Source organism: Tistlia consotensis USBA 355, from assembly GCF_900177295.1.
In the GTDB taxonomy this organism is placed as follows: Bacteria; Pseudomonadota; Alphaproteobacteria; order Kiloniellales; family DSM-21159; genus Tistlia; species Tistlia consotensis.
Genome location: NZ_FWZX01000003.1, coordinates 165,307 through 280,649, shown reverse-complemented (window position 1 = coordinate 280,649; position 115,343 = coordinate 165,307). Strand labels below are relative to the sequence as shown.

Sequence of the window (115,343 nt, the reverse complement as noted above, 5' to 3'; positions counted from 1 at the left end):
TCGCCGGCTACGAGGCGATCGACCGGCTGCTCGATCCGCAGCCGATCGTCCTGCTCGGCTGGGTGGCCGCCGCCGGCGTCGTCGGATTCGTCGGCAACGAGGCGGTCGCCATCTTCCGCATCCGCGTCGGCCGGCAGATCGACAGCGCGGCGCTCGTCGCGGACGGCTATCACGCGCGGACCGACGGGCTGACCAGCCTTGCCGTGGTGCTCGGCGCGGCCGGCGTGTGGCTGGGCTTCCCGCTCGCCGACCCGCTCGTCGGGCTGCTCATCACCCTGGCGATCTTCCGCATCGTCTGGCAGTCCGCCCGTGCCGTCTTCACCCGGATGCTGGACGGGGTCGAGCCGGGGGTCCTCGACGAGCTGCGCCATGCCGCAGGGCATGTCGCCGGCGTCCGCGGCGTGCCCGGCGTCCGCGCCCGCTGGCTCGGGCATCGGCTGCGCGCCGAGCTCGACGTCGCGCTGGACGGCGGGCTCTCGCTCGCCGAGGCGGAATCGACGGTGAGAGAGATCGAGCGGGAGCTGCGCGGGCACCTTCCGGCGCTCGCCGGCGTGCAGATCAGGGTGCGGCCGGACAGCGGCGACACGCTCCGAAGCGTTCTGCCCGCCTAGCTCGTTGCTCGCAGCGCCGTGGTGGCCGGAAGGATGGCTCCGGGGGAGGGATTCGAACCCCCAACCAATCGGTTAACAGCCGATTGCTCTACCGTTGAGCTACCCCGGAACAGGCCTCTCGGACCTCGTCCGCGAGCGGCGGCGGAAGCCTGCCCTCGCGGGAGCGAGGCTTATAGCAAAGCGTCCTGCCGCTGCAAAGACTTTCGCACCGCCCCGGGCACCGTCCCGTGCGGCCCGCCGCTCAGTTGCCGGTGAGGGCGGTCAGCAGGCAGCGGCCGACCTCCAGGTAGTCGGAGTTCGGCATGTGGAACCAGCGCAGGAACTCCGGCGTGGTCAGCGTGCCGTCGATCCAGCGCTCCAGGAAGAAGCGGCTGACCGGATGCAGGTGCGCGGGCAGGCAGGCGAGGGCGTCGGGCGGCAGCTTGAGCGGCCCGAAGCCGGGCGTCAGGGCCGTCGGCGGCACGGCCGGCAGGGCGGAGAGCGGTCCAGCCATGGGGCTCCCTCCTCGGCGGCGGAACGCCGCCGGTCCCAGGCTAGACCCGCGGGCGCCGCGGCGCCAGGGTCGAGGGCGCCGCGAGCTGCCCCCGGAAGGTGCCCGGGGGGGCTAGCCGGCGAGGCCGGCGGCCAGGGCCGCCCGGTCGTCGAGGGCCGTCCGGTAGTCGCGGATCAGGCGCTCGCAGAGCTCGGCCGCGGAGGGCAGGTCGTCGATCGAGCCGACGCCCTGGCCGGCCGCCCAGACCTGCTTCCAGGCCTTGATCTCTCGGGTGCCGAAGTCGATCTCGGGCCTCGGCCTCAGGTCGTCGGGGTCGAGCCCGGCGGCGAGCATGCTGGGCCTGAGGAAGTTGCCGGCGACGCTGCTGACCGCCGGCGTGTAGACGATGTCGTCGGCGTGGGCCTCCAGGATCATCCGCTTCTGCGCCTCGGGCGCCAGGCTCTCGCGGGTCGCGATGATGCGGGTGCCGAGGTAGGCGAGGTCGGCGCCCATCAGGCGCGCGGCGGCGACCTGCCGGCCGTCCGACATCACGCCGCCGAGGATCAGGGGGCCGTCGAACAGGCGGCGCAGCTCGGCGAGCGCGGCGAAGGGGCTGAGCGCCCCGGCATGGCCGCCGGCGCCGGCGCAGATCGCGATGATGCCGTCGACCCCGGCGGCGGCCGCCTTGGCGCCGTGGCGCAGGTTGATGACGTCGTGGAAGATCACGCCGCCGTAGCCCTGGATCGCCTGGATCACCTCCGGCATCAGGCCGAGCGAGGTGACGACCAGCGGCACCTCCGCGGCGACCGTGGCGGCGAGGTCGGCCTCCAGGCGCTTGTTGCTGCGGTGGACGACCAGGTTGACGCCGAAGGGGGCGGGCGCCTCGCCGGCCGCCGCGCTCGCCGCCAGGCGCTCGCCGATCTCGGCCAGCCAGTCGGCGTAACCCTCGGTCGTGCGCTGGTTGAGCGCCGGAAAGGTGCCGAGCAGGCCGGCCCGGCAGGTCTCGACCACCAGGTCGGGCCCGGAGACCAGGAACATCGGCGCGGCGACGACCGGCGCCTTCAGGCGCCCGGTCAGCGTGGGCGGCAGCGGCATCGCGCCTCAGACCTTGAAGTAGTCGGGCTTGCCGGTGGTCCAGACCTCGCCCCAGAGCTGGCCGCCGCCGTCGACGGCCAGCAGCTCGCCGGTGACGAAGCCGGCGGCCGGGCCGCCCAGGTAGGCGCAGGCCTCGGCGATCTCCCAGGTCGTGCCGGCGCGCATCATCGGGTTGGTCCTGGGATAGGAGGCGCGGGCGGCCGGCGAGTAGACCTTCCAGCCCTCGGTCTCGATGGCGCCGGGCGCGACGCAGTTGAGGCGGATGCCGAGCGGCGCCCACTCGACGGCGAGGCTGCGCGACAGCGCGATCACCCCGGCACGCGCCGCCACCGAATGCGCGACGCCGTGCAGGCCGTGGGTCGTGATCACGACGATGTTGACGATGGCGCCGCCGTGCCCGGCGTCGCGCCAGTGTCGCGCCGCCGCCTGCATCATGAACCAGGTGCCGCTGAGGTTGGTGTCGACAACGGCGCGCCAGCCCTTGACCGAGTAGTCGATGGCCGGCTGCGGGAACTGGCCGCCTGCGCTGTTGACCAGCAGGTCGAGCCGGCCGTGACGGGCCCGGAAAGCCTCGAAGAACGCCTCGACGGCCTCCGGCTCGCGGATGTCGAGGACCTCGGCGGAGGCCTTCAGGCCGGCCGCCTGGAGCCTCTCGACCAGCTGCTCCAGCTTGTCGCGCTTGCGGCCGGTGACGACGATCGTGGCACCGAGGCGGGCGAGCAGCCAGGCGGTCGCCCGGCCGATGCCTCCGGCGCCGCCCGAGACCAGGGCGACCTGGCCGTCGAACAGGCCGTCGCGGAAGGCCGTCGGCTGGACGGCGAGGGCCTCGTCGTCCAGCCCGAAACGCTCGGTTTCGGCCCCGGCGCCGCCTTCGGCCTCAGGCACGGCCGCGCAGGTCCCGCAGCAGCTCGCCGGCGATGATCAGCTTGCGCACCTCGGTGGTGCCGGCGCCGATCTCCAGCAGCTTGATCGAGCGGTAGAGGCGGTTGATCTCGGCCTCCCAGATGTAGCCGGCGCCGCCGTGGATCTGCACGGCGCGGTCGAGCACCGCGTTGACGGCCTGGGCAGCGTACATGACCGAGGCGGCGGTCAGCTTGTGGATCTCGCCGCGGCCGCCGCCGCCGATCTCGAGCGGCGCCGCCGCGGCCAGGGTGCGGTAGGTGAAGCTGCGCATCGTCTCGACCGAGACGTACATCTCGGCGAGCATCGACTGGACCATCTGGAAGCTGCCGATCGGCTTGCCGAACTGCTTGCGGGTCATGGCGTAGTCGATCGACAGCTCGAGCGCCCGCTCGGCGACGCCGAGGCAGAGCGGCGAGATCATCGCGCGCTCCAGGTCGAGGCCGCTCATGACGATCGCGACGCCCTGGTTCTCGACGCCGACCAGGTTCTCGACCGGCACCCGGCAGTCGTCGAAGACAAGCTCGCCGGTTTGGCTGCCGCGGTAGCCCATCTTCTCGAGCTTCTGGGCGACCGTGAAGCCGGGCATGCCCTTCTCGACGATGAAGGCCGAGATGCCCTTGGCGCCCTTCTCGGGGTCGGTCTTGGCGTAGACCAGCAGGACGTCCGCGACCGGCCCGTTGGTGATGTAGAGCTTCGAGCCGTTGAGGACGTAGTGGCCGCCGTCGCGCCGCGCCGTGGTGCGCATCGAGCCGAGCGCGTCGGAGCCGGCGCCCGGCTCGGTCAGGCCCAGGGCGCCGACCTTCCGGCCGCTGCAGAGGTCCGGCAGGTACTTGCGGCGCTGCGCCTCGCTGCCGTTGCGGTAGAGGTTGTTGAGGCAGAGGTTCTCGTGGGCGACCCAGCTGAGCGCCAGGGCGTGGTTCCAGCGCCCGAAGGCCTGCAGCACGATGCCACTGGTCACCAGGTCGGCGCCGGCGCCGCCGTAGGCCTCCGGCACCGTGATGCCGAACAGCCCGGCCTCGCCGATCTTCGGGAAGGCCTCGTCGGGCCACCACTCCTCGGCGTCCATGCGCTCGGCGAGCGGATGGAGCTCGTTGCGCGCGAAGCGGTCGGCCTGGTCGAGGATCTCCTGCTGTTCGTCCGACAGCTCGAAGGGATTGGCCCTGGCGTTGCCCAGAACGCCGCCAGATCCGCTCTCCTGCCCGCTCTCCTGAACGTTCACGTCCCCGTTCCTCCCTCCGGGCAGGGCCCGGTCTCTTCAGGCGGCTCTCTGCCGGAGCCTCGCGCAGAGCGTAATGAATGAAGTTCATCAAATCCAGAGAAAGATCTCTCCTTTCGATCGAAGCCCGTGTTTCCCGGTCTCGGACCGTTCCGTGCCGGGCACCTATTGCATCGCACAATGCCTATGTTGCGTTGCGAGACAGCCCCGTTGACAGGCTGGTGAGGGCGGCTCACTCTTTTGGTGAAGCTAATTCAACAAGGCGGTCGAAACCGCCGCGCCCGCAGGTGCCGGGCAGGGGGAGGGCAAGGTGGGCGATCCGGTTCGCACCGAGCTGAACGGGCAGGTCCTGACGATCGCGATCGATCGGCCGGAGCGGCGCAACGCGATCAACGAGGCGGTGGTCGCCGGCATCCTGGCCGGGCTCGATGCCGCCGAGGCCGATCCGGGGGTCCGCGCCGTCGTGCTGACCGGCAGCGGCGACAAGGCCTTCTGTGCCGGCGGCGACCTGCAGCCCGACGCGACCGGCGCACCCTTCTCGCTCGACCCGGCCGACCCGCGCCACTACGTCGCCGCCCTGCTGCGCCGCATGGACGGCTACCGCCTGCCGCTGGTCGCGCGGGTCAACGGCCACGCTCTGGCCGGCGGCTTCGGCCTGGTCTGCGCCTGCGACCTGGTGGTCGCCCGCGAGGACGCGCTGCTCGGCGTCTCGGAGGTCAAGGTCGGGCTGTTCCCGATGATGATCCTGCCGTTCCTGCTGCGCGCGCTGCCCTACCGCCAGGTCATGGAGCTCTGCCTGACCGGCGAGCCGATCACGGCGCGCGAGGCCGCCGAGGCGAAGATCGTCAACTACGCCGTGCCGGCGGCCGAGCTGGACGCCAAGCTGGACTGGCTGCTCGGCCGCATCGTCGACAAGTCGCCGAGCGGCATCCGCCTCGGCAAGCAGGCGCTCGCCAAGGTCCGCGAGATGAGCCTCGACGGCGCCCTGGAGTACGCCCAGTTCATGCTCGCCAACATGGCGCGGACGGCCGATGCCCGGGAGGGCTTCGCGGCCTTCAAGGAGCGGCGCGCGCCGCTCTGGACCGGCGAGTAGCGGCGATGCGCGAGCTCCTGCGCATCGGCGGCGGCGCCGGCTTCTGGGGCGACTCGCCTGAGGGGCCGGCCCAGCTCGTGCGCAGCGGCGGCATCGACGTGCTGCTGCTCGACTATCTCGCCGAGATCACGCTCTCGATCATGGCGCGGATGAAGGCGCGCCGTCCCGAGGCCGGCTACGCGACCGACTTCGTCGATCTGGTCATGGCGCCGCTGGCGCGGGAGATCGCGGCGCGCGGCATCAAGGTCGTGACCAACGCCGGCGGGGTCAATCCGGAGGCCTGCCGCGACGCCCTGCAGCGCGTGCTGGACGAAGCCGGCGTCTCGCTGAAGATCGCCCTGGTGCGCGGCGACGACCTCTCGGGCGAGACCGAGCGGCTGCGCGCGCTCGGCGTGCGGGAGATGTTCACCGGCGCCGCGCTGCCGGAGCGCCTCGCCAGCGTCAACGCCTATCTCGGCGCCTTTCCGATCGCCCGGGCGCTGGCCGCCGGCGCCGACGTGGTGATCACCGGGCGCTGCGTCGACTCGGCGCTCGCCCTCGGTCCGCTGATCGAGGCCTTCGGCTGGGGCGAGCGGGACTACGACCGCCTGGCCGCCGGCAGCTTGGCCGGCCACCTGATCGAGTGCAGCACCCAGGCGACCGGCGGCATCTTCACCGACTGGCGGACGGTCGAGGGCTGGGACCGCATGGGCTACCCGATCGCCGAGTGCCGCGCCGACGGCGGCTTCGAGCTGACCAAGCCGGCGGGCACCGGCGGCCTGGTCGCGCCGGCGACGGTCGCCGAGCAGCTGGTCTACGAGATCGGCGATCCGGCCGCCTACCTGCTGCCCGACGTCGCCTGCGACTTCTCGGCCGTGCGCCTCGAGCAGGCCGGGCCCGACCGGGTGCGGGTGAGCGGCGCGCGCGGCCGGCCGCCGACCGGCCGCTACAAGGTCAGCGCGACCTGGCCCGACGGCTACCGCGCGGCCGTCACCATGATGATCGGCGGCCGCGAGGCGGCGGCCAAGGCGCGCCGCGTCGCCGAGGCGATCCTGGCGCGGGTGCGCCGGCAGTTCGCCGAGGCCGGCTTCGGGGACTTCGCCGAGACCCTGGTCGAGGTGCTGGGCGCCGAGTCGACCTACGGCCCCAACGCCCGGGTGCGGGCGCCGCGCGAGGTCGTGCTGAAGCTCGCCGTGCGCCATCCGCGCAAGGAGGCGCTGCAGCTCTTCGCCCGCGAGATCTATCCGGCGGCCAGCGCCATGGCCCAGGGCCTGACCGGCTTCGCCGGCGGCCGGCCCGAGCCGCAGCCGGTGATCCGGCTGTTTTCCTTCCTGATCGATCGGGCCGAGGTGCCGGCCGAAGTGCTGCTCGAGGGGCGGACGATCGCCGTCGAGGCCGGCCTCGACGCGGCCGGGGCGCCGCCCGCGGAGCCAGCCGCCTCGCCGGCGCCGGCGCCGTCCCTGCAGGGACCGTGGCGCAGCCTGCCGCTGATCGCGATCGCCCACGGCCGCAGTGGCGACAAGGGCGATCTCGCGAACATCGGCGTGATCGCGCGGCGGCCCGAGTTCCTGCCGGCGGTCCGGCGCTCGGTGACGCCGGAGGTGGTCGCGGCCTGGCTCGGGCACCTGCTGCAGGGCCCGGTCGAGCGCTTCGACTGGCCCGGCATCGATGGCGTCAACCTGGTGCTGCACCGGGCGCTCGGCGGCGGCGGCGTCGCCTCGCTGCGCCACGACCCCCAGGGCAAGGCGCTGGCGCAGATGCTGCTCGACCTGCCGGTCGAGGTCCCGGCCGCCTGGCTGGAGGCCGGCGGGCCGCTGGCCGGCTGGCGCGACGAGGAAGCAGGGGAGGGGCCGGCATGAGCGAGGCGGCGGGCAAGCGCTCCTTCAGCCGCCGGCCGCGGGCCGAGCGCATGGAGCAGATCGAGGCGGCGGCGCGCGACGTCTTTTCGCGCAACGGCTTCGCGGCGGCCTCGATCTCCGAGATCGCCGCCGGCGCCGGCGTCGTCGAGGGCACGATCTACAAGTACTACGAGAACAAGCGCGACCTGCTGCTGACCGTCCTGCAGCGCTGGTACGAGTCGATGATCGCCGACTACGTCGACCAGCTCGCCGGGGTCGCCGGCCTGCGCAACCGCCTGCGCTTCGTGATCTGGCGGCACCTCAAGTCGATCAAGGACAACCCCGACCTCTGCCGGCTGTTCTATGCCGAGGTGCGCGGCTCCGACGACTACTACGAGTCGACGCTCTACCGGCTGAACCGCGAGTACACCAACGTGCTGATGCGCATCCTGCGCGACGGCATGGCGGCCGGCGAGCTGCGGCCCGATCTCTCGATCGCCCTGGTGCGCGACATGATCTTCGGCGGCATCGAGCACCACGTCGCCACCTTCCTGGCGCGGCGCGGCGAGCTCGACGTCGAGCGCGCCGCCGAGCAGCTGACCGACATGGTGATGGCCGGCATCGTTCAGCCGCCGCCGGCGCCGGCCTCGCTGGGGCTGGAGGCGGCGGTGCGGCGCCTCGAGCGGGTCGCCGAGCGGCTCGACCCGCCGGCGCGCGGCGAGCAGCAGGACACCGGCCCGTGCTGACCCTGACCAACGTGCAGATCCTCTACGACCGGGCGATCGAGGCGGTCAGGGACGTCTCGCTGCAGGTCGGCGCCGGCCAGATCGTCGCGCTGCTCGGCTCCAACGGCGCCGGCAAGACGACGATCCTCAAGGCGATCTCCAACGTGCTCTACCCCGAGGACGGCGAGGTGCTGCACGGCGAGATCAGCCTCGAGGGCGCCGACCTGAAGCGCCTGCCGGCCGACGAGATCGTGCGCCGCGGCATCGTCCACGTGCCCGAGGGCCGGCGGCTCTTCCCGCTCATGACGGTCGAGGAGAACCTTGCCATGGGCGGCTTCCTGCGCGACCGCGGCGAGCTCTCGGCCGGCCTCGACCGGGTCTACGGCCTGTTCCCGCGCCTGAAGGAGCGGCGCCGCTACGTCGCCGGCTATCTGTCGGGCGGCGAGCAGCAGATGGTCGCGATCGGCCGAGCCCTGGTCGCCGGGCCGAAGCTGCTGATGCTCGACGAGCCCTCGCTCGGCCTCGCGCCGCAGATCATCGACCTGATCATGGAGACGGTGGTCGCGCTCAACCGCGAGCAGGGCATGGCGATCCTGCTGGTCGAGCAGAACGCCGCCCTGGCCCTCGAGGTCGCGCACTACGGCTACATCGTCGAGAACGGCCGGGTCGTGCTCGACGGCCCGGCCGAGCGCATCGCCCGCAACGAGGACGTCAAGGAGTTCTACCTCGGCTGCTCCGAGGGCGGCGAGCGCAAGAACTATCGCGAGGTCAAGCACTACAAGCGGCGCAAGAGGTGGCTGTCGTGAGCGCGCTCCTGTCGATCGAGCGGGTCAGCAAGCGCTTCGGCGGCCTGACCGCGGTCAGCGAGGTCAGCTTCGCCGTGCCCGAGGGCGCGATCTACAGCGTCATCGGGCCGAACGGCGCCGGCAAGACGACGCTGTTCAACATGATCTCGGCGCTGTTTCCGCCGAGCGAGGGGGCGATCGTCTTCGACGGCCAGGCGGTGCATCGCGCGCGGACCCACCAGCTGGCCCGCCTCGGCATCGGCCGGACCTTCCAGAACCTGGCGATCTTCTCCCACGCGACGGTCGTCCAGAACCTGCTGGTCGGCATGCACCACGCGCTCAAGGCCAACCTGCTGAGCGCGGCGCTGTTCTGGGGCCCGGCGCGCCGGGAGGAGCTGGCGGCGCGCCGGCGGGTCGAGGAGATCATCGACTTCCTGGAGATCGAGCACCTGCGCGACCTGCCGGTCGGCCTGCTGTCCTACGGCCTGCAGAAGCGGGTCGAGCTGGGCCGGGCCCTGGCGGTCGGGCCGAAGCTGCTGCTGCTCGACGAGATGGTCTCCGGCATGAACGCCGAGGAGACCGAGGACATCGCCCGCTTCATCCTCGACATCCGCGACGAGCTCGGCGTGACGGTCGTCATGGTCGAGCACGACATGGGCATCGTCATGGACATCTCCGACCGCATCGCGGTGCTCAACCACGGCTCGCTGATCGCCGAGGGCACGCCGGCCGAGATCGCCGCCGACCCGGCGGTGATCCAGGCCTACCTGGGGCGCAACTGATGCTGCGCGACACCGCCCTCTTCGAGCGCTCGACCCTGCCGGGCCTGCTGCGCTTCTGGGCCGAGCGGCACCCGGAGCGCCTGGCCTTCCGCGAGAAGGACCTGGGCGTCTGGCAGCGCTGGAGCTTCCGCGACTACTACGAGGGCGCCAGGGACTTCGCCCTCGGCCTGGCGGCGCTCGGCGTCGGGCCCGGCGACTTCCTGGCCGTCGCCAGCGAGGATACGCCGGAATGGATGCTGGCCGATCTGGCGATCCAGGGCCTGGGCGGCGCCTGCATCGGCATCTACCCGACCAACCCCTGGCCGGAGCTGCGCTACATCCTGGAGCACTCCGGCGCCAGGGTGGTGGTCTGCGGCGACCAGGAGCAGACGGACAAGGTGCTCGACGCGATCCGGCTCGGCGGCGAGCTGCCGAAGCTCGAGAAGATCGTCTGCGTCGACATGAAGGGCATGAGCCGCTATCCGCGCGATCGGCTGCTGTCCTTCGAGGAGGTCTCGGAGCTGGGCCGTTCGAAGCGCGCCGAGCTCGGCCGCCTGTTCGAGGACTCGATCGAGCGCCTGAGCCCCGACGACGTCGCGGTCATCGTCTACACCTCCGGCACCACCGGCATGCCGAAGGGCGCGATGCTGACCCACGGCGGCCTGATCTGGGGCGGCCTGCGCCTCTCGGAGCTGCACGGCGTCGACGAGGCGAACTGGGAGGTGCTCTGCTACCTGCCGCTCTGCCACGTCGCCGAGCGGCTCTGCTCGACCGTCATGCAGCTGGTCAACGGCACGCCGGTCAACTTCGCCGAATCGATCGACACCGTCGTGCCGAACCTGCGCGAGATCGCGCCGAGCGGCTTCCTCGGCGTGCCGCGGATCTGGGAGAAGCTGCAGTACGCGGTGATGGTCAAGCTGAAGGACGCGACGCCGCTGCAGCAGCGCGTCGTGGCGCGCTGCCTGGCGCTCGGCAGGCCGCTCGCGCGGCGCCGGCTGGCGGCCGGCGGCGAGCTGCAGGGCCTCCGCGACCGGCTGCTCTTCGTGCTGCTCTGGATCCTCTGCTTCCGGCCGCTGCAGAAGTGGATGGGCCTGGACCGCGGGCGCACCCTGCTGTGCGGCGGCGCCTCGATCTCGCCGGAGGTGCTGGAGTTCTTCTGGACCCTCGGCCTCCGGGTCTACCAAGTCTACGGCATGACCGAGCTGTCGGGGATCTCGCATTCCCAGTACCCCGGCCATACCGCGCTCGGCCAGTCCGGCCCGCCGCTGCCGAGCTACGAGCAGCGCATCGCCGGGGACGGCGAGATCCTGGTGCGCTCGCGCTCGGTCTTCGCCGGCTACCTGCACAATCCCGAGGCGACGGCCGCCGCGGTCTCCGACGGCTGGATGCACACCGGCGACGTCGGCGAGATCGCGCCCGACGGCTCGATCGTGATCACCGACCGCAAGAAGGACATCATCATCACCTCGGGCGGCAAGAACATCACGCCCTCGCTGATCGAGAACCGGCTGAAGGACTCGCTCTACATCCGCGAGGCCGTGCTGATCGGCGAGCGCCGCAACTTCCTGAGCGCGCTCATCCAGATCGACTACGAGACGGTCGGCAAGTGGGCGCAGGAGCAGGGCTTCGCCTACACGACCTTCAAGAGCCTGGTCCAGCTGCCCGACGTGCGCGAGCTGATCGCCCACGAGGTCGAGACGGTCAACCGCGAGTTCGCCCGCGTCGAGAACATCCGCAGGTTCACCCTGCTCGACAAGGAGCTGGACCACGACGACGGCGAGGTCACCGCGACCATGAAGGTCCGCCGGCGGGTGATCGAGGAGAAGTACAAGCCGCTGATCGACGCGATGTACGGGGGCTAGGACGATGGAGCTCTTCCTCAACTTCCTCGCCTCCGGCCTGGTCATCGGCTCGATCTACGGCCTGATCGCGATCGGCTTCGCCGTCATCTTCAAGACCACCGGCGTGCTGAACTTCGCCCAGGGCGAGGTCATGATGCTGGTCGCCTACGTCAGCTGGTCGCTGGCGACGGAGCTCGACCTGCCGCTGGTGCTGCTGATCCCGCTGGTCGTGGTCGCGGCCGCGGCGATCGGCGCGCTGCTCGAGCGGATCTTCATCCGGCCGATGCTCGGCGAGCCGGTCTTCGCGATCATCATGGTGACGATCGGCCTCGCGGTGACGCTGCGCAGCGTCATCGTGCTGATCTGGGGCGCCGACGCCGCGGCCTTCGACGTGCCGCTGAAGGGCGGCCTGATCGAGATCGGCCCGGTCGTGCTGTTCACCGAGCAGCTCTTCGCCATCGTCCTGTTCCTGGTCGTGGCGCTGGCGATCTTCCTGTTCTTCCGCTTCACGCGGATCGGCACGGCGATGCGCGCGACCGCCCAGGACGAGACGACGGCGCTGCTGATGGGCGTCGACGTCAAGCGCATCTCGATGCTCGCCTGGGCGATCGCCGCGGTCGTCTCGGGCCTCGCCGGCATCGCCTTCGCGATGATGATCTCGCGCGCCCCGGACATGTGGTTCCTCGGCCTGCGCGCCTTCCCGGCGACGATCCTCGGCGGCCTCGACGCGCCGCTCGGCTCCGGCCTCGGCGGCCTGCTGATCGGCGTCATCGGCGACCTCTCGGAAGGCTACATCGGCCAGGGCCTGAAGGAGATCAGCGGCTTCGTCGTGATCATCGTGATCCTGATGGTCCGGCCCTACGGCCTGTTCGGCCAGCGCGAACTGGAGCGGGTGTGATGCGGACCGGGCACTACGTCGAGAGCTACGAGAAGCAGCTCGCCCTGACCACCAACCCGGTGACCTGGGCCTGGACCGGCGCGCTGCTGCTCGGCCTCGCGCTGTTCCCGCTGCTCGTCGGCAACTACCTGCTGTCGGTCGCGATCACCGTCGGCATCGCGGCGATCGGCGCGATCGGCCTCAACCTGCTGACCGGCATCACCGGCCTGATCTCGCTCGGCCAGGCCGGCTTCCTGGCCGCCGGCTGCTACACCACGGCGCTGCTGGTCGCCGACTACGGCTGGCCGCCGGAGCTGGCGCTGCTCGCCGCCGGCTTCGTCTCGGCGCTGCTCAGCCTGGTCATCGGCGTGCCCTCGCTGCGGCTCAAGGGGCTCTATCTTGCGATCACCACGCTCGCCTTCTCCTTCATCATCACGCACTTCCTGCTCTACGCCGAGGCGCTGACCCACGGCCCCTACGGCGTGCGCGTCGAGAACCTGCGCTTCCTCGGCCTCGACCTGACGCAGCTCGACCAGCTGTTCTGGCTGGTCCTGGCGGTGCTGGTGCTGACCGTGCTGGCGGCGCTCAACCTGCTGCGCACCAGGGTCGGCCGGGCCTTCACGGCGATCCGCGACCACGACGTCGCGGCCCGGGTCATGGGCATCAGCCTGACCCGCTACAAGCTGGCCGCCTTCATGGTCTCGTCCTTCGTCGTCGGCATCGCCGGCGGGCTGATGGCCTTCCAGTTCCGCTTCATCAACGTCGACCTCTTCAACCTGCTGATCTCGATCGAGGCGCTGGCGATGATCATCGTCGGCGGGCTCGGCTCGGTCGCCGGCTCGATCCTGGGCGCGGTCTTCATCGTGCTGCTGCCCGAGGCCGTGCGCGCCCTGACCGACCTGCTGCCGGCGGCGCTGACCGAGATGCTCTCGACCTACGTCTACGAGGTCCGCGGCCTGCTCACCGGCCTCGCCATCATCGTCATGCTGCGCATCGAGCCGCACGGCCTGATCGGCCTGTGGCGCGACGCGAAACGCTACTGGACCCACTGGCCGCTCTCGGTGTGAGCCGCGGCCGACAACAAGGGTGAAAGGGGAGGATGTCATGAAGAGAGTGTTCGGGAGCACGGCGATCGCGGCCCTGGCCGTCGTCGCGAGCGTATCGGTCGCGGCTGCGGCCGAGCAGGGCGTCACCGACGGCGAGATCGTCATCGGCAACGTCCTGCCGATGTCCAGCTCGGCCGCCCTGGTCGGCCGGGCGGCGCACTTCGGCTCGGTCGTCGCGGCCGACGAGGCCAATGCCGAGGGCGGCGTCAACGGCCGCAAGATCGTCATCAAGACCGAGGACGACGGCTACGTGCCGGCGCGCACGGTCCAGGGCCTGCGCAAGCTGATGGACGAGGGCGTGTTCGGCCTGATCGGCACCGGCGCCGGCGCCGGCACCGCGGCGATCCTGCCGATCCTGGAGCAGGAGAAGATCCCGGCGATCGTCTCCTTCTCGCCGCTCAAGGCGGCGATCGACCCGGTCAAGCCGACGGTCTTCATGATCGGGGCGTCCTACCAGGACCTGGTCTTCGCCCAGCTCAAGTACATCCACGACAAGGTGGCGAAGAAGGGCGCGCGCTACGGCATCATCCGCCAGGACGACGACTTCGGCGTCCAGGTCGAGGGCGCCTTCCAGCGGGCGGTCAAGGAGCTCGGGATCACCGCGGTCGAGCCGGTCCGCTACAAGCGCGGCCAGAAGGACTTCGGCGCCGAGATCCTGAAGCTGCGCGCCGAGAAGATCGACGTGCTGGTCGCCGGCGGCGTCACCTCGGAGACGCCGGCGATGATGAAGGAGGCCAGCAAGTACAAGATGGACCTGGCCATGGCGACGGTGCCGACCTCGACGCTGCCGCCGATCATGGGCCTCGCCGCCCCCTACGGCTACGTCTACTACAGCGGCGACTACATCTCGCCGATGGGCTCGGAGGGCGCCGCCCACTTTACCGAGGTCGCCAAGGCGAGCCTGTCCGAGGACGAGCTCAAGGCGGTCAACCGCTACTCCCTGACCGGCTACGTCGCGGCCCGCATGATGATCGAGGCGATCCGCCGCTGCGGCAAGGAGCCGACGCGGGCCTGCGCCGTCGAGCAGCTGCAGTCCGGCAAGCCCTTCGACACCGCCGGCGTCACCCTGCCGCTGACCTTCACGCCCGAGCGGCACATCTCGGCGACCGCCGTGCGCGTGCTGAAGGTCGATCCCAAGGCCGGCAGCGTGACCCCGGTCACCGACTTCGCCGAGTACTGACCCTGTCGACCTGGGGCGGGCCGCAGGCAGCGGCCCGCCCGCCTTTCCCGCCTTCCCCGAACTGTCGAAGAGCCTGCATGTCCGTTCCGCCGCCCTTCCGCAAAGTGCTGATCGCCAACCGCGGCGAGATCGCCTGCCGGATCATCCGGACGCTCCACAAGCTCGGCATCGCGGCCGTCGCCGTCCACCATGCGAGCGAGCGCCGGGCGCGCCATGTCCGCGAGGCCGACGAGGCCTGGGAGCTCGCCGGGCCGACGCCGGTCGCGGCGCACCTCGACGGCGGCCAGATCGTCGAGATCGCCCGGCGCGCCGGGGCCGAGGCGGTCCACCCCGGCTACGGCTTCCTGTCCGAGAACGCCGGCTTCGCGCGCCAGGTGGCCGAGGCCGGCCTGGTCTTCGTCGGCCCCGACGCCGAGACGATCCACCTGATGGGCGACAAGATCCGCGCCCGCGACTTCGCCGCGGCCCACGGCGTGCCGGTCGCGCCCTCGGTGACGCCGACCGGCGACCTCGCGGCCTTCGTCGCCGAGGCCGAGGCGATCGGTTTTCCGCTGCTGATCAAGGCCGCGGCCGGCGGCGGCGGCAAGGGCATGTCGATCGTGCGCCACCGCGGGGAGCTGGCCGAGCGCGCCCGGGTCGCCGCCAGCGAGGCCGAGCGCTACTTCTCCGACGGCCGCGTCTATGCCGAGCTCTACGTCGAGCGGCCGCGCCACATCGAGGTCCAGGTGCTGGGCGACGGGCAGGGCGGCGTCCTGCACCTCTACGAGCGCGAATGCTCGGTGCAGCGCCGCTTCCAGAAGATCGTCGAGGAGGCGCCGGCGGCGAGCCTGCCGGCGGCCCTGCGCGAGGAGATCTGCGCGGCGGCCGTGCGCCTCGCCTCGGCGGCACGCTACCGCAACGCCGGCACGGTCGAGTTCATCCTGGCGCCCGACGGCCGCTTCTTCTTCCTGGAGATGAACACCCGCCTGCAGGTCGAGCATCCGGTGACCGAGATGGTGACGGGGCTCGACCTGGTGAAGGCGCAGCTGGAGATCGCCGCCGGCGGCGGCCTGCCGCTGGCGCAGGAGCAGGTCGCCCTCACCGGCCATGCCATCGAGTGCCGGCTCTGCGCCGAGGATCCCGAGCGCGACTTCCTGCCGGAGACCGGGCGCATCCTGGCGCTCGACGAGCCGGCCGGGCCGGCCCTGCGCTTCGAGAGCGGGCTCCTCGAAGGCCAGGCGGTGACCAGCGACTTCGATCCGATGCTGGCCAAGCTGGTGGTCCATGGCGGCGACCGCGCGGCGGCGATCGAGGCGGGCCTCGCCGCCCTCGACCGGCTGGTGCTGCTCGGCGTCGGCACCAACCAGGACTACCTTTCCCGGCTGCTCGGCCATCCGGCCTTCCGGGCCGGCCGTCTGCACACCGGCTTCGTCGCCGAGCACGCGGGCGATCTCGCGGCGGTGCCGCCGGAGGCGGCGCTGCGCGACGCCGCGCTGGTCGCCGCCGCGCTCGGCTTCCGCGAATTCCGGGCGCTCGCCTTCGAGACGCCCGAGCCCTACGCCTCGATGGGCGGCTGGAGGAACTGATGGCGCTGGCCCTGCTGCTCGGCGCCGAGGCGGCCGGAATCGAGATCGTGCGCCGCCGGCCGCACCTGGTCGTGCGGATCGACGGCCGCGAGCACGAGGTCGTCGAGCGTGACGAGGCCGACGGCCGGACCCGGATCGAGCTCGACGGCCGGCCGCTCGCGCTGGCCTGCGCCGCCGACGGAAACACCCGCTTCCTGCGCCTGGGCGGCCGCAACCTGCGGGTCTCCCTGGTCGATCCGCGCGACGCGGCGGCGGCCGGCGAGGGTGGCGGCGACGAGATCCGCGCGCCGATGCCGGGCTCGGTCGTGACGCTGCACAAAGCCGAAGGCGAGGCGGTACTGCGCGGCGAGACGATCCTGACCATCGAGAGCATGAAGCTGCAGACCGCCCTGGTCTCGCCGCGCGACGGCGTCGTCGAGCTGCTGCTCAGGGGCGAGGGGCAGACCTTCGACAAGGACGAGGTGGTCGTGCGCCTGGCCTCACCCTCGGCACCGGGCCCGTCGGAACCGGCCCCTCCGGAACCGGCCACCGCGGAAGCCTCCCCGGCGGCCGATGCGAAAGGAGCCGCCTGATGCGCAGGCTGCGATCGGCGATCAGCACCGCCTCGGCCGAGTTCCAGCGCCACTACGCGCACAACCGCCGGCTCGCCGAGGAGCTGCGCGAGCGCCAGGAGAGGGCGCGGCACGCGCGGCCGCAGCGCGACCTGGACCGCCTGGAGCGCCAGGGCAAGATGCTGCCGCGTCAGCGCGTCGAGCGGCTGCTCGATCCGGGCACGCCCTTCCTGGAGTTCTCCTCGCTGGCCGCCAACATGGCCTACGACGGCGAATCGCCGGGGGCGAGCTGCATCACCGGCATCGGCATCGTCTCGGGCCGCGAGGTCGTGATCCACGCCGACGATTCCAGCGTCAAGGGCGGCGCCTGGTACCCGCTGACCATCAAGAAGATCGTGCGCTGCCTGGACATCGCGATCGAGAACCGCCTGCCGGTCGTGCACCTCTGCGATTCCGCCGGCGGCTTCCTGCAGCTGCAGTCGGAGGTCTTCCCGGACCGCTACATGGGCGGCCGGATCTTCCGCAACCAGTGCATCCTCTCGAAGCTCGGCGTGAAGCAGCTGGCCCTGGTCTTCGGCCACTGCACGGCCGGCGGCGCCTACATCCCGGGCCTGTCCGACTACAACGTCATCGTCCAGGGCACGGGCGCCGTCTTCCTGGGCGGGCCGCCGCTGGTCAAGGCGGCGACCGGCGAGGAGGTGACGGTCGAGGAGCTCGGCGGCGCCGCGATGCACACCAGCGTCAGCGGCACCTGCGACTACCCGGCCGGCAGCGAGGAGGAGGCGATCGCCATCGGCCGCGAGATCGTCGCCCAGTGGGACCGGCCGCGGAAGTGGGACTGTCAGCGCGAGGAGCCCGAGGAGCCCTACTACGACCCCGACGAGCTCTACGGCGTGCTGCCCGACGACATCAAGAAGCAGTTCGAGATGCGCGAGATCATCGCGCGCCTGGTCGACGGCAGCCGCTTCCACGAGTACCAGCCGAACTACGGCACGACCCTGGTCTGTGGCTTCGCCAACCTCTGGGGCTGGAAGGTCGGGATCCTGGCCAACAACGGCGTGCTGTTCAACGACTCCTCCCTGAAGGGCGCGCACTTCATGGAGCTGTGCAACCAGAACAACACGCCGCTGGTGTTCCTGCAGAACATCACCGGCTTCATGGTCGGCCGCGCCTACGAGCGCGCCGGCATCACCAAGGACGGCGCCAAGATGATCATGGCGCAGACCTGCTCGCGGGTGCCGAAGTTCACGGTGATGTGCAACGGCTCCTTCGGCGCCGGCAACTACGGCATGTGCGGCCGGGCCTTCGACGGCCGCCTGCTGTTCACCTGGCCGAACCACCAGATCGGCGTGATGGGCGGCGACCAGGCCGCCAACACCCTGGCCGAGGTCAAGCTGAAGCAGATGCAGCGCAACGGCGAGGCCGTCGACCAGGCGGTCATCGAGCGGCTGCGCGACGAGACCCGGGCCGCCTACCTGGAGCAGCTCTCGGCCTGGTACTCGACCTCGGAGATCTGGGACGACGGCATCATCGATCCCGTCGACACGCGCAACGCCCTGGGCATGGCGATCACCGCCTCGCTGAACGCGCCGCTCGGCGAGTCCGGCTACGGCATCTTCCGGTTCTGAGGACCGCGACCGTGACCGACCATCAAGCCCCCGGGCCGATCCGCTTCTACCTCGACTTCGCCTCGCCCTACGCCTATGCGGTGCACCGGGACCTGGAGGCCCTGGCCGAGCGCCACGGCCGGGCGCTGGAGTGGCGCCCGATCCTGGTCTGGGCGGTGCTCAAGGCGCTCGGCGTGCCGCCGCCGCTGGAGAGCGAGGCCAAGCGCCGCTACCTGCTCGCCGACATGGCCCGTTCCGCCGCCTTCCACGGCCTGCCCTACCGCGAGCCGGTCCGGCTGCCGCTCTCGACCCATCTGGCGGCCCGGATCTTCCACGCCTGCCACGAGGTCGATCCGGTGGCCGCGAAGGCCTTCGGGCGAAGCGTCTTCCGGGCCTTCTTCGCCGAGGGGCTCGACATCGCCGACGAGGCGGTGCTGCTCTCCCTGGCCGGCGAGCAGGGCCTGGCGCCCGACTTCGTCCGCGACGCCATGACCGGTGCCGAGGGCAAGGCGCGCCTGGCGCGCGCGGTCGAGGCGGCACTCGCCGACGGCGTCGTCGGCTCGCCCTTCGTGCTGCTCGACGGCGAGGGCTTCTTCGGCGCCGACCGCCTGCCGCAGATCGCCTGGCGGCTCGACAGGCCCCACCAACAGGAAAGGTCCGCTCCATGACCGAGGTCGTCTTCGTCAGCGCCGTGCGCAGCGCCATCGGCACCTTCGGCGGCGCGCTCGCCGGCGAGAGTCCCTGTTCGCTCGGCGCCGCCGTGGTCCGCGAGGCGCTGGCCCGCGCCGGCGTCGAGGGCGAACAGGTCGGCCACGTCGTCTTCGGCAACGTCATCCAGACCGAGCCGCGCGACGCCTACCTGGCCCGGGTCGCGGCGCTCGACGGCGGCGTCGCGAAGGCGGCGCCGGCCATGACCCTCAACCGCCTGTGCGGCAGCGGCGCCCAGGCGATCGTCTCGGCGGCCCAGTCGATCCTGCTCGGCGACGCCGAGGTCGCGGTCGCCGGCGGCGCCGAGGCGATGAGCCGGGCGCCGCACCTGCTGACGACCGGCCGCTTCGGCCAGCGCATGGGCGACACGGCCGCGGTCGACGCCCTGGTCGGCATCCTGACCGACCCCTTCGGCAACGGCATCATGGGCCTGACCGCCGAGCGGGTGGCCGACAAGTGGGGCATCGGCCGCGAGCGCCAGGACGCCTTCGCCCTGGAGAGCCAGCGCCGCGCCGCCCGGGCGATCGGCGAGGGGCGCTTCGAGTCGCAGATCCTGCCGCTCGAGGTCGGCCGCGGCAGCAGGGCGCGCAGTTTCGCCGTCGACGAGCATCCCAAGCCACAGACCACGGCCGAGGACCTCGCGAACCTGAAGCCGGCCTTCCGGCGCGACGGCGGCAGCGTCACCGCCGGCAACGCCTCGGGCATCAACGACGGTGCGGCGGCCCTGGTGCTGATGAGCGCCGAGGCGGCCGAGCGCGGCGGCCACCGGCCGCTCGGGCGCCTGGTCGGCTACGCCCACGCCGGCGTCGAGCCCGGCGAGATGGGCATCGGACCGGTGCCGGCGGTGCGCGGCCTGCTGGCCCGGACCGGCCTCGCCGTCGAGGATTTCGACCTGGTCGAATCGAACGAGGCCTTCGCCGCCCAGGCGCTCGCCGTCTCGGACGAGCTCGGCCTCGACCCCGAGCGGGTCAATCCGAACGGCGGCGCCATCGCCCTCGGCCACCCGGTCGGCGCGACCGGCGCGATCCTGACCGTCAAGGCGCTCTACGAGCTGGCCCGCAGCGGCGGCCGCAGGGCCCTGGTGACGCTGTGCATCGGCGGCGGCCAGGGTATCGCGCTCGCCCTCGAACGCCTCTAGGATCGCCGCCCGGAGGAGGATCCGATGACCGACAGGGACGACGAGCTGGAGGCGGCGCTGGCGCCGACAGCTTTCATCGACAGCGACAGCGAGGCGGTGCGCGCGCTGGTCGCGCGGGTGGCGCCGGAGGGCGACCCGAAGGAGCGGGCGATCCGGCTCTACTACGCGATCCGCGACGAGATCCGCTACGACCCCTACAGCATCGACGTCGCGCCCGACAGCTACCGCGCCTCGGTCTGCCTCGCGCGCGGCATCGGCTTCTGCATCAACAAGGCCGTGGTCCTTGCCGCCGCCGCCCGCGCGGTCGGCGTGCCGGCTCGGCTCGGCTTCGCCGACGTGCGCAACCACCTGGCGACGCCGCGGCTGCTCGAGCTGATCGAGACCGATCTCTTCTACTGGCACGGCTACACCAGCCTCCATCTCGACGGCCGCTGGGTGAAGGCGACGCCGGCCTTCAACCTGGCGCTCTGCGACCGCTTCGGCGTGCTGCCTCTGGAGTTCGACGGCGAGAGCGACTCGGTCTTCCATCCCTTCGACCGCTCCGGCCGGCAGCACATGGAGTACGTCGCCGAACGCGGCGAGTTCGACGACCTGCCTTTCGAGGCGATCGCCGCTTGCCTGAGGAGCAACTACCCGCGCCTGCTGGGGGACGCCGCCGGCGACTTCCACGCCGAGGCCGGCGGGCCGGGTCGGGAGAGCAGCCTGTGACCGAGTACCGCGAGATCCTGGTCGGGCGCGACCGCCCGCTCGCCCGCATCACCCTGAACCGGCCGGACAAGCTCAACGCCTTCACCCTGACGATGGCCGACGAGCTGCTCGCGGCCTTCGGCGAGGCGGAGGCCGACCCGGCGGTCCGGGCGGTGCTGCTCGGCGGGGCGGGGCGTGCCTTCGGCGCCGGCTTCGACCTCTCGGCCGTCGCCGCCATGGACCCGCCCGAGCTGGGGCCGGTGCTGGAGGACCACTTCAACCCGCTGATCCGGGCGATGCGCCGCTCGCGCCTGCCGATCGTCGCCAGCGTGCAGGGCGCCTGCGCCGGCGCCGCCGTCGGCCTGGCGCTGGCCTGCGACCTGGTGATCGCCGGCCGCTCGGCCTTCTTCTACGAGCCCTTCGTCGGCATCGCCCTGGTGCCCGACGCCGGCAACAGCCTGTTCCTGCCGCGGCTGGTCGGCCGCATCAGGGCGGCCGGCATGGCCCTGCTCGGCGAGCGCATCCCGGCAGAGGAGGCGGGCGCCTGGGGCCTCGTCTGGAAGGTCGTCGAGGACGCGGCGCTGGCCGGTGAGAGCGAGGCCGTGGCGAGCCGCCTGGCCGCCCAGCCGGCCGCCGCCGTCGCGGCGACCAAGCGCCTGCTGGGGGCGGCCGCCGAGGCCGGCCTCGACGCCCAGCTCGACCTGGAGCGCGACCTGCAGGACCAGGCCGGCCGCTCCGCCGACTGCCGGGCCGCCATCGAGCGCTTCCTGAAGCGCTGAACGCCGCCAGCGGGCGCGGGGCCGCGATCGCTCAGGCGATCGTCACGCCGCCGTCGGCGACGACGATCTGCCCGGTGATGAAGCTCGCCGCCGGCGAGGCCAGGAAGGCGACGACGCCGCCGATCTCCTCGGGCCGGCCGATCCGGCGCAGCGGCGTCGTGCGGGTGCGCTCGGACAGCCGGGCCTCGTCCTCCCAGAGCGCCCGGGCGAAATCGGTCTTCACTAGGCCCGGCGCGACGCAGTTGACGCGAACGTTCGCGGGCCCGTGCTCGACCGCGAGGTTGCGGGCCAGCGCGAAGTCGGCGGCCTTGGAGATCCCGTAGCCGCCGATCACCGGCGTGCCGCGCAGGCCGGCGATCGAGGAGACGATGACGATCGCGCCGCCGCCCTTCGCCTTCATGCCCGGCACGACGCGGTTGCAGAGCCAGAGGTTGCTCTTGACGTTCGAGGCCATGATCTTGTCGAAGGCCGCGTCGCCGAGCTCGGCGAGCGGACCGAAGACCGGATTGACCGCGGCGTTGCAGACCAGGATGTCCGGGGCGCCGAAGAGCTGCTCGGTCTGCGCGACCAGCGCCTCGACCTGGTCCTTGTGGGAGATGTTGCAGGGGATCACCGCCGCCTCGCCGCCGGCGGCCCGGATCGTCTCCGCGACCGCCTCGCAGGCCTCGGCCTTGCGGCTGGAGACCACGACCCGCGCGCCGAGCCCGGCCATGGTCTCGGCGATCGCCCGGCCGATGCCGCGGCTCGATCCGGTGACGACGGCGACCTGGCCGTCGAGCGAGAAGGGCGAGGCGGTCATCGGCGGGTCTCCTGATGGCTTGTCCTAAGGCGGCGGCGCCGGCGTCAGGCCTGTTCGCGCACGAGGCCGTCGAGGGCGGCGAGCCGCGCCAGGTGATGGCCGACGTCGCCGAGCAGCAGGTCCAGCATCGTGACCCGCTTGAAGTAGTGGCCGATGCGATGCTCCATCGTCATGCCGACGCCGCCGTGCAGCTGGATCGCCTCGCGGCCGATCGCCCTGGCCGACTTGCCGATCTGCACCTTGGCCGCCGAGACGGCGCGGGCGCGCTCCTGCGGATCCTCGTCGTCGGCCATCATGCCGGCGTAGAGCGCCATCGAGCGCGACTGCTCGAGCTCGACGAACATGTCGACCGCGCGATGCTGCAGCACCTGGAACGAGCCGATGGTCGTGCCGAACTGCTGGCGGGTCTTCAGATAGTCGAGCGTGATCGCGTTCATCTCGTCGAAGCAGCCGACGGCCTCGGCGCAGAGCGCGGCGACGGCCTCGTCGGCGACCCGCTCGACGACCGGCAAGGCGCCGCCGGGATCGCCGATCAGGGCCTCCCCGCCGACCCGGACGCCGTCGAGCACCAGCTCCGCCGCGCGCAGCCCGTCCTGGGTCGGGTAGCCCTGGCGCGTCAGGCCCGGCGCGTCGGCCCGGACCAGGAACAGGCCGATGCCCGCGCGGTCCCGGCGATCGCCCGCGGTCCGCGCCGTGACGATGACGGCGTCGGCGCTGTCGCCGTGCAGCACCAGGCCCTTGCGGCCGGAGATCCTCCAGCCGCCCTCGACCCTCTCGGCCCGGGTCTCGACGTCGAAGAGGTCGTAGCGCGACTGCGGCTCGGCATAGCCGAAAGCGAGGCGCAGGCGGCCCGCGGCGATCTCCGGCACAAGCCCGGCCTTCTGCCCGGCGTCGGCGGCGTGGCGCAGCAGGCCGCCGGCCAGCACGACGGTCGCCAGGTAGGGCTCGAGCACCAGCCCCCTGCCGAAGGCCTCCATGACGATCGCGGTCTCGACCGGGCCGCCGCCGAAGCCGCCGTCGGCTTCTGCGAAGGGCAGGCCGAGCAGGCCGAGCTCGGCGTAGCGTGCCCACATCGCCTCGCTGAAGCCGCCGGGACCGGCCTGGTACCTCCGGCGGTCGTCGAAGCCGTAGTGGTCGGCGACCAGCCGGTCGACGCTCTCCTTCAGGAGGCGCTGCTCGTCGGAAGGGTCGAAATCCATGGATGCTTCCTTCAGAGGCCGAGGATGGCCTTGGCGATGATGCTGCGCTGGATCTCGTTGGAGCCGCCGTAGATCGACACCTTGCGCAGGTTGAAGTAGCTGGGGGCGATCGTCGAGGCCCAGTCGGGTCCGATCGGCGGCTCGTTGCGGCCGTCGAGCTCCTCGCGCGGCTGGTAGGGCAGGGCGTAGGGGCCCACCACCTCCAACAGCAGCTCCGAGGTCGCCTGCTGGATCTCGCTGCCCTTGATCTTGAGGATCGAGCTCGCCGGATCCTGCTTGCCCGTCTCCCGCTTCGCCTCGTTGGCCAGGACGCGCAGCTGGGTCATCTCCAGCGCCTTCAGCTCGACCTCGACCGCGGCCAGCTTCTCGCGGAAGTCCTGCCGGTCGAGCAGCCGGACGCCGCCGACCGACTGCTGGGCGGCCAGGGCCTTGATGCGGCGGATCCGTTCCTTGGAGACGCCGACGCGGGCGATGGTGACGCGCTCGTTGCCGAGCAGGAACTTGGCGTAGTCCCAGCCCCGGTTCTCCTCGCCGACCCGGTTCTCGACAGGCACGCGCACCTCGTCGAGGAAGACCTCGTTGACCTCGTGGCCGCCGTCGATCGTCTGGATCGGCCGCACGGTGATGCCGGGCGACCTCATGTCGATCAGCAGGAACGAGATGCCGGCCTGCTTCTTCGCCGCCGGGTCGGTGCGGACCAGGCAGAAGATCCAGTCGGCGTGCTGCGCCAGCGTCGTCCAGGTCTTCTGGCCGTTGACCACGTAGAACTCGCCGTCGCGCACGGCCCTGGTCCGCAGCGAGGCGAGGTCGGAGCCGGCGCCGGGCTCGGAGAAGCCCTGGCACCACCAGTCGTCGAGCCTGACGATGCGCGGCAGGAAGCGCCGCTTCTGGGCCTCGCTGCCGAAGGTGTAGATCACCGGGCCGACCATGTTGACGCCGAAGGCGAGCGGCGCCGGGGCCGGGGTCTGGGCCAGCTCCTCGGTGAAGATGTACTGCTTGATCGGGCTCCAGCCGGTGCCGCCGTGCTCGACGGGCCAGTGCGGCACGGCCCAGCCCCTGTCGGCCAGGATGCGCGTCCAGCGCACCATGTCGTCCTTGCTCGGCGAGCCGCCGGCCACCAGCTTGTCGCGGATGCCCGCGGGCAGGGCGGTCCGGCAGAAGGCGCGGACCTCGTCGCGGAAGGCCAGTTCGTCGTCGGTGAAGCGCAGGTCCATGGCGAAGGTCCCTTCAGAAGATCTCGAGCAGGCCGGCGGCACCCATGCCGCCGCCGACGCACATCGTGACGACCGCGTGCCGGACGCCGCGGCGCCGGCCCTCGATCAGCGCGTGGCCGGCGAGCCGGGCGCCCGACATGCCGTAGGGGTGGCCGAGCGCGATCGCGCCGCCGTCGACGTTGAGCCTGGCCGGGTCGATGCCGAGCCGGTCGCGACAGTAGACGACCTGCACGGCGAAGGCCTCGTTGAGTTCCCACAGGCCGATGTCGTCGACCTTCAGGCCGTGCCGTTCGAGCAGGCGCGGCACGGCGAAGACCGGGCCGATGCCCATCTCGTCGGGCTCGGTGCCGGCGACGGCGAAGCCGCGCAGCGCGCCGAGCGGCTCGAGGCCGCGCTGCTCGGCCAGCCGGGCGTTCATCACGACGCAGGCCGCGGCCCCGTCGGAGAGCTGGCTGGCATTGCCGGCGGTGATCGTGCCGCCCTCGCCGCGCACCGGCTTGAGGCCGGCAAGGCCCTCGGCCGTGGTGTCGGGCCGCGGCCCCTCGTCGGCGGCGAGCGTGACCTCCCTGAGGGAGACCGTGCCGCTTTCCTTGTCGGTCACCGCCATGGTCGTCGTGATCGGGGCGATCTCGGCGTCGAAGCGGCCGGCGGTCCGGGCGGCCGCCGTGCGCTGCTGGCTTTCCAGGGCGTAGGCGTCCTGGACCTCGCGGCCGATGGCGTAGCGCCGGGAGACGACCTCGGCGGTGTCGATCATCGGCAGGTAGATGTCGGGCTTCGTCTCCAGCAGCGCCTCGTCCTGGCGCCGGTAGAGGTTCATGTGGTCGTTCTGCACCAGGCTGATCGATTCCAGCCCGCCGGCGACCGCGACCGGCACGCCGTCGCAGCGGATCGCGCGCGAGGCGACGGCGATCGCCTGCAGGCCCGAGGAGCACTGCCGGTCGATCGTCGTGCCGGCGACCATGACCGGCAGGCCGGCGCGGACCAGGGCCTGGCGGGCGACGTTGTGGCCGGTCGTGCCCTGCTGCAGGGCGCAGCCCATGACCACATCCTCGACCTCGTCGGGCTCGATGCCGGCGCGCGCGACCGCGTGGCGGATCGCGTGGGCGGCGAGCGTCGCCCCGGCCGTGTTGTTCAGGCCGCCGCGATAGGCCTTGCCGATCGGCGTTCGTGCGGTCGAGACGATGACTGCGTCGTCCATGCCCGTTCCTTTCCCAGGGATCTCCGCCGGAGCCGCGCTCAGGCGGCCGGTCCGGCTGCTTCGGTCGGCCCGGCGTGCGTCAGCCGCTCCTCCTCGCGCAGGGCCCGGCGCGACAGCTTGCCGACGGCGGTCCGCGGCAGGGTCTCGCGGAACTCCAGCGCCCGCGGTATCTCGTGCCGGCCGAGCTTGTCGGCGAGGAAGGCCTGCAGCGCCTCCAGGGTGAAGGGCTCGCCCGCCGGCTTCAGCGTCACGAAGGCCTTGGCGGCCTCGCCGCGGTAGGGGTCGGGAATGCCGACGACGATGCACTCCTGGACGGCCGGATGCTCGTAGATCGCCTGCTCGACCATCTGCGGATAGACGTTGAAGCCGCCGGAGATGATCAGGTCCTTCTTGCGGTCGACCAGGTAGAAGAAGCCGTCCTCGGCCATGTAGCCGACATCGCCGGTCAGCAGGTAGCCGCCGGCGAAGGTCGCGGCCGTCTCCTCCGGGCGGTTCCAGTAGCCGGCCGTCACGTTCGGCCCGCGCACGGCCAGCTCGCCGACCTCGCCGGGCGGCAGGGCGCGCGCCGGCTCGTCGAGGGCGACGACCCGGACCTCGACGCCGGGCAGCGGGATGCCGATCGACCCCGGCCTGGGCTCGCCGAAGGGCAGCAGGTTGGTGCCGGCCGGGGCGGTCTCGGTCAGGCCCCAGCCGCCGGCGAGCCGGCGTCCCGTGGCTTCCTCGAAGCGCCGGCCGACCTCGACCGGCAGGGGGGCCCCGCCGGACGAGCAGCGGTCGAGCGACGAGAGGTCCCGCTTGCCGAGGTCGGGATGGTTGAGCAGGGCGATCCACATCGTCGGCACGCCGGGGAAGGCCGTCGCCCGCTTCTGCTCGACGTCCTGCAGCACCTGCCCGGCATCGAAGCGCAGGTGCAGGATGATCTCGGAGTGCCGGCGCACGCCGCGCAGCAGGATCGTCGTCAGGGCGTAGATGTGGAACAGCGGCAGGGCGCAGATGACGCGCTCCCAGCCGCGGTTCTCGGGATAGAGCGCCTTGAACCAGGCGTCGTAGATCGAGACCGCCGCGGTCAGGTTGGCATGGCTGAGGATCGCCGCCTTCGGCAGGCCGGTCGTTCCGCCGGTGTACTGCAGCAGGGCGGTGTCCGCCGGGTCGATCTGCGGCCAGTTCGCAGGCGGCTCGCAGGTCTCGGCCAGGCGGTCGAGGGGGATGACCTCCGGGCGCGCGGGGATCGCCTCGCGCTCCGGCGCCGGCTCGCCGAAGGCCGCGTCGTCGCCGACGATCACGCGGTCGACGAGCCCCGCCTCGAGCAGCTTGACGGCACCGGCGAGCAGGCCGCCGAGGTTCGTGGTGATCACCGTGCGCGCGCCGGAATCGCGGAGCTTGTAGGCCAGCTCGCGCGGCGCATCGAGCGGCGAGAGATGGGTCAGGCGGGCGCCGGTCCTGAGCCCGCCGAAGAAGGCGACGGGATGGCAGGGGCTGTTCGGCAGGTAGAGCGCGATGCACTGCTCCCGGTCCAGCCCCTCGGCCAGCAGTCCCGCCGCCAGGCGGTCGGCCCGCTGCTTCAGCTCCGCGTAGGAGCAGCGCCAGCTCCGGAAGTACAGCGCCGTGCGCGCGCCGGCCTCCCGCGCCGCCTCGTCCAGCAGCGCCGTGACCAGCCCGGTCGCAATCGGGTGGTCCCAGGAGAGGCCGGGCGGGTAGGCCTTCTCCCAGACGAAGGGGCGGGCGCTCATGCGCCGGCCCCTGCCTTCCGGCCGAGCGCGGCGAAGCTTCCGCCGTCGGCGGCGAGCCGCCGGAGCAGCGGGGCGGCTGCGAAGAGCTCCCTGCCGGTCTTGCCGTGCCAGTCGTCGAGCCGCTCGACGATCGTCGCCAGCCCGACGTGGTCGGCCCAGAACATCGGCCCGCCCTTGCCCACGGGGAAGCCGTAGCCGTCGACCCAGGCGACGTCGATGTCGGAGGGCCGTGCCGCGATGCCTTCCTCCAGGATGCGCGCGCCCTCGTTGATCATGGGATAGAGGGTGCGCTCGACGATCTCCTCGGCGGCGATCGGGCGGCGCTCGATGCCGCGCTCGCGCGCCTTGCCGGCGATCAGCGCCTCGACCCAGGGATCGGGCTCGGGCCGGCGCGAGCCGGCCTCGTAGCGGTAGAAGCCCTCGCCGGTCTTCTGGCCGAAGCGGCCGGCCTCGCAGAGCGCGTCGGCGATCACGGCCGTCCGGCCGAGCGACTTGCGGTTCCGCCAGCCGACGTCGAGGCCGGCGAGATCGCCCATCGCGAAGGGCCCCATCGGAAAGCCGAAGTCGGTGAAGGCCCTGTCGACCTCCTGCGGCAGGGCGCCTTCGAGCAGCAGGGCCTCGTTCTCGGCCGAGCGGGCCGCCAGCATGCGGTTGCCGACGAAGCCGTGGCAGACGCCAACCACCACCGGCACCTTGCCGATCCGCTTGGCGAGGCCGAGCAGCGTCGCCAGCACGTCGGGCGCCGTCCGCCTGCCGCGCACGATCTCGAGCAGCTTCATGACGTTGGCCGGCGAGAAGAAGTGCGTGCCGACCACGTCGGCCGGGCGGCCGGTCGCGTCGGCGATCGCGTCGATGTCGAGGTAGGAGGTGTTGGAGGCGAGGATCGCGCCCGGCCTGGCGATCCGGTCGAGCCTGCCGAAGACCTCCTTCTTGACCGCCATCTCCTCGAACACGGCCTCGATCACGAGATCGGCCACGGCCAGGTCCTCGTAGCGCGTCGAGCCCGTGATCAGGGCCAGGCGCCGGTCGCGCTCCTGCTCGCCGAGCGATCCGCGGGCGACCGACAGGTCGTAGTTCTTGCGGATCACCCCGAGGCCGCGCTCGAGCGCTTCCCTGTTCATCTCGACCAGCGTCACCGGGATGCCGGCGTTGGCGAAGGTCATGGCGATGCCGCCGCCCATGGTCCCGGCGCCGACGACGCCGACCCGGGCGACCGGCCGGGGCGTCACCTCCCGGCCGACGCCGGCGACCTTCGTCGCCTCGCGCTCGGCGAAGAAGAGGTGGCGCTGCGCCTTCGACTGGAAGCCATCCAGCAGCTCGGTGAAGAGCGCCCGCTCGCGGCTCAGCGCCTCGTCGAAGGGCGTGTCCAGGGCCATGCGCACGGCCCTGACGCAGGCGAGCGGCGCCTCCAGGCCGCGCGTCCGCTGGGTCAGCTGCTTCGCCTTCGCCTCGAAGGCGGAGGGATCCCTGCGCGTCGCGGCGAGCCGGTCCTCCCGGTCGCGCACCGGCACCGGGGTCTGCCGGCTTTCGACGAGGGCGCGCGCGTGGGCCGTCGCCCCGGCCACAAGGTCGTCCTCGACGATGCCGTCGACGAGACCCAGGGTGGCGGCCTTGGCGGCGGCGATCGGCGTTCCGGTCACGATCATCTCGACCGCCGCCTCCGGCCCGACGACGCGCGGCAGCCGCTGGGTGCCGCCGGCGCCGGGCAGCAGGCCGAGCTTGACCTCGGGCAGGCCGAGCCGCGCGTCGGGCGCGGCGACGCGGGCGTGGCAGGCCAGAGCGAGCTCGAGGCCGCCGCCGAGCGCGACGCCCCGGATCGCCGCGACGACCGGCTTCGCCAGGCTCTCGCAGTGGCGGATGACGGCACTCAGCCCGGGCTCGCGGGGCGGCTTGCCGAACTCGGTGATGTCGGCGCCGCCGCTGAAAGTCCGCCCGGCGCCGGTCAGCACGACGGCCTTTACCGCGGGGTCGGCGGCCGCCCGCTCGAGCGCCGCGACGATCCCGCTCCGGACCGCGTATCCGAGGGCGTTGACCGGCGGATTGGCGATGGTGACGACGGCCACGTCGCCATCGGTCGAGTAGCCCACGGCGTCGTTCCTATCGTCGACTTCCTGTTCCAAGAGAACCTCCCAGTTCCGCAATGCGAAATTCAGTTTTATTATTTGACCATACTTCTGGGATGTGATGCAGTTCTTGTCAACACAGGGAGGAACTGCCGAATGGCAGGGCGAGAACGCGGGCCAGGCCACGGCCGAACCGCGAAGGCCGCGCACAATCGCGTGGAGGGCGACCGGAAGTTCGTGACCGCGCTGGCGCGCGGCCTGGACGTCCTGCGCGCCTTCCAGCCGCACGAGGGCCTGCTCGGGAACCAGGAGATCGCCGAGCGGACCGGCCTGCCCAAGCCGACGGTCAGCCGCCTGACCTATACGCTCTGCACGCTGGGCTACCTGACCCACGTGACCCGGCTCGGCAAGTATCAGCTCGCGCCGGGGGCGATCACCCTCGGCTACGCCGCCCTCGCCAACCTCGGCGTGCGCCATGCCGCGCACGGTTTCATGGAGCAGGCCGCGGAGGCGCTGTCGGCGCAGGTCGGGCTCGGCGTGCTCTACCGCAACAGCGCGCTCTACGTCGACGTCTCGCGCGGCTCGGCGACCTACAGAATCCAGCTCGACATCGGTTCGCGCATCCCGCTGGCGGCGACCGCCATGGGCCGCGCCCTGCTGGTCGCCATGCCCGAGGCCCAGCGCGAGGCCCGCTACGCCGGCTTCGCCGAGCGGCATCCCGCGGAGTGGCCGGTGCTGCACGAGGCGCTCGAGGCGGCGGTGGAGGAGTACCGGGAGTACGGCTTCGTCACCTCGACCGGCGAGTGGCGCGGCGACGTCCATGCCGTCGGGGTGCCCCTGGTCGCGGCCGACGGCTCGGGTCTCTTCGCCTTCAACTGCGGCGGTCCGCCGCATCAGTTCCCGCCCGAGCGGCTGCGCGACGAGATCGGACCCGCCATCGCGGCCCTCGCCCGGCAGGTCGAGGACCTGCTGAGCGGCCGGCGGCTGCCCGGCACCAGCGGCGACTGGCTGGCGGTCGCGCAGGCCCGCGGCGGCGGCAAGACGGGGGGGCGGCCCCCGGCCCGGAAAGCCGGATGAGCGGGGCCGGGCGCAGCGCGCCGACGCCCCAGCTCGTCGTCGACGGCCTGGTCGTGCGCTTCGGCGGCATCGTCGCGCTCGACGGCATCCGCTTCGATCTTCGGCACCGCGAGATCCTGGGCCTGATCGGGCCGAACGGTGCCGGCAAGACGACCCTGTTCAACTGCCTGAGCCGACTCTATACGCCGGTCTCCGGCGACCTGCGCTACGAGGGCCGGTCGATCCTGCGGCGCGCGCCCCACCACATGCCGGCGATCGGCATCGGGCGGACCTTCCAGAATCTCGCGCTGTTCGACCGGCTGACCGTGCGCGACAACATCCGCGTCGGCGCCCACGCCAGGAGCCGCAGCGACCTCCTCTCCGACGCCCTGGCGCTGCCCTGGGTGCGCCGTCAGGAGAGACGGATCGACGGGATCGCCGAGGAGCTGCTCGACTACCTGGAGCTCGGCGCGGTCGCCGACCTGCCGATCGCCGGCCTGCCCTTCGGCACGCGCAAGCGCGTCGAGCTGGCCCGGGCGCTCGCCTCGCAGCCGGGCCTGCTGCTGCTCGACGAGCCGGCCGGCGGCCTCAACCACGACGAGGTCGCCGAGCTCGGCATGCTGATCCGGCGCCTGCGCGACGAGCGCGGCGTCACCGTGCTGTTGGTCGAGCATCACATGGGGCTGGTGATGTCCGTCTCCGACCGGGTCGTGGTGCTCAACTTCGGCCGCAAGATCGCCGAGGGCTCGCCTGCCGAGGTCCAGCAGGACCCGGCCGTGGTCGACGCCTATCTCGGGGGGACGAGGCATTGAGTCCGCTGCTCCAGGTCTCCGACCTGCACGCCTCCTACGGCGACTTCCGGGTGCTGCACGGTCTCGACTTCGCGGTCGGGCAGGGCGGGGTCACCACGCTGCTCGGCGCCAACGGGGCCGGCAAGACGACGACGCTCCGGGCGCTCTGCGGCATGATCCGGCATTCGGGCCGCATCGTCTTCGAGGGTGCCGACATCGCCGGGCGCCCGACCGAGGAGATCGTCCGCCTCGGCATCGCCCACGTGCCCGAGGGGCGCGGCACCTTCACCGGGCTGACGGCCGAGGAGAACCTGCTCTGCGGCGCGATGGCGCGCTCCGACCGCGGCGCGATCGCCGCCGACGTCGAGCGCGTCTACGGCTGGTTCCCGCGGCTCAAGGAACGCCGGCGCCAGCAGGCGGGCACGCTGTCCGGCGGCGAGCAGCAGATGCTGGCGATCGGCCGGGCGCTGATGCTGCGCCCCAAGCTGATGCTGCTCGACGAGCCCTCCTTCGGCCTCGCGCCGCTGATCGTCGCCGAGCTGTTCGAGATCCTGCGCAAGGTCGGCGAGGAGGAGGGGGTGGCCCTGCTGATCGTCGAGCAGAACGCCGCTCTCGCCCTCGAGCTGGCCGACCGGGCCTATCTCATCGAGACCGGCTGCATGGTCATGTCCGGCAGCGCCGCCGAGATCCGCGACGACGAGTCGGTGCGCGCCGCCTACCTGGGCTACTGAGGAGGGTCGAGCCGCCGTGGAGCTTCTGATCCAGCAGCTCGTGACCGGGATCGCGACGGGCGGCATCTACGCCTGCATGGCGCTCGCCGTGGTCATGATCTACCAGGCGATCCATCACCTGAACTTCTCCCAGGGCGAGATGGCGATGTTCTCGACCTTCGTCGCCTGGCAGCTGCTGCAGTGGGGGCTGCCCTACTGGGCCGTCCTGCCGCTGACCGTCGCGGTCTCCTTCGCCGGCGGCATGGCCATCGAGCGCCTGGTCATCCGGCCGCTCGGCCAGGCCCCGATCCTCAGTCACATCGCGGTCTTCATCGGCCTCTTCGCCGTCATCAACAGCCTGGCCGGCTTCATCTGGGACTTCACGATCAAGCCCTTCCCGAGCCCCTTCGGCGAAGGCTCCCAGCTCGGCGGCCTGATCAGCAACCACCAGATCGGCATGATCGGCGTGACCCTGGTCGTGCTGCTGTTCCTCTATCTCTTCTTCCGCTACACCCGGATCGGCCTCGCGATGCGCGCGGCGGCGGAGAATCCCGCCTCGGCGCGCCTCGTCGGCATCCGCGTCGGCCGGACCGTGGCGCTCGGCTGGGGCATGGCCGCCGCGATCGGCTCGATCGCCGGGATCCTGATCGCGCCGCTCGTCTTCCTCGAGCCCAACATGATGCTGTCGATCCTGCTCTACGGCTTCGCCGGGGCGGTGCTCGGCGGCCTCTCGAGCCCGGCCGGGGCGGTGTTCGGCGGCTTCGCGATCGGCGTCATCGAGAACCTCGCCGGCACCTACATCCCGGTCGTCGGCGACGAGCTGAAGCTGCCGATCGCGCTGCTGCTGATCGTCACGGTCCTGGTCTTCAAGCCGACCGGCCTGTTCGGCCGGCCGGTCGTGCAGAGGGTCTGATCCCGTGACGCTCGACACCGCCGCCTCGCGCGCCGGCGATGCCCGGACGGGACAGGATCCCGACGCCGCCGCGCTCCGCCCCGCGGCCGGCCGCTCCTGGGGGCTCGCTGTGGCCCTGGTCGTGCTGGCGGCGGCGCTGGCCGCGCCCTTCGCGGCCGGCAGCTTCCTGGTGTTCCAGCTGACCATGATGCTGGTCTACGCCATCGCCATCCTGGGCCTGAACATCCTGACCGGCATCAACGGCCAGTTCTCGCTCGGCCACGGCGCCTTCTACGCGGTCGGTGCCTACACGGCCGCGATCATGATGGACCACTTCGGCATCGGCTATCTCTGGACGCTGCCGGCGGCCGGCGTGGTCTGCTTCCTGGCCGGCTTCCTGTTCGGCTGGCCGGCGCTGCGCCTCGAGGGCGTCTACCTGGCGCTCGCCACCTTCGCGCTGGCCGTGGTCACGCCGCAGCTCTTCAAGCTCTCGCCCTTCGAGCCCTGGACGAACGGCGTCATGGGCATCGTCATCGACAAGCCGGGGCCGCCCTTCGGGCTGCCGCTCAGCGCCGACCAGTGGCTCTACCTGCTGACCCTGGGCGTCGCGCTCGGCGCCTGGCTCTGCGCGCGCAACCTGGTGGCCAGCCGCGGCGGCCGCGCGCTGATGGCGATCCGCGACAATCCGATCGCCGCGCGCTCGATGGGCGTCAACACGGCGCTCTACAAGTCGCTCGCCCTCGGCGTCAGCGCGCTCTACACCGGCGTCGCCGGGGCGCTCGGCGCCATCGTGGTGCAGTTCGTCGCGCCCGATTCCTTCACCTTCGCCCTGTCGATCGCCTTCTTCGTCGGTCTGGTCGTCGGCGGCGTCGGCTGGCTGCCGGGCGCACTGCTGGGCGGCGCCTTCGTGATGTTCGTGCCGAACATCGCGGAGAGCCTGTCGAAGGGCCTCTCGGGCGCCGCCTACGGGGCCATCCTGATCCTGCTCATCTACGTCATGCCGACGGGCCTCGGCGGGCTGCTGCACGCGGCCGGCCGGCGGCTCTCGGGAAGAAAGCACCGGGTCCACGAAGATCCGGCGCGCGTTTCAGAAACGGGAGGAGAAGCCATGACCAAGAGACGTTCGATCCTGAAGGGTGTTGCCGGCGCGGGGCTGCTGCTCGGCGTGGGCCTGGTCCTGCCGGGGGCGGCCTGCGCGGCCGGGATGTACGACCCGGGCGCCTCGGACAGCGAGATCAAGATCGGCAACATCAATCCCTACAGCGGCCCGGCCTCGGCCTACTCGTCGATCGCCAAGACGATTGCCGCCTACTTCGACAAGGTCAACGCCGAGGGCGGCATCAACGGCCGCAAGATCACCTTCGTCTCCTACGACGACGGCTACTCGCCGCCGAAGGCCGTCGAGCAGGCGCGCAAGCTGGTCGAAAGCGACCAGGTGCTGCTGATCTTCCAGTCGCTCGGCACGCCGTCCAACTCGGCGATCGAGAAGTACATGAACATCAAGAAGGTGCCGCAGCTGTTCGTTGCGACCGGCGCGACCAAGTTCGGCGACCCGGAGAAGTTCCCCTGGACCATGGGCTGGCAGCCCAACTACCAGAGCGAGGGCATCATCTACGGCCGCTGGATCCTGGCCAACGTCCCCGATGCCAAGATCGGCGTCCTGTACCAGAACGACGACTTCGGCAAGGACGGGCTGAGCGGTCTGAAGCAGGGGCTCGGCGACAAGGCGTCGATGATCGTCGCCGAGGCGCCCTACGAGGTCTCCGAGCCGACGGTCGACTCGCAGATCGTCAGGCTGAAGGCCTCCGGCGCCAACGTCTTCGTCAACATCGCGACGCCGAAGTTCGCCGCCCAGGCGATCAAGAAGGTCAAGGAGATCGGCTGGGACGCCACCGAGATCCTGACCAACGTCTCGAACTCGGTCGGCGCGGTCCTCAAGCCGGCGGGCCTGGACAATGCGAAGGGCATCGTCTCGACCGCCTATCTCAAGGACATGCAGGACCCGCAATGGGCCGACGACCAGGGCCGCAGGGACTGGCTCGCCTTCATGGACAAGTACTATCCGGCGGGCGACAAGACCTCGACCTTCACGGCCTACGGCTACACGGTCGCCCAGGCCATGGTCCACGTCCTGAAGCAGTGCGGTGACGACCTGACCCGCGCGAACGTCATGAAGCAGGCCGCCAGCATGAAGGACGTGCCGCTGCCGCTGCTGCTGCCCGGCATCACCATGACCACCAGCGCGACCGACTACTTCCCGCTCCAGAAGATGCAGATGATGAAGTTCAACGGCGAGCGCTGGGTGAACTTCGGCGATGTGATCTCCGGCGCCGTCGGCGAGTGACGCCGACCCCTCCTGCGCGTCCCGTCGGGCGGAATCGGCCGGCGGGCCGATCGGCGGAAGGGCCGCTCGACGGGACGACGCGGCGGCGGAAGGCTCAGCGGTGCCGGTCGGGCGCGGGCCAGGGGGAGTCGTCGAAGCCCTCGAAGGGGGTTATCGGACAGTCCGGCAGGATCATCTCGGCGGTCTCGTCCATCGCCAGCTCGATGTGGGCCGAGACGACGTGGCTGAGGCGTGGGCCGTCGGCGCAGGGCAGGTCCAGGCCCAGGACCTTGATGTGCGAGCGCCGGTGCTGGCTGAGATAGCCCGAGGCGACGCCGATGAAGGGCGTGCGGTCCATGGTCTCGAAGTACTTGAGCTCGCCATCCTGCCAGAGGGCGGGGGTCGATGGATTCCTCGCCCAGCGTCTTGTTCGTGTAGTCGACGCCCCACCACTGGACGAGCTGCGTGCCCCAGAGCGTGAAGCGGATGTTGAAGGGCTGCCGCTCGATGCGGGCGATGAAGATCCGCCCGAACCAGCCGGCGAAGTCCTCGAAGGTGAGGTCGGAGCGTCGAGGAAGCCGCGCGCCCGTCGCGATCCGCCCGCGCCAGTTGGCGACCAGGCCCGCGAAGGGCCCGAGCCGCCAGACCTCGGTGTCCAGGGGGCAGCCGCCGTAGCGCCAGTCGAGCGGAGTCGCCGCATCGCGCCGCGTGGTGCGGATATCCCTCGGGATGGCCCAGAGCATGCGCCGACTCTAGCCAAAGGCGCCGTCGAGCGAAATCGGGGAGTGGTTTTGCGCCGCTCGGCGGCGGCGGCCGGTCCCGCGACTGCCGCGACGAGACGACGGCGCGCGGCTTCGGCTCAGGCGACCTGGCGCTTGACCAGCTCTGCGAAGGTGCCCTGCCTGGCCATCAGCTCCTCGTAGGAGCCGGATTCCACGACCCGGCCGCCGTCGATCACGAAGATGCGGTCGGCGCGGCGGATCGTGCTCAGCCGGTGCGCGATGGCGATGCGCGTGCAGGGCAGCTCGTCGACGCCGCGGCTGACGATCGCCTGGGTCTCGTTGTCGAGCGCGCTGGTCGCCTCGTCGAAGATCAGGATGCGCGGGTTGCGCACCAGGGCGCGGGCGATCATCAGGCGCTGGCGCTGGCCGCCCGAGACCGTGGTCGCCGCGTCGGTCAGGTAGGTGTCCATGCCCATCGGCATCGACTTCACGTCCTCGTCGAAGCCGGCGCGCCGGGCCGCGTCCCAGGCCTCCTCGCGGGTCGCGTCGGAGCCGGCGGCGATGTTGTCGAAGATCGTCCCGCTCAGCAGCTTGGCGTCCTGCAGCACGACGCCCAGGTTCTGCCGGACCAGGCGGCTGTTCAGCGTGGCGAGGTCGACGCCGTCGATCAGCACCGAGCCGGCGTCGGGCCGCTCGAAGCCGAGCAGCAGGCGGATCACCGTCGACTTGCCGCTGCCGGACGGGCCGACGAAGGCGACGAACTCGCCGGGCTCGATCGAGAGCGACAGGTCGTTGAGCACCGGCGGCGAGCCGGCGCCGTAGCCGAAGCGGATGCTGCGCAGCTCGACGGCGCCCTTGATCTCGCCGGGATCCTTCTTGCCGCTGTCGTTCTCCTCCTCGGCCTGGAGGATCGGCGTGATGCGCTCCAGCAGCGGGCCGACCAGGGTCAGCTGCACGGCGACGCCGACCAGGCCGATGATCGCGGTGGTGAACTGCACGTAGGCGGTGATGAAGGCGCTGAAGTCGCCGGGCGACATGATGTTGGAGAAGGCGGCGGCCTCGATGGTCTGCCAGTCGCGCGGGAAGGTGAAGAAGGCGTCGAGCTGGCCGGACTGCCAGCCGATGACCAGCAGCACGATGACCACGGCAAGGAAGGGGAAGACGCCGGCCATCACCTTGGACAGGTTGGTCCAGCCGTTCTGCCGGTTGGTCAGGCGGGCATAGGTCAGGTAGTCGTGCTCCCAGAGCCCGAACGCCGTGGCCTCGCTGCCGGTGACCCGCAGCTTCTCGATGGCGCCGAGCAGCTGGAACAGCAGGCCCTGGACCTTGCCGTCGAGGAAGATGCGCTTGCGGTTGAGCCCGACGATGGTGCGGCCGATCAGGTAGCCGCTGAAGGCATAGAGCAGGCTGACCACGCCGACCAGCAGGCCGAGCAGCCAGTCGTAGGCGATCATCAGGCCGAGGCTGAACAGCCCCATGATGCCGGAGATCGAGGAGTTGATGACCGAGCCGGTGATCAGCTGGCGGATCTGGCTGATCGACTGCGCCCGGTTCGCCAGATCGCCGACCGAGTACTGGCGGAAGAAGGGCGCGCGCAGCTTGAGCAGGCGGTCCCAGACCGCCGCCTCGACGCGCTGGTCGAGGCGTCCCTCGATGCGCAGCATGGCGATCGACTGGACGAAGTTGAAGGCCGCCGCGCCGAGCAGCGAGGCGAGCACCACGAGGCCGAGCACCAGCAGCTGCCCGCGCTCGGCGCTCGGGATGATCGTGCTGACGATGTAGCCGGTCGCGATCGGCGTGACGATCGAGGCGATGCCGGCCAGCAGCACCATGGCGACGATCATGACGAAGTCGCGGGCGTTGCCGGGCACGCTGTAGGACAGCAGGCCGCGGCCGTCGATCCTGCCCTCGGGCAGCGGCTTGTAGAGCAGGTAGACGACCGGCGCGATCTGGCGGGCGATCGCCGGCGTCACCAGGGTGTCGATGCCCGCGGTCGGGTCGACCAGCCGGTAGCGGCCCATGTCGTTCGGCAGCAGCGCGCAGGGCCGGTTCGAGGGACCGTAGTGCGCGACCAGCGGGCCGTAGTCGTCGCGCTGCCAGTCGTCGGGCATGGCGACGCGCCGGCACTGCACCGCCGAGCGGGCGCAGAGGTAGAGCACCGGATCCTGGTCCTTCGGGACCGCCGACAGGCCGCCGCGCGGCGGCACCAGGGTGACGCCGAGGTCGCCCGCGGCGGCCTCCAGCACGGCGATCAGCGGATCCGTGGCGGTGACGCCGGTCGTCGGCCGGCGCTGCTCGATGATCGCCGCCAGGCTCTGCGCGCCGGCCGAGAGATGCCGGGCCTGCTCGCTGTCGCGCCGCGCCAGCCGCGCCACCGCGGCCTGCTCGTCGCGCCCGCTCTGCTCGGCGAAGAGCGCCAGCGTCAGCCCGGCATAGGCGGCGAGGTCGGCCGCCGCCGAGCCCTGCTTCAGCCAGTCGCCGGTGGTGCGGCTCTCGAGGCGGGCCGCCGTGCCCAGGGTCAGCCAGCCGCCGTTGGCCAGCGGCAGGTGCCGGCCGGTCCAGGCGCGCTTGCCGAGCGGCCCGCCGCCGGCGAAGTCGGCGTCGCCCGGCGGGGCCGCGACCCAGGCCGTCTCGTCGCCGGTGACGAAGGCGGCCGCGGCCTTGCCGTCGGTCGTCTCCCCGGCCTTCAGCACGGCCGCGTCGCGCGGCGGCGCCGGCAGCGCGAGCGCGACGGTCAGCGCGTCGACCCAGCCCTCGATCAGGCCGGGAACCTGCCCGGCCGCCGGGCCCTCGACGGTCAGCAGCGCGGCCAGCGTGCCCGCGGCGACCTTGCCGTCGCTGGTCGGCACGGCGTGGAGGCTGCCGCCGTCGCGCGGTGCCGGCAGCCCGACGATCAGCCCGCCGGCCTCGATCCGGGCCAGGTGGCGGCGTGCCCCGGGCCGGCCGCCGGCGAGCGGCGAGGCGAGGAACAGGTCGACCGCCCCGTCGGTCACCAGCCAGGCGCGGCTCTCGCCGACCGGCTCGAAGGGGGCGTCGCGGCCGAGCCGCTCGGTCGTCGCCGGGGTGAAGCCGACGGCCTGGGCGAGCCCGGCGGCCGGGCTGGCCTGCGCGCTCGTTCCGCCGGCCGCTCCGGCCCCGGCGGGCAGCTGGTCTTGGCTCGCCGCGTCGCTCATGCCATCGCCACCAGTTCGGCGTAACGGCCCTTGCGGGCGATCAGTTCGTCGTGCCGGCCGCGCTCGATCACCCGGCCGCGATCGAGCACGATGATCTCGTCCGCGTCGCGGATCGTGCTGAGCCGGTGGGCGATGATCACGCAGGTGCAGCCGCGCCGCCGCAGGTTGTCGTCGATCTGCCGCTCGGTCTCGGCGTCGAGGGCGGCGGTCGCCTCGTCGAGCACGACGAGGCGCGGCTCGCGCACCAGGGCACGGGCGATCTCGATGCGCTGGCGCTGGCCGCCGGAGAAGTTGACGCCGCCCTCGGCGACCTGGGAATCGTAGGCGCCGATCCGCGCCGAGACGATGTCGTCGATGCAGGCGTCGCCGGCCGCCCGCCGCACCGCCTCGATCGGGATCGAGCTGTCCCACATGGTGATGTTCTCGCGCACCGTGCCGTTGAACAGGAAGATGTCCTGGTCGACGTAGCCGATCGAGCCGAGGAACAGGGCGCGGGGGATGCGGTCGATCGGCAGGCCGTCGAACAGCACCTGGCCCTCGGTCGGCCGGTACAGCCCGACGATCAGCTTGCCCAGGGTCGACTTGCCGCTGCCCGAGCCGCCGACCAGGGCGACGCGCGCGCCCGGCTCGAGCTCGAGGTCGAAGTGCTGGATCAGCGGCTCGTTGACCGGGCTGTAGGAGAAGCCGACGTCCTTGAGGCTGAGCGCGCCCGACAGCCGGAGCGACGGCGAGCCGTCGCCGAGCCGCGGCTCCGGCGCAGCGGTCGCTGCCCCGGTGACCGCCCGCCCGGCCAGCAGCGGGTCGCCGGGATAGGCGAGCACGTCGTCGATCCGGCGCAGGTTGCTCTGCAGCAGCTGCAGGCTCTGGGTCACGGTGACCAGCTGCTGCATCGGCTGCGAGAAGCGCTTGAGCAGCCACTGGAAGGCGATCAGGTCGCCGACGGACATCGCGCCGCGGATCACCAGGATGGCGCCGAAGCCGAGCATGCTGGCGATGGTCAGGGCGTTCAGCACGGCCGGCACGGCATCGAGCGTCAGCGAGATCCGGCCGACCTCCTGCCGGGCGTCGACGACCTCGCTGTTGGTCTGCGCCCAGCTGCGGAAGAAGTAGGGCTCCGTGCCCATCGCCTTCAGCGTCTCGATCGCCTTGAGGCCGCCCATGCCGGCCGCGGTCAGCTTGCCCTCCTCGTTGAGCTGGCGGCGGTTGAGCTGGGCGCGCTTGCCGCGTGCCAGCTGCACGGCTCCGATGTTGAGCAGGGTCAGCGCGACCGCGACGGCGGCGAGCTGGACGTCGAACAGGAACAGCAGGGGACCGAAGAAGGCCACCATCACCAGGTTGAGCAGGTTCGTGCTGACGCTCTCGGCCAGCAGGTCGCTGACCTGGGTGCTGGAGCGGTAGCGGGCGACGACGTCGCCGACCGTGCGCAGCCCGAAGAATTGCACCGGCAGGCGCAGCAGGTGCCAGAGGAAGCCGCCGGCGATGCCGATCGCCACGGCGATCTGCAGGCGCTTCAGGTAGAACTGCTGGACGCTCAGCAGCAGGGCGTCGAGCAGCCCCGAGAGGGCGAGGCCGATGATCAGCGGCAGCAGCCAGCTGGCCAGCTGCTTGATCAGCACCTCGTCGATGAAGACCTTGAGCAGCCCGGGCAGCAGCAGGCCGGGCACGACCAGCAGCACGGTGACCAGCAGCACGATCTCGGTCGCGCCGCGGGCGCCGCCGAGGTGGCGGCCGAGCGAGGTGACGAGGTTCGGCCCGTGCCCCTCGCGCCGGAAGCCGGCGGCCGGGCGCAGGGTGATCGCGGCGCCGGCGTAGTGCTTCGCGAAGTCGCCGGGCGACAGGCTGCGCCGGCCGCTGGCCGGGTCGTTCAGCCAGACCCGGCCGCGCGCCGAGCCTTCCAGCACCGCGAAGCCGCTGTCGAGTTGGACCAGGGCGGGGGTCGGCAGGCGCAGGGCCGCCTCGGCGCCGTCGCCGCGCTGCTGGGCCTCGAGGCCGAGGTTGTGTGCCGCGGCGGTGATGTTCTCCGCCCGGCTGCCGTCGCGGGAGACGCCCGTCTCCTCGCACAGCCGCTCGAGCGGCAGCCATTTGCCATAGTGCGCAAGGACCATGCCGAGCGCGGCCGCGCCGCTCTCGTGCGTGGCCGTCTGCAGCAGCGTCGGGACGCTCACGCGCCCGCTGCGTCCGTGCGGGCCGCCGTCGGGCGCAGCGCCCGCGGCGGGGGCGCCATCCTGCGCGGGGGAGGCGGCGGTGCTCATCCGCCGCCTCCGCCCAGCCAGGTGCCGAAGATCGGGATGATGAAGGAGATCGGCGCCTGCTCCTGTACCGCCACCTTGGCCGAGGCGGTGGTGCCGGCGGTCACCCGATGCGGCGGCCCGACCGAGGAGGTCCAGGCGAGGCCGCTCTCGGTCTTCGGGTTGTCCTCGAGGGCGATCTGCACCTCGATCGGCGCGCCGCCCTTGAGCAGCTGCTGGACCAGGGAATCGTTGTCGATCTGGTCGCGCAGCTCGGCCTCGGTGGCGGGCTGCTCGCCGACCGAGACGACGGTCCCCAGGATCGTGCCGTAGATCTCCGGCTCGACCGTGTTGGGCGAGACCAGGGCCTTCATGCCCGGGCTGACCCGCTTGCCGTCGCCGGGCCGGAAGTAGCCGTAGGCCAGCAGCGAGCGGGTGGCGCCCTCGAGCTGGGCGACCGCGGACCCGGCGGACAGCTGGTCGCCTTCGCTCGCCTCGATGGCGATGATCAGGCCTTCGTGGGGCGCGATGATGCGCGAGTTCTCGGCGATCGCCGCCTGCAGGTTGTCGACCTTGTTCTCGGCCTGGACGATCTGGTCGTCCAGGTTGCCGAGGGTGCTCTGCTGGTTGGCGATGAACTCGCTGAGGTTGGCGCGGGCGTTCTGGATGTCGCTGTGCGCCGTGGCGAGGTCGACGCGCGCGTTGTTGAGGTCGCTGCGCACCTGCTCGACGCGGTCGCGCAGCACCAGCCCCTGCTTCATCTGCTTCTCGAGCTCCGCGAGGTAAGGGCGGTAGTCCTTGACCCTCTGCTCGAGCACCGCGGCCTTGTCCTCGAGGCTCTGGATCGTCGCCTTGGCGGTCTCCTTGCGCTGCTCGATCTCCTGGTGCACGGCCTTCTCGCGCCGGTCGCGCTCCTGGCGCAGGCTGGACAGCAGGCGCTGGGCGCCGCGCAGGTCCTCGCGGTCGGTGCCGACGCGCAGCACCGCGATCAGGTCGCCCTTGGACACCCGGGAGCCGGCGCGCACGGCGAGGCGCTCGAGCCGACCCCCGGAGGGCGCGGTCAGCTCCTGCAGGACGCCGTGCTTGTACTCGATGACTCCGAGGCCGCTGACCTCGATGCGGATCTGGCCGAGGAAGCCCCAGACGACGGCGCCGAACGTGGCCACCGCCAGCGTCAGCGCGACGATCCAGCCGCGCGCCGACGTCAAGTGGGCCAGCCGGCCGATGTCCCCCGGCGTGGTCGCGCCTGCGGCCGGTGTCTCTCGCGCCTTATCCGGCGCCGCTTGCTGCTTGCGACGAGAAAGCATTCCAGCCCCCCAGCGGACCCGACGACGGCAATCCCGCTGCCCTCAGGGCGCCGGCGGCCCACCTCATTGCACGTCCAGTCGCGGCGGATTGCAAGAGGGGGCCGGGGGCCGGCGGCAGGCGGATATCGGCGGATCGTTGCCTCATTCTTGCCGGATGACGTCTGCGCGCGGGCCAGTCAAGCCAAGAACTTCCCTTCGAAAATTTAATGTACCTTTGGTTGATTTGTCCCCCTCATCCCCTTGACCGAATTGGGTCTTGGAGGCACTCTCCCACCCGACGAGCGGGCTCATCTCTCGGATCGCTCGAAGTTCTTTTTGTGTTGTGCGCGTGTTTAGTCGAGGGGGCCGGGGCGAGCGTCGAATAGTTGTGCCGGCTACCTGATTTTGCACTGCACAATACTGTGGTTTCCCCAACCGAAACAGGAGACGCGGCGATGAAAGGGCAGGCTTCGCTGATGGTGGTGCACTACGACCGCACCGATCCGAATTTCAAGGACTTCGTGACCAAGGCCGTGGAGTCGAGCCGTGATCACAAGAAGGGGCAGCGCTTCTTCACCTACGTGCCCCTGCACGGCAAGCGCGATGTCGCCTACGTCTGGTTCCCGCACGAGTCCCACTCGGAACTCCACCCGGAGAACCAGGTCTCGGCGCTGACCGAGAAGCACGGCGAGGCCGCGGCCGTGACCCTGGCCCACAAGGCCAAGAAGGCGGTCAAGGGCCTCGGCTCCGAGCTGATGCACCTCGTCGCCGAGGCCGGCAAGGTCGATGGCCCGAAGCCGTACATCATGGCCTACGGCATCAAGGTGAAGAGCGGCCAGGGCGACACCTTCCGCTCGGCCGCGAAGCACTTCATGGCGGCCAACCGCGACGCCAAGGACCCGATCCGGATCACGGTCCACCGGCCGTCGAGCGGCGCGGTCAACACCTACCTCGTGCTGCTCGGGGCGGACGACCTGGCCGAGCTCGATCCGGACGGCAAGCACAACGACCCGCGCCTGGCCAAGGCGGTCGGGCCGGAGAAGGCGGCCGAGATCGCGGCCCAGCTGAAGGACAGCACCTCCTTCGTGTGGCGCCAGCCGATGCGCTACGTCGCCGCCTACAGCAATCCGTGACGAACCCGCGCGGGACCGGCCTCGACCGGTCCCGCGCGCAAGGCGGCAGCGGCCGGTCCGGACCTTCCGGTCGGGACCGGCCGCATGCCTTCGGACGAACGGCTCACGAGATGGCTCAAGCCGGTACCTCGGTGATCGGCAGCGGTGGCCGGCATGATGGCGCGGTTGCGATCGTCGGCCTGGCCGCGTTGATGCCCGAGGCTGCCGACCTGGCGGCCTTCTGGACGAACATCCTGCGCGGCGTCGACTGCATCCGCGAGCTGCCCGAGGGGCGCTGGCGGCGAGACCTCTATTTCGACGCCGACCCCGCCGTGCCCGACCGCAGCTATGCGGCGGTCGGCGGTTTCCTGCCGAAAGTGCCCTTCGATCCGCTCGCCTTCGGCCTGCCGCCCAAGGCGCTCGAGTCGCTCGACTCCAGCCAGCTGCTCGGGCTGCTGGCCGCCAAGGCCGCGCTCGAGGACGCCGGCTATCCGGCCGGTGCCTTCGACCATGCGCGCACCGGCGTGATCCTGGGCCTCGCGGGCACGACCATGAAGTCGCTGCACGACCTGCGGGCGGCCCTGGAAGGACCGCTCTGGCAGGCGGCGCTGCGCGAGCAGGGCTTCGAGGTCGAGCGCATTGCCGAGGTCGGCACGGCCCTGCGCCGCCTCTATCCGGCCTGGGAGGAGAACAGCTTCCCCGGCTTCCTGGCCAACGTCGTCGCCGGGCGGATCGCCAACCGCTTCGACCTGGGCGGGCCGTCCTTCGCCGTCGACGCGGCCTGCGCCAGCAGCCTCTGCGCCGTCGGCCTGGCGATGGACGCGCTCGCGGCCGGCCGGGCCGACCTGATGCTGAGCGGCGGGCTCGACACCGACAACAGCGCGACCGCCTTCCTCAGCTTCAGCAAGACGCCCGCGCTCTCGCCGGGCGGCAAGGTGCGGGCCTTCGACGCCGGCGCCGACGGCACGGTGATCTCCGAGGGCGTCGGCCTGCTGGTGCTCAAGCGCCTGGCCGACGCCGAGCGCGACGGCGACCGCATCTACGCCGTGCTGCGCGGCTACGGCGCGACCAGCGACGGCCGCTCGAAGAGCATCTATGCACCGCGCCCCGAGGGGCAGGTGCGCGCGGTGCGGGAAGCGCTCGGCAGTGCCGGCATCGCCGGCGACAGCGTCGGCCTGGTGGAGGCCCACGCGACCGGCACCGAGGTCGGCGACGCCGTCGAGTTCGAGGCGCTGACCGGCGCCTACGGCGGGGCAGGGGCGCCGCCGCGCTCGATCGCGCTCGGCAGCGTCAAGTCCCAGATCGGCCACACCAAGGCCGCGGCAGGGGCGGCCAGCCTGATCAAGACGGCGCTGGCGCTGCACCACAAGGCGCTGCCGCCGACCCTCAATGTCGAGACGCCGAACCCTCGCCTCGATCTCGCGGAGACGCCCTTCTACCTCAACACGCGCACCCGGCCCTGGACGGCGCCGGCCGGCCGGCCCCGGCGCGCCGGGGTCAGCGCCTTCGGCTTCGGCGGCGCCAACTTCCACGTCCTGCTGGAGGAGGCGCCGGCCGCCGCCGAGCCCCTGCCGCTCGCGGCGACGCCGCTCGGCCTGCTGGTCGAGGCGGAGAGCCCGACCGCCCTGGCGACGCGCTGTCGGGAGCTGGCCGCGCGCCTGGGCGGGGCGGAAGCGGGGGCGGCCTTCGCCGGGCTCGCGGCGGCGCAGGCCGTGCCGCCCGCGGCCGGACGGCCCCGGCTCGGCTTCGTCGCCGCCGATCCGGCCGAGGCGGTCGGGAAGCTGTCCCAAGGGGCCGAGGCCCTGGCGCGCGCGGCCGCCGGGACGGAGAGCTGGTCGCTGCCGGGCGGGCTGCACTATCGCCCGGTCGCCCTGCCGGAGGCGGCACCCGGCGGGCTGGTCGCGCTGTTCCCGGGCCAGGGCTCGCAGTACGTCGGCATGGGCGAGGAGCTGGCCGTCGCCTTCCCGCAGCTCCGCTCGGCGATCGAGCGGCTGGACCACCGGCTCGACGCGGCCGGCCTCGCGACGCTCTCCGCCGTGCTCCATCCGCCGCCGCTGGCCGGCGATGCGCTGGGCCGGCGGGCGGCACGGGAAGCGGCGCTGCGCCGCACGCTCTACGCCCAGGCCGGCGTCGGCGCGCTGTCGCTCGGCCTGCTGCGCGCGCTGGAGAGCGGCGGCTTCCGTCCGGACTTCGCCGTCGGCCACAGCTTCGGCGAGCTGAGCGCGCTCGTCGCGGCCGGCGCGCTCGACGAGGAGGCCTACCTCGACCTCGTGGTCGCGCGGGGCCGGGCGCTGACGCCTCCCGAGGACGGCGCCGACGCCGGCGGCCTGCTGGTCGTCGAGCTGGAGCGGGCGGCGGTCGAGACGCTGCTTGAGGCGCTTCCGGGCATCAGCCTTGCCAACGCCAACGGGCCGCGCCAGACCGTGATCGGCGGCCCGACGCCGGCGGTCGAGGCGGCGGAGCGGCGGCTCGCCGAGCTCAGCCACACGGTGCTGCGCCTGCCGGTGGCGGCCGCCTTCCACACGCCGAGCGTCGGCTATGCCGAGTCGCCCTGGCGCCGCGCCCTGGCCGAGGCGGCGCTCGCCGCGCCGCGCCTGCCGGTCGCCAGCAACGCCGCCGGCGGCTTCTACGAGGCCGACGCCGGAAGCCTGCGCGCCGGCCTCGCAGCCCAGCCCTTCGCGCCGGTGCTGTTCCAGCAGAACATCGAGGCGATCTACGCGGCCGGCGGCCGGATCTTCGTCGAGATCGGGCCGCGCTCGGTGCTCGGCGGGCTGGTCGGCGCGATCCTCGGCGAGCGACCGCACCTGGCCATCTCGCTCGATCCCGGCCGCGGCGGCGGCGAGCGGCGGCTGCGCGAGGCCGTCGTCCAGCTGCGCGTCGCCGGCCTCGCGCTGACGGAGCCGCGCCCCTTCCGGCGCCCGGTGGCGCCGGCGCCGCTGCCCGACCACGGTGCCGTCGTCTGGATCGACGGCGACTCGCCCGGCGCGGCCGAGCGGCGCCGCAGCGTCGCGGCGGAGCTCGCACGCCTGGCCGAGCGCCGGCCGGCCGAGCAGCCTGCGGCGCGACCACCTGCGCTGCCTGAGAGCCCGGCCGTTCCGGCGGGCCCGGCGGCCGTCTCGGCGGCCCTGTCGGCGGCCGGGCAGGGGGCGCTCGGGCGCGCCTTCGACCTGGAGGACGCGACGCTGGCGGCGCACCGCGAGTTCCTCGGGCTGCAAGGCGAGCAGGCGCGCCTGCTCGCCGAGCTGAGCCGGGCGGGCGCCGACCCGACCCTCTTCGAGCGGGTCCGCGCCCAGCAGGAGGAGGTCACGCGCCTGCACGCCGACTTCCTGGCCGGCCAGCGCGAGCGGAGCCAGGGCCTGCGCGACGCCACCATGCCGGCCCCGTCCGGCGGCCCGCGCGCCCTGCCGGCAGTCGCGGCGCCGACGGTGCCGCCGCGGGCCGAGCCGCCGGCGTTGCCGGCGCCGGTCGCGGTTCCGGCCGCGGCGCCGGCAGCTCCGGCGGTTGCGGCAGCCGAGCTGCTGCCGCGCCTGCTGGCCATCGTCGCCGAGGCGACGGGCTATCCGGCCGAGTTCCTCGGCCCGGACATGGACATGGAGGCCGACCTCGGCATCGATTCGATCAAGCGGGTCGAGATTCTGGCGGGCCTGCGCGAGTCGCTCGGCGAGGCCGGCCGACGGGCCGGCGCCCTGCCGTCGAGCGCGCTCGCCGGTGCGCACAGCCTGCGCGCGCTCTCCGAGGCGCTGGCGCGTCATGTCGCCGGCGCAGGGGCGGCGGCCGGCGGGGCGCCGCTCGCGGCCGGGCCTTGCGAGCCCGCACCGGCCGCGGCGGCACAGGCCGCCGGCGGCCCCGAGGCGCTGCATGCCCTGCTGACCGACATCGTCGCCGACAAGACCGGCTATCCGCCGGACATGCTGGCACCCGAGCTCGACATCGAGGCCGACCTGGGCATCGATTCGATCAAGCGGGTCGAGATCCTCTCGGCCCTGCGCCAGGCGCTCGGCGGCGACGCCGGGCGCTGGCCCGACCGCAAGGCCCTGGCCGGGGCGCGTACCCTGGGCGAGGTCGCGCGCCTGCTCGCCGGGGTCGCCGCCTCGATGGCCAGCGAGGCGGTCAGCGGCGGCGCCGAGCCGGCCAACTGCAACGACCAGCCGGCCGCCGCGGAGCGGCCCTCCGCCGAGGCGCCGGACGCGACGACGACCGGGCAGCTGCAGTGGCGCGCGTTGCCGCCGGCGCGGCCCGGCCATCCGCTGCCCGCGGGCGTGCTGCTGCTCTGCGCCGAGGCCGGGCCGCTGACCGTCGCGCTGGCGCAGGCGCTGGAGGCGGCGGGGGCGACCGTCGTGGTGCTGCTGCCCCCGATCGAGGCCGGCGCGGCGGCCGCCGAGCTGCCGGAGACGCTCCACTGCCTGCCGCTCGGCGACGACGAGCCGGCGAGCCTGGACGCCGCGCTCGCCCGGGTCGAGCGGCTGTTCGGTCCGCTCGCCGGCGCGCTCTTCTGCTGGCCGGCCGGCCCGGAGGCGGCCGAGGCGGCGGTCGGCCCGACCGCGCCGCTGGCCCGCGCCCTGAGGCTCGCGGGCGGCCTGGACGCCCGGCTGGGCGCCGCCGGCTCGCCGGCCTTCGTGACCCTGGCGCCGGCGGACGCGCCGCCGGCCGCCGCCGGCCTGCGCGGCTTGGTCCGCACGCTCGCGCAGGAATGGCCCTCGGTCCGGGCGCGTGCCCTGGAGACGGCAGCGGGCCTGGATCCGGCGCGGGTCGCCGAAGCGGTGCTCGCGGAGCTGACCGACGCGGGCGAGGAGGCGAGCGTCGTCAGCCTCGACGGCGGCGGTCGCCGCGGCCTGCAGTTCGGGTCGCTCGAGCTTCCCGCGGAAGGCGCCCTGCCGGTCGGTCCGGGCGATCTGGTCGTGGTCACCGGCGGCGGCCGGGGCATCACCGCGGACTGTGCCGAGGCGCTGGCGATGGCCAGCGGCTGCCGGCTGCTGCTGCTCGGCCGCACGGCGATCGGGGATGCCGAGCCGGCCTGGGCCGAGGGCGTGGCGGAGGCCGGGCTGCGCGCGCGCGCCGTCGAGGCGCTGTCCGCGGACGGCCGGCCGACTCCGCGTGCCGTCGAGGCGGCGCTCGCGCCGATCCTCGCCGCCCGCGCCGTGACGGCGACCCTGGCGCGGCTGCGCGCGGCCGGCGTCGAGGCCGGCTACCGCGCCGCCGACGTCGCCGATCCGGAGAGCCTGCGCGCCGCGCTGGCCGAGGCCGGGCCGGTCGCCGGTCTGGTCCACGGTGCCGGGGCCTTGGCCGACCGGCGGATCGGCGACAAGCGGCCGGGCGACTTCGCCACGGTGTTCCGGCCGAAGATCGAGGGCCTCGCGGCGCTGCTGGCGGTCGTCGATCCGGCCCGGCTCAAGCTGCTCGCGCTCTTCTCCTCGACCGCCGCCGCCTTCGGCAACGCCGGGCAGAGCGACTACGCCATGGCCAATGCGGTGCTCGACCGGGTCGCCGAGCGGCTCGCCGCGCGCCTGCCGGAGACGCGGGTCGTCGCGCTCGCCTGGGGCCCCTGGAAGGCCGGCATGGTGACGGCCGAGCTGGCGCGACGCTTCGCCGAACGGGGCATCCATGCGATCGAGCCCGGGCCCGGTCGGGCGCTCTTCCTGGCGGCCTTGCGGACCGCCGGCCGGAGCAACCTCGTGCTCGGCGACGACCTCTCGGCGGCCGGCGGGCAGGGCCGGGGGACGCGGCGCTTCGGTCTCGCCGGGACGCCGCTGCTCGCCGAGCACGTCATCGACGGCCGGCCAGTGGTTCCGGCGGCCTGGCCGCTCGCCTGGATGCTGGCCGAGGCCGAGGCGCGGGGCTTTCCGGTCGCCACGGTCGAGGATTTCCGGGTGCTCGGCGGCCTGGCGCTCGACGGCGGCGAGACGCAGCCGCTGACGCTGCGCCTCGAGGAGGCGGACGGTGGGCTCGCGGCCCGGATCCTGGCGGCCGGCCGGACCGGGGCGGAGACGCCCTGCTACGCCGCCCGGCTGGTGGCGGGCGCCCGGCCGCCCTGTCCGCTGGCCTTCGAGCCGATGCAGGACGGGGCCGAGGCGGGCGATCCGGCTGCCTACCTGGACGGCCCGATCGACTACGGCCCCTCGTTCCGCGGCGTGGCCCGTGTGCTGCGGCTCGACGAGGAGGCGGCGACGATCTCGGTGATCCTGCCGGCCGAGCCGCGGGAGGGGCCGCGCAATCCGCTCGCCTACGACCTCGCGACCCACGTGCTGCTGGTCTGGCTGCAGGCGCGGCACCAGGCCGGCTGCCTGCCGAGCCGGGTCGGGCGGATCGTCTGGCCGGCCGGGCCCGCCGCGGCCGGCCCGCTGACCGCGCAGGCGCGGATCCGCTCGCTCGACGAGGAGCGGCTGGTCGCCGACCTCGCGCTGTTCGACGCCGCAGGGGCGCCGCTGCTCTGGCTGACCGGCTTCGAGGCCGTCGTGGTCGGGCGGGACCACCCGCTGTCCCTGCGTACGGCGGCGCGGCGCAGCGCCTGAGCCCGGACCCCTGTGATGCGCCGCGAGCCCCTCGCCATCGTCGGACTGTCCGCCCTGCTGCCGGGGGCGGCGGACGCCGAGGCCTTCTGGCAGCGCCTGCTCGAGGGCTGGGACGCCCTGGCGCCCGCCAGCCGCGAGGACTTCGGCCTGGACCCGGCGGCGATCTACAGCCCAGAGCGCGGCGTGCCCGACCGGCTGTGCAACCTGCAGGGCGCCTGGCTGCGCAGGCAGACCGACTGCACGGGCTATGGAGTGCCGGCGGCAGAGCTGGAGCGGCACGGCCGGCTGACGCGCTGGCCGCTGCACCTCGCGGATGCGGCGCTGCGCGAGGCCGAGGCCGGCGGGCCGCTCGATCGCGGTCGCTGCGGCCTGCTGCTCGGCGCCTATTCCTGGGGCACGACCGAGCGGTCGACTCAGCTGTTCCGTGGCCTCTACGATCCGCTGATCGAGCCGGCCCTCGGCCGGTCCCTGGGCCGGCCCGGCTTCGCCTTCGCGGGGACGGGCGAGGCGACGGCGCCGGAGAACGGGCTGGTCGCCGGCTACGTGCCCGGGCTGCTGTGCCGGGCGCTCGGCCTCGGCGGTCCGCGCTACGCCCTCGACGCCGCCTGCGCGACCTCGCTCTATGCGCTGAAGCTGGCGGCGCTGCATCTCTGGTCCGGGCAGGCCGACGCGATGGTGGTGACGGCGGCCAGCACGGTCGACGCGCTCTACGCCAGCCTCGGCTTCGCCGCCCTGCACGCGCTGCCGCCGGGCGGCGAGCGCAGCCGACCGCTCGACAGCCGCTCGGACGGCCTGTCCCTGGGACAGGGCGGAGTCGGCTTCGTCGTGCGCCGCCTCTCGGACGCGCGGGCCGAGGGGCAGCCGGTGCGCGCGGTGATCCGCGGCATCGGCCTCGCCAGCGACGGCCGCGGCCAGCACATCATCACGCCGAACGCCAAGGGCCAGCGCCTGGCCTGCGCGCGCGCCTACGCCGAGGCCGGGCTGTCGCCCGCGGCGATCGACTATGTCGAGTGCCACGCCACCGGCACGCGCCTCGGCGACCGCAGCGAGCTCAACGTGCTGGCCGAGGTCTTCGGCGCGGCGGGCGAGGGAAGCGTGCCGCCGCTCGGCGCGGTCAAGTCGAACCTCGGCCACCTGCTGACCGCCGCCGGCGGTGTCGGCGCCCTGAAGACGCTGCTCGCCATGGAGCGCGGCACGATCCCGCCGACCGTCGCCGTCGAGACGCCGCTCGCGTCCGACGACGGCCGCATCGGGCCGGAGCAGATCGTGCGCGAGCCGCGGCTCTGGCGCGAGCGCACCGCCGGGCGGCGGCGCGCGGCGGTCAACGCCTTCGGCTTCGGCGGCACCAACGCGCACCTGATCCTGGAGGACGCCACGGCCGACGAGCGGGCCGGCGCCGAGGCGCCGGACGTCTCGCTCGCGGCACCCGAGCCGCTCGCCATCGTCGGCCTGGGCGTGCAGGCCGGCAGCGCGCAGGACCTCGCGGCCTGGCGGCGACGGCTGGCCGAGGGCCGCGTCGACGCGCGGCCGCTGCCGGCCCGGCGCTGGGCCGGCCTGGAGCGTCGCCTCGGCCCGCCGCCCCGGGGCGCCTGGATCGAGAGCCTGCAGCTCGACGCCCTGCGCTATCGCCTGCCGCCGCGCGAGCTCGAGCAGCTCAATCCGCAGCAGCTGCTGATGCTCTCCGTCGCCGACGCGGCCCTGCGCGACGCCGGCGTCGCGGAGGGCGCGCGGGTCGCCGTGGTGGTCGCGACCGAGGCCGAGCTCTCGGTGCATCGGCTGCGCGCGCGCTGGGACGGCGAGGCGCGGCTGACCGAGGCCCTGGAGCGCGACGGCGTCGTCCTGCCGCCGGAGGCGCGCGAGCGGCTGGCCGGCGCCTTGCGCGCCGCCTGCCACGCCGAGAGCGAGCCCGGCACCTTCCTCGGCTACATCGGCAACCTGCTGGCCAGCCGGATCACCGCGCTCTGGGACTTCCCGGCGCCGAACTTCACCGTCTCGGCCGAGGAGAACGGCGGCCTGCAGGCGATCGCCCTGGCCGACCTGCTGCTGCGGGCGGACGAGGCGGATGCCGTGCTGGTCGGCGCCGTCGACCTGTCCGGCGGCCCCGAGGCGGTCTGGCTGCGCCGGCTGCTGGCCGGCGGCGAGGCCGAGCCGGGCCTGGCCCTGGCGCCGGACGGCGGCTGGTGGCCGGGCGAAGGCGCGGCCGCGCTGGTGCTGCAGCGGGCCGGGGCGGCCCGCGCGGCCGGGCGCCGCTGCTACGCCTCGATCGACGCCCTGGCCGAGCAGCCGCTCGACGGCGATCCGGCCGCTGCGGTCGAGGCGACGGCGCGCGCCGCCCTCGCCGCCGCCGGCATCGGCGCCGAGGAGGTCGGGCTGGTCGAGGCCTTCGCCGGCGGGATCGCTGACGAGGACGCCGCCGAACTGGCCGGCCTGGCCGCGGTCTACGGGCCGGGCGAGGCGCCCTGCCTGCTGGGCAGCGCCAAGGCCCAGTGCGGTCACACGGGGGCCGCCGCCGGCCTGCTCGCCGTGGCCCGGGCCGCGCTCTGCCTGGCCGACCGCCTGCTGCCCGGGCAGCCGGACTGGCCGGGATCGCGCAGCCTGCCGCCGGGCGGGGCCGGCCGGCTGGTCGTCGGCGGTTCGGCCCGGCCCTGGCTGCGCCGCAAGGGACCGCGCCGCGCGGCGGTGCAGGGGCTCGGCCTCGACGGCCGCAGCTTCCACCTGCTGCTCTCCGAGGACGCCCGGCCGGCGGCCCCGCGGCTCGGCCTGGCGGAGGCGCCGCCGCTGCCGCTCCCGGTCTTCGCCGGCGACCTCGCCGGCCTGCTGGCCGGCCTCGACGCCCTGGAGAAGGACGCTCGCGGGCTCGCCGGGATCGCCCGCGAGCGCCTGCTCGAGGCCCCGCCCGACGGGCTGGCGCTGGTCCTGGTCGCGCGCGACCGGGAGACCCTGGCGCGCGAGATCGAGCAGGCGCGCCGGACGCTGCCCGCGGCCTTCGCCGAGGGCCGCGACTGGCAGACCCCGGCCGGCAGCTGCTGCGCGCCCCGGCCGCTCGGCCGCGCGGCCAAGGTCGCCTACGTCTACCCGGGCATCGGCTCGGTCGGGCCCGGCCTGGGCAGCGAGCTCTTCGCCCTGGCACCCGAGGCGCTGGCCGAGATCGAGGCCGCCTTCGCCGACCCGGCCGCGGCGCTCTCGGCCGACCTCGTCTATCCGGCGGCCTTCGGCAAGGTCGGCCCGGCGGAGCTGGAGGCCGCCGACGAGGCGCTGCTGTCCGACGGCCTGGCGGCGCTCAAGACGACGCTGATCTACGCCGTCGGCTACGCCCGGCTGCTCTCGGCACGGCTCGGCCTGGAGCCGGACTTCGCCTGCGGCCATTCGATGGGCGAGCTCTCCATGCTGGTCGCAGGCGGCGCCTGGGGCCTGTCGGAGGACTGGCTGCAGGCGGTCGTCGCCAGCGAGAGCGTCACGCGCCGGCTCTGCGGCCCCAAGCAGGCGGTGCGCGACCTCTGGGGCCTCGCGGACGACGCGGCGCTTGACTGGTCGAGCTTCGTGCTGCCGGCCGATCCCGAGGCGGTGCGGGCCGCGCTCGTCGGCGAGCCCCGGGTCTACCTGACCCACGTCAACGCGCCGGGTGAGACGGTGATCGCGGGCGAGGAGGCGGCCTGCCGCCGCGTCGCCAAACGCCTCGGCTGCGACGCCCTGCGCTCGACCGACGCCATGGCGATCCACTGCCCGCCGGTCGACGGCGAGCGGACCGCCCTGGCCGCGCTGCTCGACCGTCCGCGGGCCGCCGAGCCGGCGACGCGCTTCCTCTTCTCGGCGGCGCGCGGCCGGTCGGCGGCGCTGCCCGGAGACCCGCAGGCGCTGGCCGCGCTGCTGGTCGAGGGCATGGTCCGGCCGGTCGACTTCCCGGCCGCCGTCGAGCGGCTCTACGCCGAGGGCGCGCGCTACTTCCTCGAGGTCGGCGCCGGCGCCACCTGCAGCCGCTGGGTTGCCGCGACGCTGGCCGGCCGGCCGCACCTCGCTCTGCCGGTCAACCGGCGCGGTGCCGGCGACACAGCCAGCCTGACCCGCCTGCTGGCCGCCCTGATTGCGCAGCGCGCGCCGGTCGATGCGGCGGGCTGGGCGGCGCTGCTGCCCGAGCCGCCGGCACCGGTGCGCATGCCGATCCGGGTCGTGCTGGGCGGCGCCTCGATCGCCGAGGCGCTCGACGACCTGCCGTGCCTCGCGCCGGCTCCGCAGCCGGCGGCGACCGCTGCCGTGCCGCCGCCGCTGCCGTCGGCGCCCGCATCGGACCGCACCGCTCCCGGTGTCGCCGCCCTGGCCGAGCTGGCGATCGGCACCGCCCGGGCGCATGCCGCCTTCCTGGCCGGCCGGCGGGCGGCGCTGGCCGAGATCGCGGCCTTGGCTGGCCTGGCGCCTGCTGCGGTGCCTGCGGCCGCAGTGGTCTTCGACGAGGCCGCCGTCGCGGAGTTCGCCGAGGGCAGCCTGGCCAAGGTGCTCGGCCCGGACTACGCCTTCGCCGACCGGCTGCCGCGCCGCGTCAGGCTGCCGGCGCCGCCCTTCCTGGCGCTCAGCCGGGTGACGGCGATCGACTACCGTCCCGGCGTGCTGGGGCCGGCGACGATCAGCACGGAGTACGACGTGCCCGATCCGGCCTGGCACGGCGTCGAGGGCGAGGTGCCCTATCTCGCGATGGACGCCCAGGGCATCCTGCTGCTGCTCAGCTGCCTCGGCATCGACCGGCGGCTCGGCGGCACGCGCGGCTTCCGCTGGCTCGACGCCCGCCTGACCTTCCTCGGTGACCGGCCGCGCGCCGGCCAGCGCATCGACTACGACATCGCGATCGACCGCTTCGTCGAGCACGGCGACACGCTGCTGTTCTTCTCGGACTACCAGGGCCGGGTCGACGGCCGGCCGATGCTGCGCATCGACGACTGCTGCGCCGGCTTCTTCAGCGCCGAGGAACTGGCCGAGGGGCAGGGGCTGGCCGACGGCGGCCGGCCGCCGCGGCCGGCGCCACGCGAGCGGCTGGCCAGCGCCCGCGAGGCGCTGACGGCCGAGGACCTGCAGGCCCTGACCCGGGGCGCCTTCGCGGCGGTGCTCGGCGAGGCGGTGCCGGCGGGCCCGGCCCTGCGCCTGCCGCCGCCGGCCATGCTGATGCTCGACCGCGTGACCCGGATGGAGGCGAACGGCGGACGCCACGGCCGCGGCCTGGTCGTCGCCGAGAAGGATCTCGACCCGGAGCACTGGTTCATCCGCGCCCACTTCCTCGACGACCGGGTCTTCGCCGGGCCCTGCATGATCGAGGGCGGCCTGCAGATCCTGCAGCTCTTCGCCCTCTGCTGCGGGCTCGGCAGGCCGGACGCGCGCCTGCAGCCGATCGCCGGGGTGCCGCTGACGGTCAAGTTCCGCGGCCAGATCCCCGGCACGCGCAGCCTCTTCACCTACCGCCTGGAGATCGTCGAGCGCGGCCTGGAGCCGCTGCCCTACCTGGTCGCCGACGTCGACCTGATCCACGAGGGCCGGGTGCGCGGCCGGCTGAGCGGCCTCTCCCTGCAGGTCGTGCCGGAGGGCGCGAGCGTCCGCGTCGCGGCCGAGGCGATCGAGCGGGCGCTCGCGACGGAGACTGCCGGGTGAACGCCTTCGACCGCCCTTCCGCCCCGACGGCAGCCGAGCTGCGCCGGCGCCTGATGGCGCTCGACGCGCCGCTCGCCCTGCTGCGCTTCGACGACGGCGGCTTCGCCCTCGCCGAGGCCGGCGCGCCGCTGCCGCCGGGGACCCGGCTCGCCGGCCTGGTGCCGGCGCTGCAGCCCGAGGATCTCGGCAGCGCCCGCTTCCGCGCGGCGCACGGCCTGCGCCTCGCCTACGCGGCCGGCTCGATGGCCGGCGGCATCGCCTCGGAGCGGCTGGTGACGGCGCTGGGCCGGGCCGGATTGCTGGCCGGCTTCGGCGCCGCCGGCCTGTCGCTGGAGCGCATCGAGGCGGCGATCCGGCAGCTCAGGGAGGCGCTGCCGCAGGGACCCTGGGCGGTCAACCTGATCCACACGCCGGACCGCCCTGAGGACGAGCTGGCGCGCGTCGCCCTGTTCCGCCGGCTCGGCGTCACGACGATCGAGGCCTCGGCCTTCATGGAGCTGACCCCGGCGGTCGTCGCCTTCCGCGCCGGCGGCCTGGCGGCGGGTCCCGGCGGGGTGCCGCTCGCCTCGACGCGGGTCGTCGCCAAGCTGTCGCATCCGCGGGTCGCCGAGCAGTTCCTCTCGCCACCGCCGGCGGCGCTGGTGGAGCCGCTGGTCGCCGACGGCACGATCACCCGCGCCCAGGCCGAGCTGGCGGCGAGGCTGCCCGTCGCCGAGGACGTCACGGTCGAGGCCGATTCCGGCGGCCATACCGACAACCGGCCGCTGGTCGGCCTGCTGCCGGCGATGCTGCGGCTGCGCGACCGGCTGCAGGCCCGCCACGGCTATGCCGAGGCGCCGCGCATCGGCGCGGCCGGCGGTCTCGGCTCGCCGGAGGCGGTGGCCGCGGCCTTCGCGCTCGGCGCCGACTACGTCGTCACCGGCTCGATCAACCAGGCTTGCCGCGAGGCCGGGACCTCGGAGGCCGTCAAGGCCCTGCTGGCGGAGGCCGGCTTCGACGACGTCGCCATGGCGCCGGCCGCCGACATGTTCGAGCAGGGCGTGCAGGTGCAGGTGCTCAAGCGCGGCACGCTCTTCGCGATGCGCGCGCGCCGCCTGTGGGAGCTCTACCGCAGCCACGACTCCTGGGCGGCGATCCCGGAGGCCGAGCGCGCCAGGGTCGAGCGCGAGCTGTTCCGGGCCCCGGCGGACGCGGTCTGGGCCGAGTGCGAGCGCTACCTGGCCGCCGCCGAGCCGGCCGCGCTGGCCGAGGCGCGGGCCAGCGAGAAGCGCCGGCTCGGTCTGCTGTTCCGCTGGTACCTAGGGCTGTCGTCGAAGTGGGCCGGGTCGGGGGATGCCGAGCGGCGCAGCGACTACCAGGTCTGGTGCGGCCCGGCGATGGCCGCCTTCAACGACTGGACGGCCGGCAGTCCGATGGCCGAGCCCGCCGGCCGCGGCGTCGTCGAGGTCGCCGAGGCGCTGATGCGCGGGGCCGCCTACCTGGCCAGGCTCGCGCACCTGAGGGCGGCGGGCCTGGAGCTGCCGGCCGAGCTCTCGGTGGTGCCGCCCGAGCCGCCGGCCTCCGCCGCTCCCGCCGGCCCGGCGATCGCGCCGGCCGCTGCCGCCCCGCAATCCGCCCCGCAATCCGCCTCGCAGCCCGCCCCGCCGGACGCAGACGGCGAGCGCCCGGATGCCGAGGCGATCCAGGGCTGGCTGATCGCCGAGATCGCGGTGCAGCTGGGGGTGCCGGAGGAGGAGATCGATCCGCGCCGCTCCTTCGAGAGCTACGACCTGGATTCCGCGCAGGCGCTCGCGGTCATGAGCCGGCTGGAGGGCTGGCTGCAGCGCCGGCTCTCGCCGACCCTGGTCTGGAACTACCCGACCATCGAGGCGCTCGCCGAGCGCCTGGGCCACGGAAGATGAGAGGGTGCCGATGAGGTGGGGGAGATGAGTGGCAGCTCCGCGGCCTGGGGCTGGCAGCTGGCCTTCCTGCTGCTGCTCGCCGCGCCGCACTTCCTGGCCGGCCGGATCCGCCGGCTGCCCTTCGTGCCGGAGGACGAGACCGTCTCCTTCGGCTCCGGGGCGGCCGTCGCCTTCGTCTTCCTGCACACCCTGCCGGAGCTGGCCGATGCCGGAGAGCGGGTCGGCGCGGTCCTGGTGCCCGGCGACGCCTTCGTGCCGCTGCAGGAGATCTCCGCCTTCCTCTGCGCGCTCGCCGGCTTCCTGGTGTTCTACGGCCTGGAGAAGTCGCTGCGCGTGCACGAAGGCCGGGCGGGCGGGCCGCCGCTGGGCGTCTACCGGCTGCACCTCGCCTCCTTCGCGCTGTTCAACCTGCTGCTGATGTTCTTCGTCGCCGAGCAGGCCGGGCGCGGCCCGACCGTCTTCACCTGGGTCTTCACCGGCGCCATGGCACTGCACTACCTGCTGATCGATCGCGGCTTCGAGGAGCAGTTCGCCGAGCGCTTCGACCATCGCGGCCGCTTCATCCTGCTCGCCGCCATGCTGGCCGGCCTGGTGATTGCCGAGCTGGCCGGCGAGCATCACCAGGGCTACGTCGAGGCGGCGCGCGGCTTCGTCGCCGGCTCGGTGCTGCTCAACGTGTTCCGCGGCGAGGTCTCCTTCTCCCGGCGGTCCAGCTTCGCCTGGTTCGCGACCGGCGTCGGCGCGGTGACCGCGCTGCTCGTCTTCGTGACCCTGGTCCGGCCGGCGGAATGAGCGGGCAGGGCGCCATGGCCGCCGAGCGGATGAACCTCAACCTGCTGTGGTGCAAGGCGATCGCGGCCGAGCTCGGCCGCGCCGGCGTGCGCCACGCCGTGCTCACGGTCGGTGGCCGCAGCGCGGCGATGGTCCTGGCCCTCGGCCAGGATCCCGCCTTCGCGTGCGTGACCCGGGTCGACGAGCGCGGCGCCGCCTTCCTGGCGCTGGGCATCGCGCGCACGACCGGCCGGCCGGTCGCCGTGGTCACGACCTCGGGCAGCGCCGTCGCCAACCTGCTGCCGGCGCTGACCGAGGCGGCGGCCTGGGGCACGCCGCTGGTGCTGCTGACCTGCGACCGGCCGCCCGAGGAGCGCGCCGGCGGCGGCCCGCAGGCGAGCGACCACCTCGGCCTCTGCGCCTCGATGGTCGAGGCGGCGCTCGACCTGCCGATGCCCGACGCGGCGCCGTCGGCGCTCGCGACGCTGCGCGCCGAGTTGGCCGGCGTGCTGCGCCACGTGCTGCCGGGGCCGGCGCGCGGACCGGTGCAGATCAACGTGCCGCTGCAGGGGCGGGTCGCCAGCCTGGACGCCGGCTCGGACTGGCAGCCGCGCCGCCTGCCGCCGGGGCCGGCGGAGCCGCTGGCCGCGCCGGCCAGCCCGCCGGTCGAGGTCGAGCCGCTGCTGGCCGCGCTCGGCGCGCGGCCCGGGCTGCGCGGCCTGATCGTCGCCGGGCCGGAGGCGCCGGTGCCGCCGGCCTGGATCGCCGAGCTCGCCGGCGCGACCGGCTTTCCGCTCTTCGCCGATGCCGCCAGCGGCCTGCGCCGACCGGCGGCGCCCAACCTGGTCTCGCTCGCCGACATCCTGGTGCTCTCGCCGGCCCTCGCCGCCGAGCCGCCGGAGCTGATCCTGCAGGTCGGCGCGGCGCCGGTCTCGCACACGCTGCACGGCTACCTCAGGCGGCAGTCGGCGCCGGTGCTGCGCATCGCCCGCCGGCCGGTCGAGGCGGACTTCCTGCACGGCCGGATCGAGCCCCTGGTGGCGCCCGACCGCGCCGCGCTGCAGCGGCTCACCGAGGCGCTCGCGCCCGGCGACGCCGCCTGGCGCGACGGCTGGCTGGCCGCGGAGGCCGGGGCCAGGGCGCGCCGCGAGGAGGCGCTGGCGCTGGCCGGCTGGGGCGACGCCCAGGCCGCGGCGGTCGCCTGCGCGGCGCCCGGCTTCGAGCTGACGCTGCTCGCCAACTCCATGCCGGCGCGGCTCGGCAACCTCTTCTGCGAGCCGGGTCCGGACGCGCACCCGATCCTCTGCAACCGCGGCGTCAACGGCATCGACGGCACGCTCTCGACCTTCCTCGGCGCCCTGCTCGGCCACGGCGGCCGCGGCCTCGCGATCGTCGGCGACCAGGCGATGCTGCACGACCTGGCCTCCCTGGAGCCGCTCGCCGAGCGCCGTCTCGACGGCTGCATCTGCCTGTTCAACAACAAGGGGCCCGGCATCTTCGACCTCTCGGTCTGGCCGGAGGACGCGGGCCTGCGCGCCCGCCTCAGGCACCGGACGCGGATCGACTTCGGCCCGATCGCCGCCGGCTTCGGCCTGGCCTACGAGCGGGCCGGGGATGCGGCGAGCTTGGCCGCGGCCCTGGGGCGGGCGGCGCAGCGCGAGGGCCTCAGCGTCGTCGAGGCCGACCTGCCGGAGGACTCGCTCTTCGACCGCTTCCCCGGCGCAGTGCGCCGCTGGCTCGGCGTCGCTTGATGAACAAAGGCTCATGCGTTCTCAAGCAGACCGTAAGGTGGCGCCGGGCTACACTCGCTGGTGGCGACGGCAGCCGAAGGGGGCAGGGCAGCAGTGACTAGGAGGTCGGCCGAACTGGCGATCGTCGGCCTGGGCTGCCGCTTCCCGGGTGCGCCCGATGCCGAGGCCTTCTGGCGGCTGCTCGACGAGGGCCGCGAGGCGATCGCGGAGATCGCCGCGGTGCGGCCGGCGCTCGCCCCGGTCCGCGCGGGCGAGGGTGAGAGTGAGGTTGGGCCGCCGCGCTGGGCCGGGCTGATCGAGGGCGTCGAGCTGTTCGACGCCGGCTTCTTCGGCATCGCGCCGCGCGAGGCCGACGCCATGGACCCGCAGCAGCGCCTGTTGCTCGAAGTCGCCTGGGAGGCGCTGGAATCGGCCGGCCTGACACGCGAGCGCCTGGCCGGCTCAGCGACCGGGGTCTTCGTCGGCATCTCGACCTTCGACTACAGCCGCATCCAGCCGCCGGGCGCGGAGAAGGCCGGCCTCTACGCCGGCACCGGCAACGCCCTCTCGATCGCCGCCAACCGCCTGTCCTATGCCCTCGACCTGCGCGGCCCCTCGGTCGCGGTCGATACCGCCTGCTCCTCCTCCCTGGTCGCGCTCCACCTGGCGCGCCAGAGCCTGCTCTCCGGCGAGTGCGAGCGGGCCCTGGTCGCCGGCGTCAACCTGCTGCTGGCGCCCGAGCTGATGGCCGCCTTCTCGGCGGCGCATATGCTGGCCGCCGACGGCCGCTGCAAGACCTTCGACGCGCGCGCTGACGGCTACGTGCGCGGCGAGGGCTGCGGCGTCGTCGTGCTGGAACGGCTCGAGGACGCGCGCGCCGCCGGCGATCCCGTGCTGGCCCTGCTGTGCGGCTCGGGGGTCAACCAGGACGGCCGCAGCAACGGCCTGACCGCGCCCAACGGCCCGGCCCAGGTCGCGGTGATCCGCGCGGCCCTGGCCGCGGCCGGCGAGAACCCCTCGGCGCTCGGCCACGTCGAGGCCCACGGCACCGGCACGCGCCTCGGCGACCCGATCGAGGCCCTGGCCCTGGCCGAGGCGCTGGAGGGCCGCGCGGGAGCGCCGCTCGCGATCGGCTCGGTCAAGACCAACATCGGCCACCTGGAGGCGGCGGCCGGCATCGCCGGCGTCATCAAGACGGTGCTGGCGCTCGGCCGGGGCCGGCTGCCGGCCAGCCTGAACTACCGCGAGCCCAACCCGGACATCCCCTTCGAGGAGCTGGGCCTGAGGGTTCTGGCCGAGCCGGCGCCCTGGCCGGCGGAGGCGCGGCTGGCCGGGGTCAGCAGCTTCGGCTTCGGAGGCGCCAACGCCCATATCCTGCTCGGCCCGCCGCCGGCCGAGGCGGACGCGCGGCCGGCCCTGGAGGTCGCCGAACGGCTGCTCGTGCTCTCGGCCGCCGAGCCGGAGGCGCTTGCGGCCCTGGCCGGGCGGATGGCGGGGCGGCTGGAAGGCCTCGGCGCCGATCCGCGTGCCTTCGCCGACCTCTGCTGGACCGCCGCGACGCGCCGGACCCATCACGACGAGCGCCTGGCCCTGGTCGCGGCCGACGCCGTGCGGGCCGCCGCCCTGCTGCGCGCCTTCGCCGGAGGCCAGACGCCCGAAGGCCTGGTCGCCGGCCGGCGGCCGCCGCGTCCGAAGCGCGGCACGCTGGGCGCCGGACGGCCGCTCGGCGAGATCGCGGCGGGCTTCGTCGCCGGCCGGCGCATCGACTGGGCCGGCCTCTACCCCGAGGACAGCCGGCTCGCGGTCTTGCCGGCCTATCCCTGGCAGCACCGGCGCCACTGGTTCGCCGAGGAGGCCGCGGCGCCGGCGGCCGTCGAGCCGGCACCGGCCTATCGCACGACCTGGGAGCCGGTCGATCCGATCGAGGCGCCGGCGCTGGCCGAGCGCCTCTCCGTCGCCGCCGAGGGCCTGCGCGACCCGCAGCGGGACGCCGAGACCCAGGCGGTCGAGGCGGCCCTGGACCGGCTCTGCGCCGGCTTCGCCCGCCGCGCGGTCGCGGCCGTCGGCGCGCCGCAGGTGGTCGAGGCCCATCGCCGCCTGTTCGCCCGCCTCCGGGTCATGGCCGAGGATGCGGCGGCGGCCGAGGATCCGGAAGCCCTGGCGGCGGAGCTGCAGGCGCGCTTTCCGGGGCATCGCGCCGGCATCGCCCTGGTCGCCGAGTGCGGCGCGGCCCTGGCCGAGGTGCTGAGCGGCGCGCGCGACCCGCTGGAGATCCTCTTCCCGGACGGCAGCGGCGCCCGCCTCGCGGCGCTCTACGGCGGCTCGGCGGTGATGCACGGCGCCAACGCCCTGGCCGGCGCGGCGGCGGCGCTGCTCGCCGAGGCCCTGCCGGAGGGCCGCAGCCTGCGCGTGCTGGAGATCGGCGCCGGCACCGGCGGCACGACCGAGCATCTGCTCGGCCGGCTGCCCGACGGCCGGGCCCGCTATCTCTTCACCGACGTCGCGCCGCCGCTGCTGGCCCAGGCGGCGCAGCGCCACGCAGGCCTGCCCTGGCTGGAGACGGCGAGCCTCGACATCGAGCGGGATCCGGCGGGGCAGGGGCTGGCGCCCGGTGCCTGCGACCTGCTGGTCGCGGCGAACGTGCTGCACGCGACCCGCGACCTCGGCGAGACCTTGGCCCACGCCCGGCGCCTGCTGGCGCCCGGCGGCCGCCTGCTGCTGCTCGAGCAGACCGCGCCGCGGCGCTGGCTCGACCTGGTCTTCGGCCTGACCGAGGGCTGGTGGCGCTTCGCCGACAGCGAGCGGCGGCCCGACTATCCGCTGCTCGACGGCGAGGCCTGGCAGGCGGTGCTGAGCGGGGCCGGCTTCGAGATCGAGGCGGCCGAGCCCTGCGACGCCGCCGGCGCCCAGACCCTGCTGGTCGCGCGGCGGCCGGTCGAGCCGGCACCTGCTGGCCGCTGGCTGCTGGTCGGCGACCGGACCGGCGCCGCGGCGACCCTGGCGAGCGCACTGGATGCGCAACTGCTCGAAGCGGCGGCCGACCCCGAGGCGGCGGAGCGGGCGGTCGCCGAGGCCCTGGGCGCCGGACCCTACGAGGGCCTGCTCTGTCTGGCGCCGCTCGACGGCGGCGAGGCGGGACTGCGCCGCACGCTCGCGGCGCTGCGCGGGCTGGCGGGCTCCGGGGCGGCGCTGCCGGCGTGGATCGTCACCCGCGGTGCCCAGGCCGTCGACGGCGACGCGGCCGGGCCCGACCCCTGGCAGGCCGCCGCCTGGGGCCTGGCGCGCTCCTTCGCGATCGAGCGGCCGGACTGCGCCGGCGGGCTGGTCGACCTCGACGGCCCGGGCCTTTCGGGCTTGCCGCGCCTGCTCGCCCAGGAGGGCGAGCGCCAGCTCGCGCTGCGCGGCCGCCGGACCTTCGCCCTGCGCCTGGAGCCGCTGGAGCCCGATCCCGAGGGCTGGCTGCCGGTCTCGGCCGAGGGGCGCTACCTGGTCTATGGCGGCAGCGGCGCGCTCGGCGGCGCGCTGGCCGGCTGGCTCGTCGAGCGCGGCGCCCGGCATCTGGTTCTCGCGAGCCGCGGCGCGGTTCCCGAGAGCGCGGTCGCGCCGCTGCGGCAGAGGGGCGTCTCGGTCGAGATGCTGCGGAGCGACCTCGGCGATGCTGCCGGCGTCGCGGCACTGGTCGCCCGGTTGGCCGGGGAAGGGCCGCCGCTCAGGGGCGTGATCCAGGCCGCCGGCAGCTTCGACAACGCGCCGCTGGCCGAGCTGGGCTGGCAGGCCTGCGCGCCGCTGCTCGCCGCCAAGCTGCAGGGCACGGAGAGCCTGCTGGCCGCCACCGAAGGGCTGCCGCTCGACTTCCTGCTCTTCGTCTCCTCGGTGGCGGCGACCCTGGGACTGCCCAGGGCAGGCAACTACGCCGCCGCCAACGCGGCGCTGGAGGCCGCGGTCGCGCGGGCGCGCGCCGCCGGTCGGCCGGCGCTGGCGCTGGCCTGCGGGCCGGTCGCCGGCCTGGGCATGGCCGAGCGGGCCGAGGCGGACCGCTGGGCCGCGGCCGGGGTCGGCGGCCTGGCGCCGGAGCGGCTGCTGGCGGCGCTCGACGGTCTGGCCGGCGGCGCGGAGGCCAGCCCGCTGCTGCTGGAGGCCGATTGGGAGAAGCTCGCCGGCGTCGTCGCCTACCGCGACGCGCCGGCCTGGATCGCCGGCGCGTGCCGCCGGGCCCTTGCGGCCGTGCCGGCGGCGGCCCCGCGGTTGCGCGAGGAGCTCGATGCCGCCTTCCCGGCCGAACGGCCGGCCATCGCGCTGGCCTTCGTGCAGGCGCAGGTCGCGGCCGTGCTGGGCCTGCCGGCCGAGCGCCTGCCGGCTCCGGAGCGGGGCCTGCAGGACCTCGGCCTCGATTCGCTCTCGGGCTTGGAGCTGCGCGACCGCCTGCAGCGGGCGACCGGCCTGGCGCTGCCGGCGACCCTGGCCCTGGAGCATCCGACGCCCGCGGCCCTGGCGGCCGCGCTGCTGGCGGCGCTGGACGCCGCGCCGACGGCTCGTGCGGCGCCCGCGAAGGCCGCCGTCCCGACGGCGAAGGCGACGGCCCCGTCGCCCGCGCCGGCCGGTCCCGAGCCGATCGCCATCGTCGGCCTTGCCTGCCGCTTCCCGGGTGGCGAGACGCCGGAGGCCTTCTGGGAGCTGCTCGCCGCCGGGCGCGACGCGGTCGGCCCGATCCCGGAAGACCGCTGGGACGTCGCGCGCTTCCACGGCGCGGCCGGGCCGGAGCGCAGCCGCTCGGCCCGCGGCGCCTTCCTCGACGACGTGAGGGGCTTCGACGCCGCCTTCTTCCACCTCTCGGGCCGCGAGGCCGACGCCCTCGACCCGCAGCAGCGCCTGCTGCTCGAGGTCGCCTGGGAGGCGCTGGAGCGCTCGGGCCTTTCGCCGGACTCCTTGAAGGGCAGCCGCACCGGCGTCTTCGTCGGAATCACCTCGCACGACTACGGCGACCGCCAGATCGCGCGCGGCAGCGCCGAGCCGATCGACGCCTACTTCGGCAGCGGCAACACGGCCTGCTTCGCCGCCGGACGCCTGTCCTACCTGCTCGGGCTGGAGGGGCCGAGCCTCGCCATCGACACCGCCTGCTCGGCCTCGCTGGTCGCCCTGCACCAGGCCTGCCGGTCGCTGCTGAGCGGCGAGAGCGAGCGGGCGCTGGCCGGCGGCGTCCACCTGATGCTCTCGCCCGGCGGCTTCCTTTACAACGAGGTCACCGGCGCGCTCTCGTCCGACGGCCTGTCCAAGACCTTCGACGCCGCCGCCGACGGCTTCGGCCGCGGCGAGGGCTGCGCCGTGCTGGTGCTGCGCCGCCTCTCCGACGCCCTGGCCGCGGGCGAGCGGATCCATGCCGTGATCCGCGGCAGCGCGGTCAACCAGGACGGCGCCAGCGGCGGCCTCACGGTGCCGAGCGGCAGGGCGCAGCAGGCGGTGATCCGCGCCGCGCTCGCCGACGCCGCCCTGGCGCCGGCGGAGATCGACTATCTCGAGGCGCACGGCACCGGCACGGTGCTCGGCGATCCGATCGAGCTCCGGTCCCTGGGCGCGGTCTTCGCCGGCCGGCCGGCCGGGCGGCCGCTGCTGGTCGGCTCGGTCAAGACCAACCTCGGCCATCTGGAGGCCGCCGCCGGCCTGGCGGGCCTGGTGAAGACCGTGCTGGCGCTGGAGCAGGGGGCGGTGCCGGCGCACCTGCACCTCGAGACGCCCAACCCGCACGTGCCCTGGGCGGAGCTGCCGCTCAGGGTGCCGACCGCGACCGAGCCCTGGCCCGCGACCGGACGGCCGCGGCGCGCCGGGGTCAGCGCCTTCTCGCTGATGGGCACCAACGCCCACGTCGTGCTGGAGCAGGCACCGGAGCCGGCCGCCGCGCCGGCACCCGTCGAGCGCAGCCACCATCCCTTCCTGCTCTCGGCGCGCTCGCCGGAGGCGCTGAGGGCCCTGGCGGGGGCCTGTGCCGAAGTGGTCCGCGACGACGAGCCGCTCGGCGACCGCTGCTTCACCAGCAACGCCGGCCGCGCGCAGCATGCCGTCCGGCTCGCCACGGTCGTCGCGGGGCCGGCGGAGCTGCGCGAGCGCCTGGCCGCCGTCGCGCGCGGCGAGACGCCGGCCGGCGTCGCCTTCGGCCGCGCGGCCGGGGCCGCGACCCCGCCGGTCGCCTTCCTCTTCACCGGGCAGGGTGCGGTCGGCCCGGACATGGCGCGCGGCCTCTACGAGAGCGCGCCGCCCTTCGCCGCCGAGCTGGAGCGCTGCGCGGCGATCCTGGCGCCGCACCTCGACGTGCCGCTGGTCGAGCTGCTCTACGGCGGCGAGACCGCGCGGCTCTCCCGCACCCGCTACGCCCAGCCGGCGCTGGTCGCGCTCGAATGGTCGCTGGCGCAGCTCTGGCGCAGCTGGGGCGTCGAGCCGGCCGCCGTGCTCGGCCACAGCCTCGGCGAGTACGTCGCCGCCGCGGTCGCCGGCATGATCGAGCCGGAGCAGCTGCTGCCGCTGGTGGCCCAGCGCGGCCGCATCATGGACGACCTGCCGGAAGGCGCGATGCTGGCCGCGGCGACCGATGCCGGGACGGCGGCCGCGGCGCTGGCCGGCCTGGAGGACAGGGTCTCGCTCGCCGCGCTCAACGGTCCCCAGGCGACGGTCCTGGCAGGCGACGAGGCGGCCGTGGCGCGCGTCGCCGAGCGGCTGGCCGGGCAGGGCGTGCGCACGCAGCGCCTGGCGGTCTCCCACGCCTTCCACTCGCCGATGATGGAGCCGGCCCTCGACGCGCTGGCCGACCTGGCGGCCTCGGTCGAGTGGCGGCCGGCACGCCTGCCGATCGCGCGCAATCTCGATGGCCGCCGCCTCGAGCCGGGCGCGGTGCCGCCGGCGGAGGACTGGGCGCGCCACGCCCGCGAGCCGGTGCGCTTCGCCGAGGGCCTGCAGGCGCTCGCCGGCCAGGGCATCCAACACTTCCTGGAGATCGGGCCGCGGCCGGTGCTGACCGCGCTCGGCCCGGCCAGCCTGCCCGAGGCCCGCTTCCTGGCCGCATTGCGGCCGGAGCGCCCGGACTGGCAGGCCGGCCTGGACAGCCTGACCGCGCTCTGGCTCGAAGGCGTGCCGGTCGACTGGCAGGCCTTCGACCGACCCTACGGCCGGCGCCGCCTGCGGCAGCCCGGCTATCCCTTCGAGCGGCGTGACCACTGGGTCGAGGAGCCCGCGATGTCCGATACCCCCAGCGCCCCTGCGGCCGACCGTCCGGCGCCGCCCGCGCCCGCGCCTGCGGCCGACCTCCTGGCCGCAATGACGACCCTGGTCGCCGAGGCGCTGGGCAGCGATCCGGCCGACCTCGACCCCGACGCGCCGCTGCTGGAGCTGGGCGCCGATTCGATCTCCCTGGTCGAGGTCGGGCGGCTGATCCGCACGCGCCACGGCCTGACGCTGACCGCCAGTCAGTTCTTCGAGGAGCTGACCAGCGTGCGCGCGCTGGCCGACTACCTTGCCCGTTCCGCGCCGGCGCCCCAGGCGGCGCCGGTCCCGCCCGTCGAGATGCTTTCCGCCGTTCCGGTCCAGGGCGCTCCCGAGGAGCTGGCCGGCCTGTTCGCCCGCCAGCTCGACCTGGTGCAGGATGTCATCCACCGCCAGCTCGCGGCGCTGCGCGAGAGCGGCGTGCCGACGCCGGCCGTGCCGACGCCGGCGGCCCCGGCGGCCCCGGCGGCCCCGGTGGCCCCGGCCGTTCCCGCCATGGCCCAGGCGCCGGTTCGCACGGCGCCGGGCCGCGAGCTCGGCCCCTACCGGCCGCCGCGGCGCCAGGACACGGCGGCGTCCGAGGATCCGCGCCGGCGCGCCCACCTGGAGGCGCTGGTCGCCCGCTTCACGGCGCGCACGGCGACCAGCAAGCGGCTCGCCGAGGCGGCGCGGCCGCGGCTCGCCGACAGCCGCGCCTCGGCCGGCTTCCGGCCGACGGTCAAGGAGATGCTCTACCCGATCGTCGGCGAGCGGGCCGAGGGCGCCCGGCTCTGGGACGTCGACGGCAATGCGTACGTCGACGTCTCGATGGACTTCGGCGTCAACCTCTTCGGCCACCGCGCGCCCTTCCTGGTCGAGGCGATGGAGCAGGCGATCGGGCGCGGCCTCGCCATGGCGCCGCGCTCGCGCGACGCGGCGGCGGCGGCCGAGCTGCTCTGCGAGCTGACCGGCATGGAGCGGGTCGTGTTCTGCCAGTCGGGCAGCGAGTCGGTGATGACCGCGGTGCGCCTGGCCCGGCTCGCCAAGGGGCGCGACGGCATCGCGCTGTTCCGCAACTCCTACCACGGCCACACCGACGGCCTGCTGGCGGTCGGCGGCGGCCGGGGGGCTTCGGCCGGCTTCGACGCCGAGCCGGTGGCGCCGGGCGTGCCGGCGGCGATGGTCGGCGACCTGCTGCTGCTCGACTACGGCGATCCCGAGAGCCTCGAGGCCCTGCGCCGCCACGCCGGCCGCCTCGCCGCGGTGCTGGTCGAGCCGGTGCAGAGCCGCGCCCTCGGCCTGCAGCCGGGCGAGTACCTGAAGCGGCTGCGCGCGGTGACCCGGGAGCTCGGGCTGCTGCTGATCTTCGACGAGATGATCACCGGCTTCCGCCTGCATCCGGGCGGCGCCCAGGCCTGGTTCGGCGTCGAGGCCGACCTCGCGACCTACGGCAAGGCGATGGGCGGCGGCGTCGAGGTCGCGGCCGTGGCCGGCCGCAACGGCCTGCTCGACGGCATCGACGGCGGCCTCTGGCGCTACGGCGACGAGTCCTATCCGGCGGCCGAGACGACCTTCTTCGCCGGCACCTTCAACGCCAACCCGCTGGCCATGGCGACGACGCGCGCGGCGCTGGCCGAGATGAAGCGGCGCGGCCCGGCGCTGCAGGAGGGCATCAACGCGCTGACAACGCGCTTCGCGGCCGGGCTCAACGGCTGGCTGGCCGAGCGCGAGGTGCCGCTTGAGGTCGTGACCTGCGGCTCGCTGTTCCGCTTCGCTCATCGCGGCAACCTCGACCTGCTGTTCTATCACCTGCTGGAGAAGGGCGTGTTCGTCTGGGAGGGGCGCAACTGCTTCCTGTCGGACGCCCACGGCGAGGCCGAAATGGCCCGGGTCGCCCAGGCGGTGCGCGACAGCGTCGAGGAATTGCGCGAGGGCGGCTACCTGGATGCGCCCGCCGCGAAGGCGTCCAGCGCGCCGGGGTCCAGGGCCGGAGCAGGGCCGAAGGTCCTGCCGCTGACCGCCGCCCAGCAGCAGCTCTGGCTGCTCGCCCAGGTCGGTCGCGGCGGCTCCCTGGCCTATACCGAATCGCTGGCGGTCGAGATCGAGGGGCGGCTGGAGCCGGCGGCCCTGGAGGCGGCGCTGCGCCGCCTGGTCGCGCGCCACGAGGCGCTGCGCACGGCGATCGACCCGGACGGCCGCACCCAGCAGATCCTGGAGAGCGTGCCGGTCGCGCTGGCCCGCGCCGAAGGCGTCGGGCGCGAGGCCTGGCTGCAGGACCTCCTGGCCCGGCCCTTCGACCTGGCCGAGCCGCCGCTGCTGCGCGTCGGCCTGCTGGAGGAGGCGCCGGGCCGGCAGGTGCTGGCGCTGGCGGCGCACCACATCGTGGTCGATGGCTGGTCGATGGCGCTGCTGCTCGGCGACCTCGGCGCCTGCTACCGGGCCGAGCTCGCCGGCGAGCCGGCGCCGCTGGAGCCGGCGCGCCAGCTCAGCGACCTCGTGCGCTTCCAGCAGCAGGCCCTGGAGGGCGGGCGCCGCGCCGAGCTGGAGGGCTGGTGGCGCGAGACCCTGACGCCGCTGCCCGAGCCGCTGGAGCTGCCGGTCGACCGCCGGCCGGCGCCGGGCGCGGAGCATCCCGGCGGGCGCCATCGCTTCACCCTCGATCCGGCGCTGCGGCGTCGGCTGGAGGCGCTGGGCCGCTCGGCCAAGGCGACGCCCTTCGCGACGCTGCTGGCCGCCGTCACGGCCTTCCTGCACCGACTGACCGGGCGCGAGGCCTTGCTGGTCGGCTGCCCGGTGCTCGGCCGCGGCCACGAGGCGGAGCTCGCCGAGGCGGTCGGCTACGCGACCCACCTGATCGCCGTGCCGAGCCGCCGGCAGCCCGGCGGGTCGTTCCGGGACCATCTGGCGGCGAGCCGGGCGGCGCTGGTCGCGGCGCTCGACCACCAGGACTATCCCTTCGCCGAGCTGCTGCGCCTGCTCGGCCTGGCCTGGAGCGCCGAGCGGCCGCCGCTGCTCGAGCTGCTCTTCAACCTCGACCGGCCGGGGCCCGGACCGGCGCTGCCCGGCGCGACCGCGCGACTGCTGGCGCCGCCGGTCCAGGCCGCCAAGTACCCGCTCTCGATCAACGCCCTCGACTTCGGCGGCGAGCTCATCGTCGACCTCGACTACGACGCCGGCCAGTTCAGCCCGGCCGCCGTCGAGCGCCTGGCCGGGCAGCTGCAGGTCTGGCTGGCGGCCCTGGTCGAGCGCCCCGACGACCCGCTGGAGGAGCTGACGCCGCTCGGCGCCGCCGAGCGGGCGCTGCTCGAGACCTGGAACGACACCGCCACGGCCTGGGAGGGCGAGCCGGGCCTGGTGCACGAGATGATCGAGGCCCAGGCGGCGCGCGACCCCGACGCGCCGGCCCTGACCTTCGCCGGCGAGACCATCAGCTACGGCCGTCTGCTGGCGGAGAGCGGCGCCCTGGCGGCCCGCCTGGTCGCGCTCGGCGCTGGCCCAGAGACCAGCGTGGCCTGCCTCTTCGACCGCTCCTTCGAGATGCTGGTCGGCCTGATCGCCATCCTGCGCGCCGGCGCCGCCTATCTGCCGGTCGCCCTCGACGAGGCGCCGGACCGCCTGGCCGCCGCGCTGGCCGACGCCGAGCCGCTGGCGGCCCTGACCCGCGCCGGCCTGGAGCCGGCGGCCGGGCTGCGCGAGCTGCTGGGCGAGGGGCGGCCGCTGCTCGAGCTCGGCCCGATCGACCCGGCCGCCGCGGCCCCGGAGGTCCCGGCGGCGCCGGCGCTGCCGCGCGCCACGGCCGGGCAGCCGTCGCACCTGCTCTTCACCTCGGGCTCGACCGGCCGGCCCAAGGGCGTGGTCTCGCTGCACCAGGGCCTGCGCAACCAGGTGCTCTGGCTGCAGAGCGCCTATCCGATCGGGCCCGGCTCGGTGGCGCTGCAGAAGACGCCCTACACCTTCGACGTCTCGCTGATGGAGCTGTTCTGGCCGCTGACCGTCGGCGCGCGCCTGGTCCTGGCCGAGCCGGAGGCCCACCGCGACCCGCGGGTGCTGGCGCGGCTGATCCGCGGCGAGGGCGTGACACTCTGCCACTTCGTGCCCTCGATGCTGGCGGCCTTCCTGGAGGAGCCGGAGGCGGCCGCCTGCACGACCCTGGAGCGGGTGCTGTGCAGCGGCGAGGCGCTGCCCCACGACCTGATCGGCCGCTTCCACGCCCTCGGCCTCGGCGCCGAGCTGCACAACCTCTACGGCCCGACCGAGGCCTCGATCCACGACACCGCCTGGCCCTGCCCGGCGGGGCCGGAGGAGCCGGTGACGCCGATCGGCCGGCCGGTCGCCAACACGGTCGTGCGCATCCTCGACGAGCGCGGCCAGCTCTGCCCGGTCGGCATGGTCGGCGAGATCCATCTGGGCGGCGTGCAGCTGGCGCGCGGCTACCTGAAGCGCCCCGACCTGACCGAGCGCGCCTTCGTGCCCGACCCCTGGGCCGAGGGGCAGCGGCTCTACCGGACCGGCGACCTGGGCCGCTGGCGCGCCGACGGGGCGATCGTCTACCTGGGGCGGCGCGACGGTCAGGTGAAGGTGCGCGGCCAGCGCATCGAGCTGGGCGAGGTCGAGGCCGCGCTGCGCGCCCACCCGGCGGTGCGCGACGCCGTCGCCGGCATGGTCGGCCAGGACGCCTTCGACCGCCGGCTCGCCGCCTGGATCGTCCCGCAGGGGGCGGAGGCGCCGGACGGCCCGGCGGAGCCGCCCGCCGAGCGGGTCGCCGGGCTGCGCGCCTTCCTGGCCCGGCGCCTGCCGCCGCACATGATCCCGGACCGCTTCGTCGCGCTGCCGGCGCTGCCGCTCAGCCTGCACGGCAAGATCGACCGCAAGGCCCTGGCGCTGCCCGCGGCCCCGGCCGCCCCGGCGGCGCCGAGCGCGCCGGAGAGCGACCTGCAGCGCGCGCTGCGCGCGCTCTGGCGGGACCAGCTCGGCCCGATCGAGATCGGTCTCCACGACGACTTCTTCCGGCTCGGCGGCCATTCCCTGATGGTCGTGCGCCTGGCCGCGGCGGTGCGCGAGCGCTTCGGCGTCGAGCTGCCGATCCGGACCTTCCTGGAGCAGCCGACCCTGGCGGCGACGGCCGCGGCGATCGAGGCGGCGGGGCAGCGGCCGGCGCCCGAGACGCCTGCCGCCCCGGCGATCCGGCCGGCCGACCGCGCGCGCCGGCGGCTCGACCGGGCCGCGCTGGGGCTGGGCGCCAGGGCCGACGAGGAGACCGCCGGGTGAGCGACCAGGTCTACGTCTTCCCGGCCTCGCCGGCGCAGCGGCGGCTCTGGTTCCTCGACCAGCTGCAGGGGCCGAGTCCGGCCTACAGCGTGATCCAGGCGCTGGAGGTTCGCGGCGCGCTCGACCGCGCGGCGCTGTCCGCCGCCTTCCGCGCCCTGGTCGCGCGCCACGAGATCCTGCGCACGGCCCTGGTCGCGGTCGACGGCGAGCCGCTGCAGGCGATCGAGCCGGAGCTGGATTTCGTGCCGGCCTTCGAGACCCTCGAGGAGCAGCCGGCGGCCGGCCGCGAGGCCGCCGCGCGCCGCCGCCTGTCGGAGGTGCTGGCACGGCCCTTCGACCTGGCGCAGGCGCCGCTGATGCGGGTCCTGCTGCTGCGCCTGGAGCCGGAGCGGCACCTGCTCGGCATCGCGCTCCACCATGCGGTCTGCGACGGCCAGTCGCTGGCCGTGCTGGTCGAGGAGCTGGCCCATCTCTACCGGCGCGCCTGCGGCGCGCCGCTGGCGGAACTGCCCGAGCCGCCGATCCAGTACGCCGACTACGCCGCCTGGCTGGAGGACAGCCGCGACGCGGCGGGAGCGGCGGACTCCCTGGCCTTCTGGACCGAGCGCCTGCGCGACGCCCCGCCGCTCGGCCTGCCGCTCGACCATCCGGCACCGGCGCTGCTGCCGCCCGACGGCGCGCGCCACGACTTCGTCCTGCCGGCCGAGCTCGCCGGGAAGCTGGAGGCTTTCGCCAGGGAGCGGGGCGCGACACCCTTCATGCTCTGGCTGGCGCTCTGGGCGGCGACGCTCGGCCGGACCGCCGGCCAGGCCGACTTCTGCCTCGGCGTGCCGGTCGCCGGGCGCGGCCGGCCGGAGCTGGAACGCCTGATCGGCCTCTTCGCCAACACCCTGGCGCTGCGCCTCGACCTGTCCGGCGCGCCGGCGCTCGGCGGGTTGCTGGAGCGCCTGCGGGCGACGGTGCTGGAGGGCTTCGCGCGGCAGGACACGCCCTTCGAGACGCTGGTCGAGACGCTGAAGGTGCCGCGCGCCGGCGGTCGCTCGCCGCTGTTCCAGAGCCTCTTCGCCCTGCACGAGGATCCCCTGGCCGCGATCGCCCTGCCGGGGCTGGAGCTCCGCCCGCTCGACCTGCCGCAGGTCGGCGCCAAGGTCGAGCTGACCCTGGAGCTGACCCGGCGCGCCGACGGCGGGCTCGACGGCCGGCTGGAGTACAGCAGCGTGCTCTTCGAGGCGGCGACCGCCCGGCGCCTGGCCGAGGCGCTGCGCCGGACGGCCGAGGACTGGCTGGCCGATCCGACGCTGCCGCTGCACGTCGGAGCGCAGAGGCCGGCGACGGGCGCCGGCGCGGGCGAGGGGCAGGGGACCCCGTCGCTGCCACCGGCCGGCCCGGCCACGCCGCTGGAGGAGACGCTCGCGGGCCTGTGGCGCGAGCTGCTCGGCGTCGAGGCGGTCGGCCGTGCCGACGGCTTCTTCGATCTCGGCGGCCACTCGCTGCTCGCCTGCCGGCTGGTCGCGCGCCTGCGCCAGCGCGTCCCGGTCGAGCTGCCGGTCGCCGCCGTCTTCGAGGCGCCGAGCCTGGCCGGCATGGCCGGGCGGGTGCAGCAGCTGCTCGACGCCGAGACCTCGGGCGCCGGGCCGGCCGAGGCCGCGATCGAGCCGGCTCCGGCCGAGACGACCCATCCCCTGTCGCCGGCCCAGACCCGCCTCTGGTTCCTGCAGCAGCTGGAGAGCCAGAGCCCGGCCTATGCGCTGCTCGGCGCGCTGGAGATCGAGGGTTCGCTCGACGTCGAGCTGCTGCGCCGCGTGCTGCAGGCGCTGGAGCAGCGGCACGCGTCGCTGCGCGCCCGCTTCCGGCTGCTCGACGGCGAGCCGGTCCAGGTGACCGGGCCGCCGCGCGGCCTGGCGCTGCCGGTCGTCGACCTGGAGCCGCTGCCCGGCTTCGCCCGCGAGGAGGAGGTGCGGCGGATCGGCCGCGCCGAGGCGCGCCAGCCCCTCGACCTCGCCGAGGGGCCGCCGATCCGTCTCCGGCTGCTGCGCCATTCGGCGCGGCGCCACGTCCTGCTGGTGACCCTGCACCACATCGTCGCCGACGGCTGGTCGCTGGAGCTGCTGCTCGGCGAGACGGCGGCGCTCTACCGCGCCTTCGCCGAGGAGCTGGACTCGCCGCTGCCGCCGCTCGGCCTCCAGTACGGCGACTACGCGGCCTGGCAGCGACGGGCCCTCGATCCCGGCCGGGTCGAGAGCCTGCTCGGCTTCTGGCGCGAGCGGCTGGCGGGGCTGCCGCCGCTGGAGCTGCCGACCGACCGGCCGCGCCCGCCGGTGCAGACCGCCGAGGGCGCCCGCCACGACTTCCGGCTCGAGCCCGCGCTCTCGGCCGGCGTCGCGCGCCTGGCCGCCGAGACCGGGACGACGCGCTTCCAGGTGCTGCTGGCGGTCTTCGCGGCCCTGCTGGCGCGCTACAGCGGCCAGGAGGACTTCGCCGTCGGCGTGCCGGCCTCGGGCCGCGAGCGGCCGGAGACTCAGGAGCTGGTCGGCTGCTTCGTCAACACCCTGGTGCTGCGCTTCGACCTCTCGGATGCGCCCGGCTTCCGCGAGCTGGTCGCCCGGGTCCGCGGGGTCGCGCTGGAGGCCCAGGCCCACCAGGACCTGCCCTTCGAGCGGCTGGTCGAGGGCCTGGCCCTGGAGCGCGACCTCAGCCGCAACGCCCTGTTCCAGGTGCTGTTCAGCTACCAGGCGGCCAGCGCGCCGCCGCCGGAGATCCCGGGCCTGGCGCTCAGGCCCCTGGAGATCGATCCCGGCGTCGCGCAGTTCGACCTCGCGCTCTATCTCGACGAGCGCGACGGCGGCCTCGCCGGCGGCTTCGTCTACCGCACGGACCTCTACGACTCGGGCAGCATCGTGCGCCTGGAAGGGCACTTCCGCCGGCTGCTGGAAGCCGCCCTCGCCGAGCCCGGGACGCCCTTCGACCGGCTGCCGCTGCTGACCGCGGAGGAGCGGCAGCGGCTCGCCGACTGGAACGACACGCGGGTCGACTACGAGCTGCCGCCGCGCCTGATCGACCTGATCGATGCCCAGGTCGCGCGCAGCCCGCAGGCGGTCGCCGCGGTGTCGGGCGACGAGCGGCTGAGCTATGGCGAGCTGGCCGCCCGGGCCAACCGCCTCGCCGGGGCCCTGGCCGCGGCCGGCGCCGGCCCGGGCCGGCCGGTCGGCGTCTGCCTGGAGCGCTCGCTGTCGCTGATCGTCGCGCTGACCGCGATCCTGCGGACCGGCGCGCCCTTCCTGCCGCTCGATCCGGAGCAGCCGGCGGCGCGGCTCGGCCAGATCCTGGAGGATGCCGGCCCCAGCCTGGTCGTGACCACGCCGGCGCTGGCCGGTTCCCTGCCCGAAGGATTGCCCTGGCTCGACGTCGCGGCCGAGGGCGAGCCGCTCGAGGGCCCGCCGGCGGTCGGCGCCGACGATCCCGCCTACCTGCTCTTCACCTCAGGCTCAACCGGCCGGCCCAAGGGCGCGCTCAACAGCCAGCGCGGCATCCTCAACCGCCTGGCCTGGATGCAGCAGTACTATCCGATCGGGCCGCGCGACCGGGTGCTGCAGAAGACGCCCTACGGCTTCGACGTTTCGGTCTGGGAGTTCTTCTGGCCGCTGATCGCCGGCGCGCGCCTGGTCTTCGCCCGGCCCGGCGGGCACCGGGACCCCGACTACCTGGCCGGCGCCGTCGCGCGCCACGGCATCACCGTGCTGCACTTCGTGCCCTCGATGCTGGAGGCCTTCCTGCCGGCCGCCGATCCCGTCGCCTGCGCCAGCCTGCGCCGGGTCTTCCTGAGCGGCGAGGCGCTGTCGGCCGAGCTGGAGCGGCGCTTCTTCGCGCGCGGCCTGACCGCCTCGCTGCACAACCTCTACGGCCCGACCGAGGCGGCGATCGACGTCTCGACCTGGGACTGCCTGCCGCCCGGCGGCCGGCGCACGCCGCCGATCGGCTACGCCGCGCCGAACTGCCGGTTGCACATCCTCGATGCGCACGGCCAGCCGGTGCCGGTCGGCGTGCCCGGCGAGCTGTTCCTCGGCGGCGTCCAGGTCGGCCTCGGCTACCTCGGCCGGCCCGAGCTGACCGCCGAGCGCTTCCTGCCCGATCCCTTCGCCGGCGAGGCGGGCGAGGGCGCCCGGCTGTACCGCACCGGCGACCGCGCCCGGCGCCTGGCGGACGGCGCGGTCGAGTTCCTCGGCCGGCTCGACTTCCAGGTCAAGCTGCGCGGCCAGCGCATCGAGCTCGGCGAGATCGAGGCGGTGCTGCTCGAGCATCGGGGCGTGCGCTCGGCGGTCGCGACGCTGTGGGGCGACGAGCCGGCCAGGCAGCGGCTGGTCGCCTACGTCGTGCCGGCGGCCGACGAAGGCGCGTCGAAGGAGCTGCTGCGCCGCCACCTGGAGGAGCGGCTGCCCGGCTACATGGTGCCGGATGCCCTGGTGCTGCTCGAGGCTCTGCCGCTCAATGCCAGCGGCAAGCTCGACCGTCGGCGGCTGCCGCCGCCCGAGCGCCCGGCGCGGGCCGGAGCCGAGCGGCCGCTGCGCGAGAGCGAGCGGACGATCGCCGAGGCCTGGTGCGCCCTGCTCGGCCTGGAGAGCGTGGCGGCCGACGCGAACTTCTTCGAGGCTGGCGGCACCTCGCTGCTGCTCGTCCAGGTCCACGCCCGCCTGAAGGCGCGCTGGCCCGAGGTCAGCCTGGTCGAGCTGTTCCGCTTCCCGACGGTCGAGAGCCTGGCCGCGCACCTCAGCCCCTCGGCCTCGGCGCCGGCGCGGGCCGAGAGGCCGGCGCCGCGCCGGGCCGCGGCGGCCGGCGAGGGCATCGCCATCGTCGCCATGGCCTGCCGCTTTCCCGGCGCCGACGACGTCGAGGCCTTCTGGCGCCTGCTGACCGAGGGCCGCGAGGCGATCGAGCGCCTGGACGAGGAAGAGCTGCGGGCGGCCGGCGTGCCGGAGGCGCTGCTCGCCGACCCGCGCTACGTGCGCGCCGCCGCGGCACCCGCGGGCATCGACCTCTTCGACGCCGGCTTCTTCGGCTACAGCCCGGCCGAGGCCGCGGAGCTCGACCCCCAGGGGCGGCTGTTCCTGGAGTGCGCCTGGCAGGCGCTGGAGCGCGCCGGGATCGACCCCTCCCGTCCGGGCGGGCCGGTCGGCGTCTTCGCCGGGGCGGGGCTCAGCGGCTATGCCCTGTCGCGGCTGGCCGGGCAGGGCGGCTCGGGGCTGAGCGGCTGGGCGGCGCTGCAGGGCGATCCGGCCGGCGCCTTTCACACCCTGGCGGCCAACGACAAGGACTACCTGGCGAGCCGCGTCGCCTACAAGCTGGGCCTGACCGGCCCGGCGGTCGGCGTGCAGACCGCCTGCTCGACCTCGCTGGTCGCCGTGCACCTGGCCTGCCGCTCCCTGGCCGCCGGGGAATGCCGCACGGCCCTCGCCGGCGGTGCCTCGATCTCCGTGCCGAGCCGCGCCGGCTACCTCTTCCAGGAGGGCGGCGTCGCCTCGGCCGACGGCCACTGCCGGGCCTTCGACGCCGAGGCCGGCGGCACCGTGCCGGCCGGCGGCGTCGGCGTCGTGGTCCTGAAGCGCCTGGCCGACGCCCTGGCCGACGGCGACCCGATCCATGCGGTGATCCGCGGCACGGCGATCAACAACGACGGCAATGCGCGGGTCGGCTTCACCGCGCCCGGGGTCGAGGGCCAGGCCGGGGTCATCGCGGCGGCCCAGGAGGCCGCCGGCGTCGCGCCCGCCGACATCGGCTACGTCGAGGCCCACGGCACCGCGACCCCGCTCGGCGACCTGATCGAGATCGGCGGCCTGACCCGCGCCTTCGGGCGGCTCGGCCCGCAGCGCACGCCGGCCGCCGGCAGCGTCGCGCTCGGCTCGGCCAAGACCAACATCGGGCATCTCGACGCCGCCGCCGGCGTCGCCGGCCTGATCAAGGCGGCCCTGGCGGTCGAGCAGGGCCTGCTGCCGGCCAGCCTGAACTTCCGCCGGCCCAACGAGCGGCTCGACCTGGAGCAGTCGCCTTTCTTCGTCAATGGCGAGCTGCGCGCCTGGACCGGGCAGGGCCGGCGGCGTGCCGGCGTCAGCTCCTTCGGGATCGGCGGCACCAACGCCCATGCCGTGGTCGAGCAGGCGCCGGAGCGCGCGCCCGGCGCGCCGGCGCGACGCTGGCAGCTGCTGCCGCTCTCCGCCGTCTCGGCGGAGGCGCTGGCGGGCGCCGGCGAAAGCCTGGCCGGCTGGCTCGATGCGCGTCCCGGCGCCGAGCTCGCCGGGGTCGCCTACACGCTGCAGGCCGGACGGCGCGGCTTCGCGGAGCGTCGCTTCGTGGTCGCCTCCGCCGCCGGCCAGGCCGGCGCGGCGCTGCGCGCGCCGGCCGCCGCCGGCAGCGCCGGCCGCCTCGCCGCGACCTCGGCGCCGCCGGTCGTCCTGCTGTTCCCCGGCCAGGGCAGCCAGTATCCCGGCATGGGCGCCGGGCTGGGTGAGGAGCTGCCGGTCTGGCGCGAGACGGTCGAGCGCTGCCTCGCCGCGCTGCCCGAGGCGCTGGCTCTCGACCTGCGCCAGCTGGTCCTGGAGCCGGCCGGCGGCGACGGCCGCAAGGCCTTGCTGCTGCGCCGCACCGAGCTGGCCCAGCCGGCGCTGTTCGTCGTCGAGGTCGCGCTGGCCCGCCAGCTCCAGGCCTGGGGCCTGCGGCCGGCGGCGCTGCTCGGTCACAGCCTCGGCGAGCTGGCCGCAGCGACCGTCGCCGGCGTGTTCCGGCTGGAGGAGGCCCTCGGGCTGGTCGTGCTGCGCGGCCGGCTGATGCAGGCGCAACCGCCGGGCGCCATGCTGGCGGTTGAGGCCGAGGCCGGCGAGCTGGCGCCGCTGCTCGGCGGCGGCCTGGCCGTCGCGGCGCTCAACGCGCCGGCGCAGACCGTGGTCGGCGGCCCGGCGCCGGAGGTCGAGGCGCTGGCGGCGCGCCTGGCCGAGCAGGGCATCGCCAGCCAGGCGCTGCACACCTCCCATGCCTTCCACGGCCCCTCGATGGCGGCGGTCATGGCGCCCTTCGCCGAGGCGGTCGCCGCGGTCGAGCGGCGCGCCCCGGAGCTGCCGGTGCTGTCCAACCTGACCGGCGACTGGCTGACCGAGGAGCAGGCCCTCGATCCCGACTACTGGGCGCGCCAGCTGCGCGAGCCGGTGCGCTTTTCCGATGCCCTGGACACGCTCTTCGCCGGCTCCGACCCGGTCCTGCTGGAGGTCGGTCCGGGCCGCGGCCTGCTCTCCCTCGTCCGCCAGCATCCGGCCGGCAGCGGCGCGCCGGCCCTGCTGCGCAGCCTGCCGGGCCCGCTGGAGGAGGGCGAGTCCGAGCGCTGCGTGCTGGAGGCCGTCGGCGGCCTCTGGCTGGCCGGCGCCGAGCTCGACTGGCGCGCCGTCCACGCGCCGGCCGAGCCGCTCAAGCTCGCCCTGCCGGGCCATCCCCTGGACCGCAAGCGGCACTGGCTCGACGCGCCCGTCGAGGCCCCAGCTGCCGCCGGCCCGGCGGTCCTGCGGCCGGGCTGGATCCGGCTGGCCGAGACGCCGCCGGCCGCGGATCTCACCGGCGAGCGCTGGCGCCTGGAGGGCGCCGGCGAGCCGCTGGCGGCGGCGCTGCGGCAGGCCGGCGCCGAGGTCGTCGGAAGCGGCGCCTGCGAGACGCTGCTGCTCTGCCTGCCGGACGGCGACCCCGCGGGCGACGACGCGCCGGCGGTCGTCCCGCGGCTCGCCGCGCTGCTCGCCGAGGGCCGGCCACGGCGCCTCTGCCTGGTCACCGTCGGGGCCCGCGACCTGCTCGGGGACGAGCCGCTCGGCCTGGCCGGTGCGGCCGCCGGTGCCGCGGCGCTGGTCGCGGCGCAGGAGCTGCCGGATCTGGAACTCCGCTCGCTCGACCTCGAGGCGGAAGCCCGGACGGCAGCGGAGGCGGGGCGGCTGCTCGCCGCGCTGGCCGCTCCCGGCCCGCGCCATCTCGTGCTGCGCCACGGCCGGCTGTGGCGCGCCGAAGCCCAGGGCGAGACGCTGCCGGACGCGCGCCTGCCGGAGGGCGCTGTGGTGCTGATCACCGGCGGCTTCGGCGGGGTCGGGCTGGCGATCGCCCGTCGGCTCGCCGGGCGCGGGGCCAGGCTGGTGCTCTGCGGCCGCGACGGCGGGCGCGGCCGCAAGGCCGAGCGCGAGGCGCTGGCGGCGGCCGGCGCGACGGTGATCGCCGCGCGCTGCGACGTCGCCGATCCCGCGTCGCTGGCGGGGCTCGTCGCGCGGGCGGTCAAGCGCTTCGGCCGGCTCGATGCCGTGGTCCATGCCGCCGGCGTCGCCGGCGAGGCGGCCCAGGTCGCGCTCGCCGGGACCGACGCCGCGACGGCCGAGCGCCTGTTCCGCGCCAAGCTGGCGGGCACGCGCGCGCTGGCCGAGGCGCTGAGCGACCGGCCCGAGGTGCCGGTGCTGCTCTGCTCGTCGCTCTCGACGGTCCTGGGCGGCCTCGGCTTCGCAGCCTACGCGGCCGCCAACGCGGTGATGGATTCCCTGGCCCTGCGGCTGGTGCGCGACGCGGGACGGCGCTGGCTCGCGGTCGACTGGGACGGCTGGCGCCTGGGCGGCGACGCGCCCGACGGCCCCGGGCCCGACGGCCTCGCGCCCGAAGTCGGTGCGGCCCTGGCCGAGCGGCTGCTGGCGAGCGGCCTGACCGGCCGGCTGCTGGTGACGGCGACGCCGCTCGGCCCGCGCCTCGCGCGCTGGGTCGAGGACGCGGCGGCGCCGACCGCCGCCGTGCCGGCCGCCACCGTGCCGGCCGAGGCCGTCACCCCCGTCGCGGCGACGCCCGGCTTCGCCGCGCCGCGCAGCGGCCTGGAGGAGGCGGTCGCGGCGATCTGGCGCGAGGCGCTCGGCCTGCCCGAGGTCGGCGTCGACGACGACTTCTTCGCGCTCGGCGGCCACAGCCTGCTGGCGGTCCGCATGCTGGCGCGCCTGCAGCAGCTGGCCGGCGTGCCGCTCAGCCTGCGCGCCCTGCTCGAGGCGCCGTCGATCGCCCGCCAGGCGCGCACGATCGAGGCCCTGCGCTGGCAGGCCCAGGGCCAGGAGGCCATGGACCGGGAATCGGGGGGCGCGACCGCGGGCGCCGGCGAGGAGGAGGGCGAGATTTGAGCCTGCTCGAGCTGCTCGACGAGCTGCGCCAGCGCGGCGTGCGCCTGCGCGCCGAGGACGGCAAGCTCAGGTTCTCCGGGCCGAAGGGCGGGCTGACCGAGGAATTGCGTGCGCGGGTCGCCGCCGAGCGCGGCGCGCTGCTCGCGCTGCTCGGCGGGCAGCAGGGCCCGGCCGGGCCTGCGGGCGCGGACGCCGCCGCGCCGGCGCCGCTGAGCCACGCCCAGCAGCGGCTCTGGATCGTCGAGCAGATCGAGGGCATCGGCACGGCCTACGCCATCCCCGGCGCCGCCGAGATCGCCGGGCCGCTCGACGTCGAGGCCCTGCGGCGGGCGCTGGCCGCGGTGATGCGCCGCCAGGCCAGCCTGCGCACGGCGCTCCGCCTGGTCGACGGCCTGCCGCGCCAGGTCGTCGAGCCGGACCCGCGGCTGCCCTTCGCCGTCGAGGACCTCTCCGGCGCGGCCGATCCCGCGGCGACGGCACGGGCGCGGCTGTCGGCGCTCGCGGCGGAGCCCTTCGATCTCGCGCACGCGCCGCTGTTCCGGGCGCGGCTGCTGCGCCTCGGGCCGGAGCGGCATCTCCTCGGCGTCGTGCTGCACCACGCGATCGCCGACGGCTGGTCGATCGCGCTGCTGCTGCGCGAGCTGGGTGCCGCCTATGCCGAGGCGGCGGCCGGGCGCGCGCCGGAGTCCGAGCCCTTGTCCCCGGGCTACGTCGACCTGGCGCGGCGCGAGCGCGGACCCGAGGGCCGGGCCAGGATCGAGCGCCAGCTCGGCTACTGGCGCGAGCGGCTGGCCGGCGCGCCCGAGCTGCTGGAGCTGCCGGCCGACCGGCCGCGGCCGTCGGTGCAGTCGTTCCGCGGCGCTGCCGCTCGCTCGCTGCTGCCGGCGGAGACCGTGACCCATCTGCGCGCGCTGGCGCAGGAGGAAGGCGCGACCCTGTTCATGGCGCTCTTCGCAGTCTTCGCGGCGCTGGTCGCGCGCTACAGCGGCGAGCGGGACTTCGTCGTCGGCACGCCGGTCGCCGGGCGCGAGACCCCGGAGAGCCAGCGTCTGGTCGGGCTCTTCGTCAACACCCTGGCACTGCGCTGCGACCTCTCGGGCCGACCCTCCTTCCGCACGCTGCTCGGCCGCCTGCGCCGCACCGTGCTGGAGGCCTTCGACCACCAGGACGTGCCCTTCGAGCGCCTGGTCGACGCGCTGCAGCCGGCACGCGATCCCCGCTATCCGCCGCTCTGCCAGGTGCTCTTCGCCCTGCAGAGCGCGCTCGACGAGCGCCTGGAGCTGGCCGGCGCCAGGCTGACGCCGGTGCCGCTGGAGACCGGCGGCAGCCGGGTCGACCTCTTCCTCGCCGCCGAGCCGCGCGACGACGGCGCCCTGGGCCTCGAGGCCGAGTACTGCAGCGACCTCTTCGAGGCGGCGCGGATCGAGCGCCTGCTCGGCCACTTCGTCACTCTCGCGGCCGCCGCCGCCGAGCGGCCCGACGCGCCGGTCGAGGGCCTGCCGCTGCTCGCCCCGGAAGAGCGCCGGCGGCTGCTCGCCGGGCGCAGCCGGACCGGCGAGCCGCTGCGGCCGCCGCTCACCCTGACCGGCCGCTTTGCCGAACTCGCCGCGCGCCGGGCGGAAGCCGTCGCCGTGGAATTCGGCGAAGCCCGGCAGAGCTATGGCGAGCTGCAGCGGGCGGCCGAGCGCGTCGCCGCTGCGCTGGCCGCTGCCGGGGTGCGGCCGGGCGAGGTCGTCGGCCTGCACCTGCCGCGCTGCCTGCTGCTGCCGGCGGCCCTGCTCGGCATCCTGCGCGCCGGCGCGGGCTACCTGCCGCTGGAGCCGGACCTGCCGGCGGCGCGGCGTCGGACCCTGCTGGCCGACGCCGGCGTGCGGGTCGTGGTGACCGCCGAGGCCCTGCTGCCGGCGCTGGCGGACGACGGCCTGCGCTGCCTGGCGGTCGAGCGCGCCGTCGGCTTCGAGGGCGCGGTGCCGCCGGCGCCGGAGGCTCCCGACACGCTGGCCTACGTCATCTACACCTCGGGCTCGACGGGCGGGCCGAAGGGCGTCTGCGTCAGCCACCGCAACATCCTGCGGCTGGTCGAGGGCATCGACTACGACGGCCCGGCGCCGGGCTGCTTCCTGCAGGTCTGCTCGATCGCCTTCGACGTCAGCACCTTCGAGATCTGGGGCGCGCTGCTGACCGGCGCGCGCCTGGCGATCCCGCCGCCGGGGCCGCTGGAGCCGGCGGTCCTGAAGGACTGCATAGAGCGGCACGGCGTCGAGGCGCTCTGGCTGACCGCCGGGCTGTTCCACCGCATGGCCGAGAGCCTGGCCGACACCCTGGCCGGCGTGCGCTACCTGCTCGCCGGCGGCGACGTCGTGCAGCCGGCCGCCGCCCAAGCGATCCTCGACCGCATGGCCGCGCTGGGCCACGGGGACCATCGCTTCGGCAACGGCTACGGCCCGACGGAGTGCACGACCTTCGGCACGCTGCACTGGATGCGGCCGGGCGAGCGGCTGGGCCAGACCGTGCCGATCGGCCGGGCGATCGGCAACACTGCGCTCTACGTCGTCGACGACGCGGGCGAGCCGGTGCCGCTCGGCGTGCCGGGCGAGCTCTGGCTCGGCGGCCTCGGCGTCGCCCGGGGCTATCTCGGCCGGCCCGGGCTGACCGCCGAGCGCTTCCTGGCGGATCCCTTCGAGGCCCCCGGCCGGGTCTACCGGACCGGCGACAAGGTGCGCTGGCTGGCCGACGGCACGCTGGAGTTCCTCGGCCGGCTCGACCAGCAGGTCAAGCTGCGCGGCTTCCGGATCGAGCCGGGCGAGATCGAGCAGGTGCTGCTGGAGCAGCCCGGCGTCGCCGAGGCGGTGGTCGTCGTGCGGCTCGCGGCCTCCGGCGCGAAGCAGCTCGTCGGCTATCTCGTCGCGGAGGAGCTTGCCGCGCCGCCCGACATCCCGGCCCTGCGCGAGGCGCTGGCCGCGCGGCTGCCGGCCTACATGGTGCCGGCCCACCTGCTGCGGCTCGAGCGCCTGCCGCTGAACCGCAGCGGCAAGGTCGACCGGCGGGCCCTGCCGGCACCGGGCGAGCATGCCGAGACGGCGCCCTCGCGGCCGCCCGAAGGCGAGGCCGAGGAAGCGCTGGCGGCGATCTGGCGCGAGCTGCTGAGGCGCGAGGCGGTCGGTGCCGAGGACAACTTCTTCGCCCTCGGCGGCGATTCGATCCTGGCCATGCAGGTCGTGCTGCGCGCCGGCGAGGCCGGGCTGAAGATCGGCCTGCGCGACCTGCTGGAGCGCCAGACCGTCGCCGGCCTGGCGGCCGTCGCGCGCGCCGCCGGGAAGGGCGGGGGCGGCGCGGCGACGGCGCCCCCGGCGGTGCCGCCGGTCGCCGGCCCGCTGCCGCTGACGCCGATCCAGCGCTGGTTCTTCGAGCGGCGCCTCGCCCGGCCGGACCACTGGAACCAGGCCGTGCTGCTGGCGGCGCGCGCGCCGCTCGATCCGGCGCGCCTGCAGGCCGGCCTCGATGCCCTGGCGGAGCGCCACGAGGCGCTGCGCCAGCGCTTCGCCGGAGCGGGCCCGGACCGGCGCGCGACCCTCGCGGCCGCGGCGGCCGTGCCGCTCGAGCTCCACCCGCCGTTCGGCGAGCCGGAGCGCGCGGCGCGGGCCGAGGCGCTGCAGGCCTCGCTCGACCTCGCCGAGGGGCCGCTGCTCCGCGCCGCCCTGTTCCGGCTGCCCGAGGGCGGCGAGCAGCTGCTGCTGGCCGCCCACCATCTCGCCGTCGACGCCGTCTCCTGGCACGTCCTGCTGCACGAGCTGCTGCGCTTCCTGGAGACGGGAGCGCTGCCCGCCGGGCCGCCGCCGACGCCCTGGAGCGCCTACGCGACCCGGGTGCCGGCGATGCCGCGCCCGAGCGCCGAGCCGGCCGAGCCGCTGCCGCTGGATGCCAGCGGCGGCGAAGACGAGGAGGCGACGGCGGCGCGCGCCGAGCGTCAGCTCGATGCGGCGGCGACCGAGGCCTTCCTGGGCCCGGCCAACGAGGCGCTGCGCAGCGAGCCGACGGAGCTGCTGCTGGCCGCGCTCTCGGCGGCGCTGCTCGACTGGAGCGGCGGCGCCGCCCTGAGCGTCGAGATCGAGCGCCACGGCCGGGACGTCCTGCCCGGGCTCGACCTCTCGCGCACCGTCGGCTGGCTGACGCGCCTCGACCCGCGCCGCGTCGTGCGGCCGGCGACGGACGCGCCCGAGGCCTGGCTGGCCGCGGCGCGGCGGGCGGCGGCGCTGGACGACGGGGGCGAGCGGGCCGAGGTCGTGCTCAACTACCTGGGCCGGATGGACGGCGCCGAGGCGGGCCTGCTGACCCCGGCGGAGGGACCGACCGGCGCGCTCTACGCCGCCGGGGCCGAGCGCCGGCATCTCTTCGAGCTGATCGTGGAGGTCGCGGGCGGCCGCCTGCGCTTGGCGCTGCGCTACAGCCCCGCGCGGCATCGGGCCGAGACGGCGACGGCCCTGGTCGAGGCGATCGGCCGGCGTCTGGAGGAGCTCCTCGCCTGGGCGCGGCAGCCGGCGAACGGCGGCCTGCTGGCCGAGGACCTGCCGCTCGCCGGGCTCGGCCAGCGGCGGCTCGACCGCCTGCTGGCCGCGCTGCCGGCCGAGGACGGCCGCCATCCGGCGCGCTCGGTCGAGAGCCTGCTGCCGCTGTCGCCGCAGCAGCAGGGCATGCTGCTCGACAGCCTCGCCGGGGCCGGCAGCGGCGTGCATCACGAGCAGCTGACGATCCGGCTCGAGGGTCCGCTCGATCCCGCGCTCCTGCGCGGCGCTTGGCGCCGGGTGGTGGAGCGCCATGCCATCCTGCGTACCGGCTTCTTCTGGCAGGGGCTGCCGCGGCCGCTGCAGGTCGTGTTCCGCCGGCCGCACCTGGACTGGTCGGAGCGGCAGGGCGTGCCCGACGAGGCCTGGCTGCGGCAGGACCGGCTGGCCGCCTTCGACCTGGCGCGGCCCGGCGCCTTCCGGCTGACGCTCTGGCGGGCCGGCGCGGCCGACTGGCGGCTGGTCTGGACCTTCCACCACCTGCTGCTCGACGGCTGGTCGACGGCCCTGCTGCTGCGCGAGGTGATGGCGCTCTACGAGGCCGGCCGGCGGGGCGGGGCGGCCGATCTGTCGCCCGTGCAGCCCTATGGCGCCTACGTCGCCTGGCTGGCCGGCCGCGACCAGGCGGAGACCGCCGCCTTCTGGCGCCGGGAGCTGGCCGGCCTGCCGGCCCTGCCGCCGCTCGCCTTCGCCGGGGCCGGGCCGGCGCCGGCCGGCGAGCGCTTCGGCGAGTGGCGGGGCGCGCTCGACGCGCCCCGGGCCGAGGCGCTGGCGGCGCTGGCGCAGCGCCTGGCGGTGACTCCCGGCACCCTGATCCAGGGCGGCTGGGCACTGTTGCTGGCCGGGCTGCTGCGCCGCGACGACCTGGTCTTCGGTGCGACCAGCGCGGGCCGGCCCGAGGAGCTGCCCGGCAGCGCGGCGAGCGCCGGCCTGTTCATCGACACGGTGCCGGTGCGGGTCGAGGTGCCGGCCGCGGGGCCGGTCTCCGGCTGGCTGGGCGGGCTCTTCGCCCGCTACGGACAGGTGCTGGCGCATCCGCACCTGGGCGCCGGCGCCCTGCAGCGCGCGGCAGGGCTGCCCGCCGGCCGCCCGCTCTTCGAGTCCCTGCTGGTCTACGAGAACTATCCGCAGGAGCTGAAGGCGACGACCGGGCCGGACGAGGGCGACGGCGGCCCGCGGGTCGTCGACCTGGTCGGCTGCGGCGCGCGCACGCGCTACCCCCTGACCCTGTTGGCCGTGCCTGACGCCGGATTGCGCCTGCAGCTCGTCTTCGACCGGCGCCGGCTGCCGGCCGGGCTGGCCGAGCGGCTGGGCGCGCTGCTCTGCCGCCTGCTGGAGCGGCTGGCCGAGGGCGAGACGCGGATCGAGGCCTTGCGCGGCCTGGTCGTCGAGGCCGGCCTCCCCGAGCCGTCGCCCGAGCCGTTGGCCGAGCCGCTGGCCGAGCCGCTGGCCGGGACCGCCGAGGAGACACCGGCCGTGGGCGGTCCGGGCGCCGCGCCGCAGGGCCCGCTCGAAGGCAGCCTGGCCGAGATCTGGCGCGAGCTGCTGGGCTGTTCCGAGGTGCCGGCCGACCGCTCCTTCTTCGAGCTCGGCGGCCATTCGCTGCTCGCCCTCGAGATGGCCGCGGCGGTCGAGCGGCGCCTCGGGCTGACCGTCGACGCCGGGCTGCTGCTGCGCGCACCGACGCTGCGCGGCCTGGCGGCTGCGCTCGCGCGCCTCGACCTGCCGGGCGACGCCGCCCTGGTCACCCTCACCGAGGGCAGCGGGCCGCCCCTCGTCGTGCTGCCCGGCGCGAGCGGCAATCCGCTGGCCTACCTGCCGCTGGCCCGCCGCCTGGGCGGCCGGGAGGTCCTGGGCGTGCAGCTCGCCGGGCTGCTGGCCGCGGACACGGTCGAGGCGATGGCGGCGCGGCTGGTCGAGGCCCTGCCGGAGGGGCCGCTGCACCTGCTCGGCCACTCCTTCGGCGCGGCCCTCGCCTACGAGACCGCGCGCCGGCTGGAGGCGATCGGGCGCCCGGCGCGGCTGGTCGCGCTGCTCGATCTCGCGGCGCCGGAGGCCGGGACACCGCCGCGCCGGGGGGCGCCGCCGGAGCCGGAGCTGCTGGCCGAGATCGCGGCGGCGGCGGCGCGCTACTTCGACCGGCCGCTGGCGCTCGATCCGGCGCAGCTCGCCGGGCCCGACGGGCGCCGGGTCTTCCTGGACGCCCTGGCCGCGGCCGGGCTGGTCAGCCCCGGCGCCGACGAGGTCCTGGTCGAGAGGCTGCTCGACCTCTATCGCCGCAGCCTGGCGGCCCTCGCGGCCTGGCGGCCGGGATCGCTGGCCGGGCCGGTCACGGTGCTGCGGGCGGGCGACAGTGAGACGACTGGCGACAACGCGCAGCCGGACCTGGGCTGGTCGCACTGGACCGCCATCGAGGGCTGCCACTGCCTGCCCGGCGACCACATCGGCCTGATCCGGGAGCCCTGGGTGGCCCGCCTCGCCGAGCGGCTGCAGGCCGAGCTGGCGGCCCGGGAAAGCGGAGCCGAGGCGATCGCCGCATGCACGTGACGATCCTGTCCCTGGGGACGCTGGGCGACGTCGCGCCCTTCGTCGGGCTCGGCGCGGGTCTCGTCGCCCGGGGGCACCGGGTGCGGCTGGCGACCTACGCGCGCTACGCCGAGCCGATCGCCGGGGCCGGCCTGGACCACCACGTGCTGCCCGGCGATCCGGCCAGGCTGATGAACTCCGAGGCGGCCCGGCGGATCGCCCGGGCGAGCGGCCGGCCGGCCGCCTACGACCGCGAGCAGCGCGCGCTGGAGCAGGCGCTCGCGGCCAAGGCCCGACGGGTCTTCGACGAGGCGGTCGAGGCCTGCCGGGGCACCGATCTGATCGTCTATTCCCTGACCGCCGCCTTCGCCGGCTCGATCGCCGAGGCGATGGAGCTGCCGGCGGTGCAGGGCTTCCTGGTGCCGGTCACGCCGACCCGCGCCTTCGCGCCGCTGCTCGCGAAGCGGGCGCAGTCGCGCCTCGGCGGCCTCGGCAACCTGGCGGCGCACCTCGTCGCCTCCTGGCGCTTCGGCAACTCCTTCAGGCAGCTGCAGGACGACTGGCGGCGCGAGTCGCTGGGCCTGCCGCCGCTGCCGGTCCGGCTGCCCTACGGCGGGCCGCTGGTCGAGGCCGACCGCCGGCGCCGGCCGCTGCTCTACGGCATCAGCCCCTCGGTGCTGCCGCGCCCCGCCGACTGGGGCGACTGGATCGAGATGACCGGCTTCTGGCCGCAGCCGCTGCCGCCCGGCTGGCAGCCGCCGACGGAGCTGGAGGCCTTCCTGGAGGCGGGGGAGCCGCCGCTCTGCATCGGCTTCAGCAGCGCCGGCGGCGGCGACGGCGAGCGCATGACCGGGATCGTCCTGGAGGCGCTGGCGAAGGTCGGGCGCCGTGCCGTGCTGCTGTCGGGCTGGGGGGCGCTCGGGGACTCGGTACGGTCGCCCCTGGTCCATGTCGCCGAGAAGGTGCCGCACGCCTGGCTGGCGCCGCGGGTCGCCGCGATGGTGCACGCCGGCGGGGCCGGCACCTCCCACGAGGTGTTCCGCGCCGGCGTGCCGTCGGTCGTCGTGCCCTTCACCGGCGACCAGTTCTTCTGGGCGGCGCGCGCGGCGGCCCTGGGCACGGCACCGCCGCCGCTGCCCTGGTGGGAGCTGACCGCGCAGCAGCTCGCCGAGGCGATCGAGACGGTGCTGGGCGATCCGGGCTATGCCCGGGCGGCGTCAGGCCTCGCCGGCCGGATCGCCGGCGAGGACGGCGTGGCCCGCGCCGTCGCGGCGATCGAGCGGCAGCCGCTCGCCGCGGCTCACTCGGCGCCGGGGGCGTCGAGCCCGAACCAGGCGTTGCGCACCTTCTGATAGTCGAGGTCGGGGTCGTAGACCTCGACCGGCAGGCCCAGCTCGCCGGCGTTCAGCCGGCCGACGGCGGACAGCAGCTGGAAGTCCGCCAGCACCTCGTCGCGCGCCGCGCCGACGGCACCGATCTGCGCGTTCTTCAGCTCGAGCAGCTGGTCGAGCAGATCGCTGATCGTCTTGTCGCCAAGCCGGTACTCGCGGCGCACGCCGGAGAGCGCCTGGGCGGCCGCCTTGACCTGCTCCTGGTAGGCCGTGAGGCGGGTCCGCGCGGCGACCAGGGTCTGCCAGGCGTCCTCGGCCGACTGCTCGGCCGTCCGGCGCGCCTTCTCGGTGGCGAGGCGGCGCTGCGAGGCGGTCTGCTTGGCCTGCCGGACCTCGCTGTAGACGACGCCCTGCTGGTAGAGCGGGACGGTCACCGACAGCCCGAGGGTCGCCGTGGTCTCCGAGGAATCCTTGCTCAGGGTGTCGTAGTTCTGGGCGACGCTGCCGGCGAGATCGAGGCTCGGATAGAGCGCGCCCAGCGCCTTCTCGATGTCGTCCCTGGCCGCCTGCTCGCGGAAGCCGGCGGCGATCACGCCGGGGTTGGCCCGGCGCGCCTGCGCGATCGCCTCGTCGCGCGACGCAGGCAGGCCGGCGAGCGAGGCCGGCAGCGGCAGGGTGCCGGCCTCGAGGCCGGTGACCAGGCGGAAGCTCTTGCGGCTCTGGTTGAGCTGCGACAGCGCGTCCGCGGTGTCGGCGCGCGCGCCGGCCAGCCGCGAGCGGGCCTGGTCGAGGTCGGCGCGGGTCGCTTCGTGGATCTGCAGGCGCTGCTCGATCGAGGAGATCTGGTCGCCGAGCGCCTTCTCGGTCTCGTGGCGCAACTGCAGGATCTGCAGGTTGGCGGCGACGTCGAGGTAGGCCTGCGCGGCGTCGAGCAGGACCTGCTGCTCGGTCGAGGCGAGGTCGGCGCGCTGGGCGCGGACCAGGGCCTCGGCGCCGGCGACGCTGGAGGCGGTCGCGGCGTCGAACAGCGGCTGGGTCACCGCCAGCTCGCTCTCGCGCGGATAGAGGTGCTCGACGACCCGGGGGAGGGGCGGCTCGGTGTAGGCTTCGCGGCTGTAGCCCGCGGAGCCGGTGAACTCGACGGTCGGGCGCCAGCCGCCGAGCGCCTGCGGGACGCCCTCGTTGACCGCGCGCAACGCCGATCGGGCGCCGAGCAGATCCGGGTTGGTCTCGTAGGCCGAGCTCAGGGCATCGATCAGAGACTGCGCGGCACCCGGCCTCGGGGTGCCGGCGAGCAAGACGCCAAGGCTGGCCGCCAGGATCAGGCGGCGGAACGAGGCCCGCGTCGACAGGGCGGGCCGGACCGGACGCGGCATTGTTTCGCGCTTTCCCCCCAGCGATCCTCCGGCACCCAGACTAGTCCAGGCGTGGCCGCGTCGCCAGCGTGCCGTGGCCGCCCGGCCGGCGGCTCCCTGCGGCCGGGCGGCATGGCCGGAAAGCGTCGACTCTCGCGCCGTGTGGCGGCACGATGGCCGGCGCGAGGACACACGGGGACGACATGGACATCGGCATCTTCCTGCTCATGCAGTCGCCCGAGGGCGCCCCGTCCCAGGAGGTCTACGGCCGCGCGCTGCGCTCGGCGCAGCTGGCCGAAGCGCTCGGCTTCAGCCACGTCTGGGTCGCCGAGCACCATTTCATCAACTACTCCTATTCTTCCCAGCCCTTCGTGCTGCTGGCGCATCTGGCGGCGCTGACCGAGCGCATCCGCCTCGGCACCGCGATCGTGCCGGTGCCGCTGCACAATCCGCTGCTGGTCGCCGAGCAGGCGGCGACGGTCGACCAGCTGAGCGGCGGCCGGCTCGAGCTCGGGCTCGGCAAGGGTTACCAGCGCTTCCAGTACGAGCGGCTCGGCATCGAGAAGAGCGACGACCACGCGCGCTACGACGAGGCGATCGACCTGCTGTGCCTGGCGCTCCGGGGCCGGCCGTTCAGCTTCGAGGGACGCTGGTTCCAGCTGCCCGAGACGCTGGTCTACCCACAGCCCCTGCAGCGGCCGGTGCCGGTCTGGGCGGCGGTCAACTCGACCGTGCCGCCGGTCGTCGAGTCGGCGCTGTCGCGCGGTCTCCACCTTTTCTCCGGGGCGCTGGAGCCGATCTCGAAGATGATCGACATGCGCCGGCGCTACGCCGCGGCCTTCGCCGGAGCGCCGGGCCCGGTCCGCATCGGCACGCAGCGCCCGGTCTTCGTCGGCGAGAGCGAGGCCGAGGCACGTGCCGCCGTCGAGCAGGCGCGCTGGAACGCGCGCGCCGCGCTCAGCCTGCGCCACGAGTTCGGCCGGGTCGAGCAGGGCCGCGTGACCGTGGCGCCGCTGCCCGGCGAGCCTTCCACCGACGAGATCATGGCCGAGCACGTGGTCGCCGGGACGCCGGACCAGTGCCTGCGCCAGCTCCGCCGGATCCTGGCCGGCAGCGGCGCCGATCTCTTCAACTGCAACTTCTGCTTCGGCGCGCTCAGCGAGGCCCAGGTCGAGCGCTCGATGCGCCTCTTCGCCGAGGCGGTGCTGCCGGCCCTGCGCGAGCCCGTGGCCCAGACCGCCTGACGGTGCGGCCGCAGCCGGCCCTCAGTCCGCCAGGCAGGCCAGGGCGAAGGCCGCGCCTTCGGCGAGGCTGGCCGCGGCGGCCTCGACCGACGGGGTGAAGAGCAGGTAGCCGTGCGGCAGTCCCCGTGCCAGCGACAGCCGGGAGCGGCCGCCGGCGGCGCGGATCTGCCAGTGCAGCGCCAGGCTGTCGTCGCGCAGGGGGTCCAGCTCGGCGGCGGCCAGGAAGAGCGGCGGCAGGCCCGAGAGGTCGCCGGCCAGCGGGTCGAGCCGGGGATCGTCCGGGTTGCCGTCCGGTCCCAGGTGGTGGCGGCGGAAGAAGGCGAGCTGGCGCTCGCCCAGGCCGAAGGCACCGCCCGCATAGAGCCGGCGCGAGGCCGAATCGCGCAGCCCGAAGCTGCCGTAGTAGAGCAGGCAGGCGGCGGGCGCGCCGGTCGCGCGCGCCGCCGGGTCCAGGCAGGCGGAGAGCGCGAGGCGCGCACCCGCCGATTCGCCGGCGAGCACGAGGCGCCGGCCGTCCAGGCCGAGCCGGCCGCCCTCTCCGGCCAGCGCGACGACCGCGGCGGCGGCCTCTTCGAAGGCCGCCGGGAAGCGGCGCTCCGGGCCGAGCGCATAGTCGACGCCGACCACCGGGCCGCCGGTCGCCGCGGCCAGCTCGCGCATGACGCGGTCGTGGCTGTCGAGGTCGCCGAGCACGAAGCCGCCGCCGTGGAAGAACAGCGTGACCGGCGCCTGCGCTCCGGCCGCCGGCCGGAGGATGCGGATCGGGACCGGCCGCCGCGGGCCGGGCAGCTCGGCCTCCTCGACCGAGGCCATGACCGGCCCGCCCTCGTTCCAGGGCGCCCGCGCGGCGCGCGTGCGGGCGCGCGCCGTCTCGACCGGCAGCTCGTCGAGGGTCCGCAGGTCCGGCGCGGCCTCCAGGTAGCGCCGCCCGGCGGCGAGCATCTGCGGGTCGAGCCGCAGCGCCGGCTCGTCCCGGGCCGTCGCGGGCCGGCCCTCAGCCATGCCGCGCGAGCACGGCCTCGACCAGCGGCGGCAGCGGCGGCAGGTGCGCCTGCCAGCCGCCCCCGCTCGCGGCCAGCTTCAGCTCCGGATGGTGGCGGCGCAGCTCCTCGGCGAAGGCGATCCCCATCGCGCCCATGCGGCGGACCTCCCGCGCGGTCGTGCGCTCGGCCGCCTCGGAGGCTGCGGCGCGCCAGTCCGCCTGGCTCTCGAGCAGCCCCAGCAGCTTGTCCCCGAGCGCGGGGTCGTCGGCCTGGATCACGCGCTCGCTCTGGCCCGACTCGTCGAAGAGGTTGCGGATGCGCTCGTCCATGGTCAGGCCGACGCTCGCGACGCCACCCGGCATCGCGGTCACGATGGCGTGGAAGCGGGAGCTGACCAGCAGGCTGCAGAGGCGCAGCAGCGCGACCATCTCGCGCGGATGGCGATGCGCGAAGACCGGCGGCGCCGGTTCCAGGCGCTCGGCGAGGTGGCCGCAGGCACGGGCGTCCAGCCGCTCCATGGCGAAGAGCACGGGGAAGACCCGGCGGCCCCTGGCGTAGGCGGAGACGGCAGCGGCGATGCCGTCCAGGTAGCGGGCGTAGCGGGCCTGGCTTTCCGGCGAATCGTCGTGGAACACGCCGGAGCCGAAGTAGTACTCGGCATGGGCCCCGGTCTCCTCCATCTCGCGCGCCCGGGCCGGATCGAGCCGCGCCGGCCACCAGAAGGGATTGATCGGCGCGATGCCGAGGATCGGCGTCGCGCCGTCCCAGCCGCTCGCCCGCAGCAGCGCCTCGGCCTCGGCGGGCGGCGCCGGGTCGAAGGTCCAGGCCGGGTCGGCGCCGTTCTCGACGCGCAGGCCGAGGCCCGACAGCAGATCGCCCGAGGCCCGGCTGCGCGAGATCACCAGGGCGTCCCGGCAGCTCTCGGCGACGAAGCTCTCCAGCGCCGGGTTCATGCGGCCGGCGTCGGCGCCGTAGCCGACCGAGGGCTTGCCGGCGGCCGCCCCGAAGCCGAGGGCGCTGGCCATCAGCATGGTGAAGAGATCGGCGTGGCTCGACTTGAACATCGAGCCCTCGCAGGTCACGACACCGTGGTAGGCGCGGATCTTCTGGGCCAGCAGCACCGGCAGGTAGAGGTCGCCGAACTCGAAGGCGACCTCGGGGAAGAGGTCGCGCGGCAGGTGCTCCTTGACCATCAGCAGGCCCGGCTCGAACTGCTCGGGGCCGACGATCGTCCTGAACTGGCGCACCATCTCGGAGACGCGGACGTCGGCGCCGGTGTTGCCCGAGCCGTTGTAGCCGGCCAGGAACAGCTTCAGGGGCTGGCCGGGGCGCCAGCGCTCGCCGGGCGACTCGGCGATCGCCTCCAGGAAGTCGCGGATGTGATCGCGGATCGTCGATTCCGGGTCCTGCGCGAGCGACACCTCCTGCAGCAGTTCCTCGATCGGACGGTGTTGCATCGGAGGTCCACCTCTGGTCGGCTCGGTGACGGAACGAACGCGGCGCAGTCTAGCCGGCCTTGCGGCCCAGGCCCAGGGACAGGCCGTCGCCGGACGGGGAGCGGCCCATCCGCGTCTCGGCAGGGCGCTCGGGGCCGGGCAGCCGAGGGGATCGAAGCAGGGGGAGGAGGATGGAGGCTCGGGCCGGAATCGAACCGACGTACGGGGATTTGCAGTCCCCTGCATGACCACTCTGCCACCGAGCCATCGCATTGAAATCATGCGATTATCTAGGGTCGTTCCGAGAGGTTTTCCAAACTGGCGGCGCGATTTTCCGCGCCGTGCTCCCGGAACGCCCGGCTTGTAGACGACGGGTGCGGGCCTTGTCCAGCGCCGATGTCGCCGGGACGGTGCCCGTCTGGCGCGCCCTCGGCGAGCGCCGTACGGGGACGTCCGTGGCCGTCAGCGACGGCGCCGTCTCGGTCTGTCAGGCGCCTTGCCTCGTCGGCGGGCAACGCCGATGCTCGTCCAAGCGATTCGTTTGCTGCCGGCGCCGGGCTGGCAAGTCGATGGTGGGCATGTCGGGAGCTGAGGTGCAGACGACGCTAGAAGAGCCGGTCGATCGGCTGTTCCTGCCCTCGAGCTCGCCGGTCGACCGCGGCCAGCGGCGCCGGGCCTTCGCCCTCCTGCTCCTGCTCGTCGGCGCGCTCGCCGCGACGGCCCCCTACGCCACGATCGCGCTGACCGGCACCGGGATCCTGCTGCCGGCCTACGCGACCGCGGTGCTGGTCACCGACCTGATGACGGCGATCCTGCTGGTCGGGGTCTTCACGGTCGAGCGCTCGCCGGCCGTGCTGCTGCTGGCCAGCGGCTATCTCTTCGCCGGCCTCACGGTCGTGCCCTGGGCCCTGACCTTCCCCGGCGCCTTCGCGCCCGACGGCCTGCTCGGCGGCGGCCTGCAGAGCACCGCGGCCATCGCAGCCGTCCGCCGCCTCGGCTTTCCCCTCTGCATTCTGGGCTATGCCCTGATGGCCCGACCGGGCTCGGCTCGCGGAACCTGGCGCGGTCCGGTGCCGTCCGCGGTGGCGGCCAGCATCGCGGCCGTGTTCCTTCTCGCCGTCGCGGTGAGCTGGCTGGCGCTGGCCGAGCAGGGCCTGCTGCCCGCGCTGATGACCAGTCGGTCGCAGGCGTCGGCGCTCTGGGACCTGGTGCCGGGCGCCGCCGTGCTGCTCTGCCTGGCCGGCCTGATCCTGCTCTGGCGGCGGGGGCGCTGCGTGCTCGACCTCTGGCTGATGGTCGTGCTCTGCAGCCTGCTGATCGAGATCCTCCTGCTCGCGGGGCTGAGCGGCGGTCGCTTCAGCCTGGGCTGGTGGGCCGGTCGCCTCTATGGCCTGATCGCAGCCAGCGTCGTGCTGCTGGTCCTGCTGTCGGAGACGACCATCCTGCAGGGGCGTCTTGCGCGGTCGATCGCGGCCGAGAGACGCGGGCGCGAGGCCCGACTCTCGACCCTGGAGGCGCTGTCCGCCTCGATCGCCCACGAGGTCAACCAGCCGCTCTCCAGCATGGTGACCAACGCCGATGCCGCGGTGCGCTGGCTCGACCGCTCGCCGCCGGATCTGGCGGAGGTGCGTGCCGCCCTCAGCCGCATCGCCGAAGACGGCCACCGCGCCGGCCGCATCGTCGAGAGCACGCGCGCCACGCTGCGCAGGGGCCGGCGCGAAAGGCAGCCGCTCGAGGTCAATGCGCTGCTCGGGCACGTCGCCGCCCGCTGGCGCGACGACCTGGAGCTGGATCGGGTCTCCCTGCGCCTCCGTCTCGCCGAGACGCTGCCGCCGGTCGCCGGCGACCCGGTCCAGCTGGAGCAGGTCCTGTGCAACCTGGTCGGCAACGCGCTGGAGGCCCTGCGCGGCGTGGACGACCGGGTCCGGAGCGTCGAGATCGCCTCGGCGCCGGAGGGCGAGCGGGCCGTGCTGATCAGCGTCTCGGACAATGGCCCGGGCTTCGGGCCGGCGGACGGCGAGCGGATCTTCGAACCATTCTTCACGACCAAGCCCGACGGGCTCGGCATGGGCCTCATGTTCTGCCGCTCGGTGATCGAGGCGCACGGCGGCCGTCTCTGGGCGGAGCCGGGCGCGCCCGGTGCACGCTTCCGTTTCACCTTGCCGGCCGAGAGTGGCCCTGTGGCGGAGGCCGGGCGATGAACAGCGATTCGACCGCGGTCTTCGTCGTCGACGACGACGCCTCCGTGCGCCACTCCCTGGAAAGCCTGCTGCGCTCGGTCGGGCACCTGGTGCAGTCCTTCGAGTCCACCGAGGCCCTGCTCGCCGCAGAGCGGCCGGACCTGCCGGCCTGCCTCGTGCTCGACGTCAGGCTGCGCGGTCGCAGCGGGCTCGAGTTCGTCTCGGACCCGTCCTTCGCGGCGCTGGCGCTGCCCGTCGTCTTCGTCACCGCGCACGGCGACATCCCGATGTCGGTCACGGCGATGAAGGCGGGGGCGATCGAGTTCCTGACCAAGCCGTTTCGCGACCAGGACCTGCTCGATGCGGTCCATCGCGGGCTCGCGCTCGATCGGCACCGGCGCGCCGAGGCGTCGGCCCTGGCCGAGATCGCCGCGCGCGAGGCGACCCTGACGGCGCGCGAGCGCGAGGTCATGGCGCTGGTCGCGGAGGGACGGCTGAACAAGCAGATCGCCGCCGAGCTCGGTCTCAGCGAGATGACCGTCAAGGTCCACCGCGCCCAGGTCATGCGCAAGATGCAGGCCGGCTCGCTGCCGGAACTGGTTCGCCTCGCCGATCGTCTTGAGGCGGAGAGCCGAAAGGCTTAGGCGCCTCCCACCATAGGTCAATTGTTCCGTACCGACCGCCTCGCCGACCCTGACGTCGACGCAGGCGCCGCCTGCACCGGGGCCCGCCGCCGGCCTCCGCCGCGGGATCGAGTTCAGTGCAACGGAATGACCGCCCACCCCCTGGTTGCGATAGTCGACGACGACGAGTCGGCGCGCGCCGCCTTGCTCGGCCTGGTCCGGGCGCTCGGTTTCGAGGCCTGCGCCTTTCCGAGCGCCTCGACCTTCCTGGCTTCGGAAGAGGGGCGTCGGACGGCCTGTCTGCTGGCCGACCTGCGCATGCCCGGGATGGGCGGGGTCGAGCTGCTGCACGCGCTGGCCGCGTCGGGCCGGCCGACACCGGCCATCGTCGTCACCGCCTTTCCCGACGAGACGACGCGGCGCCACGCGCTGGCCGCCGGCGCCGTCGCCTACCTGGTCAAGCCGCTGGCTCCGGATGCCCTGCTCGACGGCATCCGCTCGGCTCTCGCCGGCCGCGGCCTCGCGCCGTGACGCCGCGTCTTTCCGCCCTCCTGCAGCCCAGCACTCGAGGACTCTGTCGATGACCATCTTCACCACCAGGGACGGGACCAGCCTCTACTACAAGGACTGGGGAGAGGGTCAGCCCTTCGTCTTCAGCCATGGCTGGCCGCTCAGCAGCGACGCCTGGGAAGCGCAGATGCTTCACGTCGCCTCGAACGGCTTTCGCGCGATCGGCCACGACCGTCGCGGCCACGGCCGTTCCAGCCAGCCCTGGCGCGGCAACGAGATGGACACCTATGCCGACGATCTGGCCGAGCTGATCGAGGCGCTCGATCTGCGGGACATCGTCCTGGTCGGCCATTCGACCGGCGGCGGCGAGATCGTCCGCTATCTCGGTCGCCACGGCACCTCGCGCGTTGCCAAGGCCGTGCTGGTCGGTGCCGTGCCGCCGCTGATGCTGAAGACCCCGGCCAACCCGGGCGGCCTGCCGATGGCGGTGTTCGACGGCCTGCGCACCGCCAGCCTCGCCGACCGCTCGCAGCTCTACAAAGACCTCGCCGCGGGTCCCTTCTTCGGCTTCAACCGACCGGGCGCCAAGGCCTCCCAGGGCATGATCGAGGCCTTCTGGATGCAGGGCATGATGGCCGGCCACAAGGCGACCTACGACTGCATCAAGGCCTTCTCGGAGACCGACTTCACCGAGGACCTGAAGAAGGTCGACGTGCCGACCCTGATCATCCACGGCGACGACGACCAGGTGGTGCCGATCGACGCGGCCGGCCGGGCCGCCGCGAAGCTGGTGCCGAACGCGACCCTCGAGGTCTACCCCGGCGGCGCCCACGGCCTGGCCGACACGGCGCGCGATCAGCTCAACGCCGACCTCCTCGCCTTCGCCCGCACGTGACCCGGCCCCGCCAGGCCCAGCCCCGCCAGACAAGGAGCGATCCGATGACCGCCGCCAAGCTCGAGATCCTGACCCCCGACAACTCCCAGCTCATCTTCATCGACCACCAGCCGCAGATGGCCTTCGGCGTGCAGTCGATGGACCGCCAGATGCTGAAGAACAACACCGTGGCGCTGGCCAAGGCCGCCAAGGTGTTCGGCGTGCCGACGACGATCACCACGGTCGAGACCGAGAGCTTCTCGGGCCACAGCTACCCCGAGCTGCTGGCCGTCTTCCCCGAAGCGCCGATCCTCGAGCGGACCTCGATGAACTCCTGGGACGACCAGAAGGTGCGCGACGCCCTGGCCGCCAACGGCCGCCGCAAGGTCGTGGTCTCCGGCCTCTGGACCGAGGTCTGCAACACGACCTTCGCGCTCTCGGCCATGCACGATGCCGGCTATGAGATCTACATGGTCGCCGACGCCTCCGGCGGCACCTCCAGGGAAGCCCATGACTACGCCATGCAGCGCATGGTCCAGGCCGGCGTGGTGCCGATGACCTGGCAGCAGGTGCTGCTGGAGTGGCAGCGCGACTGGGCACGGCGCGGCACCTACGACGCGGTCATCGGGATCGTGAAGGAGCACTCGGGCGCCTACGGCATGGGTGCCGACTACGCCTACACCATGGTCCACAAGGCCCCCGAGCGCGTCGAGCACGGCCCGACCCTCGCCCCCGTGCCGGCCACGCGGCAGGCCGCCGCCGAGTAGCGGCCGGGAAGGGAGGCGAGCGCGATGACCGACCTGATCCTGCGCAACGGCAAGATCACGACCCTGGACCGGCAGCGGCCCGAGGCCGAGGCGCTGGCGATCGCCGACGGCCTGGTCCAGGCCGTCGGTCCCGAGGCGGAGGTCATGGCGCTCGCCGGACCCGGGACCGAGGTGCTCGACCTCGGCGGGCGGCGGGTCATCCCGGGCCTCAACGACAGCCACCTGCACCTGATCCGCGGCGGGCTCTCCTACAACATGGAGCTGCGCTGGGAGAACCTGCCGTCGCTGGCCGACGCCCTGCGTCTTCTGAAGCAGCAGGCGGAACGGACGCCGGCGCCGCAGTGGGTCCGGGTGGTCGGCGGCTGGTCGGAGTTCCAGTTCGCCGAGCGGCGCATGCCGAGCCTGGCGGAGATCAACGCCGCCGCGCCCGACACGCCGGTCTTCATCCTGCACCTCTACGGCCGGGCGCTGCTGAACCGCGCGGCGTTGCGCGTGCTCGGATTCGGCAAGGAGACCCCGAACCCGCCGGGCGGCGAGATCGAGCGCGATGCGGCGGGCGAGCCGACCGGATTGCTGATCGCCCGGCCCTCGGCCCTGATCCTCTACGCGACCCTGGCGCAGGGCCCGAAGCTCGGCTTCGAGGAGCAGCTGAACTCTTCGCGCCAGTTCATGCGCGAACTGAACCGCCTCGGCGTCACCTCGGTGATCGACGCCGGCGGCGGCGGCCAGAGCTATCCCGAGGACTACGCCGTCGTCGAACGGCTGCACCGCGACGGCCAGCTCACGGTGCGCATCGCCTACAACCTCTTCGCCCAGAAGGCCGGCAGCGAGCTGTCGGACTACGAGCGCTGGGTCGCGATGACCGAGCCGGGCGCCGGCGACGGACTGCTGCGCGTCAACGGCGCCGGCGAGAACCTGACCTGGGCGGCCGCCGACTTCGAGAACTTCCTGGAGCCGCGCCCCGAGCTCGCGCCGACCATGGAGAGCGAGCTCGAGCCGATCGTCGAGCTGCTCGCGGCCAACCGCTGGCCGTTCCGCATCCACGCCACCTACGACGAGACCATCGATCGCTTCCTGACGGTCTTCGAGCGGGTCAACGGCCGGCGGCCGCTGGCGGCGCGCTTCACCATCGACCATGCCGAGACGGTCAGCGACCGCAACATCGAGCGCATCGCCGCGCTCGGCGGCGGCATCGCGACCCAGCACCGCATGGCCTTCCAGGGCGAGTACTTCGTCGCCCGCTATGGCGCCCGCGCCGCCGAGGCGACGCCGCCGATCGCGCGCATGCTGGAGCTCGGCGTGCCGGTCGGCGCCGGCACCGACGCGACCCGCGTCGCCTCCTACGACCCCTGGGTCGCGCTCTGGTGGCTGACCACCGGCAAGACCCTGGGCGGCCTGCGCCTGCAGCCGGCGGCCAGGACCCTCGATCGCCGGACCGCGCTCGAGCTCTGGACCCGCGGCTCGGCCTGGTTCTCCGGCGAGGAGGCGGTGAAGGGGAGCCTCGGCGCGGGCCGGTACGCCGACCTCGCCGTGCTCTCTGCCGACTACTTCGCCGTGCCGGCCGAGGAGATCCGTTCGATCACCTCGGAGCTGACGCTGCTCGGCGGGCGCGTCGTGCACGGCGCCGGCGACTTCGCCGACCTGGCGCCGCCGCTGCCGCCGGCCAGCCCGTCCTGGTCGCCGGTCGCCAGCGTGCCGTCGCCGGGCCAGCGCACGGCGCCGCTGGCGCCGGTCCACGCCCGGGCGTGCGCCGACGGCTGCGCCTCGGCCTGCAGCCTGCACGGCCATGGCCACCAGATCGCCTGGACGTCGCCGCTTCCGGTCTCCGACCGGAAGGCCTTCTGGGGCGCGCTCGGCTGCAGCTGCTTCGCGCTGTGAGGCGGTGATGACCGACGCTTCCCCCAAGGCTCCCGCGCCGACGCCGGCGCCCGCCGCATCGCCCGCCGTCTCGCCCTGGGCGCCGCTGCGCCACGGCGCCTACGCCGCGCTCTGGGGCGCGACGATCCTGTCCAACGTCGGCACCTGGATGAACGACGTCGGCTCCGGCTGGCTGATGACGACCCTGGCGCCGACGCCGGCCATGGTCTCGCTGGTCCAGGCCTCGACGACCCTGCCGGTCTTCCTCTTCGCCCTGCTCGCGGGCGCGCTGGCCGACCGCGTCGACCGGCGCCGCCTGCTGCTGGTCGTGACCCTGTTCATGTCGACGGTCGCCGGCCTGCTGTCGCTGACCGTCGCGACCGGCACGATCACGCCGCCGCTGCTGCTCGCCTTCACCTTCCTGCTCGGCTGCGGCGCCGCCTTCTCGGCGCCGAGCTGGCAGGCGATCGTGCCGGGCCTGGTGCCGAAGCCGGAGCTGCCGGCGGCGATCGCGCTCAACTCGATGGGCATCAACGTCAGCCGGGCGATCGGCCCGGCGCTGGCCGGCCTGCTGATCGTCGCGGTCGGCCTCTGGAGCCCCTTCGCGCTCAATGCCGCGAGCTTCGTCGGCATCATCCTGGCGCTGCTGTTCTGGAAGCCGCCGAGGCCCAGGTCGAGTGTCCTGCCGCCTGAGCCGCTCGGCCGGGCGATTCCGACGGGCCTGCGCTACGTGCTGCGCAGCGCCCCCCTGCGTGCGACGCTGCTGCGCGCCGGCGGCTTCTTCCTCTTCGCCAGCGCCTACTGGGCGATGCTGCCGCTGATCGCCCGCCAGGTGCTGGCCGGCGGCCCCGGCCTCTACGGCATCCTGCTCGGCAGCGTCGGCGTCGGCGCGGTCGGTGGCGCGCTGCTGCTGCCGCCGGTCCGGCGCCGGCTCGGCCCCGACCGGACCGTGGCGCTCGGCACCGCCGGCACGGCCGCGACGCTGATCCTCTTCGCGCTGCTGCCGCTGCCGGCGGTCGCCGCCGGCGCCTCGCTGCTGGCCGGCGCCTCCTGGATCGCGGTGCTGTCGAGCCTCAACCTCTCGGCCCAGACGGCGCTGCCCGACTGGGTGCGGGCCCGCGGCCTCTCGGTCTTCCTGACGGTCTTCTTCGGCACCATGGCGGCCGGCAGCCTGGCCTGGGGGCAGGTCGCCAGCAATCTCGGCATCCCCTACGCCCTGCTGATCGCGGCGGCCGGCGCGCTCCTCGCCGTGCCGCTGACCTGGCGCTGGAAGCTCGGCCAGGGGGAAGGCCTCGACCTCGCGCCTTCGCTGCACTGGCCGGCGCCGCTGGTCTCGGCGGAGCCGTCCCACGACCGCGGCCCGGTGCTGGTCACCGTCGAGTACCAGGTCGAGCCGGCCGACGCCGCCGGCTTCCTGAAGGCCCTGCATCGCCTTGCCCAGCAACGCTACCGGGAAGGCGCCGTCGACTGGGACGTCTTCGAGGACGCCGGGGCGCCGGGCCGCTGGCTGGAGACCTTCCGCCTGCCGAGCTGGCTCGACCACCTGCACCAGCACGAGCGGGTGACCCGTGCCGACCAGCAGCTGCAGCAGGCGGTCGCCGCCTTCCATCGCGGCGCGGCGCCGCCGCGCGTGCGCCACCTGCTGGCGCCCGCCCGGGATTCCTGAGGAGACAGTTCCATGAAGATCGCACTCGGCTTCCTGCTCGCCTTCCTGATCGGCGTCGGCTGCCGGCTCGCCGCACTGCCGCTGCCGGCGCCGCCGGTGCTGATCGGCGCGGCCCTGGTCGTCGCCATGACCCTCGGCTACATCGCGGTCGACCGGCTGATGACGCGGGAATCGCGCAACCGCGCGCTCTGCGGCGGGCCGACGGGCGCCGCCGTCGGCCGGAGCGCGCGGCCATGACCCAGGCGCTGCTCGGCCTGCTGCTCGGCCTCGCGATCGGCGCCGCCTGCCGCTGGCTCGACCTGCCGCTGCCGGCGCCGCCGCGCCTGGTCGGGGCGCTGCTGGTCGTCACCATGACACTGGGGTTCATGGCCGCGGACCTCGCGCTGGGACCGCCGGCGCCGGCCGCGGCGGTCGAGGTGCCGCCACGATGAGCGCCGCGACGCCCGCATGGCTGCAGTTGGCCGCGCGCGCCTGCCTCGCCACCGTCTTCCTGGTCAGCGGCGTGACCAAGGCGCTCGACTGGCCCGGAGGGCTCGCCGAGGTCGCCGGCCTCGGCCTGCCGCTGCCGGGCCTGGCGCTGGCCGCGACCGTCGCGGTCCAGCTGCTCGGCGGGCTGGCCGTGCTGACCGGCCTGGCGGCCCGGTGGGGCGCGCTCGCGCTCGCGCTCTTCACTCTGCTGGCAACACTGGCGGCGCACGCCTTCTGGGCGGCGCCCGCAGCGGCGCGCGGTCACGAGCTGACCACCTTCCTGGAGCACCTCGGCCTGATCGGCGGTTTCCTGCTGCTCGCCGCCGTCGGCCCGGGGCCCCTGAGCCTGGCGGTGCCGGGGCGGCGGCGGGCCGCCGCATGAGGCGCACGCTCGTCCTGCTCGCCGCGGGGGCGCTGCTGGCGGCAGCGTCGCCCGCGCTCGCCGGCGGCCGCCCGGGCTTCGCCAAGGTGCGTTTCGACGAGGACTGGAGCGGCTTCGACGCCGCGGCCGGCGCCGCCCGGCCGCTCGACGCCCTCAAGCGCATGGCGCTCGGCCCCGACGCCAGTGCCTGGCTCGGCCTGGGCGGCGAGCTGCGCGAGCGCTACGAGTTCACCGGCAACCCGACCTTCGGCGAGGACCCGCAGGATCCGCACGGCGTCTGGCTGCAGCGCGCTGTGCTGCAGGGCGACCTGCACCTCGGCCCGCAGGTCCGCGTCTTCGGGCAGCTGTCCAGTGCCCTCGAGGCGGGCAGGGCGGGCGGCGCCGCGCCGCCCGACGAGGACCGCCTGCAGCTGCAGAACGCCTTCCTGGAGCTCGGCCAGCCGCTCGGGCAGGGCGGTCGCATCGGCCTGCGCGCCGGGCGCCAGGAGCTGGAGCTCGGTTCCGGCCGCCTGGTCGACGTGCGCGAAGGCACCGGCGTGCGACGCAGCTTCGATGCCGGCCGGCTGATCTTCGCGACGCCAGACTGGCGCGTCGACGGCCTGTTCGGCCGGCCGCGGCGCAACGAGGTCGGCGTCTTCGACGACCAGGCCGACGACGACAAGGCGCTCTGGGGCCTCTACGGCGTCGGCCGGCCCGGCTTTCTGCCGTTTGGAAAGCTGGACCTTTATTATCTCGGCTTTCACGACGCCGCCGGCCGCTACCAGCAGGGCACGGCCGACGAGCTGCGCCATTCGCTCGGGTTGCGCTGGTCGGGCCGGGCGGGGCCGTGGGACGTCAACTGGGAAGGGCTCTATCAGTTCGGTCGCTTCGGCGGCGACTCCATCCGCGCCTGGACCTTGGCTTCCGAGACCGGCTACCGCTGGCCGGAGGCGCCGCTGGCGCCGCGCGCCTTCCTCAGCGCCAACGTCGCAAGCGGCGACGAGGACCCGAACGACGGCACGCTCGGCACCTTCAATCCGCTGTTCCCGCGCGGCAACTACTTCTCGGAAGCGGCGGTGCTGGGGCCGCGCAACTTCTTCAATCTCCATCCCGGCGTCGAGCTCTCGCCGAGCGACGACTGGACGGTCACGGCCGACGTCAACTTCTTCTTCCGCTACAGCACCGCCGACGGCGTCTACGCTCCCTCCGGCCGGCTGTTGCGGGCTTCCAACGGCAGCGGCGAGCGCTTCGTCGCCAGTGCCGTCTCGCTGAACAGCGAGTACGCCCTGACCCCGAACCTCGCCTTCACGGCGATCTACACCCATGTCGAGCCGGGCGCGTTCCTGCGCGATACCGGCGAGCACGAGCCCGTCGACTACCTCGAACTGACCCTGACGGCGAAGTTCTAGCGGCGCCCGGACATCCCTTCGGGCGCCGCGAGGCATGGGGATCGAGAAGCCTTGCGGATGGCGAGCGCTCCGTCGAACCTGCTGATGACGGACTCTCATACCAACCGGGGGAGCCTCAGGGAAGCAGGCCGGCCGAGCGGCTGAAGCGACTCGGCGCCAAGGCCGGCAAGGCGCTCCCGGCAGCGCTTAAGGAGAAGGCTAGAGCCATTATTCCCTGCCGATTCACACTTAGGTATCGGCGATACCTTCGTTCAATCGATCCGCAGACGGATGTCTCCCATCCTTAGGAATACGGCGTAGCGGCGCCTGGCCCCGGCTGGCGCCCGCCGTCGCTGGATGCGCAGGTGGACATTATGCCGAAGGACAACGCGTCTCCCACGCCGCCGGACCGAGCGAAACGGCCGCTGCGCCACAGGATCAGCCTGAAACGGATCGGGCTCGGCGTGGTGCTCGCGGGCGGAGTCGCGGCCAGCGCTCATTACGGCTACCGCTACTGGACCGTGGGCCGCTTCCTGGAGTCGACCGACGACGCCTACCTGCAGGCCGACTACACCACCGTCGCGCCCAAGGTCTCCGGCTACATCGCCGAGGTGCTGGTCCAGGACAACGAGCGCGTGCGGGCCGGCGAGGTGCTGGCGCGCATCGATGCCCGCGACTTCCAGGCCTCGCTCGACCAGGCGCGCGCCGACGTCGAGGCCGCCCGGGCCGCCATCGACAACATCGACGCCCAGACCGGCTTGCAGCACTCGCTGGTCGACCAGCAGACGGCGGCGATCGCCGCGGCGGCCGCCGCGCTGACCTTCGCCGACCAGGACCGCGTCCGCTACCGCAACCTGATGAAGACCGGCTTCGGCACGGTGCAGCGCGCGCAGCAGACCGAAGCGGCCTCCCGGGAGCGGGCCGCGGAGCTGCGGCGGGAGCGCGCCGGGCTGGTCGCCGCCGAGAAGCGGCTGGTCGTCCTGGCGACCGAGCGCGACAAGGCCCAGGCCCAGCTCGATCGCAGCCGCGCGATCGCGCACCAGGCGGAGCTGAACCTCTCCTATACCGTGATCACCGCGCCGGTGGACGGCACGGTCGGCGCGCGGTCGCTTCGGGTCGGGCAGTTCGTGCAGGCCGGGACCCAGCTGATGGCGGTGGTGCCGCTCCACGCTGTCTACGTCATCGCGAACTTCAAGGAGACGCAGCTCACCGACGTGCGCGCCGGCCAGCCGGTCCGGATCGCCGTGGACGGCTTCCCCGGCACAGAGCTGCGCGGCCATGTCGACAGCCTGTCGCCGGGCAGCGGCCTGGAATTCGCGCTGCTGCCGCCCGACAACGCGACCGGCAACTTCACCAAGATCGTCCAGCGCATCCCGGTGAAGATCCGGCTCGACGACGATGCGCTCGCCGGCAGGCTGCGGCCCGGCATGTCGGTCGAGCCGACGGTCGACACGAGGCCGACCGCGATGGCGGAGCGGGTGCAGGCCGATCGGCTCGCGACCGGTCGCGGCGGCGCCGCGACGGTGCCCGGCGGCGACGGATGATGCGGCCAGCTCCCGGCACGGCCTGGGCCTGAGACGAGGACGATGACCATGGCGGACCTCGCCGTCACCGACCGCCCCGCCTTGCCGCGGCCGGCTGCCGCCGCCGCGGTGCCGGGAGCAGCGGGCGGCGCAGAGACCGTCCCGGTGCGGACCTGGATCGCCGTCATCGCGGCGACGCTCGGCGCCTTCATGGCGGTCCTCAACATCCAGATCGTCAACTCGTCGCTGGCGGACATCCAGGGCGCGATCGGCGCCGGCATCGACGACGGCGGATGGATCTCGACCTCGTACCTGATCACCGAGATCATCGTGATCCCGCTGACCGCCTGGCTGGCGCGGGTGTTCTCGGTCCGCCTCTACCTCCTCGCCAACTCCGTGCTGTTCCTGGTCTTCTCGGCGGCCTGCGCGCAGACCCACAGCCTCGGCGAGATGATCGTGGTCCGCGCGTTCCAGGGCTTCACCGGTGGGGTGCTGATCCCGATGGCCTTCACCCTGATCATCACCCTGCTGCCCAAGTCCAGGCAGGCGATCGGCATGGCGCTGTTCGCGGTCTCGGCGACGTTCGCGCCGGCGATCGGCCCGACGATCGGCGGCTATCTGAACGACACCTACGGCTGGCAGTACATCTTCTACGTCAATCTGGTGCCGGGCGGGATCATGGTGGTCATGCTGTGGGCCTCGCTCGAGCGCGCCCCGATGCAGCTCGGCCTGATCAGGCAGGGCGACTGGGCCGGCGTGATCACCATGGCGATCGGCCTGGGCGCCCTGCAGACGGTTCTCGAGGAAGGCAACAAGGACGACTGGTTCGGCTCGCCGTTCATCGTTCGCCTGTCGATCGTCGCCGCGGCGGCGCTCGCCCTGTTCCTGTGGGTCGAGCTGACCGCGAGCAAGCCCCTGCTGAATCTTCGGCTGCTGATCCGGCGCAATTTCGGCTTCGGCAGCTTCGCGAACTTCCTGCTCGGCTCCGCCCTCTACGGCTCGGTCTTCGTCCTGCCGCTCTACCTGTCGCAGGTCCAGGGCTACAATGCCGAGCAGATCGGCGAGGTCCTGGCCTGGGTCGGCCTGCCGCAACTGGCGCTGATCCCGCTCGTGCCCTGGCTGATGAAGAAGGGCGACGTGCGCCTCCTGGTCGGCGTCGGCTTCGCGCTCTTTGCGGCCAGCAACTTCCTGTCGACTCATCTCTCCAACGACTTCTCCGGCGACCAGTTCTTCGTGCCCAACCTGGTGCGCGCGTTCGGCCAGGCGGTCATCCTGGCGCCGCTGTCGGCGATCGCCACGGCGGGCATCGAGGCGGAGAACGCCGGCTCGGCCTCGGCGCTGTTCAACATGATGCGCAATCTCGGCGGCGCGATCGGCATCGCCGCGCTGCAGACCTTCCTGACCAAGCGCGAGCAGTTCCACTCGAACGTCCTGACCGGCGCGGTCTCGCCGTTCGAGCCGGCGACGCACCAGCGCATCGACTCGCTCGCCGCCCGGTTCATGGCCCACGGCGTCAGCGACATCGCGGTCGCCCGGCACGAGGCGGTGGTGGCGATCGGCCGGCTGGTCCGCCGCCAGGCGACGATCATGGCCTATGGCGATGCCTTCTACCTGATCGGTGCCGTCATGGTCCTCGCTCTCGTCGCCATCGCCCTGCTGCGCAAGGCCGATCATCTCGGCGGCGGCGGCGCGCATTGAGCCCTCACCGAAATGCCGGGTCGGATCGGCCGGCCGGTCCGGCCGAGTGCGCCCGAGACGGCCGCTTGCGTCGCCTGCGCCGGTCGGAGCTGCCGGAAGACACGGTCGAGCTGGCGCGCTTTCTCGTCGGCAAGCTGCTCGTCCGCGACCACGACGGCGCCAGGACCAGCGGCCGGATCGTCGAGACCGAGGCCTATCCGGTCGGCGACGCCGCGGGCCATGCCTTCATCGGCATGACGGTCGCCAATCGCTCTCTCTTCCTCGCCAGGGGGCACGCCTACATCTATCTCGCCTACGGCTCGTCCTGGATGTGCAACGTCGCGGCCGAGCGGCGGGGCATCGGAGCCGGGGTGCTGCTGCGCGCCCTGGAGCCGCTGGAAGGCCTGGCCGTCATGCAGCAGCGTCGCGGCACGGAACGGCTGACGGAGCTGGCCAGGGGGCCGGGGCGGCTCGCGGCCGCAATGGCGATCGACCGGCGCTGCGACGGAGTCGACCTCTGTGCCGCGGGGCCGCTCTGGCTGGGCGTCGACGGCCGGCCCGCGGTGCAGCCCGCGCGGAGCGTCCGCATCGGATTGACGAAGGAAGCCGACCGGCCGCTGCGCTTCTACGAGAGCGGCAGCCCCTGGGTCAGCGGCCCGCGCAGCCTGCGCGGTTGACGCGGGCTGCCGCCGGGCCCGGCGGATCGCCGCGTTCAGTCCCCGGCGGCGGGCGCGACGGAGACCCGATAGTCGCGGCCCTGCCATTCCCCGCTGTCCCGCCATCGCCAGGTGAAGTCGATCCGGTCGCCGGCGCGCAGGGTGGCGACCTCGAGCGTGGCGACCTGGAAGCCGAGGCCGCTGTCTTCCGTCATCGCGTCGGCCAGGTCGTGCCAGCCGTTGACGCCCCAGTGCACCATCGCCGGCCGCGGCAGCGCGATCGCGAGGCGGGCCCCGGCGGGAGCGGCGGCGATCGGCGCGTGCGGCCACCAGAACGCGTAGCCGGCGGCCCGGCGCCGTCCCTGGTAGCGCTGCCACACCGCCTGCGGCCGGTCGGCGGGCCGGCCGAGCTCGCGCGACAGCGCCAGCTTGATGAACTCGGCATGGGCCCATGCCAGCGGCATCGCGGATCCCGACGGCCGGCCCGGGAACAGCCGGCGCGCGGGCAGGGCATCGCCGTCCCAGACCTGCTCCGGAATCATGCCGCAGGGGCTGGTCATGGCGGCCATCGCCTCGAGATAGGGCAGCGCTTCGGCGCGGCCATCAGCTCGTAGTGGCCACGCTCCCCGGTGAGCAGCGGCCAGCCCCGCCCGGTTCCCGCGCCGTCGAACGGCCGACCGTCGTCGTGCTCGCCATAGCCGTCGCCGTTGTAGCGGTGCCAGACGGGCCCGCGGGGCGTGTCGGTCTTCAGCACCGCGTCGACGACGCGGAGGGAATCCCGGATCAGCGGGTCGTCGGCGCTGCGGAGCCCGAAGCGGACCAGCTGAAGGAATTCGGTTCCGATCTCCTCCGCCGCGGCGGTGCCGGCGTCTCCGCCACGGTTGCGGATCGCGATCAGATCCTGGAGCGCCTGCGGATCCTCGACGATTCGCGGCGGCGCGACGCGGACATAGTGGCGCGCGACGCCGACGCGGCATCCCGTCTCGCTGCCGCTGACCGCCAGCCAGGACTCGACGTTCGCGTTCCAGAAATCGGCCAGTGCGAGCGCCCAGCCTTTCGCCGGCTCGTCGAGAAACCCGGCGCCGGCGACGAGCGCGGCGATGCAGACGGCCAGGGTGAAGGGGTTGATCCCTTCGTTCTCCTCCCAGCGATCCTGCTGGCTGCTCGGGCCGGCGCCGGCGATATGGGCGAGGGCGCGCCGGGTCATGTCGCGGACCTCGATCCCGCCCAGGACGCCGCGCTCGGCCAAGGCAGCGGCAAGAAGGACGGGAAAGCCGGCCTCGTCGAGCTGGATGCCCTGCCAGTAGGGCGTTCCGCCGAGCCACTGGCACTGGTTCCACCGCCCGTCGTCGCGCTGCGTGGCGATGAGGTAACGCAGGGTCTGCCTCGCCTCCTCCTGGGCGCCGAAGGCGAGGATCGCCACGGCGCATTGGACGAGGTCGCGCGGCCAGACCAGGTGATAGCCGCCGCGCTGGTTGCTCGTGTTGCCCCAGGGAACGCTGAGGCTGGCGACCATGGCGCCGGGAAAGGTCTTGTCGATATGGGACCGCAGCACGACCGACGACGTCATCAGCTGGGCGTCGATCACCGGCGGCACCTTCGGCGGCAGCGGGCAGACGGCGCGGCGGCCGACATGCCATGCCTCCCACGCCGCGACCTGCTGCCGCAGCAGCTCGTCGAACGGCTGCAGGAGCGACGAGACCGCGAGCGTCGCCGCGGCAGCGGCGCTGGTCCCCAGGCCGAGCGCGAGAACGGCATGGCGCGGCAGCTCGCCCATCATGGCGACATTGCCGGCACGGGCCGACCGGTATTCCCAGGTCATCGCGCCGTGACGCGCGAAATCCTGCCAGCCGTCGCTGACGCCGACATAGCCGGCGCTGACCCGTGCGAAGGCGTCCCGCTGATGCTCGTCCGCCGCGGCGAGCGCGACGCCGAAGGGACCCTGTTCGGCGCAGAGGATCCTGCGGCCGCGGCAGGGCGCGACGCTGGCGCTGTTGTCCCAGCCGGTCGCGCCGAGATGCGGCGCGAGCAGCGCATAGAGGCGCAGATCCGCGTCGCCTTCGAGCCGGCACTCGATCGCCAGGACGTCGCGCCGCTGGTCGGGCGCGATGCGCAGGCGGAGCCTGTAGCGCTCGTGATCGTGGACGATCTCGACCGCCGGCACGCCCGGCTCGATCAGGCGGACCGAGTAGCGCTCGATCCGCTTGACCTCCGCCCAGAAGCCCTTGCCGTCGGCGACGATGAAGCCGAGGTCGCGGATCTGCGGGATGTCGACGCGCGGATAGTAGACCTCGTTGACGATGCCGAAGCCCAGGGTGAACCAGAGATGCGAACCGCCCAGCGTGCAGCCGACCATGTCCTTGGCGCTGCTCGTCCAGGTCGGCGGCGTGCCGGGTGCGCCGGGTGCATCGCTCGAGACGCTGGCTTCCATGGCGAGGTCCTCCTCATTCAGGTCGCGCTGAAACGGCGCGAGGTCATCTGAGCGCAGCGGCCGGACTTCTCCCGTGCGCGCCGCTTCCGGCGTACCATGCTGGTCGAGAACCCCTGCCAGCTCGAGGCCTTCCGTCCCGCTACGAGGCCGTGCCGGAAGCCGGCAGGACCGACCCACCGGCCGCGCCGAACGGCGCGACCATCGGGCCGGCGCCGGCCGTGGCCGCCCGGGCGAGGCGGACGAGGGGCGGCTCGGGATTCTGCGCCAGCGCCACAAGGAAGCGCTCGCGCCAGTCGTGGACGTCCTGAGCGCGCAGCCCGGCGATCGCCGAGGCCCAGCGGCTGCGGCGCTCCTCGAGCGGCATCTCGAGAGCCTGGCGAATCGCCGCCGCGACCGCGCCGAAGTCGTGGGGATTGACCAGGAGCGCCGAGCCGAGCTGGTCGGCCGCGCCGGCGAAGCGAGACAGGACAAGGACGCCGGGGTCGGCCGGATCCTGAGCCGCGAGGTACTCCTTGGCGACCAGGTTCATGCCGTCGGCAAGCGGCGTGACCAATCCGACCCGGCTCAGCCTGTAGAGCGCGGCGAGGCGCCATTGCGGAAGCGCCCGGTTGATGTAGCGCAGCGGCATCCAGTCGACGCTGGCGTGCCGGGCGTTGATGCGGCCGGACAGCGTGTCGAGGTCGTGCCGCAGGTCCGCGTACTCCTGCACGTCTTCGCGGGACGGAGCCGCGACCTGGGTCAGAAAGGCCCGGCGGCGCCATTGCGGCGACTGCTCCAGGAACCGCTCGAACGCTCTCAGGCGCTGCGGCAGCCCCTTCGTGTAGTCCAGGCGGTCGACGCCGACGATGCCGGCCGCAGACGAGAAGCATGGCAGGAGCTCGCCGACGAGCTGCTGCACCCTGGCCGAGGTGGCGAGAGCGGCGAAGCGGTCGACGTCGATGCCGATCGGGAAGCGACCGACGCGCACGCGCCGCCCGGCGAGCGTCACGTGGTCGGGCTCGGCGAGGGCGCCGTGATGCCGGACGACATAGTCCCGGAAGTTGCGCAGGCTCGCCTCGGTCTGGAAGCCGATCAGGTCATAGGCCGACAGCAGGCGCATGACCTGATGGTGGCACGGCAGCGCGGCGACGCAGTCGGCGTGGGGGAACGGGACGTGCAGGAAGAAGCCGAGGGGCTGATGCGCGTTCCTTCGGCGCAGCGCGTCGCCGAGCGCGAGGAAATGGTAGTCGTGGACCCACAGGAGATCGGCGCTCGACAGCAGCGGAACCGCCTGCCGGGCGAAGCGCTCGTTGACGGCGAGATAGTAAGGCAGGTCCTCCGGATCGAAGCGCATCAGGTCGGACCGGCCGTGGAGCAGCGGCCAGAGGGCCCCGTTTGAGAACCCGGCGTAGTAGCGGTCGTGCTCCGCCTGCGAGAGGCTGCGGGTGGCCAGCTGGTAGGCTTCGCCGTCCTCGACCTGCAGCTCCTCGCGGGCCGAGTCCTCGATCCTGCCGTTCCAGCCGATCCAGAGGCCCTGCGAGCGCTTCAGCGCCGCGTGCAGGCCGACCGACAGCCCGCCGGCGCTATCCGCCCCGCTGGACGGAGCGACCCGATTGGAGACGACGACCAGGCGCCGCATGCTCTTTCTCCCTACGACAGTCGTTGTTTCCGGAGCGGTCCTCGCAGGCGTCCGCCGCACGTCGCCGGCGGGGTCTTCGCTCTCCTCACACGGGTGTCGCCCGCCAGCCGGCCGGCGACGCGGCGGCGAGCCGGCGGATGATCGTGTCGGCGACGTCCCTGGCCGGCGATCCGACGTCGACGGTCAGGGGATCCTCGTCCGGATCCGGCTCCTCCAGGGTCTCGATCTGGCTCTGCATCAGGGTCGGCGGCATGAAGTGGCCGCGGCGCCCCATCAGGTGTTCGGCGATGAGGTCGCGTCCGCCGCGCAGATAGACGAGTCGCACTTCCGGCCTGCTGCCGACCACGACCTGCCGGTAGGACCGCTTCAGGGCCGAGCAGGTGATGATGCCCGGCTGCCGCGCGGCGCGCCGGGCGTCGATCCAGGCGGCCACGCGCGCCAGCCAGGGCTCGCGATCCGCGTCGGTCAGCGGAATCCCGGCGTGCATCTTCGCGATGTTGGCCTCGGGGTGGAGAGCGTCGCCCTCCTCGAAGGGCCAGCCGAGCCGCGCCCTCAGCTCCAGCGCCACGGTCGACTTGCCCGCGCCCGACAGCCCCATGACGAGCAGGATCGGTGGCGAGCCGCGATGGGCGCGCGGGCTGTCGAGGCGATGGACGCCGGCCTGGTCGGCGACGATGACGGGGTCGGCCCGGCTGATGAACAGGCCGCACTCGACCACCCCGACGACGTGCCGGATGCGCCGCTCCAGTCGCGCGGGATCGGAGAGCGGGCCGAAGCTGCAGTCGAGGATGCGGTTGCCGCCGTCGGTCGCGAAGGGCTCGCCGTCCGGCGCTTTGCGCAGACGCGTGCTGGCGCCGAGCGCCTCGAGCGAGGCGCGCGTCGCCTCGAGCCCGAAGCCGACGACCTCGACCGGGACCGGGGCGAGAGTGCCCAGGCGGTCCGCCAGCTTGCCCGCGTCCGCGACGATCGCGAGCCGGTGGCTGGCGGCAGCGACGATCTTCTCCCGCAGCAGGGCACCGCCCAGGCCCTTGATCAGGTTGAGGGTGCCCCGCTCCACCTCGTCGGCGCCGTCGATGGTCAGGTCGATCTGCCG

67 protein-coding genes, 2 tRNA genes and 1 pseudogene (2 of these 70 only partly in view) are annotated in these 115,343 nt (G+C 74.2%); 47 read left to right on the top strand and 23 right to left on the bottom strand.

The genetic code is table 11. The features are described 5' to 3' along the window. Positions 1-611: the 3' portion of a cation diffusion facilitator family transporter gene (locus tag B9O00_RS06525; protein WP_085121653.1), read on the top strand. 430 nt of this gene lie to the left of the window's left edge; only the last 611 of its 1,041 coding nucleotides appear in the window; its start codon lies beyond the left edge, outside the window; the stop codon is at positions 609-611. Positions 612-645: 34 nt separating this feature from the next. On the opposite strand, the gene B9O00_RS06520 is transcribed toward B9O00_RS06525, so the two are convergent. The 5 genes from B9O00_RS06520 to B9O00_RS06500 form a co-directional block, all read right to left on the bottom strand. Continuing rightward, positions 646-720: transfer RNA gene (locus B9O00_RS06520), tRNA-Asn, on the bottom strand. 132 nt (positions 721-852) lie between these two features. Beyond that, entirely contained in the window at positions 853-1,104 is a 252-nt protein-coding gene (locus B9O00_RS06515) for a hypothetical protein (RefSeq protein ID WP_085121652.1), read from the bottom strand. A 111-nt stretch (positions 1,105-1,215) separates the two neighbouring features. Continuing rightward, positions 1,216-2,178 carry an NAD(P)H-dependent flavin oxidoreductase gene (locus tag B9O00_RS06510; protein ID WP_085121651.1) on the bottom strand — a complete coding sequence of 321 codons (963 nt, stop codon included), beginning with the start codon at positions 2,176-2,178 and terminating at the stop codon, positions 1,216-1,218. 6 nt (positions 2,179-2,184) lie between these two features. Beyond that, positions 2,185-3,063 (bottom strand): SDR family oxidoreductase, encoded by an 879-nt coding sequence (locus tag B9O00_RS06505; protein ID WP_085121650.1) that lies wholly within the window; start codon positions 3,061-3,063, stop codon positions 2,185-2,187. Continuing rightward, positions 3,056-4,300: an acyl-CoA dehydrogenase family protein gene (locus B9O00_RS06500; RefSeq protein ID WP_218822841.1), complete on the bottom strand. Its 1,245-nt coding sequence runs from the start codon at positions 4,298-4,300 to the stop codon at positions 3,056-3,058. The genes B9O00_RS06505 and B9O00_RS06500 overlap by 8 nt, the downstream gene beginning before the upstream one ends. A gap of 307 nt (positions 4,301-4,607) precedes the next feature. Here B9O00_RS06500 and B9O00_RS06495 point away from each other — a divergent pair, with 307 nt between their 5' ends. The 16 genes from B9O00_RS06495 (at position 4,608) to B9O00_RS06420 (ending at position 21,517) form a co-directional block, all read left to right on the top strand. Beyond that, on the top strand, positions 4,608-5,390 hold the full coding sequence (locus B9O00_RS06495; RefSeq protein WP_085121649.1) for an enoyl-CoA hydratase-related protein: 783 nt from the start codon (positions 4,608-4,610) through the stop codon (positions 5,388-5,390). A gap of 5 nt (positions 5,391-5,395) precedes the next feature. Next, a complete protein-coding gene (locus B9O00_RS06490; protein ID WP_085121648.1) occupies positions 5,396-7,228 on the top strand; it encodes an acyclic terpene utilization AtuA family protein in 1,833 nt (610 codons plus the stop codon). Further along, entirely contained in the window at positions 7,225-7,953 is a 729-nt protein-coding gene (locus B9O00_RS06485; RefSeq protein ID WP_085121647.1) for a TetR/AcrR family transcriptional regulator, read from the top strand. The genes B9O00_RS06490 and B9O00_RS06485 overlap by 4 nt, the downstream gene beginning before the upstream one ends. Further along, complete coding sequence (locus tag B9O00_RS06480) at positions 7,947-8,738, top strand: ABC transporter ATP-binding protein (RefSeq protein ID WP_085121646.1); 792 nt, start codon at positions 7,947-7,949, stop codon at positions 8,736-8,738. Before B9O00_RS06485 ends, B9O00_RS06480 begins: the two co-directional genes overlap by 7 nt. Further along, positions 8,735-9,499, top strand: a complete 765-nt coding sequence (locus tag B9O00_RS06475; protein ID WP_085121645.1) for an ABC transporter ATP-binding protein — start codon at positions 8,735-8,737, stop codon at positions 9,497-9,499. Before B9O00_RS06480 ends, B9O00_RS06475 begins: the two co-directional genes overlap by 4 nt. Further along, positions 9,499-11,340: an AMP-dependent synthetase/ligase gene (locus tag B9O00_RS06470; RefSeq protein WP_085121644.1), complete on the top strand. Its 1,842-nt coding sequence runs from the start codon at positions 9,499-9,501 to the stop codon at positions 11,338-11,340. The genes B9O00_RS06475 and B9O00_RS06470 overlap by 1 nt, the downstream gene beginning before the upstream one ends. A gap of 4 nt (positions 11,341-11,344) precedes the next feature. Then, entirely contained in the window at positions 11,345-12,217 is an 873-nt protein-coding gene (locus B9O00_RS06465) for a branched-chain amino acid ABC transporter permease (RefSeq protein WP_085121643.1), read from the top strand. Continuing rightward, the gene (locus B9O00_RS06460; protein WP_085121642.1) at positions 12,217-13,263 is read left to right on the top strand and encodes a branched-chain amino acid ABC transporter permease; all 1,047 of its coding nucleotides are present in this window, start codon (positions 12,217-12,219) and stop codon (positions 13,261-13,263) included. Before B9O00_RS06465 ends, B9O00_RS06460 begins: the two co-directional genes overlap by 1 nt. Positions 13,264-13,300: 37 nt before the next feature. Continuing rightward, complete coding sequence (locus B9O00_RS06455; RefSeq protein WP_085121641.1) at positions 13,301-14,482, top strand: ABC transporter substrate-binding protein; 1,182 nt, start codon at positions 13,301-13,303, stop codon at positions 14,480-14,482. A 77-nt stretch (positions 14,483-14,559) separates the two neighbouring features. After that, on the top strand, positions 14,560-16,047 hold the full coding sequence (locus B9O00_RS06450) for an acetyl-CoA carboxylase biotin carboxylase subunit (protein ID WP_085121640.1): 1,488 nt from the start codon (positions 14,560-14,562) through the stop codon (positions 16,045-16,047). Beyond that, complete coding sequence (locus tag B9O00_RS06445; RefSeq protein ID WP_085121639.1) at positions 16,047-16,619, top strand: acyl-CoA carboxylase biotin carboxyl carrier protein subunit; 573 nt, start codon at positions 16,047-16,049, stop codon at positions 16,617-16,619. The genes B9O00_RS06450 and B9O00_RS06445 overlap by 1 nt, the downstream gene beginning before the upstream one ends. Further along, the gene (locus B9O00_RS06440) at positions 16,619-18,226 is read left to right on the top strand and encodes an acyl-CoA carboxylase subunit beta (RefSeq protein ID WP_085121638.1); all 1,608 of its coding nucleotides are present in this window, start codon (positions 16,619-16,621) and stop codon (positions 18,224-18,226) included. The genes B9O00_RS06445 and B9O00_RS06440 overlap by 1 nt, the downstream gene beginning before the upstream one ends. An 11-nt stretch (positions 18,227-18,237) precedes the next feature. After that, positions 18,238-18,873, top strand: a complete 636-nt coding sequence (locus B9O00_RS33005; RefSeq protein WP_159460125.1) for a 2-hydroxychromene-2-carboxylate isomerase — start codon at positions 18,238-18,240, stop codon at positions 18,871-18,873. Continuing rightward, positions 18,870-20,051, top strand: coding sequence for a beta-ketothiolase BktB (bktB, locus tag B9O00_RS06430; RefSeq protein ID WP_085121636.1), 1,182 nt, complete (start codon positions 18,870-18,872; stop codon positions 20,049-20,051). Before B9O00_RS33005 ends, bktB begins: the two co-directional genes overlap by 4 nt. Positions 20,052-20,075: 24 nt before the next feature. Further along, the gene (locus B9O00_RS06425) at positions 20,076-20,759 is read left to right on the top strand and encodes a transglutaminase domain-containing protein (RefSeq protein WP_085121635.1); all 684 of its coding nucleotides are present in this window, start codon (positions 20,076-20,078) and stop codon (positions 20,757-20,759) included. After that, entirely contained in the window at positions 20,756-21,517 is a 762-nt protein-coding gene (locus B9O00_RS06420) for an enoyl-CoA hydratase-related protein (protein ID WP_085121634.1), read from the top strand. Before B9O00_RS06425 ends, B9O00_RS06420 begins: the two co-directional genes overlap by 4 nt. Before the next feature lie 31 nt (positions 21,518-21,548). On the opposite strand, the gene B9O00_RS06415 is transcribed toward B9O00_RS06420, so the two are convergent. Genes B9O00_RS06415 through B9O00_RS06390 form a run of 6 tightly spaced genes read right to left on the bottom strand, consistent with a single transcriptional unit; the run spans position 21,549 to position 29,777 of the window. Then, positions 21,549-22,316: an SDR family NAD(P)-dependent oxidoreductase gene (locus B9O00_RS06415; RefSeq protein ID WP_085121633.1), complete on the bottom strand. Its 768-nt coding sequence runs from the start codon at positions 22,314-22,316 to the stop codon at positions 21,549-21,551. Between the two features lie 44 nt (positions 22,317-22,360). After that, complete coding sequence (locus tag B9O00_RS06410; protein ID WP_085121632.1) at positions 22,361-23,515, bottom strand: acyl-CoA dehydrogenase family protein; 1,155 nt, start codon at positions 23,513-23,515, stop codon at positions 22,361-22,363. A gap of 11 nt (positions 23,516-23,526) precedes the next feature. Next, a complete protein-coding gene (gene pimC, locus B9O00_RS06405; protein ID WP_085121631.1) occupies positions 23,527-24,729 on the bottom strand; it encodes a pimeloyl-CoA dehydrogenase large subunit in 1,203 nt (400 codons plus the stop codon). 13 nt (positions 24,730-24,742) lie between these two features. After that, complete coding sequence (locus B9O00_RS06400) at positions 24,743-25,927, bottom strand: acetyl-CoA C-acyltransferase (RefSeq protein ID WP_085121630.1); 1,185 nt, start codon at positions 25,925-25,927, stop codon at positions 24,743-24,745. 38 nt (positions 25,928-25,965) lie between these two features. Continuing rightward, positions 25,966-27,657: a dicarboxylate--CoA ligase PimA gene (pimA, locus tag B9O00_RS06395; protein ID WP_085121629.1), complete on the bottom strand. Its 1,692-nt coding sequence runs from the start codon at positions 27,655-27,657 to the stop codon at positions 25,966-25,968. Further along, positions 27,654-29,777 (bottom strand): 3-hydroxyacyl-CoA dehydrogenase NAD-binding domain-containing protein, encoded by a 2,124-nt coding sequence (locus B9O00_RS06390; protein ID WP_085121628.1) that lies wholly within the window; start codon positions 29,775-29,777, stop codon positions 27,654-27,656. The genes pimA and B9O00_RS06390 overlap by 4 nt, the downstream gene beginning before the upstream one ends. A gap of 159 nt (positions 29,778-29,936) precedes the next feature. On the opposite strand from B9O00_RS06390, the gene B9O00_RS06385 reads away from it, so the two are divergent. The 5 genes from B9O00_RS06385 to B9O00_RS34115 are packed head-to-tail and all read left to right on the top strand — an operon-like array spanning position 29,937 to position 35,513. After that, positions 29,937-30,797 carry an IclR family transcriptional regulator gene (locus B9O00_RS06385; RefSeq protein ID WP_159460124.1) on the top strand — a complete coding sequence of 287 codons (861 nt, stop codon included), beginning with the start codon at positions 29,937-29,939 and terminating at the stop codon, positions 30,795-30,797. Continuing rightward, a complete protein-coding gene (locus B9O00_RS06380; RefSeq protein WP_085121626.1) occupies positions 30,794-31,588 on the top strand; it encodes an ABC transporter ATP-binding protein in 795 nt (264 codons plus the stop codon). The genes B9O00_RS06385 and B9O00_RS06380 overlap by 4 nt, the downstream gene beginning before the upstream one ends. Positions 31,589-31,593: 5 nt before the next feature. After that, positions 31,594-32,298 carry an ABC transporter ATP-binding protein gene (locus tag B9O00_RS06375; protein ID WP_322111188.1) on the top strand — a complete coding sequence of 235 codons (705 nt, stop codon included), beginning with the start codon at positions 31,594-31,596 and terminating at the stop codon, positions 32,296-32,298. Positions 32,299-32,314: 16 nt separating this feature from the next. Then, complete coding sequence (locus B9O00_RS06370; RefSeq protein ID WP_085121624.1) at positions 32,315-33,190, top strand: branched-chain amino acid ABC transporter permease; 876 nt, start codon at positions 32,315-32,317, stop codon at positions 33,188-33,190. 4 nt (positions 33,191-33,194) lie between these two features. Then, the gene (locus B9O00_RS34115) at positions 33,195-35,513 is read left to right on the top strand and encodes an ABC transporter substrate-binding protein (RefSeq protein WP_085121623.1); all 2,319 of its coding nucleotides are present in this window, start codon (positions 33,195-33,197) and stop codon (positions 35,511-35,513) included. Positions 35,514-35,607: 94 nt separating this feature from the next. Here B9O00_RS34115 and B9O00_RS06360 read toward each other — a convergent pair whose 3' ends face one another. The 4 genes from B9O00_RS06360 to B9O00_RS06345 all read right to left on the bottom strand — a co-directional run bounded on the left by B9O00_RS06360 (position 35,608) and on the right by B9O00_RS06345 (position 42,922). Beyond that, positions 35,608-35,850, bottom strand: a complete 243-nt coding sequence (locus B9O00_RS06360; RefSeq protein WP_085121622.1) for a hypothetical protein — start codon at positions 35,848-35,850, stop codon at positions 35,608-35,610. Positions 35,851-36,351: 501 nt separating this feature from the next. Continuing rightward, a complete protein-coding gene (locus B9O00_RS06355) occupies positions 36,352-39,387 on the bottom strand; it encodes an NHLP bacteriocin export ABC transporter permease/ATPase subunit (protein WP_085121621.1) in 3,036 nt (1,011 codons plus the stop codon). After that, positions 39,384-41,552: an NHLP family bacteriocin export ABC transporter peptidase/permease/ATPase subunit gene (locus tag B9O00_RS06350; protein WP_159460123.1), complete on the bottom strand. Its 2,169-nt coding sequence runs from the start codon at positions 41,550-41,552 to the stop codon at positions 39,384-39,386. The genes B9O00_RS06355 and B9O00_RS06350 overlap by 4 nt, the downstream gene beginning before the upstream one ends. Before the next feature lie 83 nt (positions 41,553-41,635). After that, complete coding sequence (locus B9O00_RS06345) at positions 41,636-42,922, bottom strand: NHLP bacteriocin system secretion protein (protein ID WP_085121619.1); 1,287 nt, start codon at positions 42,920-42,922, stop codon at positions 41,636-41,638. A 434-nt stretch (positions 42,923-43,356) separates the two neighbouring features. On the opposite strand from B9O00_RS06345, the gene B9O00_RS06340 reads away from it, so the two are divergent. The 10 genes and pseudogenes from B9O00_RS06340 to B9O00_RS06295 all read left to right on the top strand — a co-directional run bounded on the left by B9O00_RS06340 (position 43,357) and on the right by B9O00_RS06295 (position 90,654). Next, entirely contained in the window at positions 43,357-44,034 is a 678-nt protein-coding gene (locus tag B9O00_RS06340) for a hypothetical protein (protein WP_085121618.1), read from the top strand. Positions 44,035-44,207: 173 nt separating this feature from the next. Next, a pseudogene (locus B9O00_RS06335) lies at positions 44,208-50,474 on the top strand (beta-ketoacyl synthase N-terminal-like domain-containing protein); the annotation flags it as partial. A 63-nt stretch (positions 50,475-50,537) separates the two neighbouring features. Continuing rightward, positions 50,538-56,153 (top strand): type I polyketide synthase, encoded by a 5,616-nt coding sequence (locus B9O00_RS06330; RefSeq protein WP_085121616.1) that lies wholly within the window; start codon positions 50,538-50,540, stop codon positions 56,151-56,153. Then, positions 56,150-58,054 carry a PfaD family polyunsaturated fatty acid/polyketide biosynthesis protein gene (locus tag B9O00_RS06325; protein WP_085121615.1) on the top strand — a complete coding sequence of 635 codons (1,905 nt, stop codon included), beginning with the start codon at positions 56,150-56,152 and terminating at the stop codon, positions 58,052-58,054. The genes B9O00_RS06330 and B9O00_RS06325 overlap by 4 nt, the downstream gene beginning before the upstream one ends. 24 nt (positions 58,055-58,078) lie before the next feature. Further along, positions 58,079-58,846, top strand: coding sequence for a hypothetical protein (locus B9O00_RS06320; protein WP_085121614.1), 768 nt, complete (start codon positions 58,079-58,081; stop codon positions 58,844-58,846). Continuing rightward, positions 58,843-60,576, top strand: a complete 1,734-nt coding sequence (menD, locus tag B9O00_RS06315) for a 2-succinyl-5-enolpyruvyl-6-hydroxy-3-cyclohexene-1-carboxylic-acid synthase (RefSeq protein ID WP_085121613.1) — start codon at positions 58,843-58,845, stop codon at positions 60,574-60,576. The genes B9O00_RS06320 and menD overlap by 4 nt, the downstream gene beginning before the upstream one ends. 93 nt (positions 60,577-60,669) lie before the next feature. Beyond that, positions 60,670-73,050 (top strand): hybrid non-ribosomal peptide synthetase/type I polyketide synthase, encoded by a 12,381-nt coding sequence (locus B9O00_RS06310; protein WP_089229656.1) that lies wholly within the window; start codon positions 60,670-60,672, stop codon positions 73,048-73,050. Then, positions 73,047-82,214: a hybrid non-ribosomal peptide synthetase/type I polyketide synthase gene (locus B9O00_RS06305; protein ID WP_085121611.1), complete on the top strand. Its 9,168-nt coding sequence runs from the start codon at positions 73,047-73,049 to the stop codon at positions 82,212-82,214. The genes B9O00_RS06310 and B9O00_RS06305 overlap by 4 nt, the downstream gene beginning before the upstream one ends. Beyond that, the gene (locus B9O00_RS06300; RefSeq protein WP_159460121.1) at positions 82,211-89,323 is read left to right on the top strand and encodes a non-ribosomal peptide synthetase; all 7,113 of its coding nucleotides are present in this window, start codon (positions 82,211-82,213) and stop codon (positions 89,321-89,323) included. Before B9O00_RS06305 ends, B9O00_RS06300 begins: the two co-directional genes overlap by 4 nt. After that, on the top strand, positions 89,314-90,654 hold the full coding sequence (locus B9O00_RS06295) for a glycosyltransferase (RefSeq protein ID WP_085121609.1): 1,341 nt from the start codon (positions 89,314-89,316) through the stop codon (positions 90,652-90,654). Before B9O00_RS06300 ends, B9O00_RS06295 begins: the two co-directional genes overlap by 10 nt. On the opposite strand, the gene B9O00_RS06290 is transcribed toward B9O00_RS06295, so the two are convergent. Next, on the bottom strand, positions 90,603-92,009 hold the full coding sequence (locus tag B9O00_RS06290; protein ID WP_085121608.1) for a TolC family outer membrane protein: 1,407 nt from the start codon (positions 92,007-92,009) through the stop codon (positions 90,603-90,605). The two genes, B9O00_RS06295 and B9O00_RS06290, sit on opposite strands and share 52 nt — an antisense overlap. A gap of 182 nt (positions 92,010-92,191) precedes the next feature. Here B9O00_RS06290 and B9O00_RS06285 point away from each other — a divergent pair, with 182 nt between their 5' ends. Then, the gene (locus tag B9O00_RS06285) at positions 92,192-93,232 is read left to right on the top strand and encodes an LLM class flavin-dependent oxidoreductase (protein WP_159460120.1); all 1,041 of its coding nucleotides are present in this window, start codon (positions 92,192-92,194) and stop codon (positions 93,230-93,232) included. Between the two features lie 21 nt (positions 93,233-93,253). Here the strand turns inward: B9O00_RS06285 and B9O00_RS06280 are convergent, their stop codons facing one another. From B9O00_RS06280 to B9O00_RS06270, 3 genes are all read right to left on the bottom strand, one after another. Then, positions 93,254-94,234 (bottom strand): alpha/beta hydrolase fold domain-containing protein, encoded by a 981-nt coding sequence (locus B9O00_RS06280; RefSeq protein WP_085121606.1) that lies wholly within the window; start codon positions 94,232-94,234, stop codon positions 93,254-93,256. Further along, entirely contained in the window at positions 94,227-95,672 is a 1,446-nt protein-coding gene (locus B9O00_RS06275) for a polysaccharide pyruvyl transferase family protein (protein ID WP_085121605.1), read from the bottom strand. Before B9O00_RS06275 ends, B9O00_RS06280 begins: the two co-directional genes overlap by 8 nt. A gap of 171 nt (positions 95,673-95,843) precedes the next feature. Next, positions 95,844-95,917: transfer RNA gene (locus B9O00_RS06270), tRNA-Cys, on the bottom strand. A 327-nt stretch (positions 95,918-96,244) separates the two neighbouring features. Between B9O00_RS06270 and B9O00_RS06265 the strand changes: the two genes are divergently transcribed. The 14 genes from B9O00_RS06265 to B9O00_RS06200 all read left to right on the top strand — a co-directional run bounded on the left by B9O00_RS06265 (position 96,245) and on the right by B9O00_RS06200 (position 110,222). Then, positions 96,245-97,852, top strand: a complete 1,608-nt coding sequence (locus tag B9O00_RS06265) for a sensor histidine kinase (protein WP_235017048.1) — start codon at positions 96,245-96,247, stop codon at positions 97,850-97,852. Continuing rightward, positions 97,849-98,475, top strand: a complete 627-nt coding sequence (locus tag B9O00_RS06260; RefSeq protein ID WP_085121604.1) for a response regulator transcription factor — start codon at positions 97,849-97,851, stop codon at positions 98,473-98,475. The genes B9O00_RS06265 and B9O00_RS06260 overlap by 4 nt, the downstream gene beginning before the upstream one ends. A gap of 126 nt (positions 98,476-98,601) precedes the next feature. Continuing rightward, a complete protein-coding gene (locus tag B9O00_RS06255; RefSeq protein ID WP_085121603.1) occupies positions 98,602-98,985 on the top strand; it encodes a response regulator transcription factor in 384 nt (127 codons plus the stop codon). A gap of 49 nt (positions 98,986-99,034) precedes the next feature. Beyond that, positions 99,035-99,859 (top strand): alpha/beta fold hydrolase, encoded by an 825-nt coding sequence (locus B9O00_RS06250; RefSeq protein ID WP_085121602.1) that lies wholly within the window; start codon positions 99,035-99,037, stop codon positions 99,857-99,859. A gap of 44 nt (positions 99,860-99,903) precedes the next feature. Continuing rightward, the gene (locus B9O00_RS06245) at positions 99,904-100,605 is read left to right on the top strand and encodes a hydrolase (protein WP_085121601.1); all 702 of its coding nucleotides are present in this window, start codon (positions 99,904-99,906) and stop codon (positions 100,603-100,605) included. 24 nt (positions 100,606-100,629) lie between these two features. Further along, entirely contained in the window at positions 100,630-102,483 is a 1,854-nt protein-coding gene (locus B9O00_RS06240; protein ID WP_085121600.1) for an amidohydrolase, read from the top strand. A 7-nt stretch (positions 102,484-102,490) separates the two neighbouring features. Further along, on the top strand, positions 102,491-104,128 hold the full coding sequence (locus B9O00_RS06235) for an MFS transporter (RefSeq protein ID WP_085121599.1): 1,638 nt from the start codon (positions 102,491-102,493) through the stop codon (positions 104,126-104,128). A 12-nt stretch (positions 104,129-104,140) separates the two neighbouring features. Next, positions 104,141-104,365, top strand: a complete 225-nt coding sequence (locus B9O00_RS06230) for a XapX domain-containing protein (protein WP_085121598.1) — start codon at positions 104,141-104,143, stop codon at positions 104,363-104,365. Continuing rightward, positions 104,362-104,559 (top strand): DUF1427 family protein, encoded by a 198-nt coding sequence (locus B9O00_RS06225; protein WP_085121597.1) that lies wholly within the window; start codon positions 104,362-104,364, stop codon positions 104,557-104,559. The genes B9O00_RS06230 and B9O00_RS06225 overlap by 4 nt, the downstream gene beginning before the upstream one ends. Continuing rightward, positions 104,556-104,978: a DoxX family membrane protein gene (locus B9O00_RS06220; protein ID WP_085121596.1), complete on the top strand. Its 423-nt coding sequence runs from the start codon at positions 104,556-104,558 to the stop codon at positions 104,976-104,978. The genes B9O00_RS06225 and B9O00_RS06220 overlap by 4 nt, the downstream gene beginning before the upstream one ends. Further along, positions 104,975-106,366: an alginate export family protein gene (locus tag B9O00_RS06215; protein WP_085121595.1), complete on the top strand. Its 1,392-nt coding sequence runs from the start codon at positions 104,975-104,977 to the stop codon at positions 106,364-106,366. Before B9O00_RS06220 ends, B9O00_RS06215 begins: the two co-directional genes overlap by 4 nt. Before the next feature lie 443 nt (positions 106,367-106,809). Next, positions 106,810-107,889, top strand: a complete 1,080-nt coding sequence (locus B9O00_RS06210) for an HlyD family secretion protein (RefSeq protein ID WP_322111186.1) — start codon at positions 106,810-106,812, stop codon at positions 107,887-107,889. 48 nt (positions 107,890-107,937) lie between these two features. Beyond that, entirely contained in the window at positions 107,938-109,566 is a 1,629-nt protein-coding gene (locus B9O00_RS06205) for an MDR family MFS transporter (RefSeq protein ID WP_085121710.1), read from the top strand. 65 nt (positions 109,567-109,631) lie between these two features. Further along, a complete protein-coding gene (locus B9O00_RS06200; RefSeq protein ID WP_085121593.1) occupies positions 109,632-110,222 on the top strand; it encodes a DNA-3-methyladenine glycosylase in 591 nt (196 codons plus the stop codon). 35 nt (positions 110,223-110,257) lie between these two features. On the opposite strand, the gene B9O00_RS33435 is transcribed toward B9O00_RS06200, so the two are convergent. The 4 genes from B9O00_RS33435 to rpiA all read right to left on the bottom strand — a co-directional run. Next, entirely contained in the window at positions 110,258-110,761 is a 504-nt protein-coding gene (locus B9O00_RS33435) for a hypothetical protein (RefSeq protein ID WP_200808420.1), read from the bottom strand. Beyond that, positions 110,758-112,632 (bottom strand): glycoside hydrolase family 15 protein, encoded by a 1,875-nt coding sequence (locus B9O00_RS06195; RefSeq protein ID WP_322111187.1) that lies wholly within the window; start codon positions 112,630-112,632, stop codon positions 110,758-110,760. Before B9O00_RS06195 ends, B9O00_RS33435 begins: the two co-directional genes overlap by 4 nt. A gap of 139 nt (positions 112,633-112,771) precedes the next feature. Then, positions 112,772-114,250 carry an alpha,alpha-trehalose-phosphate synthase (UDP-forming) gene (locus B9O00_RS33665; RefSeq protein WP_085121592.1) on the bottom strand — a complete coding sequence of 493 codons (1,479 nt, stop codon included), beginning with the start codon at positions 114,248-114,250 and terminating at the stop codon, positions 112,772-112,774. An 85-nt stretch (positions 114,251-114,335) separates the two neighbouring features. After that, positions 114,336-115,343, bottom strand: partial view of a ribose-5-phosphate isomerase RpiA gene (rpiA, locus tag B9O00_RS34110; protein ID WP_085121591.1) — the 3' portion only. The gene runs 252 nt beyond the window's last position; 1,008 of the gene's 1,260 nt are visible here — the last part of the coding sequence; its start codon lies off the right edge, out of view; the stop codon is at positions 114,336-114,338.

Coding starts and splice junctions, on each gene's coding strand:
- B9O00_RS06515 (WP_085121652.1), bottom strand. CDS start 1,104: ATGGCTGGACCGCTCTCCGCCCTGCCGGCCGTGCCGCCGACGGCCCTG.
- B9O00_RS06510 (WP_085121651.1), bottom strand. CDS start 2,178: ATGCCGCTGCCGCCCACGCTGACCGGGCGCCTGAAGGCGCCGGTCGTC.
- B9O00_RS06490 (WP_085121648.1), top strand. CDS start 5,396: ATGCGCGAGCTCCTGCGCATCGGCGGCGGCGCCGGCTTCTGGGGCGAC.
- B9O00_RS06485 (WP_085121647.1), top strand. CDS start 7,225: ATGAGCGAGGCGGCGGGCAAGCGCTCCTTCAGCCGCCGGCCGCGGGCC.
- B9O00_RS06470 (WP_085121644.1), top strand. CDS start 9,499: ATGCTGCGCGACACCGCCCTCTTCGAGCGCTCGACCCTGCCGGGCCTG.
- B9O00_RS06465 (WP_085121643.1), top strand. CDS start 11,345: ATGGAGCTCTTCCTCAACTTCCTCGCCTCCGGCCTGGTCATCGGCTCG.
- B9O00_RS06460 (WP_085121642.1), top strand. CDS start 12,217: ATGCGGACCGGGCACTACGTCGAGAGCTACGAGAAGCAGCTCGCCCTG.
- B9O00_RS06455 (WP_085121641.1), top strand. CDS start 13,301: ATGAAGAGAGTGTTCGGGAGCACGGCGATCGCGGCCCTGGCCGTCGTC.
- B9O00_RS06450 (WP_085121640.1), top strand. CDS start 14,560: ATGTCCGTTCCGCCGCCCTTCCGCAAAGTGCTGATCGCCAACCGCGGC.
- B9O00_RS06445 (WP_085121639.1), top strand. CDS start 16,047: ATGGCGCTGGCCCTGCTGCTCGGCGCCGAGGCGGCCGGAATCGAGATC.
- B9O00_RS06440 (WP_085121638.1), top strand. CDS start 16,619: ATGCGCAGGCTGCGATCGGCGATCAGCACCGCCTCGGCCGAGTTCCAG.
- bktB (WP_085121636.1), top strand. CDS start 18,870: ATGACCGAGGTCGTCTTCGTCAGCGCCGTGCGCAGCGCCATCGGCACC.
- B9O00_RS06425 (WP_085121635.1), top strand. CDS start 20,076: ATGACCGACAGGGACGACGAGCTGGAGGCGGCGCTGGCGCCGACAGCT.
- B9O00_RS06415 (WP_085121633.1), bottom strand. CDS start 22,316: ATGACCGCCTCGCCCTTCTCGCTCGACGGCCAGGTCGCCGTCGTCACC.
- B9O00_RS06410 (WP_085121632.1), bottom strand. CDS start 23,515: ATGGATTTCGACCCTTCCGACGAGCAGCGCCTCCTGAAGGAGAGCGTC.
- pimC (WP_085121631.1), bottom strand. CDS start 24,729: ATGGACCTGCGCTTCACCGACGACGAACTGGCCTTCCGCGACGAGGTC.
- B9O00_RS06400 (WP_085121630.1), bottom strand. CDS start 25,927: ATGGACGACGCAGTCATCGTCTCGACCGCACGAACGCCGATCGGCAAG.
- pimA (WP_085121629.1), bottom strand. CDS start 27,657: ATGAGCGCCCGCCCCTTCGTCTGGGAGAAGGCCTACCCGCCCGGCCTC.
- B9O00_RS06380 (WP_085121626.1), top strand. CDS start 30,794: ATGAGCGGGGCCGGGCGCAGCGCGCCGACGCCCCAGCTCGTCGTCGAC.
- B9O00_RS06360 (WP_085121622.1), bottom strand. CDS start 35,850: ATGGACCGCACGCCCTTCATCGGCGTCGCCTCGGGCTATCTCAGCCAG.
- B9O00_RS06355 (WP_085121621.1), bottom strand. CDS start 39,387: ATGAGCGACGCGGCGAGCCAAGACCAGCTGCCCGCCGGGGCCGGAGCG.
- B9O00_RS06345 (WP_085121619.1), bottom strand. CDS start 42,922: ATGCTTTCTCGTCGCAAGCAGCAAGCGGCGCCGGATAAGGCGCGAGAG.
- B9O00_RS06340 (WP_085121618.1), top strand. CDS start 43,357: ATGAAAGGGCAGGCTTCGCTGATGGTGGTGCACTACGACCGCACCGAT.
- B9O00_RS06330 (WP_085121616.1), top strand. CDS start 50,538: ATGCGCCGCGAGCCCCTCGCCATCGTCGGACTGTCCGCCCTGCTGCCG.
- B9O00_RS06320 (WP_085121614.1), top strand. CDS start 58,079: ATGAGTGGCAGCTCCGCGGCCTGGGGCTGGCAGCTGGCCTTCCTGCTG.
- menD (WP_085121613.1), top strand. CDS start 58,843: ATGAGCGGGCAGGGCGCCATGGCCGCCGAGCGGATGAACCTCAACCTG.
- B9O00_RS06295 (WP_085121609.1), top strand. CDS start 89,314: ATGCACGTGACGATCCTGTCCCTGGGGACGCTGGGCGACGTCGCGCCC.
- B9O00_RS06290 (WP_085121608.1), bottom strand. CDS start 92,009: ATGCCGCGTCCGGTCCGGCCCGCCCTGTCGACGCGGGCCTCGTTCCGC.
- B9O00_RS06285 (WP_159460120.1), top strand. CDS start 92,192: ATGGACATCGGCATCTTCCTGCTCATGCAGTCGCCCGAGGGCGCCCCG.
- B9O00_RS06280 (WP_085121606.1), bottom strand. CDS start 94,234: ATGGCTGAGGGCCGGCCCGCGACGGCCCGGGACGAGCCGGCGCTGCGG.
- B9O00_RS06275 (WP_085121605.1), bottom strand. CDS start 95,672: ATGCAACACCGTCCGATCGAGGAACTGCTGCAGGAGGTGTCGCTCGCG.
- B9O00_RS06260 (WP_085121604.1), top strand. CDS start 97,849: ATGAACAGCGATTCGACCGCGGTCTTCGTCGTCGACGACGACGCCTCC.
- B9O00_RS06255 (WP_085121603.1), top strand. CDS start 98,602: ATGACCGCCCACCCCCTGGTTGCGATAGTCGACGACGACGAGTCGGCG.
- B9O00_RS06250 (WP_085121602.1), top strand. CDS start 99,035: ATGACCATCTTCACCACCAGGGACGGGACCAGCCTCTACTACAAGGAC.
- B9O00_RS06245 (WP_085121601.1), top strand. CDS start 99,904: ATGACCGCCGCCAAGCTCGAGATCCTGACCCCCGACAACTCCCAGCTC.
- B9O00_RS06240 (WP_085121600.1), top strand. CDS start 100,630: ATGACCGACCTGATCCTGCGCAACGGCAAGATCACGACCCTGGACCGG.
- B9O00_RS06235 (WP_085121599.1), top strand. CDS start 102,491: ATGACCGACGCTTCCCCCAAGGCTCCCGCGCCGACGCCGGCGCCCGCC.
- B9O00_RS06230 (WP_085121598.1), top strand. CDS start 104,141: ATGAAGATCGCACTCGGCTTCCTGCTCGCCTTCCTGATCGGCGTCGGC.
- B9O00_RS06225 (WP_085121597.1), top strand. CDS start 104,362: ATGACCCAGGCGCTGCTCGGCCTGCTGCTCGGCCTCGCGATCGGCGCC.
- B9O00_RS06220 (WP_085121596.1), top strand. CDS start 104,556: ATGAGCGCCGCGACGCCCGCATGGCTGCAGTTGGCCGCGCGCGCCTGC.
- B9O00_RS06215 (WP_085121595.1), top strand. CDS start 104,975: ATGAGGCGCACGCTCGTCCTGCTCGCCGCGGGGGCGCTGCTGGCGGCA.
- B9O00_RS06205 (WP_085121710.1), top strand. CDS start 107,938: ATGGCGGACCTCGCCGTCACCGACCGCCCCGCCTTGCCGCGGCCGGCT.
- B9O00_RS33435 (WP_200808420.1), bottom strand. CDS start 110,761: ATGACCAGCCCCTGCGGCATGATTCCGGAGCAGGTCTGGGACGGCGAT.
- B9O00_RS06195 (WP_322111187.1), bottom strand. CDS start 112,632: ATGGAAGCCAGCGTCTCGAGCGATGCACCCGGCGCACCCGGCACGCCG.
- B9O00_RS33665 (WP_085121592.1), bottom strand. CDS start 114,250: ATGCGGCGCCTGGTCGTCGTCTCCAATCGGGTCGCTCCGTCCAGCGGG.